General features: G+C 57.6%; 110 protein-coding genes, 1 tRNA gene, 1 other RNA gene, 2 pseudogenes, 1 riboswitch and 1 other annotated feature (2 of these 116 running past the window's edge). Of the genes and pseudogenes, 57 read left to right on the top strand and 57 right to left on the bottom strand.

What is annotated here, in order from left to right; translation table 11 throughout:
* The 3 genes from dxs to xseB form a co-directional block, all read right to left on the bottom strand.
* Positions 1–50: the 5' portion of a 1-deoxy-D-xylulose-5-phosphate synthase gene (dxs, locus tag CLM71_RS04865; RefSeq protein WP_105230002.1), read on the bottom strand. It extends 1,816 nt beyond the left edge of the window; only the first 50 of its 1,866 coding nucleotides appear in the window; it begins with the start codon at positions 48–50; the stop codon falls past the left edge of the window.
* A gap of 85 nt (positions 51–135) precedes the next feature.
* A complete protein-coding gene (ispA, locus tag CLM71_RS04870) occupies positions 136–1,038 on the bottom strand; it encodes a (2E,6E)-farnesyl diphosphate synthase (RefSeq protein WP_105230003.1) in 903 nt (300 codons plus the stop codon).
* Positions 1,039–1,044: 6 nt separating this feature from the next.
* Entirely contained in the window at positions 1,045–1,311 is a 267-nt protein-coding gene (gene xseB / locus CLM71_RS04875; RefSeq protein WP_105230004.1) for an exodeoxyribonuclease VII small subunit, read from the bottom strand.
* Positions 1,312–1,471: 160 nt separating this feature from the next.
* Here xseB and thiI point away from each other — a divergent pair, with 160 nt between their 5' ends.
* On the top strand, positions 1,472–2,920 hold the full coding sequence (gene thiI, locus CLM71_RS04880) for a tRNA uracil 4-sulfurtransferase ThiI (RefSeq protein ID WP_105230005.1): 1,449 nt from the start codon (positions 1,472–1,474) through the stop codon (positions 2,918–2,920).
* Positions 2,921–3,152: 232 nt separating this feature from the next.
* Here the strand turns inward: thiI and yajL are convergent, their stop codons facing one another.
* Positions 3,153–3,743: a protein deglycase YajL gene (gene yajL, locus CLM71_RS04885; RefSeq protein ID WP_105230006.1), complete on the bottom strand. Its 591-nt coding sequence runs from the start codon at positions 3,741–3,743 to the stop codon at positions 3,153–3,155.
* A complete protein-coding gene (panE, locus tag CLM71_RS04890) occupies positions 3,703–4,617 on the bottom strand; it encodes a 2-dehydropantoate 2-reductase (RefSeq protein ID WP_105230007.1) in 915 nt (304 codons plus the stop codon). Before panE ends, yajL begins: the two co-directional genes overlap by 41 nt.
* A 247-nt stretch (positions 4,618–4,864) precedes the next feature.
* Between panE and CLM71_RS04895 the strand changes: the two genes are divergently transcribed.
* Positions 4,865–5,356 (top strand): YajQ family cyclic di-GMP-binding protein, encoded by a 492-nt coding sequence (locus CLM71_RS04895; RefSeq protein WP_105230008.1) that lies wholly within the window; start codon positions 4,865–4,867, stop codon positions 5,354–5,356.
* A gap of 46 nt (positions 5,357–5,402) precedes the next feature.
* On the opposite strand, the gene CLM71_RS04900 is transcribed toward CLM71_RS04895, so the two are convergent.
* The 8 genes from CLM71_RS04900 to CLM71_RS04935 all read right to left on the bottom strand — a co-directional run bounded on the left by CLM71_RS04900 (position 5,403) and on the right by CLM71_RS04935 (position 14,333).
* Positions 5,403–6,767: an MFS transporter gene (locus tag CLM71_RS04900; protein ID WP_105230009.1), complete on the bottom strand. Its 1,365-nt coding sequence runs from the start codon at positions 6,765–6,767 to the stop codon at positions 5,403–5,405.
* Positions 6,768–6,983: 216 nt separating this feature from the next.
* Positions 6,984–7,874, bottom strand: a complete 891-nt coding sequence (gene cyoE, locus CLM71_RS04905) for a heme o synthase (protein ID WP_015671183.1) — start codon at positions 7,872–7,874, stop codon at positions 6,984–6,986.
* Positions 7,875–7,891: 17 nt separating this feature from the next.
* Positions 7,892–8,230, bottom strand: coding sequence for a cytochrome o ubiquinol oxidase subunit IV (locus CLM71_RS04910; protein WP_105230010.1), 339 nt, complete (start codon positions 8,228–8,230; stop codon positions 7,892–7,894).
* Positions 8,230–8,844 (bottom strand): cytochrome o ubiquinol oxidase subunit III, encoded by a 615-nt coding sequence (locus CLM71_RS04915; protein WP_004954628.1) that lies wholly within the window; start codon positions 8,842–8,844, stop codon positions 8,230–8,232. Before CLM71_RS04915 ends, CLM71_RS04910 begins: the two co-directional genes overlap by 1 nt.
* Positions 8,834–10,825 (bottom strand): cytochrome o ubiquinol oxidase subunit I, encoded by a 1,992-nt coding sequence (gene cyoB / locus CLM71_RS04920; protein ID WP_105230011.1) that lies wholly within the window; start codon positions 10,823–10,825, stop codon positions 8,834–8,836. The genes CLM71_RS04915 and cyoB overlap by 11 nt, the downstream gene beginning before the upstream one ends.
* A 4-nt stretch (positions 10,826–10,829) precedes the next feature.
* Positions 10,830–11,783, bottom strand: coding sequence for a cytochrome o ubiquinol oxidase subunit II (gene cyoA, locus CLM71_RS04925; protein WP_105230012.1), 954 nt, complete (start codon positions 11,781–11,783; stop codon positions 10,830–10,832).
* 442 nt (positions 11,784–12,225) lie between these two features.
* Positions 12,226–13,704 (bottom strand): muropeptide MFS transporter AmpG, encoded by a 1,479-nt coding sequence (gene ampG / locus CLM71_RS04930; protein WP_105230013.1) that lies wholly within the window; start codon positions 13,702–13,704, stop codon positions 12,226–12,228.
* A 50-nt stretch (positions 13,705–13,754) separates the two neighbouring features.
* Positions 13,755–14,333: a lipoprotein gene (locus CLM71_RS04935; RefSeq protein WP_105230014.1), complete on the bottom strand. Its 579-nt coding sequence runs from the start codon at positions 14,331–14,333 to the stop codon at positions 13,755–13,757.
* A gap of 303 nt (positions 14,334–14,636) precedes the next feature.
* Here CLM71_RS04935 and bolA point away from each other — a divergent pair, with 303 nt between their 5' ends.
* From bolA to CLM71_RS04980, 9 genes are all read left to right on the top strand, one after another.
* Positions 14,637–14,963 (top strand): transcriptional regulator BolA, encoded by a 327-nt coding sequence (gene bolA, locus CLM71_RS04940; RefSeq protein WP_105230015.1) that lies wholly within the window; start codon positions 14,637–14,639, stop codon positions 14,961–14,963.
* Positions 14,964–15,322: 359 nt separating this feature from the next.
* Positions 15,323–16,627: a trigger factor gene (tig, locus tag CLM71_RS04945; protein ID WP_105230016.1), complete on the top strand. Its 1,305-nt coding sequence runs from the start codon at positions 15,323–15,325 to the stop codon at positions 16,625–16,627.
* 390 nt (positions 16,628–17,017) lie between these two features.
* The gene (gene clpP, locus CLM71_RS04950; protein ID WP_105230017.1) at positions 17,018–17,641 is read left to right on the top strand and encodes an ATP-dependent Clp endopeptidase proteolytic subunit ClpP; all 624 of its coding nucleotides are present in this window, start codon (positions 17,018–17,020) and stop codon (positions 17,639–17,641) included.
* A 161-nt stretch (positions 17,642–17,802) separates the two neighbouring features.
* Entirely contained in the window at positions 17,803–19,074 is a 1,272-nt protein-coding gene (gene clpX / locus CLM71_RS04955; RefSeq protein ID WP_105230018.1) for an ATP-dependent protease ATP-binding subunit ClpX, read from the top strand.
* 194 nt (positions 19,075–19,268) lie between these two features.
* Entirely contained in the window at positions 19,269–21,623 is a 2,355-nt protein-coding gene (lon, locus tag CLM71_RS04960; RefSeq protein ID WP_105230019.1) for an endopeptidase La, read from the top strand.
* Positions 21,624–21,842: 219 nt separating this feature from the next.
* Positions 21,843–22,115, top strand: coding sequence for a nucleoid-associated protein HU-beta (hupB, locus tag CLM71_RS04965; protein ID WP_004954599.1), 273 nt, complete (start codon positions 21,843–21,845; stop codon positions 22,113–22,115).
* Between the two features lie 178 nt (positions 22,116–22,293).
* The gene (gene ppiD, locus CLM71_RS04970; protein WP_105230020.1) at positions 22,294–24,177 is read left to right on the top strand and encodes a peptidylprolyl isomerase; all 1,884 of its coding nucleotides are present in this window, start codon (positions 22,294–22,296) and stop codon (positions 24,175–24,177) included.
* Positions 24,178–24,316: 139 nt separating this feature from the next.
* Positions 24,317–24,697 carry a helix-hairpin-helix domain-containing protein gene (locus CLM71_RS04975; RefSeq protein ID WP_105230021.1) on the top strand — a complete coding sequence of 127 codons (381 nt, stop codon included), beginning with the start codon at positions 24,317–24,319 and terminating at the stop codon, positions 24,695–24,697.
* A 157-nt stretch (positions 24,698–24,854) separates the two neighbouring features.
* Positions 24,855–25,247, top strand: coding sequence for a thioesterase family protein (locus tag CLM71_RS04980; protein WP_105230022.1), 393 nt, complete (start codon positions 24,855–24,857; stop codon positions 25,245–25,247).
* A gap of 41 nt (positions 25,248–25,288) precedes the next feature.
* Here the strand turns inward: CLM71_RS04980 and queC are convergent, their stop codons facing one another.
* Together queC and CLM71_RS04990 are read right to left on the bottom strand one after the other, a co-directional pair.
* Positions 25,289–25,984: a 7-cyano-7-deazaguanine synthase QueC gene (gene queC / locus CLM71_RS04985; protein WP_105230023.1), complete on the bottom strand. Its 696-nt coding sequence runs from the start codon at positions 25,982–25,984 to the stop codon at positions 25,289–25,291.
* Between the two features lie 104 nt (positions 25,985–26,088).
* Entirely contained in the window at positions 26,089–27,798 is a 1,710-nt protein-coding gene (locus CLM71_RS04990) for an SgrR family transcriptional regulator (RefSeq protein WP_105230024.1), read from the bottom strand.
* Between the two features lie 104 nt (positions 27,799–27,902).
* On the opposite strand from CLM71_RS04990, the gene cof reads away from it, so the two are divergent.
* Positions 27,903–28,721 (top strand): HMP-PP phosphatase, encoded by an 819-nt coding sequence (gene cof / locus CLM71_RS04995; RefSeq protein WP_105230025.1) that lies wholly within the window; start codon positions 27,903–27,905, stop codon positions 28,719–28,721.
* A gap of 48 nt (positions 28,722–28,769) precedes the next feature.
* Here the strand turns inward: cof and CLM71_RS05000 are convergent, their stop codons facing one another.
* A complete protein-coding gene (locus CLM71_RS05000; RefSeq protein ID WP_105230026.1) occupies positions 28,770–29,708 on the bottom strand; it encodes a DMT family transporter in 939 nt (312 codons plus the stop codon).
* A gap of 122 nt (positions 29,709–29,830) precedes the next feature.
* Here CLM71_RS05000 and CLM71_RS05005 point away from each other — a divergent pair, with 122 nt between their 5' ends.
* From CLM71_RS05005 to amtB, 5 genes are all read left to right on the top strand, one after another.
* On the top strand, positions 29,831–30,292 hold the full coding sequence (locus CLM71_RS05005) for an Lrp/AsnC family transcriptional regulator (protein ID WP_105230027.1): 462 nt from the start codon (positions 29,831–29,833) through the stop codon (positions 30,290–30,292).
* Between the two features lie 117 nt (positions 30,293–30,409).
* Complete coding sequence (locus CLM71_RS05010; RefSeq protein WP_105230028.1) at positions 30,410–32,185, top strand: SmdA family multidrug ABC transporter permease/ATP-binding protein; 1,776 nt, start codon at positions 30,410–30,412, stop codon at positions 32,183–32,185.
* Positions 32,178–33,956 (top strand): SmdB family multidrug efflux ABC transporter permease/ATP-binding protein, encoded by a 1,779-nt coding sequence (locus CLM71_RS05015; RefSeq protein ID WP_105230029.1) that lies wholly within the window; start codon positions 32,178–32,180, stop codon positions 33,954–33,956. Before CLM71_RS05010 ends, CLM71_RS05015 begins: the two co-directional genes overlap by 8 nt.
* Before the next feature lie 278 nt (positions 33,957–34,234).
* Positions 34,235–34,573, top strand: coding sequence for a P-II family nitrogen regulator (glnK, locus tag CLM71_RS05020; RefSeq protein ID WP_004949337.1), 339 nt, complete (start codon positions 34,235–34,237; stop codon positions 34,571–34,573).
* A 37-nt stretch (positions 34,574–34,610) separates the two neighbouring features.
* Positions 34,611–35,897 (top strand): ammonium transporter AmtB, encoded by a 1,287-nt coding sequence (amtB, locus tag CLM71_RS05025; RefSeq protein WP_105230030.1) that lies wholly within the window; start codon positions 34,611–34,613, stop codon positions 35,895–35,897.
* Positions 35,898–35,963: 66 nt separating this feature from the next.
* Here amtB and tesB read toward each other — a convergent pair whose 3' ends face one another.
* Positions 35,964–36,827: an acyl-CoA thioesterase II gene (tesB, locus tag CLM71_RS05030; RefSeq protein ID WP_105230031.1), complete on the bottom strand. Its 864-nt coding sequence runs from the start codon at positions 36,825–36,827 to the stop codon at positions 35,964–35,966.
* Positions 36,828–37,098: 271 nt separating this feature from the next.
* On the opposite strand from tesB, the gene CLM71_RS05035 reads away from it, so the two are divergent.
* Positions 37,099–37,695: an NAD(P)H-dependent oxidoreductase gene (locus CLM71_RS05035; protein WP_105233222.1), complete on the top strand. Its 597-nt coding sequence runs from the start codon at positions 37,099–37,101 to the stop codon at positions 37,693–37,695.
* Positions 37,696–37,705: 10 nt separating this feature from the next.
* On the opposite strand, the gene CLM71_RS05040 is transcribed toward CLM71_RS05035, so the two are convergent.
* Positions 37,706–38,629: a LysR family transcriptional regulator gene (locus tag CLM71_RS05040; protein ID WP_105230032.1), complete on the bottom strand. Its 924-nt coding sequence runs from the start codon at positions 38,627–38,629 to the stop codon at positions 37,706–37,708.
* A gap of 209 nt (positions 38,630–38,838) precedes the next feature.
* Between CLM71_RS05040 and CLM71_RS05045 the strand changes: the two genes are divergently transcribed.
* Complete coding sequence (locus CLM71_RS05045) at positions 38,839–39,327, top strand: YbaY family lipoprotein (RefSeq protein ID WP_105230033.1); 489 nt, start codon at positions 38,839–38,841, stop codon at positions 39,325–39,327.
* A gap of 58 nt (positions 39,328–39,385) precedes the next feature.
* Here the strand turns inward: CLM71_RS05045 and CLM71_RS05050 are convergent, their stop codons facing one another.
* Positions 39,386–39,700 carry an MGMT family protein gene (locus tag CLM71_RS05050; RefSeq protein ID WP_105230034.1) on the bottom strand — a complete coding sequence of 105 codons (315 nt, stop codon included), beginning with the start codon at positions 39,698–39,700 and terminating at the stop codon, positions 39,386–39,388.
* Between the two features lie 154 nt (positions 39,701–39,854).
* On the opposite strand from CLM71_RS05050, the gene ffs reads away from it, so the two are divergent.
* The 3 genes from ffs to CLM71_RS05065 all read left to right on the top strand — a co-directional run bounded on the left by ffs (position 39,855) and on the right by CLM71_RS05065 (position 41,329).
* Positions 39,855–39,951: signal recognition particle sRNA small type (gene ffs, locus CLM71_RS05055), an RNA gene on the top strand.
* A 152-nt stretch (positions 39,952–40,103) separates the two neighbouring features.
* On the top strand, positions 40,104–40,709 hold the full coding sequence (locus CLM71_RS05060) for a LysE family translocator (RefSeq protein WP_105230035.1): 606 nt from the start codon (positions 40,104–40,106) through the stop codon (positions 40,707–40,709).
* Positions 40,710–40,732: 23 nt separating this feature from the next.
* A complete protein-coding gene (locus CLM71_RS05065) occupies positions 40,733–41,329 on the top strand; it encodes a glutathione S-transferase family protein (RefSeq protein WP_105230036.1) in 597 nt (198 codons plus the stop codon).
* A gap of 63 nt (positions 41,330–41,392) precedes the next feature.
* Here the strand turns inward: CLM71_RS05065 and CLM71_RS05070 are convergent, their stop codons facing one another.
* Positions 41,393–42,667, bottom strand: coding sequence for a Glu/Leu/Phe/Val dehydrogenase (locus CLM71_RS05070; RefSeq protein ID WP_105230037.1), 1,275 nt, complete (start codon positions 42,665–42,667; stop codon positions 41,393–41,395).
* Positions 42,668–43,290: 623 nt separating this feature from the next.
* On the opposite strand from CLM71_RS05070, the gene astA reads away from it, so the two are divergent.
* The 4 genes from astA to CLM71_RS05090 all read left to right on the top strand — a co-directional run bounded on the left by astA (position 43,291) and on the right by CLM71_RS05090 (position 47,875).
* Positions 43,291–44,292, top strand: a complete 1,002-nt coding sequence (gene astA / locus CLM71_RS05075; protein WP_232251669.1) for an arginine N-succinyltransferase — start codon at positions 43,291–43,293, stop codon at positions 44,290–44,292.
* Positions 44,293–44,326: 34 nt separating this feature from the next.
* Positions 44,327–45,670 (top strand): N-succinylarginine dihydrolase, encoded by a 1,344-nt coding sequence (gene astB, locus CLM71_RS05080; RefSeq protein WP_105233223.1) that lies wholly within the window; start codon positions 44,327–44,329, stop codon positions 45,668–45,670.
* A 124-nt stretch (positions 45,671–45,794) separates the two neighbouring features.
* Positions 45,795–47,216: an amino acid permease gene (locus tag CLM71_RS05085; protein ID WP_105230039.1), complete on the top strand. Its 1,422-nt coding sequence runs from the start codon at positions 45,795–45,797 to the stop codon at positions 47,214–47,216.
* A gap of 236 nt (positions 47,217–47,452) precedes the next feature.
* Positions 47,453–47,875 (top strand): putative T6SS immunity periplasmic lipoprotein, encoded by a 423-nt coding sequence (locus CLM71_RS05090; RefSeq protein ID WP_158684783.1) that lies wholly within the window; start codon positions 47,453–47,455, stop codon positions 47,873–47,875.
* A gap of 34 nt (positions 47,876–47,909) precedes the next feature.
* On the opposite strand, the gene CLM71_RS05095 is transcribed toward CLM71_RS05090, so the two are convergent.
* Together CLM71_RS05095 and CLM71_RS05100 are read right to left on the bottom strand one after the other, a co-directional pair.
* Positions 47,910–49,253, bottom strand: coding sequence for an NCS2 family permease (locus CLM71_RS05095; RefSeq protein ID WP_105230041.1), 1,344 nt, complete (start codon positions 49,251–49,253; stop codon positions 47,910–47,912).
* A gap of 69 nt (positions 49,254–49,322) precedes the next feature.
* Complete coding sequence (locus CLM71_RS05100; RefSeq protein WP_105230042.1) at positions 49,323–51,110, bottom strand: adenine deaminase; 1,788 nt, start codon at positions 51,108–51,110, stop codon at positions 49,323–49,325.
* Positions 51,111–51,248: 138 nt separating this feature from the next.
* On the opposite strand from CLM71_RS05100, the gene CLM71_RS05105 reads away from it, so the two are divergent.
* Positions 51,249–52,181: a LysR family transcriptional regulator gene (locus CLM71_RS05105; protein WP_105230043.1), complete on the top strand. Its 933-nt coding sequence runs from the start codon at positions 51,249–51,251 to the stop codon at positions 52,179–52,181.
* Positions 52,182–52,256: 75 nt separating this feature from the next.
* Here the strand turns inward: CLM71_RS05105 and CLM71_RS05110 are convergent, their stop codons facing one another.
* The 3 genes from CLM71_RS05110 to CLM71_RS05120 form a co-directional block, all read right to left on the bottom strand.
* On the bottom strand, positions 52,257–52,460 hold the full coding sequence (locus tag CLM71_RS05110) for an HHA domain-containing protein (RefSeq protein ID WP_015671220.1): 204 nt from the start codon (positions 52,458–52,460) through the stop codon (positions 52,257–52,259).
* A gap of 59 nt (positions 52,461–52,519) precedes the next feature.
* On the bottom strand, positions 52,520–52,888 hold the full coding sequence (gene tomB / locus CLM71_RS05115) for an Hha toxicity modulator TomB (protein WP_105230044.1): 369 nt from the start codon (positions 52,886–52,888) through the stop codon (positions 52,520–52,522).
* A gap of 375 nt (positions 52,889–53,263) precedes the next feature.
* Complete coding sequence (locus CLM71_RS05120; protein ID WP_105230045.1) at positions 53,264–53,617, bottom strand: hypothetical protein; 354 nt, start codon at positions 53,615–53,617, stop codon at positions 53,264–53,266.
* Positions 53,618–53,874: 257 nt separating this feature from the next.
* Here CLM71_RS05120 and CLM71_RS23875 point away from each other — a divergent pair, with 257 nt between their 5' ends.
* From CLM71_RS23875 to CLM71_RS05135, 4 genes are read left to right on the top strand one after another with little or no spacing between them, the layout of a single operon-like run.
* On the top strand, positions 53,875–54,021 hold the full coding sequence (locus CLM71_RS23875) for a hypothetical protein (RefSeq protein WP_158684784.1): 147 nt from the start codon (positions 53,875–53,877) through the stop codon (positions 54,019–54,021).
* Entirely contained in the window at positions 54,018–54,722 is a 705-nt protein-coding gene (locus CLM71_RS05125; RefSeq protein ID WP_105230046.1) for a metal ABC transporter ATP-binding protein, read from the top strand. The genes CLM71_RS23875 and CLM71_RS05125 overlap by 4 nt, the downstream gene beginning before the upstream one ends.
* Entirely contained in the window at positions 54,719–55,585 is an 867-nt protein-coding gene (locus tag CLM71_RS05130) for a metal ABC transporter permease (protein ID WP_105230047.1), read from the top strand. The genes CLM71_RS05125 and CLM71_RS05130 overlap by 4 nt, the downstream gene beginning before the upstream one ends.
* Positions 55,586–55,600: 15 nt before the next feature.
* Positions 55,601–56,476: a metal ABC transporter substrate-binding protein gene (locus CLM71_RS05135; RefSeq protein ID WP_105230048.1), complete on the top strand. Its 876-nt coding sequence runs from the start codon at positions 55,601–55,603 to the stop codon at positions 56,474–56,476.
* 98 nt (positions 56,477–56,574) lie between these two features.
* On the opposite strand, the gene ykgO is transcribed toward CLM71_RS05135, so the two are convergent.
* The 4 genes from ykgO to sdeX form a co-directional block, all read right to left on the bottom strand.
* Positions 56,575–56,715, bottom strand: coding sequence for a type B 50S ribosomal protein L36 (ykgO, locus tag CLM71_RS05140; protein ID WP_004940304.1), 141 nt, complete (start codon positions 56,713–56,715; stop codon positions 56,575–56,577).
* A gap of 9 nt (positions 56,716–56,724) precedes the next feature.
* A complete protein-coding gene (locus CLM71_RS05145; RefSeq protein ID WP_015671227.1) occupies positions 56,725–56,979 on the bottom strand; it encodes a type B 50S ribosomal protein L31 in 255 nt (84 codons plus the stop codon).
* 150 nt (positions 56,980–57,129) lie between these two features.
* Positions 57,130–60,276, bottom strand: a complete 3,147-nt coding sequence (sdeY, locus tag CLM71_RS05150; RefSeq protein ID WP_105230049.1) for a multidrug efflux RND transporter permease subunit SdeY — start codon at positions 60,274–60,276, stop codon at positions 57,130–57,132.
* Between the two features lie 17 nt (positions 60,277–60,293).
* Positions 60,294–61,478, bottom strand: a complete 1,185-nt coding sequence (gene sdeX, locus CLM71_RS05155; RefSeq protein WP_105230050.1) for a multidrug efflux RND transporter periplasmic adaptor subunit SdeX — start codon at positions 61,476–61,478, stop codon at positions 60,294–60,296.
* Positions 61,479–61,620: 142 nt separating this feature from the next.
* Between sdeX and acrR the strand changes: the two genes are divergently transcribed.
* Together acrR and CLM71_RS05165 are read left to right on the top strand one after the other, a co-directional pair.
* On the top strand, positions 61,621–62,283 hold the full coding sequence (gene acrR, locus CLM71_RS05160) for a multidrug efflux transporter transcriptional repressor AcrR (RefSeq protein ID WP_105230051.1): 663 nt from the start codon (positions 61,621–61,623) through the stop codon (positions 62,281–62,283).
* Positions 62,284–62,319: 36 nt separating this feature from the next.
* Positions 62,320–62,673 (top strand): DsrE/DsrF/TusD sulfur relay family protein, encoded by a 354-nt coding sequence (locus CLM71_RS05165; protein WP_105230052.1) that lies wholly within the window; start codon positions 62,320–62,322, stop codon positions 62,671–62,673.
* Positions 62,674–62,687: 14 nt separating this feature from the next.
* Here the strand turns inward: CLM71_RS05165 and rsmS are convergent, their stop codons facing one another.
* The gene (gene rsmS, locus CLM71_RS05170) at positions 62,688–62,864 is read right to left on the bottom strand and encodes a pleiotropic regulatory protein RsmS (protein WP_105230053.1); all 177 of its coding nucleotides are present in this window, start codon (positions 62,862–62,864) and stop codon (positions 62,688–62,690) included.
* 151 nt (positions 62,865–63,015) lie between these two features.
* Positions 63,016–63,552: a primosomal replication protein PriC gene (gene priC / locus CLM71_RS05175; protein ID WP_105230054.1), complete on the bottom strand. Its 537-nt coding sequence runs from the start codon at positions 63,550–63,552 to the stop codon at positions 63,016–63,018.
* 130 nt (positions 63,553–63,682) lie between these two features.
* Here priC and CLM71_RS05180 point away from each other — a divergent pair, with 130 nt between their 5' ends.
* The 12 genes from CLM71_RS05180 (at position 63,683) to CLM71_RS05235 (ending at position 77,153) form a co-directional block, all read left to right on the top strand.
* Positions 63,683–64,063, top strand: coding sequence for a DUF454 family protein (locus CLM71_RS05180; protein ID WP_105230055.1), 381 nt, complete (start codon positions 63,683–63,685; stop codon positions 64,061–64,063).
* A gap of 209 nt (positions 64,064–64,272) precedes the next feature.
* Positions 64,273–64,824 (top strand): adenine phosphoribosyltransferase, encoded by a 552-nt coding sequence (gene apt / locus CLM71_RS05185; RefSeq protein ID WP_105230056.1) that lies wholly within the window; start codon positions 64,273–64,275, stop codon positions 64,822–64,824.
* 147 nt (positions 64,825–64,971) lie between these two features.
* Positions 64,972–66,921, top strand: a complete 1,950-nt coding sequence (gene dnaX / locus CLM71_RS05190; protein WP_105230057.1) for a DNA polymerase III subunit gamma/tau — start codon at positions 64,972–64,974, stop codon at positions 66,919–66,921.
* Positions 66,254–66,318: a sequence feature (DnaX frameshifting element), on the top strand. (Overlaps the previous gene by 65 nt.)
* 42 nt (positions 66,922–66,963) lie before the next feature.
* Entirely contained in the window at positions 66,964–67,293 is a 330-nt protein-coding gene (locus tag CLM71_RS05195) for a YbaB/EbfC family nucleoid-associated protein (RefSeq protein ID WP_105230058.1), read from the top strand.
* Positions 67,293–67,898: a recombination mediator RecR gene (gene recR / locus CLM71_RS05200; RefSeq protein WP_015671237.1), complete on the top strand. Its 606-nt coding sequence runs from the start codon at positions 67,293–67,295 to the stop codon at positions 67,896–67,898. The genes CLM71_RS05195 and recR overlap by 1 nt, the downstream gene beginning before the upstream one ends.
* A 142-nt stretch (positions 67,899–68,040) precedes the next feature.
* Positions 68,041–69,906: a molecular chaperone HtpG gene (htpG, locus tag CLM71_RS05205; protein WP_172606307.1), complete on the top strand. Its 1,866-nt coding sequence runs from the start codon at positions 68,041–68,043 to the stop codon at positions 69,904–69,906.
* Between the two features lie 311 nt (positions 69,907–70,217).
* Entirely contained in the window at positions 70,218–70,862 is a 645-nt protein-coding gene (gene adk / locus CLM71_RS05210) for an adenylate kinase (RefSeq protein WP_105230060.1), read from the top strand.
* A 163-nt stretch (positions 70,863–71,025) separates the two neighbouring features.
* A complete protein-coding gene (locus CLM71_RS05215; protein WP_105230061.1) occupies positions 71,026–72,159 on the top strand; it encodes a sugar diacid recognition domain-containing protein in 1,134 nt (377 codons plus the stop codon).
* A 119-nt stretch (positions 72,160–72,278) separates the two neighbouring features.
* Positions 72,279–73,544, top strand: a complete 1,266-nt coding sequence (locus CLM71_RS05220) for a GntP family permease (protein ID WP_105230062.1) — start codon at positions 72,279–72,281, stop codon at positions 73,542–73,544.
* Between the two features lie 10 nt (positions 73,545–73,554).
* Entirely contained in the window at positions 73,555–74,703 is a 1,149-nt protein-coding gene (locus CLM71_RS05225) for a glycerate kinase (protein ID WP_105230063.1), read from the top strand.
* Between the two features lie 118 nt (positions 74,704–74,821).
* On the top strand, positions 74,822–75,784 hold the full coding sequence (gene hemH, locus CLM71_RS05230; RefSeq protein WP_105230064.1) for a ferrochelatase: 963 nt from the start codon (positions 74,822–74,824) through the stop codon (positions 75,782–75,784).
* A gap of 64 nt (positions 75,785–75,848) precedes the next feature.
* The gene (locus CLM71_RS05235; protein ID WP_105230065.1) at positions 75,849–77,153 is read left to right on the top strand and encodes an inosine/guanosine kinase; all 1,305 of its coding nucleotides are present in this window, start codon (positions 75,849–75,851) and stop codon (positions 77,151–77,153) included.
* A gap of 34 nt (positions 77,154–77,187) precedes the next feature.
* On the opposite strand, the gene ybaL is transcribed toward CLM71_RS05235, so the two are convergent.
* Positions 77,188–78,879, bottom strand: a complete 1,692-nt coding sequence (gene ybaL, locus CLM71_RS05240) for a YbaL family putative K(+) efflux transporter (protein WP_105230066.1) — start codon at positions 78,877–78,879, stop codon at positions 77,188–77,190.
* A gap of 240 nt (positions 78,880–79,119) precedes the next feature.
* Complete coding sequence (locus CLM71_RS05245) at positions 79,120–80,340, bottom strand: MFS transporter (protein ID WP_105230067.1); 1,221 nt, start codon at positions 80,338–80,340, stop codon at positions 79,120–79,122.
* A 181-nt stretch (positions 80,341–80,521) separates the two neighbouring features.
* Between CLM71_RS05245 and ushA the strand changes: the two genes are divergently transcribed.
* A complete protein-coding gene (gene ushA / locus CLM71_RS05250) occupies positions 80,522–82,174 on the top strand; it encodes a bifunctional UDP-sugar hydrolase/5'-nucleotidase UshA (RefSeq protein ID WP_105230068.1) in 1,653 nt (550 codons plus the stop codon).
* 60 nt (positions 82,175–82,234) lie between these two features.
* Here the strand turns inward: ushA and ybaK are convergent, their stop codons facing one another.
* The 3 genes and pseudogenes from ybaK to CLM71_RS05265 all read right to left on the bottom strand — a co-directional run.
* Entirely contained in the window at positions 82,235–82,714 is a 480-nt protein-coding gene (gene ybaK, locus CLM71_RS05255) for a Cys-tRNA(Pro)/Cys-tRNA(Cys) deacylase YbaK (RefSeq protein WP_105230069.1), read from the bottom strand.
* A 233-nt stretch (positions 82,715–82,947) separates the two neighbouring features.
* Positions 82,948–83,754: a TraB/GumN family protein gene (locus tag CLM71_RS05260; RefSeq protein WP_105230070.1), complete on the bottom strand. Its 807-nt coding sequence runs from the start codon at positions 83,752–83,754 to the stop codon at positions 82,948–82,950.
* A 226-nt stretch (positions 83,755–83,980) separates the two neighbouring features.
* Positions 83,981–84,181: pseudogene (locus tag CLM71_RS05265) on the bottom strand (cation transporter); the annotation flags it as partial.
* Between the two features lie 109 nt (positions 84,182–84,290).
* On the opposite strand from CLM71_RS05265, the gene cueR reads away from it, so the two are divergent.
* On the top strand, positions 84,291–84,695 hold the full coding sequence (gene cueR, locus CLM71_RS05270) for a Cu(I)-responsive transcriptional regulator (protein WP_105230072.1): 405 nt from the start codon (positions 84,291–84,293) through the stop codon (positions 84,693–84,695).
* A gap of 12 nt (positions 84,696–84,707) precedes the next feature.
* On the opposite strand, the gene CLM71_RS05275 is transcribed toward cueR, so the two are convergent.
* Together CLM71_RS05275 and CLM71_RS05280 are read right to left on the bottom strand one after the other, a co-directional pair.
* Positions 84,708–85,169 carry an NfeD family protein gene (locus tag CLM71_RS05275; RefSeq protein WP_105230073.1) on the bottom strand — a complete coding sequence of 154 codons (462 nt, stop codon included), beginning with the start codon at positions 85,167–85,169 and terminating at the stop codon, positions 84,708–84,710.
* A complete protein-coding gene (locus tag CLM71_RS05280; RefSeq protein WP_105230074.1) occupies positions 85,169–86,077 on the bottom strand; it encodes an SPFH domain-containing protein in 909 nt (302 codons plus the stop codon). Before CLM71_RS05280 ends, CLM71_RS05275 begins: the two co-directional genes overlap by 1 nt.
* A 305-nt stretch (positions 86,078–86,382) precedes the next feature.
* Here CLM71_RS05280 and cfa point away from each other — a divergent pair, with 305 nt between their 5' ends.
* On the top strand, positions 86,383–87,534 hold the full coding sequence (cfa, locus tag CLM71_RS05285) for a cyclopropane fatty acyl phospholipid synthase (RefSeq protein WP_105230075.1): 1,152 nt from the start codon (positions 86,383–86,385) through the stop codon (positions 87,532–87,534).
* Positions 87,535–87,585: 51 nt separating this feature from the next.
* Here the strand turns inward: cfa and CLM71_RS05290 are convergent, their stop codons facing one another.
* The 3 genes from CLM71_RS05290 to tesA form a co-directional block, all read right to left on the bottom strand.
* The gene (locus tag CLM71_RS05290; protein ID WP_105230076.1) at positions 87,586–88,440 is read right to left on the bottom strand and encodes a co-chaperone YbbN; all 855 of its coding nucleotides are present in this window, start codon (positions 88,438–88,440) and stop codon (positions 87,586–87,588) included.
* Positions 88,441–88,516: 76 nt separating this feature from the next.
* The gene (locus CLM71_RS05295) at positions 88,517–89,293 is read right to left on the bottom strand and encodes an SDR family oxidoreductase (RefSeq protein WP_105230077.1); all 777 of its coding nucleotides are present in this window, start codon (positions 89,291–89,293) and stop codon (positions 88,517–88,519) included.
* 79 nt (positions 89,294–89,372) lie between these two features.
* Entirely contained in the window at positions 89,373–90,017 is a 645-nt protein-coding gene (gene tesA / locus CLM71_RS05300) for a multifunctional acyl-CoA thioesterase I/protease I/lysophospholipase L1 (protein ID WP_187044770.1), read from the bottom strand.
* Here tesA and ybbA point away from each other — a divergent pair.
* Together ybbA and ybbP are read left to right on the top strand one after the other, a co-directional pair.
* Positions 89,988–90,674: a putative ABC transporter ATP-binding protein YbbA gene (gene ybbA / locus CLM71_RS05305; RefSeq protein WP_105230079.1), complete on the top strand. Its 687-nt coding sequence runs from the start codon at positions 89,988–89,990 to the stop codon at positions 90,672–90,674. The two genes, tesA and ybbA, sit on opposite strands and share 30 nt — an antisense overlap.
* Entirely contained in the window at positions 90,671–93,103 is a 2,433-nt protein-coding gene (ybbP, locus tag CLM71_RS05310; RefSeq protein WP_105230080.1) for a putative ABC transporter permease subunit YbbP, read from the top strand. Before ybbA ends, ybbP begins: the two co-directional genes overlap by 4 nt.
* A gap of 54 nt (positions 93,104–93,157) precedes the next feature.
* On the opposite strand, the gene purK is transcribed toward ybbP, so the two are convergent.
* The 4 genes from purK to ppiB all read right to left on the bottom strand — a co-directional run bounded on the left by purK (position 93,158) and on the right by ppiB (position 96,151).
* Entirely contained in the window at positions 93,158–94,225 is a 1,068-nt protein-coding gene (gene purK, locus CLM71_RS05315; RefSeq protein WP_105230081.1) for a 5-(carboxyamino)imidazole ribonucleotide synthase, read from the bottom strand.
* Positions 94,222–94,746, bottom strand: coding sequence for a 5-(carboxyamino)imidazole ribonucleotide mutase (purE, locus tag CLM71_RS05320; RefSeq protein WP_105230082.1), 525 nt, complete (start codon positions 94,744–94,746; stop codon positions 94,222–94,224). Before purE ends, purK begins: the two co-directional genes overlap by 4 nt.
* Positions 94,747–94,923: 177 nt before the next feature.
* The gene (locus CLM71_RS05325) at positions 94,924–95,646 is read right to left on the bottom strand and encodes a UDP-2,3-diacylglucosamine diphosphatase (protein ID WP_105230083.1); all 723 of its coding nucleotides are present in this window, start codon (positions 95,644–95,646) and stop codon (positions 94,924–94,926) included.
* Between the two features lie 10 nt (positions 95,647–95,656).
* Positions 95,657–96,151 carry a peptidylprolyl isomerase B gene (gene ppiB, locus CLM71_RS05330; RefSeq protein ID WP_105230084.1) on the bottom strand — a complete coding sequence of 165 codons (495 nt, stop codon included), beginning with the start codon at positions 96,149–96,151 and terminating at the stop codon, positions 95,657–95,659.
* A gap of 286 nt (positions 96,152–96,437) precedes the next feature.
* Between ppiB and cysS the strand changes: the two genes are divergently transcribed.
* A complete protein-coding gene (gene cysS / locus CLM71_RS05335) occupies positions 96,438–97,823 on the top strand; it encodes a cysteine--tRNA ligase (RefSeq protein ID WP_105230085.1) in 1,386 nt (461 codons plus the stop codon).
* A gap of 52 nt (positions 97,824–97,875) precedes the next feature.
* On the opposite strand, the gene malI is transcribed toward cysS, so the two are convergent.
* The 4 genes from malI to folD all read right to left on the bottom strand — a co-directional run bounded on the left by malI (position 97,876) and on the right by folD (position 101,836).
* Positions 97,876–98,892 carry a Mal regulon transcriptional regulator MalI gene (malI, locus tag CLM71_RS05340; RefSeq protein ID WP_105230086.1) on the bottom strand — a complete coding sequence of 339 codons (1,017 nt, stop codon included), beginning with the start codon at positions 98,890–98,892 and terminating at the stop codon, positions 97,876–97,878.
* Positions 98,893–98,982: 90 nt separating this feature from the next.
* The gene (locus CLM71_RS05345) at positions 98,983–100,482 is read right to left on the bottom strand and encodes a PTS transporter subunit EIIC (protein WP_105230087.1); all 1,500 of its coding nucleotides are present in this window, start codon (positions 100,480–100,482) and stop codon (positions 98,983–98,985) included.
* 264 nt (positions 100,483–100,746) lie between these two features.
* Positions 100,747–100,959 carry a ribosome-associated protein YbcJ gene (gene ybcJ, locus CLM71_RS05350; protein WP_105230088.1) on the bottom strand — a complete coding sequence of 71 codons (213 nt, stop codon included), beginning with the start codon at positions 100,957–100,959 and terminating at the stop codon, positions 100,747–100,749.
* A 10-nt stretch (positions 100,960–100,969) separates the two neighbouring features.
* Entirely contained in the window at positions 100,970–101,836 is an 867-nt protein-coding gene (folD, locus tag CLM71_RS05355; RefSeq protein ID WP_105230089.1) for a bifunctional methylenetetrahydrofolate dehydrogenase/methenyltetrahydrofolate cyclohydrolase FolD, read from the bottom strand.
* Positions 101,837–102,155: 319 nt separating this feature from the next.
* Between folD and CLM71_RS05360 the strand changes: the two genes are divergently transcribed.
* Both CLM71_RS05360 and CLM71_RS05365 read left to right on the top strand, forming a co-directional pair.
* A tRNA-Arg gene (locus CLM71_RS05360) sits at positions 102,156–102,232 on the top strand.
* A 287-nt stretch (positions 102,233–102,519) separates the two neighbouring features.
* The gene (locus CLM71_RS05365) at positions 102,520–102,753 is read left to right on the top strand and encodes a DUF4282 domain-containing protein (RefSeq protein ID WP_105230090.1); all 234 of its coding nucleotides are present in this window, start codon (positions 102,520–102,522) and stop codon (positions 102,751–102,753) included.
* 719 nt (positions 102,754–103,472) lie between these two features.
* On the opposite strand, the gene CLM71_RS23880 is transcribed toward CLM71_RS05365, so the two are convergent.
* Positions 103,473–103,649: a hypothetical protein gene (locus CLM71_RS23880; protein ID WP_158684786.1), complete on the bottom strand. Its 177-nt coding sequence runs from the start codon at positions 103,647–103,649 to the stop codon at positions 103,473–103,475.
* Between the two features lie 410 nt (positions 103,650–104,059).
* Positions 104,060–104,200 (bottom strand): annotated as a pseudogene (locus tag CLM71_RS05370) (LysR family transcriptional regulator); the annotation flags it as partial.
* Between the two features lie 214 nt (positions 104,201–104,414).
* Between CLM71_RS05370 and CLM71_RS05375 the strand changes: the two are divergent.
* Entirely contained in the window at positions 104,415–104,858 is a 444-nt protein-coding gene (locus tag CLM71_RS05375; RefSeq protein WP_105233224.1) for a cupin domain-containing protein, read from the top strand.
* Between the two features lie 625 nt (positions 104,859–105,483).
* Positions 105,484–106,932 carry a GGDEF domain-containing protein gene (locus tag CLM71_RS05380; protein ID WP_105230091.1) on the top strand — a complete coding sequence of 483 codons (1,449 nt, stop codon included), beginning with the start codon at positions 105,484–105,486 and terminating at the stop codon, positions 106,930–106,932.
* A gap of 40 nt (positions 106,933–106,972) precedes the next feature.
* On the opposite strand, the gene CLM71_RS05385 is transcribed toward CLM71_RS05380, so the two are convergent.
* On the bottom strand, positions 106,973–107,449 hold the full coding sequence (locus tag CLM71_RS05385) for a cold-shock protein (RefSeq protein ID WP_105233225.1): 477 nt from the start codon (positions 107,447–107,449) through the stop codon (positions 106,973–106,975).
* Between the two features lie 140 nt (positions 107,450–107,589).
* Entirely contained in the window at positions 107,590–108,753 is a 1,164-nt protein-coding gene (locus CLM71_RS05390; protein WP_105230092.1) for a M20 peptidase aminoacylase family protein, read from the bottom strand.
* A gap of 334 nt (positions 108,754–109,087) precedes the next feature.
* Between CLM71_RS05390 and cspE the strand changes: the two genes are divergently transcribed.
* On the top strand, positions 109,088–109,297 hold the full coding sequence (gene cspE, locus CLM71_RS05395) for a transcription antiterminator/RNA stability regulator CspE (protein WP_105230093.1): 210 nt from the start codon (positions 109,088–109,090) through the stop codon (positions 109,295–109,297).
* Positions 109,298–109,358: 61 nt separating this feature from the next.
* Here the strand turns inward: cspE and CLM71_RS05400 are convergent, their stop codons facing one another.
* From CLM71_RS05400 to crcB, 3 genes are all read right to left on the bottom strand, one after another.
* Positions 109,359–110,549: a Bcr/CflA family efflux MFS transporter gene (locus CLM71_RS05400; protein ID WP_105230094.1), complete on the bottom strand. Its 1,191-nt coding sequence runs from the start codon at positions 110,547–110,549 to the stop codon at positions 109,359–109,361.
* Positions 110,542–111,153 carry a TetR/AcrR family transcriptional regulator gene (locus CLM71_RS05405; protein WP_105230095.1) on the bottom strand — a complete coding sequence of 204 codons (612 nt, stop codon included), beginning with the start codon at positions 111,151–111,153 and terminating at the stop codon, positions 110,542–110,544. The genes CLM71_RS05400 and CLM71_RS05405 overlap by 8 nt, the downstream gene beginning before the upstream one ends.
* 290 nt (positions 111,154–111,443) lie before the next feature.
* Complete coding sequence (crcB, locus tag CLM71_RS05410; RefSeq protein WP_105230096.1) at positions 111,444–111,827, bottom strand: fluoride efflux transporter CrcB; 384 nt, start codon at positions 111,825–111,827, stop codon at positions 111,444–111,446.
* Between the two features lie 76 nt (positions 111,828–111,903).
* A riboswitch (Fluoride riboswitch) is annotated at positions 111,904–111,980 on the bottom strand.
* A 203-nt stretch (positions 111,981–112,183) separates the two neighbouring features.
* Between crcB and tatA the strand changes: the two genes are divergently transcribed.
* Positions 112,184–112,393: a Sec-independent protein translocase subunit TatA gene (tatA, locus tag CLM71_RS05415; RefSeq protein ID WP_105230097.1), complete on the top strand. Its 210-nt coding sequence runs from the start codon at positions 112,184–112,186 to the stop codon at positions 112,391–112,393.
* 89 nt (positions 112,394–112,482) lie between these two features.
* On the opposite strand, the gene lipA is transcribed toward tatA, so the two are convergent.
* Positions 112,483–112,538: the 3' portion of a lipoyl synthase gene (gene lipA, locus CLM71_RS05420; protein WP_105230098.1), read on the bottom strand. It continues 910 nt past the right edge of the window; the window shows 56 of its 966 coding nt (coding positions 911–966); its start codon lies beyond the right edge, outside the window; its stop codon occupies positions 112,483–112,485.

Genomic DNA, 112,538 nt, shown 5'->3' on the forward strand with positions numbered 1-112,538 from the left:
GGGTTTTCCGCCAGCGCCAGCGTCGGGTATTTGGCTATATCAAGACTCATTCGATACTCATATCAGAGGTATGCCATCGCGCAACGGCCGCAGCGTCGGGGCCGCGGCGGCGTTAAATGGCGATAACGTCACACGTTAATTGTCGCGTTCAATAATAAAGCTGGCCAACGCGCGCAATGATGCGGTGTTGTATGATTGCGCCGCCAGCGTATCCAGAGCGCTCAAGGCTTCCTGATACAGATCCCGGGCTTTGGCCCTGGCATTGTCCAGGCCCAGCAGCGCGGGATAGGTGCTTTTTCCGTGTTGCTGATCGGCGCCTTGGCGTTTTCCTATTTTTGCAGTGTCGCCGATGACGTCGAGAATGTCATCCTGAACCTGAAACGCCAGGCCGATGGCCGCCGCGTAGCGATCCAGTTCGGCCAGCGCCGCACGCCCCGGCTCGCCCGCCGCCAGCGCGCCCAGACGCACGGCTGAGCGGATCAGCGCACCGGTTTTGTGGCGGTGAATTTGCTCCAGTTCTTCCAGATTAATCTGACGGTCTTCTGCAGCAAGATCCAAGGCCTGACCGCCACACATGCCGGCCACGCCGCTGGCGCCGGCCAGTTCCGACACCATCGCCAGGCGGTCGCGCATTGCGACATCCGGCATCTCGGCGTCGGCCAGAATGGAGAAGGCCAGCGTCTGCAGCGCATCGCCGGCCAGAATCGCACTGGCTTCATCAAATTTGAGGTGGCAGGTAGGCTGGCCACGGCGCAGGTCGTCGTCGTCCATCGCCGGCAGATCGTCATGGATCAAAGAATAGGCGTGGATACATTCTACCGCCGCCGCCGGCGCATCGAGGTTGTCCGACGGCACGCCGAACATCTCGCCGGTGGCATACACCAGGAACGGGCGCAGACGCTTACCGCCCAGCAGGGCGCCATAGCGCATGGCTGCCACCAACCGGCCGTCGTTAAACGGCAGCGGGGCGATAAAGTCCAGCAGGGCGCGATCGGCGCGCTGACGATAGCTTTGTAGCTGGCTGTTGAAGTCAGACATCAATCATTACTCGGCGTTCGGGGTGAAAGGCGTTAATGCGGTATCGTCGTCGTCGCTGTCGTTCAGCAGAATTTGCACGCGCTGTTCCGCCTGCTGCAGTTTTTGCTGACCCTGACGCGCCAGCTGTACGCCGCGCTCAAATTCGCTGAGCGCCTCTTCCAGCGGCAATTCGCCCGCTTCCAGGCGCGTCACAATGCTTTCCAGTTCGGTCAGGGAGTGTTCAAAACTGACATTTTGCTCTGTACTGTCTGATTGTGCGGGTTTTTTCGGCATAATTTTCTTGTTACGTCATCAGGTGAACCGAGGGGCCAGAGCCTATCCTAGCGGATCTTGATTAGCAAATCATGGCGTGCTCGTGTGGTTTTGTGCGCAGAGCTTCATCAGAAAGTGATATACTGCGCCCCGTTAATTTTATCTGACCATAAAGACCGCCATGAAGTTTATCATTAAATTGTTCCCGGAAATCACCATCAAGAGTCAATCTGTGCGCTTGCGCTTCATAAAGATTCTTACCACCAACATTCGTAATGTCCTGAAGCAGTATGATGAAAACCTGGCGGTGGTCCGGCACTGGGACTTTATTGAAGTCCGCGCCAAAGATGAAAACCAGCGTCCGGCGATCGCCGACGCGCTGACGCGCATCCCCGGTATCCACCATATTCTGGAAGTGGAAGACCGCGCCTACACCGATATTCACCATATCTTCGAGCAGACGCTGGAAACCTATCGCGAACGGCTGGAAGGCAAGACCTTCTGCGTGCGCGTGAAGCGCCGCGGCAAGCAGGACTTCAGTTCTCAGGACGTGGAGCGTTACGTCGGCGGCGGCCTGAACCAGCATATCGAGAGCGCACGGGTCAAACTGAACCATCCGCAGGTGACCGTCAATCTTGAGATTGAAGATGACAAACTGATGATGGTGAAAGCGCGCCGCGAAGGTATCGGCGGCTACCCGATCGGCACTCAGGAAGACGTGATGTCGCTGATCTCCGGCGGTTTTGACTCCGGCGTTTCCAGCTATATGCTGATGCGTCGCGGCTGCCGGGTGCACTATTGCTTCTTCAACCTGGGCGGCGCCGCGCATGAGATCGGTGTCAAGCAGGTGGCGCATTATCTGTGGAACCGCTTCGGCAGCTCGCACAAGGTGCGTTTCGTGGCGATCGATTTTGAGCCGGTAGTGGGCGAAATTCTGGAAAAAGTCGACGACGGCCAGATGGGCGTGGTGCTCAAGCGAATGATGGTACGCGCCGCGTCCAAAGTGGCGGAGCGCTATGGCGTGCAGGCGCTGGTTACCGGCGAAGCGCTGGGACAGGTATCCAGCCAGACGCTGACCAACCTGCGTCTGATCGATAACGCGTCGGATACGCTGATCCTGCGTCCGCTGATTTCCCACGATAAAGAGCACATCATCAACGTGGCGCGCCAGATCGGCACCGAAGATTTTGCCAAAACCATGCCGGAATATTGCGGGGTGATCTCCAAGAGCCCGACGGTAAAAGCGGTGAAGGCGAAGATCGAAGAAGAAGAAGGCAACTTCGATTTCGAGATCCTCGAGCGGGTCGTGCGCGAAGCGCGCAACGTGGATATCCGCACCATCGCCAGCGAAACCCAGGAACAGGTCACGGAAGTAGAAACCGTGGCGGCATTCAATGCCGATCAGGTGATTCTGGATATCCGCTCGGTGGACGAACAGGACGAAAAGCCGCTGCAGCTGGAGCAGGTTGAGGTGAAACCGCTGCCGTTCTACAAGCTGGGCACCCAGTTCGGCGATCTGGATCAGAGCAAAACCTACCTGCTATATTGTGAACGCGGCGTGATGAGCCGCCTGCAGGCGCTGTATCTGCTGGAGCAGGGGTATACCAATATTAAAGTGTATCGCCCTTAATCCCCTTCATCTTTCGCGCCTCAGCGTTGTTGGCTGCCGGCGCGCACCCCGGTCACTGACTGATGTCAGCTCCCGGGGATTTGCGCCGTTGCCGCCTAGCTGAGACGTGAAATCTATCGGGGATCCCCCTTCATCTTTCGTGCCGCAGCATTGTTGGCTGCCGGCGTGAATCACGGCCACTGACTGATGACAGCCAAGTCTCAGAGTCGTTAGTGATTACGTAAGTAAGTGTTCAGTCGCTGAAGTCGTACATGCCTGGGATTAATACCAGTTGCGCTGCGACCTCCGCCGCTTTGGCTTTCCCCAACAGCAGATCAATCAGCTTCAGGCTGAATTCCATGGCGGTACCCGGCCCCTGGCTGGTCAGCAGATTGACGCGCGCGTCATATACCACCCGGCGCTCCATCCACTTATCCTGCGGGATATGCTGTTTCAAACCGGGGAAGCCGGTCATGTTACCGACCGGGAACAGATCGTGGTGTTGCAGCACCAGCGCCGGCGCAGCGCAGATGGCGGCGACGATTTTCCCCTGCAGATGCATCTGACGCACTTTTTCCACCAGCAGCGGGCTGTCGCGGAAGCATTCGGCGCCCTGCAGGCCGCCGGGCAACACGATAGCGTCAAACGGTTCGTCGACGATCTCAACCAGCGCCGCATCTGCCAGCAGCTTAACGCCGCGGGAACAGACGATGGTCAGACTGCCGTCGCCGGCCACGCTGGCGGTGGTGACCTTAATCCCGGCGCGCACCAGTAAATCGATGGCGGTTACCGCTTCGGTTTCTTCACTTCCAGGCGCCAGGCAGACCAACACCGATACGTTCATACTCATTTTCCTTTCGCTTAACCAAATCAAACAGCCGGGCGTTTTCCGGCAGCATCATGCCGTGGCTGCGGGCGCGCCGCAGCAGATAACCGGTAATATAGTCGATCTCGGTGTGTCGCTGGGCGTGAATATCCTGCAGCATGGAGGAGACATTATCCGCCGTGCTCTCTATCACCTGCATCACATACTGCCGCAGTCCCTCACAGGTGGTGTGGTGCCCCTCCATCGCCATCACGCCGGCTACTTCGCTGCAGATCAGCGTGATTTGCTCAGGATAATGGCGCAGCTCGCCGTTGCGGCAGTCATACAGCGCGGTCAGCGGATTGATCACGCAGTTAACCGCCAATTTACGCCACAGCGCGGCGGTAATTGTATTGTGCCAGGCGACGTCCGGCAGCGCCTGATGCAGAACCTCCGCCAGGTGGCTGAGCGCTTCCGCAGCCGGAGACGTCGGGCCGATATGGGTGGTGCCGTCGGCAACGTGAATAATGGTATGGCCGTCGTGGCGCGCGGCGTGGGTGGTGGTGCCTTGCAGTATTGGCTGCTCGTTGGCCGGTAGTTCATCCTGTGTGCCCATGCCGTTGTGCAGCAGCAAAATGGCGCAGGCGGGGTTGAGCTTCGGCAGCAGGGCCGCTACCGCATCGGAGACTTGCCAGGCCTTGAGCGTCACCAGCAGCAGTTCGCTGCTGCGCAGATGCTCGGCGTCGTTGCTGAGCAGGCTCTGACTGAAGCGGGAGCCATCGGTTTCAATAACATCGACGGCGCAAAACGGCTGAGGTACGCGTAACCATCCTTGTACATCATGGCCCTGCTGATACAGCCGGGAGAGCCACAGCTGCCCGAGGGCGCCGCAACCAAGAACAGTTATTTTCATCCATCCTCCTTGGGGGGACCGGGGGATTGCCGTTATCCGGTATCGTATTGCTGGGGGAACAGGCCAGCGCAAAGCGCCTGAGCGCTCTTTGCGAACCGCTGATCTGACACCATAAATTGTAGACTTTCCTGCGTGTGGACGTTTGCGTTGCCGTGACATCGGAATTTTGCCTTAATCGGCAAAGCGGGTATCATGCACGCCATCGAAATTGCCTGACAGTTCGGGCTCTCATTCAGGAGGAAGAAGTATGCCATCTTTCGACATTGTTTCCGAAATAGATATGCAGGAAGTGCGCAACGCCGTGGAGAACGCCTCGCGCGATCTGGGCACTCGCTGGGATTTCCGCAACGTGCCGGCCAGCTTTGAGCTGAACGAAAAAAATGAAACGATCAAAGTTGCCAGCGAATCTGATTTTCAGGTTCAGCAACTGCTTGATATTTTGCGTGAAAAATTGGCCAAGCGTGGTATTGAGGGCGCGGCGCTGGAGATCCCGGAAGAGTTTGAGCACAGCGGCAAAACCTACAGCGTTGACGCCAAGCTGAAGCAGGGGATTGAAACGCAGCTGGCGAAGAAGATCGTCAAGCTGATTAAAGACAGCAAGCTGAAGGTGCAGGCGCAGATTCAGGGTGACGAAGTGCGCGTGACCGGGAAATCCCGTGACGATTTGCAAAGCGTGATGGCGCTGGTGCGCGGCGGTAATCTGGGGCAGCCGTTCCAGTTTAAAAACTTCCGCGACTGATCGTACTGATGTGAATAAAAACGCCGGGCTTGCCCGGCGTTTTTATTTATAGCGTATTGACCAGCGTTTCCAACTGTCCGCGGTTGGTCTGTTTGGTGTCGACCTTCACATAGGCGCTGCGCTCTTCCGGCACGACGATGGCTTCCGCCACGCCGGGTTGAGCCTGCAGCCGGCTGGCCAGCGACGTGTCTTTTACCGCCAGTTCCGAGAGTGTGATACGCAGGCTGCTGACGTACGGCGGTTCCTGCATGGTGCTGCTGATGATAAACCATACGGCGGCAATCACCGCGCCGGCGATAAACACCAGCCCGGCGCCGTGCAGGCCGTAGAGCCAGCCGCCGAGGCTGCCGCCGATGGCAACGCCGATAAACTGGCTGGTGGAGTATACGCCCATCGCCGTACCCTTGTAGCCGGCCGGCGACTCTTTACTGATCAGCGAAGGCAGAATCGCCTCCATCACGTTAAACGCCATAAAGAACAGCTGTACGCCGGCGATAATGCCCCACAGATGTTGGCCGGAAATCAACAGTACCAGTTCGGCGGCGAACAGCACCGCCACGCAGCCCATAAATACCTGCTTCATGCGGCGCTTCTTCTCGGCATAGATAATAAACGGCACTACCGACACGAACGACACCAGCATGGTCACCAGGTACACCACCCAGTGTTTACTGGCCGCCAGCCCGGCCTTCTCCATTGCCAGCGGCAGGGCGACGAAGCTCGACATCAGCAGAATGTGCAGGCACATGATGCCGATATTGAGCTTCAGCAGGCGCGGGTTGCTCAGCACTTTGCTGAAGCTGCCGCGCACCATGCTGGACTCGCGGTTCAGCACGTGGCGGTCGGCCGAAGGCACCACCAGTAAGGTAATGACGATACCGCACAGCGCCAGCGCGGCGATCATCCAGAACAGCGCATGCAGTCCCAGCGCATGGGTAATCACCGGCCCCAATACCATGGCGATGGCGAAGGTAATACCGAAGCTGATGCCGATAAACGCCATGGCTTTAGTGCGGTTCTGCTCGCGGGTCAGATCGGACAGCAGCGCCATCACCGCAGCGGCGATAGCGCCGGAGCCTTGCAGCGCGCGGCCGAGGATAATGCCCCAGATCGAGTCGCTGGCCGCAGCGATAACGCTGCCGAGGGCGAACACCAGCAGCCCGCCGACGATCAGCGGCTTACGGCCGATGCGGTCGGAGATAAGCCCGAAGGGAATTTGAAAAATCGCCTGCGCCAGGCCGTAAATGCCGATGGCGATGCCGATCAGTGTTTCGCTGGCGCCGTTCAGCGCCATACCGTAGGTGGTCAGCACCGGCAGCACCATAAACATGCCGAGCATGCGCAGTGAGAATACCGTGCCCAGACCCCAGGTCGCCCGGCGTTCCACCGGGGTCATCGTATTATCGTTCATGCAAACTTCGAACCTCAGTAAAAACTATCCCATCAGGTTCTGGCCGTCAGAGCCTGATGGGATAACTTTTGGGAGCGCGTTTATTTTAGTGTGAAGGGCAGGGGAGGGTAAACGTAATGTTATTTAGCAGATATTACAGTATTTCCCGGATGCCGGTAGGGCTGAGAACGTAAAAATAAAATGGGCCGCGTTAGCGGCCCATTGACGAAGAGCGAGTTACCAGACGTAAGTTAACAACGTTTCCGGCGACGCCGAGGCGCTAAAATCGATCGACATCATTACGCTGAGTGAGGTGATGGCAACAATCGAGAACACAAACAGTTTGCGCGCCCAGATGCTGTCATTCTCGGTTTTATAACCGCGTAACGCCATGCCCAACCACCACACGCTGACCGCTGCCGCGACGACCAGGTACTTGTACCCGGCGTAGCCGCTCAGGGTCAGCATCAGGGTGGCGATCATAAACGCCAGAATGTAGACCGTAATGTGGTTCTTGGCGACGGAAATGCCTTTGACTACCGGCAGCACAGGAATATTGGCTGCCTGATAATCTTTGAAGCGGAAGATGGCAATCGCATAGGAGTGCGGCATCTGCCACAGGCTGAAGATAGCCAGCAGGATCAACGCGCCCATATCGAACTCGTTGGTCACCGCGCAGTAGCCGATAACCGGCGGCGCAGCGCCTGACAGGCTGCCAATCAGCGTGCCATAGACAGAATGGCGCTTCATATACAGGCTATAAACGCCGACATAAACCACGAAGCCCATCACCGCCAGCCACATGGCCAGCGGGTTGGCTGCGGTATACAGCAAGGCGAAGCCAGCAATACCCAGCGCGGTAGCATAAACCAGGGTGACATTCGGCGCGATCAGGCCTTTTACCAGCACCCGGTTCTTCGTTCTCTCCATTTTCTTGTCGATGTCACGGTCAATGTAGTTGTTAAACACACAGCCCGAGGCGACAACCAACGAGACACCCACCAGGGTGGCGAGAAACAGGGGATAGTCGATGCTTCCTTTGGAAGCCAACAGGAATCCCCCAACGACAGAAATTAAATTACCGAAAATAATTCCTGGTTTAGTTACTTGCAGGTATTGCTTCATCATTACTTACGGCTCGGCTCTTAATCGACCATCATATTGAGGTTGAGGTTGTACATAATCCACAGTGAACCCACAACAACGATACCGATGATCATAGCGGTGAACAGTAATGCCACCAGGTTCCAGCGCTCTTCCGATGAAGTGTTCATGTGCAGGAAGTAAATCAGGTGAACAATCACCTGAATAACCGCCATGCCGACCACAACCGCCAGGATGGTGGAATGAGAGGCAGTGCCGTTCATCACCATCATAAATGGAATTACCGTCAGGATGACCGACAGGATGAAGCCGATCAGGTATGACTTGACGCTGCCGTGGCTTGCGCCGCCGTGAGAGGTCTCATGGGATGAATGGCTCATTACATAACCCCCAGCAGATAAACAACGGTAAATACGCAAATCCATACCACATCCAGGAAGTGCCAGAACAGGCTCAGGCACATCAGACGGGTTTTGTTGGTTGACGTCAGGCCATGCTTGCTCACCTGAATCATCATGATGATGATCCAGACCAGACCGGCAGACACGTGCAGACCGTGAGTACCGACCAGCGCGAAGAAGCTGGACAGGAACGCACTGTGATCCGGGCCGAAGCCTTCGGCGATCAGGTGATGGAATTCATAGATTTCCATCGCCACGAAGCCGAGGCCGAACAGGAAGGTCAGGAACAGCCAGGTGTTGACGCTGCCGACTTTGCCTTTGTTCATGCCGATCATCGCCATCCCGTAGGTGATGGAGCTGAACAGCAGCAGGAACGTCTCAACCAGAACAAACTTCAGATCGAAGATGTCTTTGCCAGAGGGACCGCCAGCGGTCCCGTTCACCAGTACTGCATAAGTCGCGAACAAGCTCGCAAACAAAATACAGTCGCTCATCAGGTAGATCCAAAATCCGAAGACTTTGGTCTCTCCTGCGTCGTGGTGCCCATGCTCTGCATGGGCTGCGTTGTGGTTAGTCAGAGTATCAGTTGACATGTTTCACGCCTGCTTTGCTGATTTGTTCATAGTGTTGGTTCTCAATGCGCTCGATTTCGTCAACCTGCACATAGTAGTCAACATCTTGGTCGAAGCTCTTGGCGATCCAGACTACGATCATGCCGATGAAGCCGGCCAGAGCCATCCACCAGATTTCCCAGATCATGGCGAAACCGAAGATCAGGCTGAAGAAGCCGATGATAACGCCGGCGCCGGTGTTCTTAGGCATATGAATCGGTTCGTACTTAGCCGGTTTCTTATACGCTTCACCTTTTTCTTTCATGTCCCAGAATGCATCACGGTCGTGAATTTCCGGCATGGTGGCGAAGTTATAGAACGGCGGAGGAGAAGAAGTTGCCCACTCCAGAGTACGGCCGCCCCACGGGTCACCGGTCAGGTCGCGGTTCTGATCGCGGTCACGAATACTGACGAAGATCTGAATCAGCTGACACAGGATACCGCAGGCAATCAGCGCAGCACCGCCCGCAGCAACCATCAGCAGCGGATGGAACTCAGGGTTGATGTTCTGGCTGATACGACGAGTCATACCCATAAAGCCCAGCGCGTACAGCGGCATGAAGGCCACGAAGAAACCGATGATCCAGAACCAGAACGCGCGTTTGCCCCAGGTTTCGTTCAGCGTGAAGCCGAAGGATTTCGGGAACCAGTAAGTCAGGCCGGCGAAGCAACCGAACACCACGCCGCCGATGATGACGTTGTGGAAGTGCGCAATCAGGAACAGGCTGTTGTGCAGCACGAAGTTCGCGCCCGGCACCGCCAGCAGAACGCCGGTCATACCACCGATGGAGAAGGTGATGATGAAGCCGATGGTCCACAGCATGGCAGAGTTGAACTGGATACGACCCTGGTACATGGTGAACAGCCAGTTGAAGATTTTCACCCCGGTCGGGATGGAAATAATCATAGTGGCGATACCGAAGAAGGCGTTGACGTTCGCGCCGGACCCCATGGTAAAGAAGTGGTGCAGCCATACGATGAACGACAGAACGGTAATCGCGATGGTTGCCCATACCAGAGAGGTATAGCCGAACAGACGTTTCTTCGAGAAGGTCGCGGTAACTTCGGAGAACACACCGAACACCGGCAGAACCAGGATGTACACTTCTGGGTGACCCCAGGCCCAAATCAGGTTGATGTACATCATCATGTTGCCGCCCATATCATTGGTGAAGAAATGGGTGCCCAGATAGCGATCCAGGGTCAGCAGCGCGATGGTGACGGTCAGAATTGGGAAAGAAACGATAATCAGGACGTTAGTACACAGTGCCGCCCAGGTGAATACCGGCATTTTCATCAGAGGCATGCCAGGGGCGCGCATCTTCAGAATGGTCGCGAAGAAGTTAACACCGGTCAACAGGGTACCCAGACCGGAAATCTGCAGACTCCAGATCCAGTAATCGACCCCGACGCCAGGACTGTACTCCTTGCCGGACAGCGGCGGATACGCCAGCCAACCGGTCTGCGCGAACTCACCAACCCCCAGAGAGATGTTGATCAGTACGACGCCCACCACGAAGAACCAGAAGCTCAGGGAGTTCAGGAACGGGAAGGCAACGTCGCGCGCACCGATTTGCAGCGGTACAACCACGTTCATCAGACCAACCACGAAAGGCATCGCCATGAAGAAGATCATGATTACGCCGTGGGCGGTAAAGATTTGGTCATAGTGGTGCGGCGGCAGGAAGCCGGCCTCGCCGGCAGACGCAAGCGCCTGCTGGCTACGCATCATGATGGCGTCGGCAAAGCCGCGCAGCAGCATGACCATCGCCACGATGATGTACATAATACCAATTTTTTTATGGTCGACGGAGGTCAGCCATTCGCTCCACAACCATTTCCACTTGCCCAAATATGTTATCAGCGCCAGCAGTGCCAGGCCGCCAACAACAATTGCAGCAACGGTGACCATGATGATCGGTTCGTGGTAAGGAACCGCATCAAGCGTTAATTTTCCCAACATCAGATTATTCCTCGGCTCCGGCGTGAGCATGTTCACCCATGTCCATACCCTGGCTCATGTCCATGCCTTCGTGCGCGTTTGCTTCAGCGCCTTTGTGCATGTGCATGTCGCCCATGAATTTGCCAATTGTTTCTTTGAACAAATTAGGTTTGACACTGGAGAAGTACTCAACCGGGTTGTTTTCACTCGGCTCTGCCAGTTTGTTAAAGTCGTCGGTGGTATTGAGGTTCTTGGAAGAAGCTTTCACCTTGTTAACCCACTGATCGAAGTCGCCTTCGGTTGGGGTGACAATAGCGTTGAACTTCATACCGGAGAACCCGCGACCGCTGAAGCTGCTGGAAATACCTGCGTATTGCCCCGCTTCGTTGCCGATCAGATGCAGTTTGGTCTGCATGCCGGCCATCGCATAAATCTGTCCACCTAACTGAGGAATAAAGAACGAGTTCATTACCGAGTTAGAGGTGATCTTGAATTCGACTGGAACATCTTTCGGGAAGGCCAATTCATTCACCGTCGCAATACCCTGCTCTGGGTAGATAAACAGCCATTTCCAGTCCAGCGACACCACTTCAATGGTCATTGGCTTCTTGTCGGTGACAATCGGCTTGAATGGATCCAGTTCGTGCGTCGTTTTCCAGGTAATGGTGCCAAGGATGGCGATGATGATGATTGGAATGGTCCAGACGACCGCTTCAATCTTGTTGGAGTGTGACCAGTTAGGACTGTACTTGGCATCCTTGTTGGAAGCGCGATACTTCCAGGCAAAACCGAACGCCATGATGATAACTGGAATCACCACGATCAGCATTAATGCGATAGCGGTGATTATCAGTGTCCGTTGTTCAACACCTATTGCTCCTTTGGGATTCATCAATACCATATCGCACCCACTGAGCATTACAGTGGATGCGAATAATGACAACATCCCAATACTTTTATTGTATTTCTTAAGTCTCATCTAACGACCTCAATTACAAAGGCTCATTGTCGTTTCATGTGTGCGGGCATTTTACGGGAAGGTTGCAGTACTGTAAACATGCTTAGGCTTGTGTCAGCGCCTCGTTGACACTTTCTGTTAACGTTGTCACAGATGTAACGCTGCGTGACAATTTCCCAATGGCAACAATGCGTTGGCATGCTGAATCGTGCCGGGGTAATGCTATCTTATGGAAAAACAAAGGTATGATGATTTAGTGCTCAGAGGGGGTTTTTTTAAATGGGGCGCAAAAGTATATTTAATGTAAAATATTTGTTTGTTACAGGTGAATTTAATTTTATTTATAATCTTTTTCCTAAGGTGAAAAAAATAATTCAGATGGCAATTATATTTTCACACAGAAATAAAATTATTTAACCAATGCATTCCGCAGACCGGCGCCAGCGCCCCGGCCTGCGGGGGCTTACGCCAGGCGCGTGCGGCGCAGAGCCAGGTAGTCCAGCAGGCTGCCCGCCACGATGCCGGCCAGGCTCAGCGCCGCACCGGCCTGCAGCGCAGCGTCGGCCAGTTGCGGCAATGTGCTCCAGTCCAGCGCGTTGCTGATAAGCAGCAGCAGCCACAGCGCCAGCAGGCTGCAGCCTACGCCCAGCAGACGCAGCGCCCAGCGGTAGGCCCGCTGGAATTCGGTGCGCGGCATAAAGTCGTCGGTGTTCTGCGTGTACTCCAGCGTCCGGCGGCAGACGGCCAGCAGGAGCAGGCCGGGAATCGCCGCGGCGATAGAGAACAGATAAAACAGCGGCCAGCCGTGCGCTTCGACGAACCAACCGGCGATCGGCCCGACGTAGACCCGGCCCACGGCGGAGAGCGCCGACAGCAGGGCGAACTGAGTCGCCGAGAAGGATTTGTTGCACAGCGTCATCAGCAGCGCGACAAAGGCGGCGGTGCCCATGCCGCCGCACAGGTTCTCCAGGAAGATGGCGCTGCCCATGCTGATGATGTTTTTGTCGGTCACCGCCAGGATCCAGTAGCCGAGGTTCGACACCGCCTGCAGCATGCCGAACAGCATCAGCGCGCGGAACAGGGTGAGACGCTGCATCAGCACACCGCCAAACAGCGCGCCGACGATGGTGGCGAACAGCCCGAGCGTTTTGTTGACCAGCCCGACCTCGCCGGCGTCAAAGCCGACGCCGCGAATCAGGAAGGTGGTGCTCAGGCTGCCGGCAAAGGCGTCGCCCATTTTGTACATCACGATCAGCAGCAGGATCAGCCAGGCGTTGTTACGGGCGAAGAAGTCGCGCAGCGGGGCGATGACCGCCTGCTCCATGGTGCGCGGCGCGGGAACGCTGTCGTCGGGTTCCGGCGCCAGCAGCGTTGCGGCAATACCGAGCAGCATCAGCCCGGCCATCAGCCAGTAGGTGGCCTGCCAGCCGAAGTAGCGATCCGCCAGCCACAGGGCCAGTCCGCCGGACACCAGCATCGCCAGACGATAGCCCAGCACGGAAATCGCCGCGCCGGCGCCGCGTTCTTCCGCCGTCAGCAGATCGGTTTTGTAGGCGTCGAACACGATATCCTGCGAGGCGGAGCAGAACGCCACCAGCACCGCCAGCGCGGCCAGCCACCACAGATGTTGCGCCGGGTTCATAAAGCCCATCGCCACGATCGCCGCCACCAGCAGCAGCTGGCTGATCAGCAGCCAGCCGCGACGCCGGCCGAGGAACGGCGGCGTGTAGCGGTCCATAAACGGCGACCAGAGGAATTTGAAGACGTAAGCCTGGCCGACCAGTGAAAAGATACCGATGGTTTTCAGATCGATATTCTCGACGGTCATCCAGGCTTGCAGCGTGCCGGAGGTCAGCGCCAGCGGCAGGCCGGAGGCGAACCCCAGCAGCAGCAGGATCAGCGAGTTACGCTGGGTGAAAATCGCAAAGTACTGTTTAGACATGAGTTCCCTGTCTGTGTCGCCCGGCATGCCGGGCGACACAAGGCGTCAGATTAACGCGCGTTCTGCTTGATAAAGTCGTTGACGCTGGTGTCCTGTGCCATATCAGCGATCACGTCGCCGAGCACGGTATTGACCGCGTTGGTGATTTTATCGTTGGTTGCGTTAAAGGCGCCCTGAACGTTATAGGTCGAACGATAGTTCTTCACCTGCTTGTTGCCGTTTTTCGCCACGGCGATAATCGAGATATCGGCCTTGGTGGTGATGCTGTAGCGCAGGTTGCCTTCGGTGACGTCGGCATACAGATTGTTCATCACGATCTGCAGGTCAACCGGTGCATTCGGGCCGATCATATAGCCGCGCGCGCCCATTTGCTTCTCCAGCACTTCTTGCAGCAGGAAACGCAGATCGCGCGATGGCGTCAGGGTGACCAGACGGCTGTCGCGGTTAACTTTGGCCAGTGCCTGATCCTTACGCTGATCGGCGCCGTTGATGCTGATGGTCACGCCCTGCAACGTCGGATCCTGAGTTGGCAGCACGATCTTCGGCGTGACGTTAAGGGTATTGCCGCTGCTGGCGCAGCCGGCCAGCAGCAGCGCGCCTAATAAAGGAAGACAAAGTTTTTTTAACATGTTAGCGCTCTCGTTTTCGTCTGAGTCGGAATGGTATTGCCAACAATCATCTGGCCGACATGATAGCATCGCCGTCGGCCGGGGGAAGTGTTCCAACGTTGCTGGATGGCAATTTTTTTACTGTGAGTGATAAAAACATGCTTTTTTGTTGCTCTCAATAAGATAAACCCCAAGAGCCAGGATATTGCGGTGGTTTTTTCGCCACAGAACTGAGAAATTTACACGCTGCGTATTCTCCCGGGGGAAAAGCGGCTAATATTGAAATAGATGGCATGTCCTCTGCCGGTGTTGTAAGGAGATCCTATGATTCGCGAGCAAATAGAAGCAAAGTTAAGGGCGGCGTTTGAGCCCGCGTATCTGGAAGTGGTTGATGAAAGTTATCGTCACAACGTTCCGGCGGGTTCAGAAAGCCACTTTAAGGTGGTATTGGTCAGTGACCGCTTCGTCGGCGAACGCTTTCTGACGCGCCACCGTTCGATCTACGGCGTGTTGGCGGATGAGCTGGCTAACGGCGTGCACGCGCTGGCGCTACACACCTATACCCTGAAAGAGTGGGAAGGGCTGCAGGATACCGTACTCGCTTCGCCGCCTTGTCGCGGCGCGACGCCGGAACCCTGGCCGGACGTATAAAAGCTGACGCGGCAGTGGAACTTTAGCCGCGATTTAGGGTATTACTACAGACGAATTTTGAAACGGCCTGCGGGCCGTTTCTGTTTTTGACGACGACGCGATTTATTGCCTGCAGCGCGGTCAAAGCGGTCGGCAGGCGCGTTTTTTTGCCAAAAATCAGCAAAAGTGTGAATTTTAACGCGTTACAGCCGCCCGGCTTTCCTCGACTCGCCTCGCATGCGCCGCTATAATGTCGCGTCTTATTTTTCCGGAATGGTTTCGGGACGCTCTCGGCATCAGGGAACTCGGTTCTGTAATGCAGCCGTCCTGGTTCTTGGAACGGAGTCGACCGAGCACTGTGATTTTTTTGAGGTAACAAGATGCAAGTTTCAGTAGAAACCACTCAAGGCCTTGGGCGCCGTCTTTCTATCACCGTACCTGCTGATGTTATCGCGCAGGCGGTGAAAAAAGAGCTGATCAACGCAGCGAAAAGCGTGCGTATCGACGGTTTCCGCAAGGGCAAAGTGCCGATGAACATCGTTGAGCAGCGTTATGGCGCCTCTGTTCGTCAAGACGTGCTGGGCGATCTGATGCAGCGCAACTTCGTTGACGCGATCATCAAAGAAAAAATTAACCCGGCTGGCGCGCCAAACTACGTGCCGGGCGAGTACAAGGAAGGCGAAGATTTCAGCTATACCGTTGAATTCGAAGTGTATCCGGAAGTTGAGCTGAAAGGCCTGGAAAACATCGAAGTTGAAAAACCAGTGGTTGAAGTCAACGACGCTGATGTTGACACCATGCTCGACACCCTGCGTAAGCAGCAGGCGACCTGGAAAGACACCGATCGCGCCGTTGAAGCTGAAGACCGCGTGACCGTTGATTTCTCTGGTTCTATCGACGGTGAAGAGTTTGAAGGCGGCAAAGCGGCAGACTTCGTTCTGGCGATGGGCCAGGGCCGCATGATCCCGGGCTTCGAAGAAGGTCTGGTGGGTCACAAGGCCGGTGAAGAGTTCACCATCGACGTTAACTTCCCGGAAGACTACCACGCTGAGAACCTGAAGGGTAAAGCCGCCAAGTTCGCCATCGTGCTGAAGAAAGTGGAAGAGCGCGAGCTGCCTGAGCTGACCGAAGAATTCATCCAGCGTTTCGGCGTGGCGGATGGTTCTGTTGACGGTCTGCGCGCGGAAGTGCGTAAAAACATGGAGCGCGAGCTGAAAGGCGCCGTGCGTAACCGCGTCAAGACTCAGGTTATCGACGGCCTGGTCAACGCTAACGACATCGACGTGCCTGCTGCACTGATCGACGGCGAAATCGACGTGCTGCGCCGTCAGGCTGCACAGCGTTTCGGCGGCAACGAGCAGCAAGCGCTGGAACTGCCGCGTGAACTGTTCGAAGAACAGGCTAAGCGTCGCGTTGTCGTCGGCCTGCTGCTGGGCGAAGTGATCAGCACCAACGAGCTGAAAGCTGACGAAGACCGCGTGAAAGCGCTGATCGATGAGATGGCTTCCGCTTACGAAGATCCAAGCGAAGTTATCGAGTTCTACAGCAAAAACAAAGAGCTGATGAACAACATGCGTAACGTGGCTCTGGAAGAGCAAGCGGTGGAAACCCTGCTGTCTAACGCGAAAGTGACTGAAAAAGCGACCACTTTCAGCGAGCTGATGAACCAGACTCAACAGGCGTAATGTCTGAGCCGGGCGATGGCGACATACCCGGCTGTTATCTGAAAAAGCCCGTAACTTTGGTTACGGGCTTTTCTTTTTGCCACGTTGCTGATTAATCTCAGGTTAAGCGCAATAATATGCACTATATTTATCCTGTTGCCTGCGGTATTTGCAGGCATGATGGTGATGTGGCGTTGCCGCAGAGATCGGCAGGGAAAATGGCGCACCGGGCTTGAAATTCCCGCCGTTGCCCCCCAACTGAAATATTCAGAGGGTTGTTTGCCGAGCGTGGGATGATAACGACCGTCAGGTCATGTGGCGCGGTTGGATGGTTGAGCATGGTCAGCGTGGCTGTTCTCAAGTAGAATCAGCAAACAATGGCGCCAAGGCAATTTCTATTAGGAGACGGTAATGTCATACAGTGGCGAACGAGATCAATTTGCACCTAACATGGCACTGGTGCCGATGGTGGTGGAGCAGACTTCACGCGGGGAGCGTTCTTACGACATCTATTCCCGCCTGCTGAAAGAGCGCATTATTTTCCTGACCGGCCAGGTTGAAGACCATATGGCCAACCTGATCGTGGCGCAGATGTTGTTCCTGGAAGCGGAAAGCCCGGAAAAAGACATTTTCCTGTACATCAACTCACCGGGCGGCGTGATCACTGCCGGCATGTCAATCTATGACACCATGCAGTTTATCAAGCCGGATGTCAGCACGATCTGTATGGGACAGGCCTGCTCGATGGGATCGTTCCTGCTGACTGCGGGCACCAAAGGCAAGCGTTTCTGCCTGCCGAACTCCCGGGTGATGATTCACCAGCCGCTGGGTGGTTTCCAGGGGCAGGCGACGGATATTGAAATCCACGCGCGTGAAATTCTGAACGTGAAGTCGCGGATGAATGAACTGATGGCCAAGCATACCGGCCAATCACTGGAGCAGATCGAGCGTGATACCGAGCGCGATCGCTTTATGACCGCGGAAGAATCGGTAGAATACGGTCTGGTCGACGGCATTCTGACGCACCGCAGCTAAGGCTACGCGGTAGGCGAGCGTTAAGTGCGAGCCGATAGACTATAGTAATCAGTGCGGATGATTCCGCTCTGAACAGCATTATCGGCGTTCCCCGGTATTTGTTTGGGCGCACTGCCGCCATGATTTTCCTGCGGGACAAAGACAAAAGAAGAGGTTTACTGATGACAGATAAGCGCAAAGACGGTTCAGGAAAGCTGCTGTACTGCTCTTTCTGCGGCAAAAGCCAGCATGAAGTGCGTAAGCTGATTGCCGGTCCGTCAGTGTATATCTGCGATGAATGTGTTGACCTGTGTAACGACATTATTCGCGAAGAGATTAAAGAAGTTGCCCCGCATCGTGAGCGCAGTGCGCTGCCGACGCCGCACGAGATCCGCAACCACCTGGATGATTATGTTATCGGCCAGGAACAGGCGAAGAAAGTGCTGGCGGTTGCGGTGTATAACCACTACAAGCGTCTGCGCAACGGCGATACCAGCAACGGTATCGAGCTGGGCAAGAGCAACATCCTGCTGATCGGCCCGACCGGCAGCGGCAAAACGCTGCTGGCGGAAACGCTGGCGCGCTTCCTGGATGTGCCGTTCACCATGGCCGACGCCACCACGCTGACCGAAGCCGGTTACGTGGGCGAGGACGTGGAGAATATTATCCAGAAGCTGTTGCAGAAATGTGACTACGACGTGCAAAAAGCGCAGCGCGGCATCGTCTATATCGATGAAATCGATAAAATTTCCCGCAAGTCTGACAACCCGTCGATTACCCGCGACGTGTCGGGCGAGGGCGTGCAGCAGGCGTTGCTGAAGCTGATCGAAGGCACCGTCGCCGCGGTGCCGCCTCAGGGCGGCCGCAAGCATCCGCAGCAGGAGTTCCTGCAGGTTGATACCTCCAAGATCCTGTTTATCTGCGGCGGCGCATTCGCCGGCCTGGACAAGGTGATTGGCCAGCGCGTCAACACCAGCTCCGGTATTGGCTTCGGCGCGACGGTGAAGGGCGAGTCTGAAAAGGCAACCGAAGGCGAACTGCTGCTGCAGGCGGAGCCGGAAGACCTGATCAAGTTCGGTCTGATCCCTGAGTTCATCGGCCGTCTGCCGGTGGTGGCAACGCTGAGCGAGCTGAGCGAAGAAGCGCTGATTCAGATCCTGAAAGAGCCGAAAAACGCCCTGACCAAGCAGTATCAGGCGTTGTTCAATCTGGAAGGCGTCGAGCTGGAGTTCCGCGATGAAGCGCTGAATACCATCGCCAAGAAGGCCATGGCGCGTAAAACCGGCGCCCGCGGCCTGCGTTCTATCGTAGAAGGCGCGCTGCTGGATACCATGTACGATCTGCCGTCGCTGGAAAGCGTCGACAAGGTGGTGATTGACGAGTCGGTGATTGACGGCCAGTCCAAACCGCTGCTGATTTACGGCAAGCCGGAAGCGCAGGCATCCGGCGAATAATTCGCCAGCCAAACCATCAGGTTAATCGTAAAATGGGGGATTTTATCCCCCATTTTTTTTTCCTGCATTCTTACCGTTGAATGTCAGAGATTTATCCCCATATACTCAATAAATGGTTTTATGAAACGTTGATTGCCTGCGTCTCATGAGATTCCCCCTCAATCCTGGCGGAAATTAAACTAAGAGAGAGCTCTATGAACCCTGAGCGTTCCGAACGCATTGAAATCCCTGTCCTGCCGTTGCGCGACGTGGTGGTTTATCCGCACATGGTGATCCCGTTATTTGTTGGCCGGGAAAAATCGATTCGGTGCCTCGAAGCCGCAATGGATCACGATAAAAAGATCATGCTGGTGGCACAGAAAGAGGCCTCAACGGATGAACCTGACATTAACGACCTGTTTTCCGTCGGCACCGTAGCGTCCATTCTGCAGATGCTGAAACTGCCGGACGGTACGGTAAAAGTGCTGGTGGAGGGCCTGCAGCGCGCGCGCATCACCACGCTGTCCGACAGCGGCGAACACTTTGCCGCACAGGCGGAATACCTCGACTCGCCGGCCATCGATGAGCGCGAGCAGGAAGTGCTGGTACGCACCGCGATCAATCAGTTTGAAGGCTATATCAAACTGAATAAAAAAATCCCGCCGGAGGTGCTGACATCGCTGAACAGCATCGACGACGCGGCGCGCCTGGCGGACACCATCGCTGCGCATATGCCGTTGAAACTTGCCGATAAACAATCGGTGCTGGAAATGTCTGACGTTTCCGAACGCCTTGAATATCTGATGGCGATGATGGAGTCGGAAATCGACCTGCTGCAGGTGGAAAAACGCATCCGTAATCGCGTCAAGAAACAGATGGAAAAGAGCCAGCGCGAGTACTACCTGAATGAGCAGATGAAGGCCATTCAGAAAGAGCTGGGCGAAATGGACGACGCGCCGGACGAATATGAAGCGCTGAAGCGCAAGATCGACGCGTCGAAAATGCCGAAAGAGGCTCGCGAGAAAACCGAAGCGGAACTGCAGAAGCTGAAAATGATGTCGCCGATGTCGGCCGAAGCCACCGTGGTACGCGGCTACATCGACTGGATGCTGCAGGTGCCGTGGAGCTCACGCAGCAAGGTGAAAAAAGACCTGGTCAAGGCGCAGGAAGTGCTCGATACCGATCACTACGGCCTGGAGCGGGTGAAAGACCGCATCCTTGAGTATCTTGCGGTGCAAAGTCGCGTCAGCAAAATCAAAGGGCCGATCCTGTGTCTGGTTGGGCCGCCGGGGGTGGGTAAAACCTCTCTGGGGCAGTCGATTGCCAAGGCGACCGGCCGTCAGTATGTGCGTATGGCGCTGGGCGGCGTGCGCGATGAAGCGGAAATCCGCGGGCATCGCCGCACCTATATCGGCTCCATGCCGGGCAAGCTGATCCAGAAAATGGCCAAGGTCGGGGTGAAGAACCCGCTGTTCCTGCTGGATGAGATCGACAAGATGTCGTCCGACATGCGCGGCGATCCGGCTTCGGCGCTGCTGGAAGTGTTGGACCCGGAACAGAACGTAGCGTTTAACGATCACTATCTGGAAGTGGATTACGATCTGTCCGACGTGATGTTCGTCGCCACCTCTAACTCGATGAATATTCCGGCGCCGCTGCTGGACCGTATGGAAGTGATCCGTCTGTCCGGTTATACCGAAGACGAAAAGCTCAACATCGCCAAGCAACACCTGCTGCCGAAGCAGATCGAGCGCAACGCACTGAAAAAGAACGAGCTGACGGTGGACGACAGCGCCATTATCGGCATCATCCGTTACTACACCCGTGAAGCCGGGGTGCGTAGCCTGGAGCGTGAAATCTCCAAGCTGTGCCGTAAGGCGGTCAAAACCCTGTTGATGGACAAGAAGCTCAAGCATATCGAAATCAACGGTGACAACCTGAAAGACTACCTCGGCGTACAGCGTGTGGATTACGGCCGTGCGGATACCGAAAACCGCGTGGGCCAGGTAACCGGTCTGGCGTGGACGGAGGTGGGCGGCGATCTGCTGACCATTGAAACCGCCTGCGTGCCGGGCAAAGGCAAACTGACCTACACCGGTTCTCTGGGCGAGGTGATGCAGGAATCGATTCAGGCTGCGCTGACCGTGGTGCGCGCCCGCGCCGAGAAGCTGGGCATCAACGCCGATTTCTATGAAAAACGCGATATCCACGTGCACGTGCCGGAAGGTGCGACGCCGAAGGATGGCCCAAGCGCCGGTACCGCCATGTGCACCGCGCTGGTCTCCTGCCTGACCGGCAACCCGGTGCGCGCTGATGTGGCGATGACCGGCGAGATCACGCTGCGCGGCCAGGTGTTGCCGATTGGCGGTCTGAAAGAAAAACTGCTGGCGGCGCATCGCGGCGGCATTAAAACGGTATTGATCCCTTACGAAAACAAACGTGATTTGGAAGAGATCCCGGATAACGTCATCGCCGATCTGGAAATCCATCCGGTGCAGAAAATCGATGAAGTATTGGAGATTGCCCTGCAGAATCCGGCCTTCGGCGCCCAGCCGGTAGCGGCGAAATAGTGACGTATCGCAAAATACATTGATAAAACTTATGCTGGCAGGTCAATTCGGACTTGCCAGCGTTTTTTTGTCCCGCTAAGTTAGATCACTGTCGATTGGCGTTAGCCGCGCTACCGCTGGCGGCTTGCCAAGTTTCGACGGGATTGATATAACAGCTGCGCTGTCGCATACCGTAGGGATTTTTCGGTGCGACGAGAGAATTCTAGAGGGGATGATAGAGTGAATAAGTCACAACTGATCGACAAAATTGCCGCAGGTGCTGATATTTCCAAAGCGGCAGCTGGACGTGCTTTAGATGCGATTATCGCATCCGTTACCGACTCCTTGAAGGAAGGGGACGACGTTGCTCTGGTTGGTTTCGGTTCTTTTACCGTGCGTGAGCGTTCAGCCCGCACCGGCCGCAACCCGCAGACAGGTAAAGAGATCAAAATTGCTGCTGCCAAAGTGCCGGCCTTCCGCGCAGGTAAAGCGCTGAAAGACGCGGTAAACTGATTGCAGCGTCTGGCCGGTTGCCGTCATCGGGGGTTGTGTTAAAACAATCACCTGACGCAACGAAGCTGGTAAGGTAAGATACAAGGCGCATCGCACCGATGCGCTTTTTTTATTTTTGTCGCAGGGAAGCCTGCCACAAGGGTTGTCAATCCACATCACAGCGGAGTGTTGTCACACTATGATGGACAGTTTACGCGCGGCTGCTAACCACGTCGTGCTCAAAATTATCCTGGCCCTGATCATTCTGTCATTTGTTTTGACCGGGGTAGGTAACTACCTGATCGGCGGTTCCGGCGATTATGCAGCGAAAGTCAACGGCGAGGTGATCGAACGCGCCAGGTTGGAACAGGCTTTCCAGAGCGAACGTAGCCGCATGCAGCAGCAGCTGGGCGATCAGTTCTCGGCGCTGGCCGGCAACGAAGGCTACATGCAGCAGCTGCGTCGTCAGACGCTGTCTCAGCTGATCGATGAAACGCTGCTGGACCAGTATGCGAAAAAGCTGGGTCTCAGCATCAGCGACGACCAGGTCAAGGACGCTATCCGCAAAGCGCCTTACTTCCAGACCAACGGTCAGTTTGATAATGCCAAGTATCTCGATTTGATTACCCGTATGGGCTACAGCGCGGACAACTATGCGCAGTCCATGCGTCAGCAGCTGGTGAACCAGCAGCTTATTCAGGCGTTCGGTCATTCCGGCTTTGTGCTGCCGGCCGAGTCTGACGCAATGGCGGCGCTGATGCTGCAAGAGCGTGACATCCGCCTGGCGACCATCGATCTCAAAGCGCTGCAGGCCAAGCAGAGCGTGAGCGATGATGAGCTTAAAGCCTATTACGACCAGAACAAAAACAGCTTTATCGCTCCTGAACAGGTGCAGGTGAGCTATATCCCGATGGACGCGGCGGCGATGCAAAGCAAGGTCACGGTCAGCGATGCGGATATCAGCGGCTATTACGAGCAGCATAAAAGCAGCTTCGGCCAGCCGGAACGCAAGAATTACAGCGTTATCCAGCTGAAGACCGAGGCGGAAGCCAAAGCGGTGCTGGATGAGCTGAACAAAGGCGCAGACTTCGCCAAGCTGGCGGAAGAGAAGTCCACCGATATCATCTCCAAGCGCAACGGCGGCGAGCTGGGCTGGCTGGAGCCGGATACCACCGCAGACGAACTGAAGCAGGCCAATCTGACCGAAAAAGGCCAGATTTCCGGCGTGGTGAAGTCATCCGTGGGCTACCTGATTGTGCGTCTGAACGATATCGAAGCGGAAAAGCTGAAGCCGCTGAGCGAAGTGCGTGATGCAATTGCCGCCAAGGTGAAGCAGGAAAAAGCGCTGGATGCCTACTTTGCGCTGCAGCAGAAAGTAAGTGAAGCGGCGACCAACGATAACGAATCGCTGGCCTCGGCAGAAGAAGCGGCGGGCGTTAAAGCGGCGCAAACCGGCTGGTTTACCCGCGATAACATCCCGGCAGAGCTGAACTTCAAACCTGTCGTGCAGGCGGTCTTCGACGGTTCGCTGATTGGTGAGAACGGCACGCCGGGCAGCAACTCGGATGTGATCACCGTTGAGGGCGACCGCGCCTTCGTGGTGCGCGTCACCGGCCATAAAGCGGAAGGCGTTGAGCCGTTTGACAAGGTGAAAGAGCGCGTTGCCGAGCTGGTGAAGCGCAACAAGGCGCAGCAGGCGGCCAAACTGCAGGGCGAGAAACTGCTGACCGAGCTGAAACAGGGCAAAGGTGACGAGGCGTTGAAAGCGGCCGGCCTGAGCTTTGGCGCGGAGCAGAAGATGACCCGTTCCGGGCAGGGTGCGCAGCTGGAAGAGAGCGTCTTTGCGCTGCCGCATCCGCAGCAGGGCAAGCCGGTGTACGGCATGTCGCAGGACCGCCAGGACAACGTGGTGCTGATCGCGCTGGATACGGTCAAGCCTGGTTCGCTGTCGGCGGAAGAAATGAAGGCCTTCGGCGATAAAATGCAGGAAGGTTCGGTTGGCGTAACCTTCGATTCCCTGCTGGCGAATCTGCGTAAGGACGCCAAGATCAAAATGGGCGCAGCGGAGCAACAGCCGCAATAAGCCCCGCATTTCTTTGCAAACTGATGTAACTGACAAAGGCCGCTTTCGCGGCCTTTTCCATATCTGCGGTTTACCGTTTGCCGCCGTTTGGGGTTTGCCGCAAGGTGGGCGGGCTGTACAACACAAGGAGGATACAGCTATGTCATTAACCTTAAATCTGGCGCTTGCACGCCATCAAACCCTCGCCGGCGCGCTGCTGAGTGCCGTGCTGTGCGTTATCCCATCACTAACGGCGGCCGCAGCGGAAAAGCCGGGGGTGGTTCAGACCTCGGCGGCGGCGCGCACCCAGCCGCAGGCTGCGGGCAATACGGCTGCCGGGCAGGAGGCGACGGTCAGTATCAATCAGGCCAGCGCGGAGCAGCTTGCCGATACGCTGAACGGCGTTGGCCTGAAGAAGGCTGAGGCGATCGTCCGCTATCGTGAGCAAAACGGGCCGTTTACCGATATTGAACAGCTGCAGGAGGTGCCGGGCATCGGTCTGGCGCTGTTGGAGAGAAACCGGGAGCGCTTGAGAATGTGATCCCGATCGCGGCCGCAGGGCAAAAAAGCTCGGCGGCCGTTTTCCTCTGCTACATTTTACAGGTCGTACCAGTTGGTGCGGCCTATAATAATAGCGGCAGGGGTCGATAAGGCGCCCGTCCCGTTTGGCGATTACCAGGCTGGAGCACATTCTCACTATGCAAACCTATATCAACGTTCGCGGTTTTCACATTGATGTTTATCAGCACGTTAATAATGCCCGATATCTGGAGTTTCTGGAGGAGGCGCGCTGGAACTGGCTGGATCACCGTGAAGAGTTCCGCTGGATGGTGGCCAACAATATCGCGTTCATCGTGGTGAATATCAATATTAATTACCGTACGCCGGCGGTATTGGGCGATAAGCTGTGCGTAGAGGGCCGGCTGGAGCAGTTGAACGGCAAGAGCGGCGTATTGAGCCAGACAATTACCCGGGATGCCGATGGCGCCCAGGTGGCGGACGCGCTGGTGACGTTTGTCTGCGTGGATTTGACCACTCAGCGTGCATTGCCGATAGAAGGTGAGCTACGGGAAAAACTGCAGACGCTGTAAACGCGAAAGAGGGCGGCAGAGGCGCCGCCCGTCGCTATTGCTCAGACCAGGCCGGTTTTACGCTTCAGTTCGGCCATCACCGCCGTACGGTTATCCTGATACTGCTGCAGGCCGTTACCGCGCAGGTGACAGGCGGCGCATTCGCCGCAGCCGTCGCCCTTGATGCCGTTATAGCAGGTCAGCGTGTGCTGACGCACCAGGTCCAGCTGCTGATAATAGTCGGCCAGCGCCCAGGTTTCAGCCTTGTTCAGCCACATCAGCGGCGTTTCAAAACGGATATCGCGGGCGATGCCAAGCACTACCGCCTGATTCAGCGCTTTGACAAACTCGTCGCGGCAGTCCGGGTAGCCGGAAAAATCGGTTTCACACACGCCGGTGATTACCGCTTCGGCCTCGACCTGATAGGCGTAGATCGCCGCCAGCGTCAGGAACAGGATATTACGCCCCGGCACAAAGGTGCTGGGCAGCCCGTCCTGCTCGGCGCTAAACGTCGGCACCGGGATATCGTCGCGCGTCAGGCTGCTGATGGCCAGTTCGTTCAGCAGGCCGACATCCAGCACTTTATGCGCCTTGGCGCCCAGTGACTGCGACAGCTCACGGGCGATATCGATTTCCGCGCGGTGACGCTGGCCGTAATCGAACGTGACGCAGTGAACTTCATCATACTGCTGTAAGGCTTGAATTAAGCAGGTCGTGGAGTCTTGCCCGCCACTAAAAACAACGACTGCGCGTTTCATAGAATAAACCTTCCATTGCCATAGCCCGCCCGATACGCACTCGGGGAGTCAAAAAGATGAAACGTAATGGTAACAGATGTGTGGAAAACAGCGTAGGGGCGGGGCTAGATCAACGGCGGCGGCAGCCACGCCTGGCCGAAATCGAACCAGCCATGCGCGGTTAGCGTTACGCCCTGCATGCGCGGCGGCGCGCTGATCTGGTATTGGTAGTGAAACAGCGGGGTGATGATGGCGGACGTCATCAACTGCTGGTAGTAGCTTTTGAGTTCGCTGATGCGCTTCTGCTCGTCCGGATATTGCTGGATCCGCAGCAGCGTTTGCTGCTGATGCCGCCAGAGATGGGTCGGTAAAATCCCCTGCCACAACACATCCTGCCGCAGCCAACTTTCCAGCGTCGATTCCGGCGCTTCGCCGATCAGGTTATCCGCCAGCAGCAGATCGGCCTGGGCAATTTGTTCGCTGCTCTGCCAGCGCTTGCCGGAGAAATAACGCACCTCCAGTTCGCAGCCCTGTTCCGCCAGCAACGCCTGCAGCGCTTCGGTGACCGTGACCAGTTCAACCGGCGGGTGGTACAGCAGCGTCAGCTTGGCCGGCAGCGGGATATCGGCGCTGGCCTGATGGGTCGGGATCCCCCAGCCGGGCAGCATCTCCTGGCTGGGAATGATAACGCCGTTCGGCAATGGCAGAGCGGCCAGCAGCCCTGAGCGCTGGATCAGCATCAGCAGCTTTTGCCCCTGCGCTTCGCTCAGTACGCCGCGGCGCAGGTTCAGCGCCAGATAGCACCAGCCCAGGCTCATACTGCGCTGCACCGGGCGCGCCAGCGCCAGATCTTCCTGCTGTCCGATGGTGATGCGCACCGGATGTTGACAGCTGGTGGTGTTGCCATTGCCATCGGCCTGCAGTTCTGGGGTGATCCAGTATTCAATGCTGTCCAGATAGGGATGTTGCAGGTGGTAGAACGGGTGCTGTTCCAGACGTACCAGCGGCGTTTCATTCAATACCAGTTTGAACGGGCCGGCGCCGATGGCGGTATCGTCCGGGTGGGTCATCAGACAGGTCAGCTCCGCCAGGCGGTAGGGCAGCCAGTAATCGGCGCTATGCAGATCGAACTGCAGACACAACGCGTGCGGCAGGCTGACGGCGGCGACATTCGCCAGGCTGGCCTGGCCGCGCGGGTGCCGGCGCTGCTTTTCCAACGTTTGCAGCAGTTGTTGGCCGGTGATGGGTTCGCCGTTATGCCAGCGTAGTTGGCTGCGCAGGAAAAAACGCCAGCGCAGGCCGTCGCCTTCAACCTGCCAATGGTGAGCCAGATCCGGCTGGGGCTGCGGATTGCCGGTGATAAAGCGGGTCAGGCCGGCATGCAGCGTTGAGGCCAGATGCTGTTCGGCGCGGCCGCTGAGCGCCAGCGGATCCAGGGATTCCAGCTGACGATAGTAGGGGATGCGCAGAGTGGGGCTGCCCGCCTGCCACTGGCCGCCCAAATGCGGCGCAAGCAACTGTTGCAGACGCTGCGGATCTAAACGGGCCAGCTCCAGCGCGTTTTGGTGATCGCCCTGCTGCAGCAGTTGCTGTAACAAGGCGGCGCGCAGTTCGTCAGGCGTTTTCAGGCAGTGCAGCCGTGCCCGCTTGCCGCGGCCGGCCTGTGAGTGCCAGCTGAGCCAGCCCTGCTCCTGAAATTGCTGCACCAGGGTGCGGGCGTGGCGCTCGCTGCAGTAAAACAGCGCCGCCAGCTGCGCCATGGTGACGGCCGCCGGCTCACTGCCCAGCTGTTGGTACAGGCGTTGATACTGACTGAGGCGATGAATCAGACGCATGGCGATAAATCCGGAACGGTTTTGATAAATTGTTCACTATTACTTCCGTAAATACCATCACATACTGCAGGCATTGTCATTCTCTGCATATGATCGAGGTTCTTATGTATCGCCTGGCTGCTTTCGATATGGATGGTACGCTGCTGACGCCGGAGCACCGGGTCGGCCCGGAAACGCTGGCGGTGCTGAACCAGCTGGTGGCGCGGCAGATAACCGTGACCTTTGCCACCGGCCGCCACTATCTTGATGCGCAACCCATCATGGCGCAGCTGGGTCTGCAGGGCTTTCTGATCACCGGCAACGGCACCCGCATCTACGATCGGCACGGTCAATGTTTACAGGCTACCGATCTGCCGCCGGACATTGCCGAAGCGGTTATCCACAGCCACTGGCAGACATCCGCCGGGATGCATGTTTTTCGCGATGAAGGCTGGCTGACCGAATCGGCAACCCCGGCGATGCTGCAGGCGCACCATCTGAGCGGTTTCGGTTATCAGCTGACTGACCCGCGGCGCCTGCCGGCGTTTGGCAACAGCAAAATCTGTTTTGTCGGCGAGCATGAGGAGCTGCAGTCGCTGCTGGGGCGCCTGCGGGTCTATTTTGGCGAGCAGGTAGATTTGTGTTTTTCCGCTTATGACTGTCTGGAGGTGCTGCCGGCTGGCTGCAACAAGGGCAGCGCTTTGGCGCTGCTGAGCGGGCACCTGAACGTAACGCTGGATGAGTGTATGGCGTTCGGCGATGCGATGAATGACAAGGAGATGCTGGCGTCGGTCGGACATGGCGTAGTGATGGGCAATGCGCTGCCGCAGCTTAAAGCGCTATTGCCCCAGTTACCGGTTATCGGCCACTGCGAAACCCAGGCGGTGGCCCACTATTTGGCACATTGGCTGCGTTCACCACACGTTCCTTATACCCCCGTATAGCGGACGTTCCCCTTGCAGCCGGCCGGGTAGTTCGCTACCCGGCTTTTTTTATTGTTGCGATGACGCTTCCAGTTTGCGCAGGCTGCTGACCGGTTTTGCACTTTTGGCGCTGTAGAGCGTCAGCAGGATGCCGGCCAGCAGCGGCGCCAGCAGCCAGAGAGAGGTGGTGCTGATGGTGGTGTGATCGACCGCTTTCTCGACGGCGATGGCAATCAGCGGAAACACCAGGAACACCAAAGAGGCCTGAAACGCCGTGGCTTTTTGCTGTAGGGCAAAGTAGGCCATGATGCCGAAGACGCCGGCCACCACGCCGAGATAGGCCACGGATAGCAGTGAAGCGCTGGTAAACGCGGCGCTGTCCGGTTTTTCGGTGACATAGCCGACAATAAACAGCAGAATGCCGGCGCCCAGGCAGGGCAACGCGTTAAAGGTCAGCACCGAGATTTTTTCGCCGCGCTTTTTACTCAGCACGTACATCACCGCGTGGATCAGCACCGCCGCCAGCAGGGCGACCACGCCGGGCCAGCGGGTTTCGCCGCTGGCGGTGGATTCTTGCCACAGAATACCGGACAGACTGGCCACGCCGACGATCAGACCGATCAGCTGCGCGATGCTCACGCGCTCTCCCAGCAGCAGTACCGAAGCCATCAACACAACGACGGGCATATTGGCAAAGATGATGGAGGCCAGCGCAGAACTGACGTAGCGCTCGCCGTAAATCATGAGCGTAAAGGGAATAGCGAAGTAAGCCAGGCAGACCAATAGCTGGAATCCGCGGCTGCCTTTGGGAAACAGCAGCGGCGTACGAGTAAAGTAAGCCAGCAGCAGCAACAGCGGCGACGCGGCAAGGAAACGCAGCCCGGTCGCGTAAATAGGTGGAACGGTGGCAACGGCGATCTTCATCGCCATCCAGGTGGTGCCCCAGGTCAGGGCGACCAGGGTAAACAGGATAATAATGATTCCGGTATTTCTCAGCGTGTTATCCATCTCAGCGTCCTGTCGGTAAATATCGTGGCATCAGATACATTACGTGGATAGCCAGAGAAAAAGATTGCTATTTTTCCTGTCTGTCGGCCAAATGAGGGAAAATATTTCTCCAGGGTGGCTAAATGTTAGATAGAACGGATCGTAAATTGCTGAGTATGTTGCAGCAGGACTGCACCTTATCGCTGCAGGCGTTGGCCGAAGCGGTAAATCTGACCTCGACGCCGTGCTGGAAACGGGTCAAGCGGCTGGAGGATGAGGGCTATATTCGCGGGCGGGTCGCGCTGCTGGATAATGAGAAACTGGGGTTGGGGCTGACGGCGTTTGTGATGCTGAAAACCCAACAGCACAGCCGCGAGTGGTATCAGCAGTTTGTCGACCTTACCGCCCAGATGCCGGAAGTGCTGGCGTTTTATCGCATGGCCGGGGAGTTTGATTACCTGATGCAGGTGCAGGTGGCGGATATGAAAAGCTTTGATCGCTTTTATAAGCGTCTGGTGAATGGCATACCGGGATTGATTGACGTTACTTCGAGTTTTGCCATGGAGAAAATCAAATATACTACCGCATTGCCGCTACCGGAGTGAAAAGTTCACCAAATCGGCCAAGAAACGGTGGTATCCTACGCGGCTAACCGTTACGTAATGCGTGGCGCACGAGCACAACAAGAGTTAACAACACCAAAATATCTGGAATAACACTGCGTGAGATTATTTGCTCAAATCGGCTGGTATTTCCGCCGCGAATGGCGCCGCTATCTGGGTGCGGTGGCGCTGCTGATCATTATCGCCATTCTGCAACTGCTGCCGCCGAAGCTGGTCGGCGTGATTGTGGACGGCGTAACCAAAGAGCATATGTCTACCGGCGTGCTGTTGGCATGGCTGGGACTGATGATCGCCACCGCCATCCTGGTGTACCTGCTGCGCTATGTCTGGCGCGTCCTGCTGTTCGGCGCCTCTTATCAGCTGGCGGTTGAGCTGCGGGAGAACTTCTACCGCCAACTGAGCCGGCAAAACCCGGCGTTTTATCTGCGGCACCGCACCGGCGATCTGATGGCGCGAGCCACCAACGATGTCGATCGGGTGGTGTTCGCGGCCGGCGAAGGCGTGCTGACGCTGGTGGATTCGCTGGTGATGGGGTTGGTGGTGCTGATCGTGATGAGTACCCAAATCAGCTGGCAACTGACGCTGCTGTCGCTGATCCCGATGCCGATTATGGCGATTGTGATCAAGTATTACGGCGACCAGCTGCACCAGCGCTTTAAGTCGGCGCAGGCGGCGTTTTCCAGCCTGAACGACCAGGCGCAGGAAAGCATGACCAGCATCCGTATGATCAAAGCCTTCGGGCTGGAGGATCACCAGTCCAACCAGTTTGCCGAGGTGGCGGCGCGTACCGGCGCGAAAAATATGCATGTGGCGCGCATCGACGCGCGTTTTGACCCGACCATCTATCTGGCCATCGGCGCCGCCAACCTGCTGGCTATCGGCGGCGGCAGCTGGATGGTGGTGAACGGGACGCTGACCTTGGGGCAACTGACCAGCTTTGTGATGTATTTGGGGCTGATGATTTGGCCGATGCTGGCGCTGGCGTGGATGTTTAATATTGTCGAACGCGGCAGCGCCGCCTACAGCCGCCTGCGCAGCCTGCTGGATGAGGCGCCGGCGGTGGTGGACGGCGAAGGTGATTTGCCGGCCGGGCGCGGTGAGCTGGCGGTGGATATCCGCCGTTTCCATTACCCGGAGAATCAGCACGCGGCGCTGCATGACGTCGCTCTGCGGCTTAAACCGGGGCAGATGCTTGGCCTGTGCGGCCCGACCGGCGCCGGGAAGACCACGTTGCTTTCCCTGATCCAGCGCCAGTTCGATATTGATGACGGGCAGATCTGCTACCACGGCATGCCGCTGACGACGCTGAAGCTGGACGCCTGGCGCGCCCGCCTGTCGGTGGTGAGCCAGACGCCGTTCCTGTTTTCCGACAGCGTGGCGAACAACATTGCGCTCGGCAAGCCGGATGCGACGCAGGAAGAGATTGAGCAGGCGGCGCGGTTGGCCAGCGTGCATGACGATATTCTGCGCCTGCCACAGGGGTATGAAACCGAAGTGGGCGAGCGCGGCGTGATGCTGTCCGGCGGGCAGAAACAGCGTATCTCCATTGCGCGCGCGCTGCTGCTGGATGCGGAGATTTTGATCCTCGACGATGCGCTGTCTGCGGTGGATGGTCGTACCGAGCACCAGATTCTGCATAACCTGCGCAGCTGGGGGCAGAACCGGACGGTGATCATCAGCGCGCACCGGCTCTCGGCATTGACCGAAGCCAGCGAAATCCTGGTCCTGCAGCATGGCAGCGTGGCGCAGCGCGGCCTGCACGCCGTTTTGGCGTCGCAGCCGGGCTGGTACCGCGATATGTATCGCTATCAGCAGTTGGAGGCCGCGCTGGATGAGGCGCCGGAAATCGGCGTGGAGATGTTAACCAATGAATAAAGTTCAGAAGCTGTGGCCGACGCTGAAGCGGCTGCTGGCTTATGGCTCACCGTATCGTAAACCGCTGGGACTGGCGGTGCTGATGCTGTGGGTGGCGGCGGCGGCGGAAGTGGCCGGCCCGATCCTCATCAGCTATTTTATTGATAACTATGTCGCCAAAGGGCAGCTGCCGCTGATGATTATCTGCGGGTTGGCGGGCGCTTACATCCTGCTGGAGATGCTGGCGGCGGCGCTGCACTATTTTCAGGCGATACTGTTTAACCGGGCGGCGGTCGGCGTGGTGCAGCGTCTGCGCACCGATGTGATGGATGCCGCGCTGCGCCAGCCGCTCAGCGCGTTCGATACCCAGCCGGTCGGCCAGCTGATCTCCCGCGTCACCAATGACACCGAGGTGATCAAAGATCTGTATGTGATGGTGGTGTCCACCGTGCTGAAAAGCGCGGCGCTGATCGGTGCCATGCTGGTGGCGATGTTCAGCCTCGACTGGCGCATGGCGCTGGTGGCGATCTGCATCTTCCCGGCGGTATTGCTGGTAATGGCGATTTATCAGTATTACAGCACGCCGATCGTACGGCGGGTGCGCAGCTATCTGGCGGATATCAACGACGGCTTTAACGAAGTGATCAACGGCATGGGGGTGATCCAGCAGTTCCGCCAGCAGGTGCGTTTCGGCGAGCGGATGAGCAACGCCAGCTGGTCGCACTATACCGCCCGTATGCAGACGCTGCGGCTGGATGGCTTTTTGCTGCGGCCGCTGCTGAGCCTGTTTTCTGCCCTGGTGCTGTGCGGCCTGCTGATGCTGTTTGGCTTTAGCGCCGAGGGCTCTATCGGCGTCGGGGTGTTGTACGCCTTTATCAACTATCTGGGACGGCTGAATGAGCCGCTGATTGAGCTGACCTCGCAACAGTCGATTCTGCAGCAGGCGGTGGTGGCCGGCGAGCGTATTTTCGAACTGATGGATCGCAGTCAGCAGCAGTATGGCGCCGATGAGCGCCCGCTGCAGAGCGGCCGTATCGATATCGACAACCTGAGTTTTGCTTACCGTTCTGACAAGAAGGTACTGCAACATATTCAGCTCAACGTGCCGTCGCGCGGTTTTGTGGCGCTGGTCGGCCATACCGGCAGCGGCAAGAGCACCCTGGCTAACCTGCTGATGGGCTACTACCCGGTGAGCGAAGGCGAAATTCGTCTGGATGGCCGGCCGTTGTCAAACCTGTCGCACCGTACGCTGCGACAGGGGATCGCCATGGTGCAGCAGGATCCGGTGGTGATCGCCGAGTCGGTGCTGGCGAACGTGACGCTGGGGCGGAATATCAGCGAAGAGGCGGTGTGGCAGGCGCTGGAGACGGTGCAGCTGGCGGAGCTGGTGCGCGGCTTGCCGCAGGGCATTCACACCCGGCTGGGCGAACAGGGCAATAATCTGTCGGTCGGCCAGAAGCAGTTGCTGGCGATGGCGCGCGTACTGGTGCAGGCGCCGCAGATTCTGATCCTGGATGAAGCGACCGCCAATATTGATTCCGGCACTGAACAGGCGATTCAGCGGGCATTACGGGCGATTCGCGAGCACACCACGCTGGTGGTGATTGCCCACCGTTTATCGACCATCGTTGATGCCGACGCCATTTTAGTGCTGCATCGCGGCCACGCGGTGGAGCAGGGCAACCATCAGCAGCTGCTGGCGCAGCGGGGCCGCTATTACCAGATGTATCAGCTGCAGCTGGCGGGTGAAGAGCTGGCGGCGGCGACCCGCGAAGACAGCCAGCCGGTCTAAACCCATCACGGCGTTATCCCGGCTGCGGTCGGGATAACGCACCATTATCAGGCACGTTAGCCGGTAAATTTCCCGCTTTGCACCGCAATGATACAGCGCGCACTACCGTGGTGCGCAAAAAACAACCAACAATCTCTCCTCCGCCCGCTTCTGCAGGCTCCCGCCGTCGGCAGACGGATAATCCGCTGAGTTTTCTCCTAAAACAATTTATGGCACAGCCTTTGCTTTATTCAGACTTATACCAGGGGTGAGTTTGGGTTTAATTGTGGAGGGGCAATATGAAGCTGGTTACCGTGGTGATTAAACCATTCAAGTTGGAGGACGTGCGTGAAGCCCTATCCTCAGTCGGTATTCAGGGGCTGACCGTCACTGAAGTAAAAGGGTTTGGCCGCCAGAAGGGGCACGCCGAGCTGTACCGCGGCGCCGAATACAGCGTCAACTTTTTACCCAAAGTCAAAATCGATATCGCCATTGCCGACGATCAATTAGACGAAGTGGTTGATGTGATTAGCAAAGCCGCTTACACCGGCAAAATTGGCGACGGCAAAATTTTTGTGGCCGAACTGCAGCGCGTGATTCGCATACGTACCGGCGAAACCGATGAAGCCGCGCTGTAAATACCGACTCAGCGACTGAAATGGGGATCAGACAATAATGAAAAAACGTTTATCCATGTTGGGCCTGAGTGCGGCAGCCCTGGCGCCTTCTCTGGCTCAGGCTGCTCCGGCGGCCATCGATAAGGCCGATAACGCCTTTATGATGATTTGCACCGCACTGGTGCTGTTTATGACTCTACCAGGTATCGCATTATTCTATGGCGGCTTGCTGCGCGGCAAGAATGTGCTGTCGATGCTCACTCAGGTGATGGTGACCTTTGCGCTGGTGTGCGTGCTGTGGGTGCTGTATGGCTACAGCCTGGCCTTCAGCGAGGGCAATGCGTTTTACGGCGGTTTCGACACCGCAATGTTGAAAGGCATCGGCATTGACAGCATTACCGGCTCTTATAGCCAACTGGTGCACGTGGCATTCCAGTGCTCCTTTGCCTGCATTACCGTGGCGCTGGTGGTGGGCGGGTTTGCCGAGCGTATCCGCTTTTCCGCGGTGATTATCTTCGCGGCGATCTGGTTCACCATCTCCTACCTGCCGATTGCCCATATGGTGTGGGGCGGCGGTTTCCTGGCGGCCGATGGCGCGCTGGATTTTGCCGGTGGCACGGTGGTGCATATCAACGCCGCCAGCGCCGGCCTGATTGGCGCTTACCTGTTGGGCAAACGCGCGGGCTTCGGCAAGGAGGCGTTCAAACCGCACAACCTGCCGATGGTCTTTACCGGCACTTCGATTCTGTATATCGGCTGGTTCGGCTTTAACGCCGGTTCCGCCGGCGAGGCCAATGGCGTTGCGGCATTAGCCTTCCTGAACACGGTGGTCGCCACCGCCGGCGCCATCCTTTCCTGGGTGTTTGCCGAATGGCTGGTGCGCGGCAAACCGTCGCTGCTGGGCGCCTGTTCCGGCTGTATTGCCGGGCTGGTTGCCGTTACGCCGGCGGCGGGTACCGTCGGCGTTGGCGGCGCGCTGATTATCGGCCTGGTCGGTGGGGTCGCCGGCCTGTGGGGCGTGGTGACGCTGAAGAAATGGCTGAATGTGGATGATACCTGTGACGTCTTTGGCGTACACGGCGTGTGTGGCATCGTCGGCTGTCTGCTGACCGGGGTATTCACCGCCTCTTCACTGGGAGGCACCGGCTATGCGGAAGGCGTCACCATGGGGCATCAGGTGTGGATCCAACTGCTCAGCGTGATCATTACGCTGATCTGGTCCAGCGTTGCCGCGTTTATCGCCTTCAAGATCGCCGGTGTGCTGGTGGGGCTGCGTGTGCCGGAAGAGCAGGAGCGCGAAGGGCTGGATATCAACAGCCACGGCGAAAGCGCCTACAACCAGTAAATCGATAATAAAATAATGATGAAGCAACAAAGGCGATGGCAACATCGCCTTTTTTCTTGGCCGGCGTTATGCCGTATGGCGGCGCATCACCCCTTCCTGCACCGTGCTGGCGACCAGCACGCCGTCGCGGGTATAGAACTGCCCGCGAACAAAACCGCGAGCGCTGGATGCCGAGGTGCTTTCCACCGCGTAGAGCAGCCAGTCATCCATGCGGAACGGCCGGTGGAACCACATGGAGTGGTCGATGGTCGCTACCTGCATCCCCGGCTCCAGGAAGCCGACGCCGTGCGGCTGCAGCGCCGTCGGCAGGAAGTTCAGATCGGAGGCATAGCCCAGCAGATACTGGTGAATACGCGCATCATCCGGCATGGCGCCGTTCGCGCGCAGCCAGACGTAGCGGTACGGCTCGTCCACCTTGCCCTGCAGCGGGTTATGGAATTTTACCGGGCGCACTTCCAGCGGTTTCTGGCTGGTAAACTTATCACGCACCTTTTCCGGCAGCATATGCGCCAGCTGCTGCGCGATTTCTGATTCGGACATCAGGCCTTCCGGCTGCGGCACGTCAGGCATGGTGTTCTGGTGTTCGAAGCCGCTTTCCGGGCTTTGGAACGAGGCCGTCATATAGAAAATGGGTTTGCCGTTCTGAACGGCGCTGACCCGGCGGGCGCTGAAACTGTTGCCATCGCGCAGCGTTTCGACGTCGTAGACGATAGCTTTGCTGCTGTCGCCCGGGCGCAGGAAGTAGCTGTGGAACGAGTGCACGCTGCGCTCGGCCGGTACCGTATCTTTGGCGGCGTACAGCGCCTGACCGACCACCTGACCGCCGAATACCTGGCGTAAGCCCAGATCCTCGCTTTGCCCGCGGAACAGGCCCTCTTCGATTTTTTCCAACTTGAGCAGCTCAAGAAGGTTTTGCAATGCCTGGCTCATAAAAGGTCATCCTTCTAATAATTGTTTTGTGTAGTGTGCGGAAGATCACGGTAAGCCGCAACCGGCTAAATCCGACTACTGTTGCCATAGTATGAACCTCACACAACGGGGCGCAAAGTGATTACCGACACCCGTTTATTGTTTCCTATTCGGAATCTTTTCTGTTCATTTATGCCAACAATGTTTCCATCTTGTCGGTGTTAGCATTCCGGCATGGGGTTACGCGCCGTGGGTGGCGGAGCCGTGTGAAACAACACATTCAGGACATATGATGAGCAAATTACTGGTACTTAGATCCAGCATTATGGGCGTGGGTTCCCAGAGCAATGCGTTGATTGATGACTTTTTGGCGACGCGTCGGGCGAAAGGCCTGGATGACGAGATTATCGAACACGACCTGACGGCACTGAATTTACCGGTGCTGGATGGCGAGTTATTCAGCGCCATGCGCGGAGCTCAGACGCTTAGCGAGCGGGCGCAGAGGGTGGTGGCGCTGTCAGACCGGCTAATTGCTGAGCTGAAAGCGAGCGACGTGCTGCTGATTGGTGCGCCGATGTATAACCTGAATGTACCGACGCAGCTAAAAAATTGGTTCGACCTGGTGGTCCGCGCCGGTATGACGTTCAAATATACCGCCAATTATCCTGTGGGATTGGTTGAGGGCGTGAGGGCGATCGTCGTCAGTCCACGCGGCGGGGTGCATGTCGATCGGCTTACGGATGCGGTGACACCCTATCTGCGCGCCGTGCTGGGGTTGATTGGCGTGAATGATGTCGAGTTTATCTATGCGGAGGGGCTGGATGCCAGACCGCACGGACGAGCGCAGGGCATTGCCGAGGCGCAGGCTGCCATTGCTGCGCTGGCGTAAAGTTTCCTCGCTAGTTGGCGGGGGCTTCTGCCGCCGCCATTCTGGCGGGCAGTTCGCTGAGCAGGCGCTCGACCGCAATCCTGACCTTGAGCGGCAGCCGCACGGTGCGCGGCCAAACGGCATAAACCGGCCAGTGGCCACTGTGGTGCGCGGTCAGAATGGCCCGTAGCGCGCCGGTGGTTAACGCATCGCGCACCAGCCAGTAGGGGAGCCAGGCAATGCCGCACCCGGAGAGCGCAGCGTCTTTGATGGCCTGCATATCATCCATCATCAGTTTTGCCTGCGGTGTGAGTTCCGACATTTCTTCCTGAGCGCCGCTGATACGCCATTTCTGCAGACGGCCGGCGCGGGTATAGGCAATGGCGGCGTGTTGCCCAAGATCCTCTGCCGATAGCGGTTCGCCGGCCCGCGCGAGATAGTCCGGTGCGGCGCAAAACACCATGCTGTGCGTCGCCAGCTGACGAGCGATCAGACTACCGCTGTCTGCGAGTTCGCCGATGCGGATCGCCAGATCGAAGCCTTCTTCCGTCAGATCGATCACCCGATCGCTGAACGCCATATCCAGCTGTAACCCGGGGTGCTCCTGCGCCAGCGCCGTCAACAGCGGCGCGATGCAGAGATGGCCAAGCAGCACCGGTACGGAAACGCGCAGGCGTCCGCTGACCTGCAGGCTGTCGCCAGCCAGTAGATCTTCCGCCTGCTGGATCTCGTTAACGGCGCGCCGACAATGGTCGTAATACAGCATGCCTTGTTCGGTCAGGCTTTGGCTGCGGGTCGTGCGGTTAAACAGGGTGACGCCCAGACGCGCTTCCAGACGGGCGATGGTTTTGGTGACGGCAGAACGCGTCAGGTAGAGATTTTCCGCCGCACGGGAAAAGCTGCCGGCTTCAGCGGCGGCCAGAAAAATCGGAATGCTGTTCATATCACTTTTCATCGCGTCCCTACCGGCAGTCGATCGTTGCGGGCAATAGTACAACCCTGTTTTCCTGCTGTCAGTTTCAATGTGTTTGCGCGTGCTTTCCACCGCTGTACGGGCTGATTAATCGGCAGGCGGATGAGAATGTCTCAGAGTTTTGTGCTAGGTTTAAGGGGTAAGACGGCGTAAGCCGCCAATTTGTTGATAATAAAGAAGGAGACCGCTCGATGAAATTCTGGCAAATCCTTGCTGGGGCCGCCGCCGTGACGCTGGCCGGCTGTGCCCAGAATGGCGCAGATGCCCCGACATCGGCAGCAGGAAGCCCGGCGACCGCACAACAAATGCAGGTGACCGGCCCTGCGGTGACGGGGACGGTCAATATCGCCCAGCGTATTGCCTTGCCGCCGCATGCGGTGCTGACGGTCACGCTGTCCGATGCCTCGCTGGCGGACGCACCGTCCAAGGTGATCGCTCAGCGGGTGATCCGTACTGAAGGCCAGCAGGCGCCGTTTACCTTTGCCGTTCCCTACAACCCGGCGGATATCCAGCCGAATGCCCGCGTCATACTGAGTGCGGCGGTAACCGTTGACGGGCAACTGAGCTTTATCACCGACACGATTCAGGAAGTCGTCAACCGCAACGGCACCCACGCCGACCTGCAACTGGTGCCGGTGCAGAACGTACCGGTACAGGCGGCATCAACCGCGATGCCGTAACGGCGTTACCCGATGGTGTTTTCCGCTGCCTTTGGCTTACTGGCTAAAGGCAGCGTTATTATGGCCGCCAGCCGAAACGGGCAAAGTCCACCGCGCCTTCGGCATCGAACATAATTCCTTCCGCCAGCAGCGCCTGCCGCTGCCGCTGAAAATCCTCGCCACGCAACGAGATCTTGCCGTGCCGGTTGATCACCCGGTGCCAGGGCAGGGTGCTGCCCGCCGGCAGTTTCTTCAGTATACCGCCAACCTGGCGCGCCGCCCGCGGTGAGCCGGCCAACTGGGCCACGTCGCCATAGGCAATCACCTTGCCGCAGGGAATGGCGGCGACGACGTGAAAGACGCGCTGGCGGAAAGTCGGGTCTGTGGATTCCATAGAGATAAATACGCCGTATTGCTGTCGGACTGGCAGTGTGCCACAGGCCGGTTGGGTAAGAAAACAGCGGTTGGTCCCGGTCGGCTTGCTATTTCAGATGCCATCACCGATAATGCCCACCGCTTCGCAGTATGGAAGCCGTCAATGGGGGCCCTGTTGGTTCTCCCGCAACACTAACTTGTGAACTCGGTCAGGTCCGGAAGGAAGCAGCCGCAGCAGGTGACGTGTGTGCCGGGATGTAGCTGGCAGGGCCTCCACCATTTCTGCCATCCGATTGCTTTCCCCCCTATTTTTTAGCCTGGTGCCGTGGGTTTTCCCGTTCTTCCCGGCGCGCGAACGCACATCCCGCAACGTTCCCCATACGCTTGCCAAGCCGAAAGCGGTTACCTATTATCCTTCGTCTATGGACATTAACCTGCCTGGTTTTATCCCCGCACTGTTGCCCGTCGCGCTTTCTCCCGGCGCGAGTTTCACGCTGGCGATGAACGGCGCGCTGGCGGACGGCCGCCAGGGATTGCTCAGAACGCTGCTCGGTACGGCGCTGGGCATCTACACCCATGCACTCCTGATTGGCCTTGGCGTTACCGCCGTATTGGCGGCGTCGCCGGCGGCGTTCGGCGTGCTGAAAATAGCCGGCAACCTGTACCTGCTCTGGCTGGGGATTCAACTGATCCGCAGCGGCGTTTCCGCACGGCGGCTGGCGCTGAATAGCGGTCGGGGGAGCGTCACGTTGAAGAGCGCGTGGTTGCTCAATGTGCTGAACCCAAAAGCCATTATGTTCTATCTGACGGTGGTGTCGCAGTTTGCCGGGCGGCACGGGGAGCTTGGCAACTATTTGCTGCTGGCTTCGGTACATATTGCGGTAATGAGCGTCTGGCTGATTGCGGTCAGCTATGCGCTGGTGTTCTCCGCCAGAAAAGCCGATCCCCTGACGCTGAAAAAGTACATCAATATCGGTGGAGGCATGCTGCTGGTGTTTTTCTCCCTGGGCAGCCTGCTTCATCATTAGAACGCTGGAAAAAAGGATGACGGATGAAAGTTTATACTTTCCCAAAAAGCCGCTCGTTACGCGTGCTGTGGGCGCTTGAAGAGTTACATCTGGATTATGAGACGGTACGCGTCAATCTGCTGTCTGCCACGCCGGAAATCCGTTCACCCCATCCGCAGAATAAGGTGCCGGTGCTGGACGATAAGGGATTCCTCATTTTTGAAAGCGCGGCTATCTGTAAGTATGTGTGTGCCAAGACGGCAGGGCAGTGTTTATATCCTGCCGAACTCCGCGCTAATGCCCGCGTTGAGCAATGGATGAGCTTTGCACTGACCGAACTGGAGCCGCCGCTCTGGTCTTTGTTGAAGCATGTGGCATTACTTCCTGATGCGCTCAAGGTTGCTGCGGTGGCAGAAGTGGCCCGGCGGGAGGCGGAGAGTGCCATTAAGTGTCTTGAACATCAGTCTATTGCATCGTGGATTACGGGGGACACATTCACGATTGCCGATATCTTTGTCGCCCAAAACCTGATGTGGGCAAAAGCGTGCGGGATTCCTCTGCCGACCGTGTTTGAGGAGTATCTGCTGCGTTGTCAGACGCGGGAGGCCTATCAACAAGCCGTGATCAGGAATAATGGCTGACTGGCAGGCAATGAAAAGGGCGCGGTCCGCGCCCTTGCTGGCAGTCTTACGGCACGCTGCCGATCAGCCCGGATAAATACCGCGGTCCTTACGGGCCAGCAGGATACGTTCGCAGGCGACGATATAGGCGCTGGTACGCAGTGAACAGTTCTTTTCTTCGGCTTTATCGCACACGTGGGCGATGGCGTCGGTCATGATTTTGTCCATGCGCTGGTTGATTTCCTCTTCGCTCCAGAAGAAGCTGGCCATATCCTGCACCCACTCGAAGTAACTGACCGTTACCCCGCCGGCGTTACAGATTACGTCAGGCACCACCAGGATCCCGCGCTCGGCCAGTACGTCATCCGCTTCCGGGTAGGTTGGGCCGTTGGCGCCTTCCAGAACCAGTTTGCAGCTGAGGTTCTCCGCGCGTTCGCGGGTGATTTGTCCTTCCAGCGCCGCCGGGATCAGAATATCCATCTGCAGCGTCCAGAACTCCTCTTTGGCAATTTCCTGCGCGCCAGGGAAGCCGGCAATCTGTTTGCTTTCGGCTTGCCAGACGGTCAGCTCGGTTAAATCGATGCCGGCTTCGTTGTACAGCGTTGCCGAGTGGTCCTGTACGGCCACAATGCGTGCGCCCGCTTTCTCAAACAGGCGAGCCGCTTCACTGCCCACGTTGCCGAAGCCCTGCAGCGCGATTTTGGCGCCTTCAATCTCAATGCCGGAACGTTTGGCGACTTCGCAGCCGGTAATAAATACGCCGCGGCCGGTGGCTTTTTCACGGCCGAGAGAGCCGCCCAGGTGGATCGGTTTACCTGTCACCACGCCGGTGATTGTGGTGCCGTGGTTCATGGAGTAGGTATCCATCATCCAGGCCATCACTTTGCCGTTGGTGCCGACATCCGGTGCGGGAATATCTTTCTGCGGGCCGATAATCAGGCCGATCTCGCTGGTATAACGGCGGGTCAGCCGCTCCAGTTCCCCTTCAGACAGGGAGAAAGGATCGACGCGGATACCACCTTTGGCGCCGCCGTACGGCAGGTTCAAGGCTGCGCACTTGATGGTCATCCAGGCTGAAAGCGCCATCACTTCATTGAGATCCACATCGGGGTGATAACGCACGCCGCCTTTGCCCGGGCCGCGCGACAGGTTGTGCTGTACGCGATAGCCCTCGAAATGGCGGATGGTGCCGTCATCCATTTGCAGCGGAATATCGACGATCAGCGCGCGCTTAGGGTGGCGCAGCGTTTCGATCCAATGGGCCAGGTCACCCAGATGGGGCGCGACGCGGTCGATTTGGCGCAGATAGGTTACCCAAGGAGAGGTGGAGCTTTCGGAAGCGTAAGATAACTTTTCCATAATAGGCCTGTTTTACCAAAAATTATGTTGTGTAGACGTGGAAAGTTAGTGCAATGAACGGTACGCGCTTAACGTTAACACTATTTTAAAAATATGCTATCTCCCGGCAGAGGAAATAACTGGATTTAAGCCGCCGGGCAGCATGATTAAGTGAATAAAAAGTCATTTCTATTGCCCACATATACCGCATATTTATTCAATTTGCGCGCTATTTAGTGAATAAAGTGTGAAATTATGTCTATTTTTCAGAATATTGAAGGTTATCAAAAAGTGAATAAATTGATGTTATTTCGTATTGACTTTATTTCGTTAGCAGACACAGCATTAAGGTACGCAACCAAAAAGGTATTGGTAATGACCTGCTAACCGTCTGGTTTTTCCTGTTCCCTCTCAGTCGCGATGAATTTTTCTCTCAGCGCAACGGGTAGGCGTGCATTAAAAAAACGTATGCAGCGTCCCGTTTACCCGGGCCGCCGGCGGGTTGACTGTGGGCATTCATCATGGAAAGGAGCGCGATGCAATAGGGGGGAACGAAGACGCGGTTGGTGCTTTTTACCCGCTTTTTTTATTCCTGCCGGACGTGTTGCCACGTTCCGTCAGCTTGGTTAGGGAGCGCAGTAGTGATTATTTTTCGACCCGTTCGGGAAGACGATCTGAATGGCATCATGCGGCTGGCATCACGCGCGGGCGTCGGGCTGACGTCGTTGCCCAATGACAGGGCGCGGCTGGAAGCACGCATTCGCCGCAGTATCGATACCTTCGCCGGCAAGTTACCGCGCGCTCAGCAAGGGTTTCTGTTCGTGCTGGAAGACACCGAGAGCGCGTGCGTGGCGGGCGTCAGCGCGATTGAAGTTGCGGTAGGGCTGGATGAGCCGTTCTATAACTTCCGCCTGCAGCGTACGGTGCGGGCCTCGAAAGAGCTGGGCGTGTATAAGGACCTTGAACTCCTCAATCTGAGCTATGACCATACCGGCCACAGCGAACTCTGCACCCTGTTCCTCGATCCGGAATATCAAAAAAATCGTAATGGGCTGCTGCTGTCCAAGGCGCGCTTCCTGTTTATTTCAGCCTTCAGGAGCTGGTTTTCCTCCCATATTTTTGCCGAACTGCGCGGGCTGCTTGATGACAACGGCCATTCGCCTTTCTGGGATGCGCTGGGCCACCATTTTTTTGCTATTCCTTTTGCCGAAGCAGACCGCCTCAGCGGCAGCGGTATGAAAACTTTCATTGCCGAACTGATGCCGTCCTACCCGATTTACGTCTCTCTGCTGCCGGACAGCGCCAGGCAAGCCATCGGGCAGGTGCACACGCAAACGGCGCCGGCCAGGGCGATCCTGGAAAAAGAGGGATTCAGTTGGCAGGGGTCAGTCGATATTTTTGATGCCGGCCCGGTGCTGGAGGCTGAAACCGATAAGCTCAAGGCGATTCGCCGCGTGCAACGTACGTCGGCGCATCAGCTGACGCTCGATCCGACATCGCCGGTGATTGTCGCTAATAACCAGTTTGCCCATTTCCGCGCGCTGTTGATCGCGGCGGAAGAAGCGCAGACGCTTGGCCAGCCGTTGCTGGATGCGTTGCAAAGCGGCGAACGGGATCCGCTCCACGTGCTCACACTTAACCCTTAGGAAAGAGACGCTTATGACCGTAAAAACGCAGTGGATGTCGGGCGCTGAAGCCAACTTTGACGGCCTGGTCGGGCCTACGCATCACTATGCCGGGCTCTCCGTCGGTAATGAAGCCTCGCAGAACAACCGCGACGGGCTGTCCAACCCCCGTCAGGCGGCGCTGCAGGGGCTGCATAAAATGAAAGCGCTGGCAGACCGGGGATATATTCAGGGCATTCTGCCGCCGCAGCCGCGGCCCAATGTTGCCGCGTTGCGCGCGCTGGGCTTTCAGGGGACGGATGCGCAGATTGTGCAGCGCGCCGCCGCTGACGCGCCGCAGCTGCTGTCGGCCTACAGTTCGGCCTCATCGATGTGGACCGCCAATGCCGCCACGGTTTCCCCGTCGGCCGACAGTGCGGACGGCAAACTGCACTTCACCGTCGCCAACCTGAATAACAAACTGCACCGTGCGCAGGAAGCGCCGGTCACCTCGGCGATTCTGCGCGCCACCTTCGCCGATGAGCGTTACTTCTGCCATCACGCGGCCCTGCCGCAGCAGAGCGACTTCGGCGATGAAGGCGCGGCCAACCATAACCGGCTGTGTCAGAACTATAACCAGCAGGGGCTGCAGCTGTTCGTTTACGGCCGGCGCGCCTTTGGCGGCGGGCCGGCACCGGTCAGGTATCCGGCCCGTCAAACGCTGGAGGCCTGTCAGGCGGTGGCGCGGCTGCATCAACTGAAGCCGGAATACACGCTCTATGCGCAGCAGAACCCGGCGGCCATCGACAGCGGGGTATTCCATAACGATGTGATTGCGGTCAGTAACCGTAACGTATTGTTCCATCATCAGCATGCGTTTCTGAACCAGCAAGAGGTGCTGGCGGCGCTGCGCGAAAAAGCCGACGCGCTGGAACTGCCGTTTATCAACGTCGAGGTGCCGCAGGAGCGGGTCAGCCTGGAGGATGCGGTGGCCTCATACCTGTTCAACAGCCAGTTGCTCAGCAAGCCGGACGGGAAAATGCTGATCGTGGTGCCGGAAGAGTGTCGCCAGCGCGCCAACGTCTGGGAATACCTCAGCGATCTGACGCGCGACGGACGCTCGCCCATTGATGAAGTTGCGGTATTCGATCTGCGTGAGAGCATGCGCAACGGCGGCGGGCCGGCGTGCCTGCGCCTGCGGGTGGCGTTGAACGATGCCGAACTGTCCGCCGTCAACGCTGCCAGTCTGATGAATGATGAACGCTATCACCGCCTGACGCAGTGGGTCGAAAAACATTATCGCGACCGGCTGCACGCCCGCGACCTGGCCGATCCCCACCTGTTGTATGAGGTGCGGCAGGCGCTTGACGAGCTCACGCAAATTTTACGCCTTGGCTCAATCTATGATTTCCAGCGCTAGGGTGCCGGAAATGAATCACGCGGTCGGCGACGATACGCCTGGCTGACTGCGCTATCACCAACCTGTTTGCAGCTGCGCCCTGCCGCGCCGCATCTCGCTTTGCCAGATTGATGAAGGAATAGCCATGACACAGCATAAACCTGAAGGGCAGACGACGTCTGCCCCGCAGAAACTGACGCGCGGCCTCGGTGAGCGTCATATCCAGATGATCGCGCTTGGCGGCGCGATTGGCACCGGCCTGTTTATGGGGGCGGGCAGAAATATCGCCATCTCCGGCACGTCGATCCTGCTTATCTATGTACTGGTCGGTTTTTTTACCTATATGGTGATGCGGGCGATGGGGGAGGTGCTGCTGTCAAAGCTGGACTACCGCTCGTTTGCCGATTTTGTCGGTGATTACCTCGGCCCGCAGGCCAGCTTCTTTTTAGGCTGGACCTACTGGCTGAGCTGGGTGGTGACCTGCATTGCCGACGTGGTAGTGTGCGGCAGCTATATGCAGTATTGGTTTCCGGAAATGTCGGCCTGGATCCCGGCGTTATTCACTCTTGGCCTGCTGTGCCTGTTTAACCTGCTGTCGGTGAAAATGTTTGGCGAGGCGGAGTTCTGGTTCGCCTTGATCAAGGTTATCACCATTATCGCGCTGATCCTGACCGGCGGCTGGATGATTGCCTCCGGCTGGACATCGCCGGACGGCGTGCAGGCCTCGCTGACGCATATCACCGATCCGCAGGTGTTTATGCCGCATGGCATCACCGGTTTTCTGGCAGGCTTTCAGATTGCGATCTTCTCCTGCACCGGTATTGAACTGCTGGGGACGATGACCGCGGAAACCAAAGATCCGCAGAAGATCCTGCCGCGCGCCATTAACTCGCTGCCGCTGCGGATTATTATTTTTTATCTGCTGTCGATGATTGTGATTATCGGCGTGACCTCATGGCCGGGGATCTCGCCGGATAGCAGCCCTTTTGTGACGCTGTTTGACAAGGCCGGTTTGCCCGCGGCGGCGGCGATGATTAATTTTGTCGCGTTGACGTCGGCAATGTCGTCGGCGAACAGCGGCGTCTATTCCAGTACGCGTATGCTGTACGGCCTGTCGGTGGAAAAGCATGCCCACGGGCAGTTTCGCATCCTGTCGCGCACCACTCGCATCCCGGTGCGCAGCCTGCTGTTCTCCTGTTTTTGTATGTTAAGCGGCACGCTGTTGTTGTTCCTGGTGCCCAATGTGATGACGCTGTTTACCATCGTCTCGACGCTGGCCGCGATTATGGTGGTGTACAGCTGGATGATGATCCTGATCGCCTATCTGGCATACCGCAAAAAGTCCCCCGAACTGCATGAGCGGTCGATGTTTAAAATGCCGGCGGGCGTGTTGATGAGCTGGGTGACGCTGCTGTTCTTCGCCTTTACCATCTTCATCATGCTGTTTGATCCGGATACCCGCAAGGCGCTTATCGCCACGCCGGCGTGGTTTATTATGCTGTGGCTGTTCTGGCGTATGAAACAGAAGAAAGAAGCGCGCTATGTTGCCTTAGAGCGCAGTCTATAACCCCGCTTGGAATCAGAGGGCCTCATGGCCCTCTTACCGCTGTAAATATGCCGCTGTCTCCGCCCTGTGTTTCGTTGCCGCCCTTGTCCGCTATCAGTCATCCTCTCCCAAATACGTTGGTTTAAAAAACATGTAATGCAATGAATTAACGTGAAAATGTTAGTTTTACGCGGATTGACAGCGGCTGAAGAAAATCATCTTATAGCGCCACGTTTTTTACCCAAAGGTAACCTGCGATGAAGAAATCTTTCTTGTGTTTGTTGGCCGTGACGATGTCTGGCTGTCAACTGGGCGATCCGCGGCCGCCAATGGAGCGGGCCGCAGTTAGCGTCGTAGCGAATCAGGTATGCATCAGGGTGCAACCGGAAGGTGATGAAACGATCGGTGCTATTTATATTGAGGAAATAGGCAACGTCAGCCACAAAATGGATAAGCGGTTCGGGGAAAACGACAGCGGGCGACTGGCCGTGTCGGCGGATGATTGCGTGCCCACGCAGGGCTATCAGTTTACGCTGGGCCGGGCATACAACGTTGCCGTCGAACTCTATTCGGCCAGTAAGGCGAAAAATTACATCGCTCCTCACCGGCGCGATTTTGCCGTGCAACTTTCCGTATGGCGGGATAACCGTGGTGTGCTGCAGGCGGCGCCGCAGTATTAAACCACGGCATCGGCCTGCGCCGATGCCGCTGAGATTAATGCCTGACCAGCGTAGCGAAGTAGTAGACCAGCGGGATTGCCAGCAAGTACAGGCCTGCCGGCACCTCGCGCCATTTCCCGGCGATCGCCTTGATAATGATATAAAACAGCAGCCCGCCGGCGATTCCGGTGCCGAAGCTGTTGGCGATCAGCGTGATCATCACCATCATCAGCACCGGCAGGCCGTCGGTAAAGTTGGCTAAATCGACCTTGCGCAGTCCGCTGAACATATTCAACCCGATCAAAATCAGCGCCGGGGCGGTCGCCTCTTTGGGGATCATCAACGCTACCGGGGTAAAGAGCAGCATCAGCAGGAACATGACGGCGGCGGCGAGCGAGGTCAGCCCGGTCTTACCGCCGGCTTCAGCGGCGGCGGAAGATTCGATCAGCGCCGTTGCCGCCGGAATACCGACCCAGGGACCCAGCGCGGCGGCGATGGAGTCCACCATAAAGGGGCGGTTGATCTGCGGCATATTGCCGTGTTCGTCCAGCAGACCGGCTTCGCCGCCGACCGCCAGCGTGGTGCCCATGGTAGAGAAGAACTCGGAGGCGAAAAAGACGAACAGGAACGGCAGGAAGGCGATATTCAGCGCCCCCAGCATATCCACCTGCGCCCAAACCGGCGTCAGCGCGTGCGGCGCGGCGATAAAACGGGCGGGCAATTGGGTGACGCCGAACGGAATGCCGATCAGCGTGGCGAACAGTATCGCCCACAGGATAGCGCCGGGAATTTTTCTTGCCTGCAGGGCGATGGCTAAAAACAGCCCGGCCAGCGCCACCAGCGCGCCCGGCGCGGTGAAATCCCCCAGCATCAGGGCGTTGGATTTGGCGTTGGCCAGCACCAGCCCGGAGTTACGAAAGCCCAGCACGGCGACGAACAGGCCGATTGACGCGGTCAGACCTAGCTTTATCGACTGCGGTACGGAACGGGTCACCACTTCCCGCAGCCCGAACAGGGTCAGCGCAAAAAACAGGATACCTGACCAGCAGGCGATCCCCAGCCCGATCTGCCAGCTGATGCCCTCACTGCCGGCCAGCGTCACGCCGACCAGGACCGAACCGCCGATGCCCGGCCCGACGATAAACGGCAGGTTGCCGTAAAACGCCATCAGCAGCGTACCGGCGACAAAGACCAAAATCGTACCGGTGGTTGCCGCGCCTTTATCCATGCCGCCAACCGCCAGCAGGCCGGGGATCACCACCAGCAGGTAGGCGGCCGCCAGAAAACCGGTGACGCCCGCCAGGCACTCGCTTTTAACCGTACTGCGCCGGGCGTGCAGTTGAAAACGTCGTTGTAACCAGCTCCCCGGTGCTGGAGCATTCACTGAATTATCGGCCATTTAAGGCTCTCCTGTTTTGTAACCCGAACCGTGACGGCCGGGTAGGCATCATCATTATTATGTTTATTTTCAGGCCGGCGTTTCCCAGCAGGCGACCAGCGGATTGACAATCTGGCGCGTGGTGCCGTCGGTCAGACCAAGATCGGTCAGGTGCGGCCCGGCGTTACAGGCCAGACAGGTGCCCTCGATGGCCTTGAAGACCCGGTAGGGCGGTTCCCAGTCGGCGATTTTGGCGCTAAGGTCGCGCAGGTTTTTGAACTGCTGCGCGAGTTCGGCCGGCGGCAGATCCGATAGCATACCGGCGATAGGCATGGCGACCTGCGCCAGTATTTCGCCGTTCTGGCTGAGTGCCATGCCGCCGCCGCTGGCGATCAGCGCGTTGGCCGCAATCGCCATATCCTGCGGATCGCGCCCCAGCACCACCAGGTTATGCGAGTCGTGAGAGTAGCTGGTGGCGATGGCGCCGCGCAGCTCTCCCCAGCCTTCCAGCAGCGCCAGCTGCGGTATCGCCTGATGGCGACCGTGACGGTGCTGCACCCAGATCAGGCTGAAGCCGGCCGGCAGCTGTACCTGGCCGTCACGCACCTCCACCGTGGTTTCACCCCACTGGGTAAAGCGCGCGCCTTTGATATGGCGCAGCGTGGCCTGCCCGTGCCTGATGTTTGGCACCTTCAGGACAAACGCCTGTGCCGCCGGCGGCGCCAGGCGCAGGGTATCGCGCGGTACGCTGAGCTGCGGATTGTCGGCCACCGGCGTCAGCATTTTGCCGTGCTGGGCGCTGCAGCGCCCGGAAACGTATACCCGGCGGGCGCAAAGCTGTTCCAGTGTGTCAAACACCACCAGATCGGCACGTCGCCCGGCGGCGATCAGCCCCAGATCGTTGCGTTGCAGGCGGATGGCGGCGTTAAGCGTTGCCATCCTCAGGGCGTCAGTTGACGGCAGGCCGTGCTCGATCAGCATATTCAGCAGGGCGATAATGCCGCCTTTTTCCAGCAGCGTATCCGGCGGAACGTCATCGGTGCAGACGGTGATCTGGGACGACAGGTGCGGCAGGCTTTTCAGCGCCGCGACGATATCCGGCAGCAGATAAGGGTGAGAGCCGCGAATTTCCAGGGTCAGGCCGGCGCGCAGTTTTTCCAGTGCGTCATCAGCCGAGGTCAGCTCATGGTCGGAGGTGACGCCGGCAGCGAGGTACGCCTGCAGCTCAGCACCGCTCAGGCCGCGGGCATGGCCTTCAATCAGTTTGCCGCTGTTGAGGCCGGCGCTTAAGATCTCCATCATCCGTTCGCTGCCGTTGAGCACGCCGTGCATATCCATCACTTCGGCGACGCCGGCCACCTCTGGCCAGCCCAGCATGGTTTCCATTTCCTGGCCGGCAAAATCCGCCCCGGACATCTCCAACCCGGGCGTTGACGGCACGCTGGACGGCGCTGCGCAAATGACCCGCAGCGGCAGATCGCGGCTGGCGTCAATGGCGTAACGTACGCCGGCGACGCCGAGTACGTTGGCCAGCTCATGCGGGTCCCAGAAGATGGTGGTGGTGCCTTGTGCGACAACGATTTCCGCGTAGCGCGCCGGCGGTAAATGGGAGCTTTCAACGTGCACATGGGTATCGATCAGCCCCGGGCTGAGATAGGCGCCGTTTAAATCATGCGTATCGTGTGCGGCGGAGAAGGCGCCGCAGGGGTGTACGCTGGCAATCAGCACGCCGACGATGCCGACATCGGCCGGGCGAATTTCGCCGGTAGCCATATCGACGATGCGGGCGTTGGTCAGCAACAGATCGAACGGCGTTTTCCCCAGCGCGGCGGCAATGGCGCGTTGACGTTCGTGGAGGCTGACGGAGGAGGAGGCCATGATAATTACCCTGAAAAATGACAGGGCTGTTACTCTAGGGGGGAGCGCGGAGTTTGCACAGATGATTTATTTTATCGCGCGATAAGAAACGTTTATGCTGTAGCAAACGTTTACCCCGTAATGTGGCGGACAGTTGCGATGTTTGAACCCTGGCGCCGGCTTCCCGCGCTTTCCCTGAAACAGATTCAGTATTTTGTCACACTGGCCAGGCTGCGGCATTTTACCGATACCGCGCACCGCTTGGCGATCAGTCAGCCGGCGCTGAGCAGTGCGTTACGACAGATAGAATCGGTGCTGGGCGGACGGTTGGTCAATCGCACCGCGTCGGCGGTGACATTAACCGAGCTGGGAGCCGCGATTTTGCCGCATGCCGAACGATTGCTGAATGTGGCGCAGGCGTCGTTTGATGATATGCAGAAAATTATGCTGGACGGGGGCGACGGTACGCTGCGTATCGGCTTGGTGCCGTCGGTGGGCAGCCTTTTGTTTCCCGCGGTGCCGCAATTATTGATGCAGTATTTTCCCCGTTTGCGCGTGGAATATCACGATCAGACCAATGATTCTTTATTGACGCAGTTGGACAACGGGCAGATTGACTTCGGCATTGGCGCTCTTGACCGTTCGGTACCGGCGACGCTGGAAATTCACCCGTTGCTGGAAGACCCGTTTATCGTGGTGGCGCATCGCGACGATCCCCTGGCGGAATCTCATCATGTGCCCTGGCGACAGTTAATCGGCCGGGATATTGCGCTCTTTTCCAAAGGGAACGTCAGCCGGTTGGTGACGGCGCTGGCGGAAACCCATCGGCTTAATTTCACCCCCCGTTATCAGGTCGATTTTCTGGAGACCTTATATGGGCTGGTGCGTTCGCAATTAGCGGTGACCATTTTGCCGCAGTTGTATACTACGCATTTGCATGATGATGAATTAGCGCTGGTCCATTTACAACAGCCGTTGCTGAGCCGCAGCGTCGCACTGATGCGCGCCAGGCAGGGAATACGCTCACCGTTAATTGAAGAGTGCTTCCAATTAATCCTGCAGAACTTTCAATGTCAAAACCGAGACGGTTAAAAATAAGAAAATAGCCAAAGGGGATTTATCATTGAGGCCGATAGCGGCATCGGCTCAACGCAGTTGAACGACTGATTATCTTACATATTTCCAAACAGACGTTGGGATTTTGTCGTACAGCTTATTCATGGTGAGTTCCGCCAGACGGTGATCGGCTGCGGAGTAAAACAGTTCTAGCTCATCATCGGATAGCGCGTACTTGTTTTTTTCAATCACTCTCTCAAGAGTATCTATAGTGGTGCATTTACGTAAACGCATCAGATAGTCGGTTTTTGTCATGATAGCCTTATAGTCATTAATCTTATTTAAACAGTTAAATATTTGGGGGTAATTATCCCCTAAGTTTTCATTTTCGTACAGCAAACCTCTCCTGAGAACATTCTGAATAATCGCAGTTTGGTTTTTTGCCAACGGCGCAGATCGGAATCGTTAATACCGTAGTTACTAAATAACGTGTAGGTATCGTCGAGATACTCTTCGACCAATTCTGAAAAATCACTTTCATCCATGTATTTTATTTTATAACTCATCACAAACGAAGCAATATGTTCGATCAGTTCATTCAGTTGCAGGTTGACGGCCGATGTCGGATCGTTGACCCAGCCGTGGTGACTGTCGCCCAACGTCGCGATGCCTTCATCGTACAAATTTTCACACAAGAATTTGAGTTGAGCAATATCATGCCGTTTCGGCGAGTACTCATCCATATCATCTCCTCCGCAAATCTTAATTTCTGGGTGACCGCACTTGGTGAGTAGATGGATTGATGTCATTAACGGATACAGTTTATACCCGGCATGCTTCAAGTTGCAGCTATGTTGACGCACTCGGTTACCCGAATCACTTACCTGAGCAGGTCCATCGGGATTTGTTCCCTTGCCGCCTTCCTGTAACTCGAATTATTTAGGGCATATAAACTTTCCGTATAACCCCTTTACGTTTGAAACCGCAACGCCGTTGCCTGGCATGAAACATCAAGTTAATCCGGCGACGAGATGATTTTCTCGCTGTTGCATCAATTATTCCAGATATTTTAAATATAAAACATTTCGCCGCGTTCGGCCTGTCATTATTACGTAAACTTACAATTCATCGGCAGGTGACGGAGGCGTGTTATCGATTATATCAAAAATTAATCCTTGTGGAACCTGGGTGAATCGAACGCTGCCGTTGACGGTTTCTTGTGTATTGATATCCAGACAGGCATTAAAAATGTGCCACTGGTAACGATAACTCATTGAATAATCTAGGCCGGACAAATTTTGAATATCAAGTATTTCTAATGAACCATCGACATAGCGCGCATTTTCAGAATAATAGCGCAGCTCGCTGGTGAGTAAGGGAGCCAGTTCTGTACGTTTCTCATTAATGACGCTTTTTAATTGATCTGCTGAGGCTGGTGCCGTTTCCAGGGTACATGCCAAGGTGATATGCATAAATTCTTACCGTTTACTCTATTATTTTTCCATTTTACGCCATTTCCAATACGGCGTTGGCACTCTTTGTGTTCTCTTCATTTTTTTCCGTGTACGCAGGGGCTAAACCTGGCTGAACGTCCGTTCTAATGGCCTGTGATGGATACGCTTCCGCCGTGTTTGGCCGGCGATAGCTTTTCCTGATGCAAAACGGCGGCGGCTTGAGTTATCTTTGTTTGTGTGATGTTATATTATAACATTTACATAAGGTGACCAGTATGTCCCAACATTCTCCTGAACGTAATCTGAAACCGGCGGTGAACGTCAGCGTTTTCACCGTCTCGGCCGCTCGTCGTTGCCTGGCGGTTGTATTGTTGCTGGCTGTTTTGTGGCTGGCCATCGCCTGGGCGGTGGCGCTGCCATGATCGCGTTGCATCAGGCGACCGTCGGCTATGGCGACCTTCCGCTGTTTCCTCCGTTAAGCGGACATTTTGCCTCCGGCTCACTGACGGCGGTAATCGGCGTGAACGGCGCTGGTAAATCTACGCTGCTGAAAACCATTGCCGGACTTCTGCCGCTGCAGGGCGGCTCACTGAAGTTCAGCCCCCATCCACCGCCGGCGATCGCCTATTTGCCGCAGCAGCTTGAACTTGATCGCCAGTTTCCCATTACGGTAGGCGACCTGGTGGCGATGGGGTGCTGGCGGCGAAGCGGCATCTTTGGCGCGGTCAAGCGGGCGCAGCGGCAATGTATTACGGAGGCGCTGGAAACGGTAGGTATGACGTCGCTGGTGCACAGGCCGCTTAATGCGTTATCAGGCGGGCAGTTGCAGCGGGCGCTGTTCGCCCGCCTGCTGGTACAGCAAACGCCGTTGATTCTGCTCGATGAGCCTTTTACCGGCATTGATACTGCGACGACCGGGCTGCTGCTGCGGGTGATTGAACAATTACACCGGCAGGGAAAAACGCTGATCGCCGTACTGCATGATATGGCAATGGTGGCCGACCATTTTCCACAGGCGTTGCTGCTGAGCGCGCAGCACTGCCGCTGGGGAACTGCAGACGAAGTGCTGACGCAAGGCCGTGTGGGCAATACGGTGACATATCGGCAGGCGGTCGCGCCATGATGCTGCTTCACCTGCTGGCGGATCCCTTTACTTCGTTTGGTTTTATGCGCCGTGCGTTGGTCGCCTGCCTGGCGCTGTCACTGAGCAGCGCGCCGTTGGGGGTATTACTGCTGCTGCGGCGTATGAGCCTGGTGGGTGATGCGTTGTCGCATGCGGTGTTACCGGGGGCGGCCATCGGCTATCTGATCTCCGGTATGTCGCTGGTGGCGATGGGCGCCGGCGGGTTTGTCGCCGGGCTGGCGGTGGCGATGCTGTCCGGCGTGGTCAGCCGACGTACGCCATTAAAGGAAGACGCCAGCTTTGCCGGGTTTTATCTAGGTTCGCTGGCGTTGGGCGTCACCCTGGTTTCGCTGCGTGGCTCCAGCGTGGATCTGTTACACGTGCTGTTCGGCTCGATTTTGGCAATCGACGCTCAGGCAATGGTCATGGTGGGGGCGATCGCCACGCTGTCGCTGCTGATGTTGGCGGCGCTGTACCGCGCGCTGGTGATTGAGGCCTTTGACGTAACCTTTCTGCGCGTCAGCACGCCGCGCCGGCAGGCGCTGATCCACGGCGTATTTTTGGCGTTGGTGGTACTTAATCTGGTGGCGGGCTTTCAGATCCTCGGCACATTGATGTCGGTGGGGGTGATGATGCTGCCTGCCGCCAGTGCGCGTTTTTGGGCACGTGACTTGCCACAAACGCTGCTGGTTTCTATGGGACTGGCGATGTTTGCCTGTCTGGTCGGGCTGATCGGCTCCTATTATGCGTCGCTGCCGGCCGGGCCGTCGATTGTGTTGAGCGCCAGTCTTGTCTTTTTCATTTCAGTATTGTTTGGCGCGCACGGCGGGATATTTCCCGTAGTGCGGCGTCGTTTGGCGTAATGGCAAGGAGAAAATATGAAACCTTTATCAATCGTTTTGGTGGCATCGTTATTGGCCAGTCCGGCGGCAATGGCGAAAACCGTGGAGGCCGTCGCCAGTTTTTCCGTTCTGGCGGATATCGTTAAACAGGTGGGCGGCGAGCACGTTAACGTGGTGTCACTGGTCGGGCCGAATGGCGATCCGCACGCGTTCCAGCCGTCGCCACGGGACAGCAAGGCCCTGAAGCAGGCCGACGTGGTGTTTGTTAGCGGGCTGGGGCTGGAGGGATGGCTGGACCGGCTGGTTAGCGCTTCGGGCTACCAGGGGCCGGTGGTTATCGCCTCGGAGGGGATCGATACGCGTCACATGGAGGAAGAGGGGAAGCAGGTTACCGACCCGCACGCCTGGAACAGCATGAAGAACGGCGTCCGGTACGCCACCAATGTGATGAATGCGCTGGTGGTTGCCGACCCGCAGGACGCTGACTATTTTCGTCAGCGTGGCAAAGCCTACGTACAGCAACTGCAACAGTTGGACAGCTGGGCCAAGAGTGAGTTTGCGACAGTTGCGCCTCAGCGGCGTAAGGTACTGACCAGCCATGATGCCTTCGGCTATTTTGGCCAGGAATATGGTGTGACCTTCCTTGCACCGGTAGGTTTTTCAACCGAATCGGAGGCCAGTGCCAGCAAGGTTGCCGGCTTAATCGAACAAATTAAACATGAGGGCGTACACAGCTATTTCATTGAGAATCAGACCGATCCCCGCCTGGTGAAGCAAATTGCGGCAGCAACCGGCGCCAAGGCCGGTGGTGAACTGTATCCGGAGGCGTTATCCGATGACCGAGGGCCAGCTTCTTCCTATGTGAAAGCGTTTAAACACAATGTCAATGCGATGGTTGCCGGTATGAAATAACCTTTCCGCGCCCTGTGCCAAACGGGGCCGGAACTTGCCGGCACAAAAAAAGCCCCGCAAACGGCTGTGGGGCTTTGGCGACAGATGAGGCACTATGGTTAACGCTTTTTCTTACGTCCCTGTACCGCTTTAAAGCGCGGATTGGACTTACAGATCACATAGATGCGGCCGCGGCGGCGCACAACTTTGCAATCCGGGTGGCGATTCTTCGCCGAACGCAATGAACTTAAAACCTGCATGTTGATCCCTTATTTGCTGCCGATAAAGCGGCCGAAACGCTGTTGGAAACGTGCGGTGCTGCCTTCTTTCGAGAACTCTTTCTGCTTGCCGGTGTAATACGGATGTGAAGCAGAGGAGACGTCAATGGTGACGTAGGGCAGCGTTTCGCCTTCGAACTCCACGGTGCGATCGGTTTTGATGGTCGACCCTATTTTGAAGTAGCTATTGGCGCTCAGATCGTGGAAGACCACCGGGCGGTATTGCGGATGAATGTCGGGTTTCATGATAGACTCCATTTGATATGTTATATCATAACAAATATTATGCGCCGCTTGCCGGTTACGATCAAGTGCAAAATAGGTGAAGGAAAAGGGAAGGAAACGCTAGGCAAAAAAAAGGCCGCTTGCGCGGCCTTGGTGTTAACTTAAATGCGATTAACGATGTTCAACCGGATGGCTGTGCTCGATATCTTCAGACTTCTTGGTGAAGCGGCGGCGTACCACCACGAAGAAGACCGGAACAAAGAAGATAGCCAGTACGGTGGCGGTAATCATCCCGCCCATTACGCCGGTACCTACCGCGTTCTGAGCGCCGGAGCCAGCGCCGGAGCTGATAACCAGCGGCAGTACCCCGAGGATAAACGCCAGTGAGGTCATCAGGATTGGGCGCAGACGCATGCGTACCGCATCCAGCGTCGCCTCAATCAGGCCCTTACCTTCTTTTTCCATCAGATCCTTGGCGAATTCGACGATTAATATCGCGTTCTTCGCCGATAGCCCAATGGTTGTCAGCAGGCCCACCTGGAAGTAAACGTCGTTGTTCATGCCGCGCATTGTGGCGGCCAGCAGTGCGCCGATAACCCCGAGTGGCAGAACCAGCATGACCGAGAACGGAATTGACCAGCTCTCATACAGCGCTGCCAGACACAGGAACACCACCAGAATCGAGATCGCGTACAGTGACGGCGCCTGGTTACCGGACAGACGTTCCTGATAGGACATACCGGTCCAGTCGTAACCTACGCCGCTTGGCAGTTTCGACGCCAGCTCTTCCATCAGGTTCATGGCTTCACCGGTACTCTTACCTGGCGCAGCCTGGCCGAGGATCTCCATAGACGGCAGACCGTTATAACGTTCCAGACGTGGTGAACCGTATTCCCATTTGGCGCTGGAGAAGGCGGAGAACGGCACCATCTGACCGGATTCGCCGCGGACATACCATTTATTGATATCTTCCGGCAGCATACGGTACGGCGCATCAGACTGTACGTACACTTTCTTCACACGACCGCGGTCGATGAAGTCGTTGACGTATGAGCCGCCCAGTGCGGTGGTCAGCGTATTGTTGATGGTGGTCAGGCTGACGCCCAGCGCCTTGGCTTTCTCCTGGTCGACGGTCAGTTTGAACTGCGGCGTATCTTCCAGGCCGTTAGGACGCATACCGACCAGCATATCCGGGTGCTGTGCGGCCATGCCCAGCAGTTGGTTACGCGCTTCGGTCAGTTTTTCGTGGCCTAAACCGCCCTGGTCAATCAGTTCGAAGTCAAAACCGGTCGCGGTGCCCAGCTCGATAATCGCCGGCAGGTTGAATGGAATCACCATCCCGTCTTTGATTTTGGAGAAGGCGGCCATCGCACGGCCGGCAATTGCCTCGACCTTGTTCTCGCTGCCCGGACGTTCGTTCCAGTCTTTCAGGCTGACGAATGACAGGCCGTTGTTCTGGCCGTTACCGTTAAAGCCGAAGCCGGCAACGGTAAACACTGACACCACGTTATCTTTTTCTTTGGTCAGGAAGTGGTCGGTAACCTCTTCCAGCACTTTCGCCGTACGTGCTTCCGTCGCGCCGGCAGGCAGCTGCACCATGGTCAGCAGAATGCCCTGGTCTTCATCCGGCAGGAATGAAGAAGGCAGACGCAGGAACAGGAACGCCATGCCCACGACGATCAGCAGGTAAATCAGCAGATAACGACCGGTGCTGCGCAGAATGTTGGCCACGCTGTCGGTGTAGTGGTGCGTGCTCTTTTCGAACATGCGGTTGAACCAGCCGAAGAAGCCGGTCTTCACTCCGTGATCGCCTTTCGGGATCGGTTTGAGCATGGTGGCGCACAGCGCAGGCGTCAGGATCATTGCCACCAGCACCGACAGCGCCATCGCGGAAACGATGGTGATCGAGAACTGACGGTAGATGGCGCCGGTAGAACCGCCGAAGAAGGCCATCGGGATAAATACCGCAGACAGCACCATAGCGATACCGACCAGCGCGCCCTGAATCTGCCCCATCGATTTCTTGGTGGCTTCTTTCGGCGGTAGCCCTTCCTCGGACATCACACGCTCGACGTTTTCCACCACCACGATGGCGTCATCCACCAATAGGCCTATCGCCAACACCATGCCGAACATCGTCAGGGTGTTTATCGAGAAGCCGAACGCCGCCAGGATGGCGAACGTACCCAGCAAGACGACCGGCACCGCGATGGTTGGAATCAGCGTAGCGCGGAAGTTTTGCAGGAACAGGTACATCACCAGGAACACCAGCACGATCGCTTCAAACAGCGTTTTCACCACTTCGTTAATGGAAATTTTAACGAACGGCGTGGTGTCGTACGGATAGACCACTTTCATTCCCTGCGGGAAGAACGGCTGCAGTTTGCCCAGCTCGGCTTTGACCGCCGCGGCGGTGTTCAGCGCGTTGGCGCCGGTCGCCAGTTTGATACCCAGGCCGGCGGCCGGTTTGCCGTTGTAGCGTGCGGTTACGGCGTAGCTTTCCGCGCCGCGCTCAATGCGCGCCACGTCCTGCAGGCGCACCTGTGAACCGTCGCTGTTCACCTTCAGCAGAATCTTACCGAACTCCTCCGGCGTCTTCAGACGGGTCTGCGCGATGATGGAGGCGTTAAGCTGCTGGCCTTCTACCGGCGGCATGCCGCCCAGCTGACCGGCAGCGATCTGGTTGTTCTGCTCGGTGATGGCGCTGGTGACATCGGTGGTCGTCAGCTGGAAGTTGTTCAGCTTGTTCGGGTCCAGCCAGACGCGCATTGCGTACTGGGCGCCGAACAGCTGCACTTCACCCACGCCGGAAGCACGGCTGATCGGGTCTTTGATGTTGGAAGCCACGTAGTCGGCAATGTCATCCTGAGTCATGTTCGGATCGTCGGAAACGAAGCCGGCCACCATCAGGAAGCTACTGCTGGATTTCTCTACTTTCAGACCTTGTTGCTGTACTTCCTGCGGCAACAGCGGGGTTGCCAGCGACAGTTTGTTCTGAACCTGTACCTGCGCGATGTCAGGATCGGTGCCGGAATCAAACGTCAGCGTGATTTGCACGCTGCCGGAGGAGTCACTGGAGGAGGACATGTACATCAGATTATCGATACCGTTCATATTCTGTTCGATAATCTGCGTAACGGTGTCCTGCACCGTGGTGGCATCTGCGCCAGGGTAGGTGGCGGAGATGGTCACCGCCGGCGGTGCGATAGTCGGATACTGCGCAATCGGCAGTTTCATTATCGCAAGCACCCCTGCCAACATCACGATGATGGCGATTACCCAGGCGAAAATGGGGCGATCTATAAAGAACTTAGCCATGTATTACCGGCTCCTTTTTATGACTTCTGCGCGTCAGCCTGCGGCTGTTTTTGCGCCTGAGTGTCAACTTCTTGTGCTTTTACCTGCATGCCTGGCTTGGTCGTCATCAGACCGGTGACGATCACGCGGTCGCCGGATTTCAGACCGTCGGTAACCAGCCATTTGTCGCCGATGGCCTGGTCAGCCTGCAGGGTACGCATTTCAACCTTGTTGTCGGCACCGACCACCAAAGCGGTAGCCTGACCGCGCGGGTTGCGCGTCACGCCCTGCTGTGGCACCAACAGCGCGTTGCTGCGTACGCCTTCATCCAGACGGGCGCGCACGAACATGCCGGGCAGCAGCTGGTCGTTCGGGTTAGGGAATACCGCGCGGATGGTGATGGAACCGGTGGTTTCATCGACGGTGACGTCGGAGAACTCCAGGGAACCTTCCTGTGCGTATTCTTGACCGTTTTCCAGCAGCAGCTTGACTTTTGCCTTGCCGTTTTCCTGTTTCAGGGTGCCGTTAGCCAGCTCCTGTTTCAGACGCAGGAAATCGTTGCTTGACTGCGTGACGTCGACATACATCGGATCCAGCTGCTGTACGGTGGCCAGCGCGGTGCTCTGCCCGGTCGTTACCAGCGCGCCTTCGGTCACAGAGGACTTGCCAATGCGGCCGGAAATTGGCGAGGTCACCTTGGTGTAAGCCAGATTGATGCGGGCGGTTTCCACCGCGGCCTTGGCGGCCAGCACTGCGGCGTTGTTTTGCTGCAGGGTGGAGGTAGCGGTATCGTAATCTTGCTTACTGATGTAGTTGGTACCCAGCAATGGTTTGTAACGGTTGACGGTTAAACGTGCGATTTCCGCCGCGGCCTGTGCTTTGGCCAGATCACCTTTGGCACTGTTGTAGTTGGCCTGGTAGGTGGCAGGATCGATTTGATACAAAGATTCGCCGGCCTTGATATCGCTGCCTTCGACAAAGTTACGTTTCAGGATGATGCCGCCGACCTGAGGGCGAACTTCGGCGATGCGATATGCAGCGGTGCGGCCAGGCAGGTCGGTTGTCATATTGAGAGGCTGTGCCTTCAAGGTAACCACGCCCACTTCGGGTGCCTGTTGAGCGCCTTGCTGTTGGGCTTCTTTATTATCACATCCTGTAAGCGCTAAGCTGCCGGAAAGCATCAGAACTGCCGCCAGAGGCGTTAACCCTCTGTTTTTGTTCATAGAAAGACCTCAAGTGTCCGATTTCAAAATGATCAATGGATCACAAGCGCGCAAACCCATTGCTGCGTTAATTTTATGTGCGTGCTATGGTACATACATTCGCAAATGTATGTAAATCACGCTCCCCCGAAAAAACAATGCCATGGCACGAAAAACCAAACAGCAGGCGCAAGAAACCCGACAACAGATTCTCGACGCTGCGGTGCGAGAATTTTCCGAGCGCGGCGTTTCCGCCACGTCGCTCACAGATATTGCAACGGCAGCCGGGGTGACGCGCGGTGCGATTTACTGGCATTTCAAGAATAAGGTAGACCTGTTTAACGAAGTTTGGGAATTATCAGAGTCGAAAATAGGCGACCTTGAAATAGAGTATCAGGCAAAGTTTCCTGATAATCCACTGAGGATTTTACGTGAAATCCTCATTTATGTCCTGACGGCGACGGTGGACGACGTACGCCGCCGCGCTCTGATGGAGATTCTCTTTCATAAATGTGAGTTTGTCGGCGAAATGATGCAGCTGCATGACATTCACAAAGTTTTATACCTCGAAAGTTACGATCATATTGAAAGCGTGCTGCGCAGCAGCATGCGCTGCGGTCAGCTGCCGGCCGATCTGCATACCCGGCGCGCGGCGGTTATTTTACGCGCTTACGTCACCGGTTTGATGGAAAACTGGCTGTTTATGCCGGAAACCTTCGATCTGAAGGGGGAGGCGGCGGCGCTGGTCGATGCGTTTATCGAAATGGTGCAGTATTGTCCGACGCTGCGCGTCAAACCGTCCGATTGTGCGGCGCTGACTTCCTGAATATACGCCGGGCCGAGCCTGGGTTAAGGAGAAGTGATGTCATCTATCGTGTTGGTCGCCAGCGGCGCAGCCTATGGCCAGGAATCCCTGTTTAACGCGTTACGTCTGGCGATCGCGCTGAAAGAACAGCAGAGCGCGCTGGAGCTGAAGATTTTTCTGATGTCCGATGCGGTGGTGGCCGGCATTGCCGGGCAGCAGCCGCATGAGGGCTATCATTTGCAGCAGATGCTGGAAATTCTGACGGCGCAGCAGGTGCCGATCAAACTGTGCAAGACCTGCGCCGATGCGCGCGGCGTCAGCCGCTTGACGCTGACCGACGGCGTGGAGATTGGCACGCTGGTGGAACTGGCGCAGTGGACGCTGGCGGCAGAGAAGGTGCTGACGTTTTAAGCGGCGTTGTCGCCTCAGCTTTCCGGCAGATAAGGCGAGGTGACGCCGGTGCGCTGCAGTTTTTCCTGATAGTCCCGTTTAACAATATCCAGCGCCGCCAGCGCGGTGGCTGGATCGATCTCGTTACACTCCAGCAGGTAAATCAGGTCTACCGCCAGCTGTAATTCCGGTGAAGCATTTTCTAGGGACATAAATCCAACGTTTAATTCAATGAGTAAATATATCCGGCATGGTCGTGCCTAATATGTCGGAAAATAACGGGAAGCTACCCGTGAGCAAGCATTGAGTATAGTGAAGGACGGCCGCCGCCGGGCATTTTCCTTCAAATATTGTGACAAATCTTCAAAAACCGTTTTCTTTACGCTCAATGCCGCGCTCGATGCGCGTCAGCGCTTGACGACAGCGCATCAGGCGTCCCTCCAGCGCCGCCACTTCCTGCTGCAGCTTGCGCTGCGCCGCCAGCGTGGTCTGAGCGCCGAGTAAACTTTCCCGGTCCTGAATCATGGCGATCAGCCGACGTTCATAATCCTGATGTTCCGCCAGCTTGTGATACAGATCTTCCTCTTTTGCCGCTTTGGGCTGGTTTTTACGCCGCAGCGCCTGCGTCGCCAGTTCGCGTTGCAGCGCGGCGATCTGTGCCACCAGCTTTTCCGCCAGAAACGCCACCTGCGGCGTACGGCTTTCACTGACCGCGGTTTGCAGTTGCGCAAAGTTGTGCTGAATCTGCGCCAGATAGTCGCGCAGCCGCGTGCCTTGGTGGCTGAACAGCGCACTGTCGAAGCGGGCCTGCGGGATCGGCGCGTCGCCGTGCGGCGAAACCTCGCCGGCCAGTTGGGCGATCTGCTGTTCCAGAACCTGTATCAGTCGGTGTGTGCTCACGGTGGTGTGTCCTAACGGGCGTTATCGGGTTAGCCGCTATAGTACCCGAAAGCGGCGGCGGCAGGGGAATGTTACCTCGCCGGCCCGGAGCGGTGGTAAAGTGGAGGCTGCATGGCGAAGGGGGAAAATGATGGCGCGTTGGCTGTTGATTGTGGTCGGTTGGCTGGCGGTGGTACTGGCGACGCTCGGTGTGGTGTTGCCGCTGCTGCCGACGACACCGTTTTTACTGCTGGCGGCCTGGTGTTTTGCGCGATCCTCACCGCGGTTTCACCACTGGCTGCTGTATCGCTCCTGGTGCGGCGGCTATCTGCGCCACTGGCAGCAGCATAAGGCGCTGCCGCCCGGCGCCAAATGGAAGGGGATGCTGCTGAGCGTGCTGACCTTCGCCGTATCGATCTGGCTGGTGAATATCGGCTGGCTGCGACTTCTGCTGTTGCTGATGTTGATCGCGCTGCTGATTTTTATGTGGCGTCTGCCGGTTGTTGATCTGCCACAAGAAAAACGGCGCTGAACGCCGATTATGATGGGCAGAACGGACGGGCAAGGGCAGACCGAAAGCAAGGGACGGTTGCATTTGTGCGTCAGTTTGCATAAATTTGAGCGTTTTCGTGCGCGGGTTACCTCCTTATTTTACTTTTTCCAGGGCATCTTCCCTTAGAGGCGCTCCGGATTTCAGGCGTCCCGCGTTCCAGTTTTAAGCAGTTTTATCAGGCAATAATTATGACCGCTACTGCGCAGCAGCTTCAGTTTATTAAAGACAGTATCAAAACCATTCCGGATTACCCGAAGCCGGGCATACTGTTCCGTGACGTCACCAGCCTGCTGGAGAATCCACTGGCTTATGCTTCCAGCATCGAACTGCTGGTCGAGCGTTATCGCGATGCAGGCATCACCAAAGTGGTTGGTACCGAAGCGCGTGGTTTCCTGTTTGGCGCGCCGGTGGCGCTGGCGTTGGGCGTGGGCTTTGTGCCGGTACGTAAACCGGGCAAACTGCCGCGTGCCACGCTGAGTGAAAGCTATGAGCTGGAGTATGGCACCGACCAACTGGAAATTCACACCGACGCCATCGAAGCCGGCGACGTCGTGCTGGTGGTGGACGATCTGCTGGCGACCGGCGGCACCATCGAGGCCACCGCCAAGCTGATCCGCCGCCTGGGCGGCGAAGTCAAAGATGCGGCGTTTATCATCAATCTGCCGGATCTCGGCGGCGAAGCGCGGCTGAACAAGCTGGGCATCGACTGCTACTGCCTGGTGAATTTCGCCGGCCACTGATTGACGGCGGTTACCCGCCCGGCATGTTTCTCGCCGTTGTTGGCTGATGCACGGCGGCTTGAAGATGCAATGCGTATATCGGCCTCGCGGATTGACGCGGGGCTGTGTTAGCATGACCCTCCAGATTACTCGACTTCTCCGGTATTAATGAGCTATCAGGTTCTCGCCCGTAAGTGGCGCCCTCAAACGTTTGCAGATGTTGTCGGACAAGAACATGTCCTGACGGCGCTGGCTAACGGCCTCTCGCTGGGGCGGATTCATCACGCCTATCTGTTCTCAGGCACGCGCGGCGTGGGTAAAACCACCATCGCCCGCCTGCTGGCCAAAGGCCTGAACTGTGAAACCGGCATCACCGCCACGCCGTGCGGTCAATGCGATAACTGCCGCGAGATTGAGCAGGGGCGTTTTGTCGACCTGATTGAAATCGACGCCGCCTCGCGCACCAAAGTGGAAGACACCCGCGATCTGCTGGATAACGTGCAGTACGCGCCGGCGCGCGGCCGCTTCAAGGTCTATCTGATCGATGAAGTGCATATGCTGTCGCGTCATAGCTTCAACGCGTTGCTGAAAACGCTGGAAGAGCCACCGGAGCACGTCAAATTCCTGCTGGCGACCACCGATCCGCAGAAATTGCCGGTGACCATTCTGTCACGCTGCCTGCAATTCCATCTGAAAGCCCTGGACGTTGAACAGATCCGCAATCAGCTGGAGACGGTGCTGCAGGCCGAGAGCATCACCAGCGACGCGCGTGCGCTGCAATTGCTGGCGCGCGCCGCCGACGGCAGCATGCGTGACGCCCTGAGCCTGACCGATCAGGCGATCGCCATGGGGCAGGGGCAGGTTACCGCCGCCACCGTCAGCCAGATGCTCGGCACGCTGGACGACGAGCAGCCGCTGGCGATCCTTGAAGCGTTGGTGACCGCCGACGGTGAAAAGGTGATGGCGCAGGTAGCGCAGGCCGCTTCGCGCGGCGTCGACTGGGAAAACCTGCTGGTGGAGACGCTGGCGCTGCTGCACCGGATTGCCATGGTGCAACTGCTGCCATCGGTGCTGGATAACCATTACGCGGCGATTGAGCAGCGGCTGCGCGAGCTGGCCCGCACGTTGCCGCCGACTGACGTACAGCTGTATTACCAAACGCTGCTGATTGGCCGTAAAGAACTGGCCTACGCGCCGGATCGCCGTATGGGCGTCGAAATGACGCTGTTGCGCGCGCTGGCGTTTCATCCCAAGGCATTGATTCCGGAGCCGGTCGCCAGTGCGCCGGTGGCCGTTCAGGCACCGCAAGCGCCACAAGCACCGCAGGTGCAGCACATGCAAGATGCGCCGCCGCCGTTGGGCAGCAGCGCACCGCCGCAACGCGCGGCGGCAACATCATTACCGGATGCCACCGCGCAGTTATTGAAAGCGCGCACCCAGTTGCAGCGGCAACAGGGGGCATCCACCGCAAAAAAGAGTGAGCCGGCGGCGCCAGGAAGAGCGCGGCCGGCAAACTCAGCGCTGGAGCGATTAGCTTCCGTGACTGAGCGCAGCCAGCAGCGTCAGGCGGAAAAGATCGTGCAGCAGAAACCGGCCAAGCCGGAAGCTTACCGCTGGCGTGCGCAAACCGAGCCGGAAGCCGCGCCTGAGCCGGTCGCCACGCCGAAGGCGCTGCGCACCGCGCTGGAACATGAAAAAACGCCCGAACTGTCGGCTAAACTGGTGGCAGAGTCGATTGAACGCGACGCCTGGGCGGCGGAAATCGATAAGCTTAACATTCCCAAACTGGTGCAGCAGCTGGCGTTAAACGCCTTTAAAGAGCAGCAGGCACCCGGAAAAATTTGTCTTCACCTGCGGCCGACGCAGCGCCATCTGAATTCGCCTTCGGCGCAGAAGGCGCTCAGCGAGGCGCTCAGCGAGCTGCACGGCGGCCCGGTTGAGCTGACGGTGGTGGAAGACGAAAACCCGGCGGAGCGTACTCCGCTGGAATGGCGGCAAGCCATTTATGAAGAAAAACTGGCGCAGGCGCGTCAGTCTATCGTTGCGGATACCAACATTCAGACGCTGCGTCGGTTCTTCGATGCGGATTTGGATGAAGAGAGTATTCGCCCCCTTTAATCGCTGCGCACCCTGCGCGGCCCATTGCTACGAGAGACGACTATGTTTGGTAAAGGCGGTCTGGGCAACATGATGAAGCAAGCCCAGCAAATGCAGGAAAAAATGCAGCAGATGCAGGAAGAAATCGCCAAATTGGAAGTAACTGGCGAATCCGGCGCTGGTCTGGTGAAAGTGACGATTAACGGGGCGCACAACTGCCGCCGCGTGGAGATCGATCCAAGCCTGATGGAAGACGACAAAGAGATGCTGGAAGATTTGATCGCCGCTGCGTTCAATGACGCCGCGCGTCGCATCGAAGAAACGCAGAAAGAGAAAATGGCGTCGGTCTCCAGCGGCATGCAACTGCCGCCTGGCTTTAAGATGCCATTCTGATGCAAACCAGTCCGCTGCTGGAGTCATTGATGGAGGCGCTGCGCTGCCTGCCGGGCGTAGGCCCGAAATCGGCGCAGCGTATGGCGTTCCAACTGTTGCAACGGGATCGCAGCGGCGGTATGCGTTTGGCGCAGGCGTTGACCCGCGCCATGTCGGAAATCGGCCACTGCGCCGATTGCCGCACCTTTACCGAGCAAGATGTCTGCACCATCTGCGCCAATCCGCGCCGCCAGCAAAACGGCCAGATCTGCGTGGTGGAGAGCCCGGCGGATATCCACGCCATTGAGCAGACCGGCCAGTTTGCCGGCCGCTACTTTGTGCTGATGGGGCATCTGTCGCCGCTGGACGGCATCGGCCCGGCCGATATCGGCCTCGACCGGCTGGAGCAGCGGCTTGAGCAGGAGGAGATCGCCGAGGTGATCCTGGCGACCAACCCGACGGTCGAAGGGGAAGCCACCGCCAACTACATCGCAGAGATGTGCGGTCAGTACGGCGTGCTGGCCAGCCGCATCGCCCACGGGGTGCCGGTTGGCGGCGAGCTGGAAATGGTCGACGGCACCACGCTGTCGCATTCGCTGGCCGGGCGTCACGCTATCAAATTCTGACGTTTGCCGTTAACGGGATGCGCGACGCATCCCGTTTCTGCATAAAAACTTCCTCCCAGCCGCTTGAAAAACCACGCGCTTATCCCCATCTGATACTCATTGTTCGTTTTGGTACCAATTGTCTTTGAGGTAATCGATGAGTATGAAAGGCCAAGAAACCCGCGGATTTCAGTCTGAAGTCAAACAGCTGCTGCATTTGATGATTCATTCGCTGTATTCCAACAAAGAAATTTTTCTGCGCGAGCTGATTTCCAACGCTTCCGACGCCGCGGATAAACTGCGTTTCCGCGCGCTTTCCGCGCCGGAACTTTACGCGGGCGACGGCGACCTGCGCGTTCGTCTGTCTTTCGACAAAGACCAGCGTACGCTGACCATCTCTGATAACGGCATCGGCATGAGCCGCGACGAGGTTATTGAGAACCTCGGCACCATCGCCAAATCCGGCACCAAGGCGTTTCTGGAGTCCATCGGCTCCGATCAGGCGAAAGACAGCCAGCTGATCGGCCAGTTCGGCGTGGGCTTCTACTCGGCGTTTATCGTCGCCGATAAAGTCACCGTGCGCACCCGCGCCGCAGGCGCCGCCGCCGATGAGGGCGTGTTCTGGGAGTCGGTCGGCGAAGGCGATTACACCATTGCCGATGTCACTAAAGAAGATCGCGGTACCGAAATCACCCTGCATCTGCGTGAAGGTGAAGATGAGTATCTCGACGCCTGGCGTCTGCGTTCGGTGATCGGCAAATACTCTGACCATATCGCGCTGCCGGTTGAGATTGAAACCAAGAACGAAGAAGACGATACCGTCACCTGGGAGAAGGTCAACAAGGCCCAGGCGCTGTGGACCCGCAGCAAGTCGGACGTGACCGACGACGAATACAAAGAGTTCTATAAGCACATCGCCCATGACTTCAGCGATCCGCTGAGCTGGAGCCACAACCGGGTGGAAGGCAAGCAGGAGTACACCAGCCTGCTGTATATCCCGGCGCAGGCACCGTGGGATATGTGGAACCGCGACCATAAGCACGGGCTGAAGCTGTACGTGCAGCGCGTGTTCATCATGGACGATGCCGAGCAGTTTATGCCGAACTATCTGCGCTTTGTGCGCGGCCTGATCGACTCCAACGATCTGCCGCTCAACGTCTCGCGTGAAATTCTGCAGGACAGCCGCGTAACCCAGAACCTGCGCAGCGCGCTGACCAAACGCGTGCTGCAGATGCTGGAAAAACTGGCGAAAGACGACGCAGAAGCCTATCAGAAGTTCTGGCAGCAGTTCGGGTTGGTGCTGAAAGAAGGCCCGGCGGAAGATGCCAACAACAAAGACGCCGTCGCCAAGCTGCTGCGCTTTGCCTCTACCCACGGCGACAGCTCGGCGCAAACCGTGTCGCTGGAAGAGTACATCAGCCGCATGGGCGAAGGGCAGGATAAGATCTACTACATCACCGCCGACAGCTATGCCGCTGCCAACAGCAGCCCGCATCTGGAACTGTTCCGCAAGAAAGGCATCGAGGTGCTGCTGCTGTCTGACCGCATCGACGAATGGATGATGAGCTACCTGACCGAATTTGACGGCAAGGTGTTCCAGTCGGTCAGCAAGGCGGATGAAGCGCTGGAAAAACTGGCGGATGAAACCGAAGAGCAGAAAGAAGCGGAAAAACAGCTGGAGCCGTTTATCGATCGTGTGAAAACGCTGCTGGGCGAGCGGGTGAAGGACGTGCGGCTGACGCACCGCCTGACCGATACGCCGGCAATCGTCACCACCGATGCGGATGAAATGAGCACCCAGATGGCGAAACTGTTCGCCGCTGCGGGCCAGCAGGCGCCGGAAGTGAAATATATTTTCGAGCTGAATCCGGAGCATGCCTTGGTCAAACGCGCATCCGATGTGGGCGATAACGAACAATTTGCCGAGTGGATCGATCTGCTGCTGGATCAGGCGCTGTTGGCCGAACGCGGCACGCTGGAAGATCCGAACCTGTTTATCCGCCGGATGAACAAACTGCTGTCAGCATAATTCTGATTTATACCTAAACCTTCCGGGGCCGCGGCGTTATGCGCTGCGGCCCTGTATTTCTGCGGTCTGCTGGCGCTCCGTTCCTGGCATATGACGATCGGTGCGTGGTTTGGCGGAGAATGTAACCCTTTCATTTTTATGCCGTTGGCTGTTTATTGGCCGCAATCGATTTCCTGCTGTGCCTTGAGCCGGCCACCGCTAAAATGGTATGGTTGAGCGTTTTCGCAATTTTAATATAAAAACTTATACCCGATAGATTCCGGCCGCGGGCCTGGGATGCGAAGGGGATACATAGCAAGGGGATTTACGCAATGCGTATCATTCTGCTGGGCGCTCCGGGCGCTGGTAAAGGTACTCAGGCTCAATTCATCATGGAGAAATACGGCATTCCGCAAATCTCCACCGGTGATATGTTGCGCGCAGCCGTGAAGGCTGGCACTGAACTGGGCAAGCAGGCGAAAGAAATTATGGATGCCGGCAAGCTGGTCACCGACGAGTTGGTTATCGCTCTGGTGAAAGAGCGTATCGCCCAGGAAGATTGCCGTAACGGCTTCCTGCTGGACGGTTTCCCACGCACAATCCCGCAGGCTGACGCGATGAAAGAAGCCGGCATCAAGGTGGATTACGTGCTGGAGTTCGACGTGCCGGACGAACTGATCGTTGAGCGCATCGTTGGCCGCCGCGTGCACGCGCCGTCCGGCCGCGTGTATCACGTGAAATTCAACCCGCCGCAGGTGGAAGGCAAAGACGACGTGACCGGTGAAGAGCTGACCACGCGTAAAGATGACCAGGAAGAAACCGTGCGCAAACGTCTGGTGGAATACCATCAGCTGACCGCGCCGCTGGTGTCTTACTACCGTAAAGAAGCCGATGCGGGCAACACCCAGTATCACAAGATTGACGGGACCCGTCAGGTGAGCGAAGTCAGCGCGGAGCTGGCGACCATCCTGAACTGATTCGCCTTTCGTCGATATATAACGCCGGCTGATGTCCGGCGTTTTTTTTTGCCTTTTTTTCTTATGAAATGTGATCCGTCTGGCTTTGTGCTTGAACTGATGTTTAATTCTCCGCGGCGAATAACGTATAACAGCCCACACTTCAGTTTTCAGGAAGAAGCGCATGCTAAGACCGACCAATTTCTTGGAAGAATCCACCGCCCGCCAAATCGTCCAGCGCGCGATGGGCATTATCGCCTACTCGGTGAATGTGATGGACAACAACGGCGTCATTATTGCTTCCGGCGACGCCTCGCGCCTGTTCCAGCGCCATGAAGGAGCGGTGCTGGCGCTGACGGAGAACCGCGTGGTGGAGATTGACGTCGCCACCGCCGCCCACTTAAAAGGCGTGCAGCCGGGGATTAACCTGCCGTTCTGTTTCCGCAATCAGCGGGTGGGGGTGATCGGTATTTCCGGCGATCCGCTGCAGGTGCGCAACTATGCGGAACTGGTCAAAATGGCGGCGGAGCTGATGGTCGAGCAGGCGGCGCTGCTTGACCAGCATCAGTGGGAGAAGCGTTACCGCGAAGAGCTGGCCAACCAGCTGCTGCAGGGGACGGGAGACCGGGCGGCGCTGGAGGCAATGGCCGCTTATCTGGGGTTGGATTTGCTGCTGCCGCGCATCGTGTGGATTATTGAGCTGCACGATCGGCAGCCGCATCTGCTGCGTGAACTGCTTAATGAGCTGGAGAGCGGCCAGCGTGAAGCGCTGATCGCCATGACCGGCCTCAACGAACTGGTGCTGCTGCGCCCCGCCAGCTGGCTGCAGGGAAGCTGGAGCCAAAAGCTGGAGCGTAAGCAGGCACAGGCGCTGCAGGCTCGGCTGCAGCAGCGTTTCAACGTGCGGCTGATCGTTGGCGGTTACTTCGCCGGCGAAGAGGGCGTTTTTCGTTCCGGGCTGACGGCCCGCGCCACCCAGGCGATGGCGCGGCGGCTGAAGCTGCGTCATAAATCGCTGTTCTATGACGACTACCCGCTGCCGTCGCTGCTGTGCGACATGTGCGAAGACTGGCGGGCGCTGGAGCTGAGCAAGCCCTGGCGCATCCTGAGCGAACAGGATGACAAAGGGGTGTTGCGCCACACCCTGCGGCAATATTTTTCGCGGAACTGTGATCAGACGCAGACCGCGTTGCAGCTGCATATCCACGTCAACACGCTGCGCTATCGCCTGCAGCGTATCGAAGCCATTACCGGTTTAAAAATCAACGTATTGACGACAGCGCTGCAGCTCTATATCGGCATGCTGCTCAATGAGTAAATTGTGTAAACCCACAACTAACCGGTGTTCTAACCGCTGATTTTTTGTTGCTTCCTCTCAAGTTAACCGCCCCGGCGCGGCATATGTTGGTCTGACACCAACAACGGGGAATAACAATAATGACAACGGTATCCACATTGGGCGCACTGGTGGCGCTAGTCGTCGCCATCGTCCTGATTCTACGCAAGGTTCCACCCGCATACGGCATGATCGCCGGCGCCTTGGCCGGCGGGCTGTGCGGCGGCGCCGATCTGGTCGAAACCGTCACGCTGATGATCAGCGGCGCGCAGGGCATCACCAACGCGGTGATGCGCATCCTGGCCGCCGGCGTACTGGCGGGGGTGCTGATCGAATCCGGTGCGGCGCACACCATTGCCGAGACCATCGTGCGTAAAGTCGGCGAAACCCGCGCGCTGCTGGCGCTGGCGGTGGCTACACTGATCCTGACGGCGGTCGGGGTATTTATCGATGTGGCGGTGATCACCGTGGCGCCGATCGCACTGTCGATAGCGCATAAGGCCGGGATCTCGCGGGTGGCGATCCTGTTGGCGATGATCGGCGGCGGTAAGGCCGGCAACGTGATGTCGCCGAACCCGAATACCATTGCCGCCGCGGATAATTTTCATCAGCCGCTGACCTCGGTGATGATGGCGGGCATCGTGCCCGGCCTGTGCGGGCTGCTGGTGGCTTATCTGCTTGCCAAACGGCTGAGCAACACCGGCAGCATGGTGATCGCGGAGGAACTGACTTCTCAAAGCGAAGGCGCCCGTCCCGGTTTTTGGGTTGCCATCAGCGCGCCGCTGATCGCCATTTTGTTGCTGTCGCTGCGGCCGATCGCCGGTATCGCCATCGATCCGCTGATTGCCTTGCCGGTAGGGGGATTGGTCGGCGCGCTGCTGATGGGGCGTATCCGCCAGTGCAATCAGTTTATGGTGTCCGGCCTGAGCCGGATGGCGCCGGTGGCGATCATGCTGCTGGGGACGGGCACGCTGGCCGGGATTATCGCCAACTCGCAGCTAAAGGACGTGCTGATTAACACGCTGACGCATACCGGACTGCCGGCCTGGCTGCTGGCGCCGCTGTCAGGGGCGCTGATGTCGATGGCGACCGCCTCGACCACCGCCGGCACCGCCGTCGCTTCCGGCGTTTTCAGCACGACGCTGCTGGAGTTGGGGGTCAGCGGCCTGGCGGGGGCGGCGATGATTCATGCCGGCGCTACCGTGCTGGATCACCTGCCGCACGGCAGTTTTTTCCACGCCACCGGCGGCAGTGTCAATATGTCGGTGCATGAACGCCTGAAGCTGCTGCCGTATGAAACGCTGGTGGGCTTCACCATTGCGGCGGTTTCCGCGCTGATGTTCGGCGTATTTAATCTGGCAGGATAAGGAGTTGACGATGAAAACGCTGAATAAAGTGGTGATAGCGCCGGATTCATTTAAGGAGAGCCTGAGCGCGCTGGAGGTGGCGACGGCGATTGAACGCGGATTCCGCCAGATTTACCCGGATGCCCGCTATGTGAAACTGCCGATGGCCGATGGCGGCGAAGGCACCGTCGACGCCATGGTGGCCGCCACGGACGGGCAAATTGTCAACGTGACCGTCTCCGGGCCGCTGGGCCAGCCGGTTGAGGCGTTCTACGGGCTGCTGGGTGACGGTAAAACGGCGGTGATCGAGATGGCGGCGGCGTCGGGCCTGCATCTGGCGAGCGGCGATCGTCGCGATCCGCGCATTACCACCAGTTTCGGCACCGGAGAGTTGATACTGGCGGCGCTCGATCGCGGCGTCAGCGCCATTATTCTGGGCATCGGCGGCAGCGCCACCAACGACGGCGGCGCGGGCATGATGCAGGCGCTGGGGGTTAAACTGCTGGACCGGCAGGGGCAGCCGCTGCCGGCCGGCGGCGCGGCGCTGGCGGATCTGGCGCAGATCGAACTTGGCGCGCTGGATTCGCGCCTGCGGCGGGTAACGATCACCGTGGCCTGCGACGTGGATAATCCGCTGTGCGGCAAACAGGGCGCGTCGGCGGTGTTTGGCCCGCAAAAAGGCGCGACGCCGCAGATGGTGGATCAACTGGATCGGGCGCTGCGCCACTATGGCGAGCTGTTGGAGCGGGTGACCGGCTGTGGGGTGATTAACGCGCCCGGCGCCGGCGCGGCGGGCGGTATGGGCGCTGCGCTGCTGGGGATGCTCAATGCCGAACTGCGGCCGGGCGTTGAGATCGTGGTGGAAACGCTGCGGCTGGAGGCGGCGCTGCAGGATGCTGACCTGGTGATCACCGGCGAAGGGCGGCTCGACAGCCAGTCGATCCACGGTAAGACGCCGATCGGCGTCGCGCGCGTCGCCAAGCGTCATCAGCGGCCGGTGATCGCCATTGCCGGCAGTCTGACGCGTGATTACCAGGTGGTGCACCAGCACGGCATCGATGCGGCGTTCTCGGTGCTGGACCGGGTGGTGACGCTGGAGGAGGCGCTGACGGACGCGGCGCGCAACCTCGAAGTCACGGCGCGCAACGTCGCTGCGGTATGGCGACTGGCTGAACGGTAATGCCTGTTGCTGATATCGGTTTCAGCCCCCGGCTTTTTCGTTACAATACGGCCTTATTTATTTAAGGCCGCAGCGTATTGGCGACAGGCCGAGCGTAACGGAAATAAGAGGCGCTGAAATGACGCAAGAAAAACATGGGGTATTGCTGGTCAACCTTGGTACGCCAGAAGCTCCGACGTCCGCGGCGGTAAAACGCTACCTGAAAGAATTCCTGAGCGACCCGCGTGTCGTCGATACCTCGCCGCTGATTTGGAAGCCGATCCTCAACGGCGTGATTCTGCCGATCCGTTCGCCGCGCGTTGCCAAACTGTACCAGTCGATCTGGATGGATGAAGGTTCGCCGCTGCTGGTGTACAGCCGCCGGCAGCAGCAGGCGCTGGCCGCCAGCATGCCGTCGGTGCCGGTGGAACTGGGCATGAGCTACGGTACGCCGAGCCTGAACGACGCCATCGATAAGCTGCTGGCGCAAGGGGTGACGCATCTGGTGGTGCTGCCTTTGTATCCGCAATACTCCTGCTCAACCAGCGCCGCGGTCTGGGACGGCGTTGCGCGCGTGCTGCGCGGCTATCGCCGTCTGCCGTCCATCAGTTTTATCAGCGATTATGCCGAACACCCGGCCTATATCTCTGCGTTGCAGCAGAGCGTTGAGCGCGCGTTCGCCGAGCATGGGCAGCCGGATCGGCTGGTGCTCTCGTTCCACGGTATTCCCAAGCGTTATGCGCAGACCGGGGATGACTACCCGTTGCGCTGTGAGGACACCCGCCGCGCGCTGGCCGCTACGCTGCCGCTGCCGGCGGAGCGCATTATGTTGACCTATCAGTCTCGCTTCGGCCGCGAGCCTTGGCTGACGCCGTATACCGATGAAACGCTGAAATCGCTGCCGGCGCAGGGCGTGAAGCACATTCAGCTGATCTGCCCGGGCTTCTCGGCGGACTGCCTGGAAACGCTGGAAGAGATTAAAGAGCAGAACCGTGAAATCTTCCTGCAGGCCGGCGGGGAAAAATTTGAGTACATCTCCGCACTTAATGACGAACCGGCTCATATCGAGATGATGCGCCAACTGGCGACGCAGCAGTTCTGATCTTCAATCCGGCGGGAATGTGTTAACATTTCCCGCCTGTTAACTGCCACAAACCGCCAATCACATGAAATTTCCTGGTAAACGTAAATCCAAACACTATTTTCCGGTGAACGCCCGCGATCCGCTGCTGCAGCAGACGCAACCGGAGCATGAAGTCAGCACCTCTTATATCGTCGGCATCGACCAGACGCTGGTGGATATTGAAGCCAAAGTGGATGATGCGTTTGTTCAGCGCTACGGCCTGAGTCTGGGGCACTCGCTGGTGATTGAAGATGACGTGGCGGAAGCGCTGTATCAGGAACTGAACGACAACAATCTGATTACCCATCAGTTTGCCGGCGGTACCATCGGCAACACGCTGCACAACTATTCGGTGCTGGCGGACGACCGTTCGGTGCTGCTGGGCGTGATGTGCAGCAACGTCAAGATCGGCAGTTACGCTTACCGGTATTTGTGCAACACTTCCAGCCGTACCGATCTCAACTACCTGCAGGGCGTGGACGGTGCGATCGGCCGCTGCTTTACGCTGATTAGCGAAAGCGGTGAGCGTACCTTCGCTATCAGCCCCGGCCAGATGAACCAGCTGATGCCGGAAAGCATTCCCGAGGCGGTGATTGCCGATGCATCGGCGCTGGTGCTGACCTCCTATCTGGTGCGCTGCAAACCGGGCGAGCCGATGCCGGCGGCGACCATGAAGGCGATTGAATACGCTAAAAAGCATGACGTGCCGGTGGTGCTGACGTTGGGCACCAAATATGTGATCGCCGACGATCCGCAGTGGTGGCGTGATTTCCTGCGGGACAACGTATCGATCCTGGCGATGAACGAAGACGAGGCGCAGGAGCTGACCGGTTTGAGCGATCCGCTGACCGCTTCGGATATGGCGCTGGAGTGGGTGGATCTGGTGCTGTGCACCGCCGGGCCGCACGGCCTGTATATGGCCGGTTATACCGAAGAGGCCAACAAACGCGAAACGCAGCATCCGCTGCTGCCGGGCCATATTGCCGAATTCAACCGCTATGAATTCAGCCGCGCTATGCGCCGCGAGAGCTGCGAAAATCCGTTCCGCGTCTATTCGCACATTGCGCCTTATATGGGCGGCCCGGAAAAGATCATGAATACCAACGGCGCCGGAGACGGCGCGCTGTCGGCGTTGCTGCATGATATCGCGGCCAACGGTTATCACCGCAACAATGTGCCGAACTCCAGCAAGCACGTGCGCAGCTATCTGACCTATTCCTCGCTGGCGCAGGTGTGTAAATACGCCAACCGCGTCAGTTATCAGGTGCTGAACCAGCATTCGCCGCGCCTGACGCGCGGTTTGCCGGAGCGGGAAGATAGCCTGGAAGAGGCCTACTGGGAGCGCTGAAGATGACGGGCCGGCGCTGCCGGCCCGTGCAGGATTAGATCGGGCAGGCGCCGGCCTTTTCTTCCTCACTGATGTTCTCAAGCTGCAGGATATTCAGCATGCTGTTGGCGATCTCCCTTTCTCCCATCACCACCCGGTCGGCGCCGCGCTCGGTGATATAGGTCACTTCATCGTCATAGTGCGCGCGGGCGATTATTTCTAGGTTGGGGCGCTTACCGCGCGCCGAGGCTACGATCTCGCCGGCTTCATAACCGTTGGGAATGGTCAGCAGCAGCCAGCGCGCGCAGTCCAGCCGCGCCAGTTCCATGATTTCGCCGTTGGCCGCATTGCCCAGCACGGTTTTAATCCCCTGTTCACGCAGCGCTTCGACCCGCGGGCGGGAATTTTCTATCACCACCATCGGAATGCCGGCCTCGCGCAGCTTACTGCCCAGCAGACTGCCGACGCGGCCATAGCCGACCACCAGCGCGTGGTTGCACATATCTACCGGGATCTGCTTCTCTTCTTCCACCGCCTCCTCCAGCGTCTGCTCCTCAATGGTTTCCGTTTTACTCAGGTAGCGCTCCAGCAGGGTAAACAGCAGCGGGTTGATCATGATCGACAAGATTGCGCCGGCCAGCACCAGATTACGGCCATGTTCCGACATCATGCCCAGCGCAATACCGAGGCCGGCGAGAATAAAGGCGAACTCGCCAATCTGCGCCAGGCTGGCGGAGATGGTCAGCGCGGTGCGTTTGGAGTGGCCGAACATTCTGACCAGCAGGAAAGCGGCGACGGATTTGCCGAAGACGATGATTGCCAGCGTTGCCAGCACCGCCAGCGGTTCGTTAATCAGGATCAGCGGGTCGAACAGCATGCCGACCGAAACGAAGAACAGCACGGCGAAGGCGTCGCGCAGCGGCAGGGTGTCATGGGCGGCGCGATGGCTGAGCTCTGACTCGTTCAACACCATGCCGGCGAAGAAAGCACCGAGGGCGAATGACACATCGAACAGCTTCACCGCGCCGTAGGCGATGCCCAGCGCCAGCGCCAGCACGGCCAGGGTAAACAGCTCACGCGAGCCGGTGCTGGCGGTTTTCGCCAGGATCCACGGCACCAGGCGGCGGCCGACGATAATCATCAGCGCGATAAAGGCGATCACCTTACCGATGGTCATCGCCAGTTCGCTCAGCAGCTGTGCGGTGCTGGCGTTGTTATTGTCCATCATGTTGCCGAAGGCCGGCAGCAGCACCAGCGTCAGCACCATCGCCAGATCTTCGACGATCAGCCAGCCGATGGCGATTTGCCCGCGCTGGCTGTCAATCAGCTGGCGCTCTTCCAACGCACGCAGCAGCACCACGGTGCTGGCGGTTGACAGACACAGGCCGAACACCAGACCGGAGAGCAAATCCCAGCCTAACAGGCGTGACAGGCCTATCCCCAACAGGGTGGCGACGGCAATCTGCGCCACGGCGCCGGGAATGGCGATGGATTTAACCGCGAGAAGGTCTTTCAGGGAGAAGTGGAGGCCGACACCGAACATCAACAGGATCACACCGATTTCCGCCAGTTCCGGCGCCAGTGAGATATCGGCGACGAAACCCGGAGTAAACGGGCCGGCGAGCACGCCTGCGGCAAGGTATCCCACCAGCGGGGAGATGCGCAGGCGGTTCGCCAGCATACCGAGGAGGAAGGCGAGTACCAGGCCTCCGACAATGGTGGTGATGAGCGGTGTTGAATGATGCATCCAGGCTCCTTCTTGTGTAGGCGTTACGGCGGGTGGTGTTTTTTTACGTATTGATACATTTAGTTTATTGCATTTAATCAATCATAGTTTGACTGAATTTGTCTTTTTTATAAAAAAGTATGCAATATTGCCGGGAAGGGAATGAACAGGGGATTTTGGCGAAAATTGTGGCATTAGCCAGCCAGGAGCACGAGGAAATCCCGGCTGCGCGATCGCTTTCAGCCGGGAAAAGTGGTTTCTTTAACGCGTCTTACCGTCCATATTCGGCAGTAAAGCGGTGATAATGCCGATTAACGGCAGGAAAGCACAGATTTTGTAAACCAGTTCGATACTGGTCAAATCGGCGACATAGCCGAGCACTGCCGCACCTAATCCGCCCATGCCGAAAGCAAAACCGAAGAATAAGCCGGAAACCATCCCCACTTTGCCGGGAATCAGCTCCTGCGCGTAAACCAGAATGGCGGAGAAGGCGGAGGCGAGAATCAGACCGATAATCACCGTTAAAACGCCGGTCCAGGCCAGGGATACATAGGGTAAAGCCAGGGTAAACGGCGCCGCGCCAAGAATTGAGGCCCAAATAACATATTTACGGCCGAACCTGTCGCCGAGAGGCCCGCCGATAATGGTGCCGGCGGCGACGGCGAACAGGAAGGCAAACAGATGAATTTGCGCATTCTGCACCGAAACGCCGAACTTATGTATCAGATAAAAGGTGTAATAGCTGCTGATGCTGGTGAGATAGAAGTATTTGGAAAAAATCAGCACCAGCAGAATGGTCAGTGAAAACGCCACGGTGCGTTTGGGCAGCGGTTTGATGGCGGACGCCGTTTTCGGCCTATTCTGTGCCGCGCGATGCTGCTGCTGATACCACTTGCTGACCTGCAGCAGCACCACGATGGCCAGCAGCGCCGCCAGCGTAAACCAGGCGATATTGCCTTTACCGTATGGGGCGATAATCAGCGCCGCCAGCAGTGGGCCGAGCGAACTGCCGAAGTTGCCGCCGACCTGAAACAGCGACTGCGCCAGGCCGTGGCGGCCGCCGGAGGCCATGCGCGCCACCCGCGACGATTCCGGATGGAACACCGAGGAGCCGGTGCCCACCAGCGCGGCGGCCAATAGCACCAGCGGGAAGGTGTTGGCCACCGACAGCAGCAGCAGGCCGGACAGGGTAAAGCCCATGCCGATCGGCAGTGAGTAAGGCTGCGGATATTTATCGGTGTAGTAGCCAATCAGCGGCTGCAGTAGGGAAGCGGTCAGCTGATAGGTCAGAGTGATCATACCGATCTGTACGAAGCTGAGGTTAAAGTCGGCCTGTAGGATCGGGTAGATCGCCAGTATCAGCGACTGGATCATATCGTTGAGCAGGTGGGAAACGCTGATGGCGCCGAGAATCGAGAAAGCGGTGCCTTTTACCGCGCTGTTGCCGGCCAGCGGCGCAGCGCTATCGCTACGATCGGTCATATTATTATTAGCCTGGTAAGTAACAGAGAGAGGTTCCTATCTTAGGCGGGTTGTTTATTTTTTGCCATATGCGACATAATTTGATGCATATCCCAATTATTTGAAATCGTAAGCGATTAATTCACGTTACAATTCCATCTTTATCACTACTTGTCCTATTGAGATTATCTGGAGAGTCGCCATGCGTTTTTCGTTAACAGCCAGTGCCAGGGCGCTGCTGATTTCCCTGAGTTTGCTGCCGGGATTGGCCAGCGCCTGGGAGAAGGATAAGACCTACGACATCACTATCCTGCATACCAACGATCATCATGGCCATTTCTGGCAAAACGACCACGGGGAGTATGGCCTCGGCGCGCAAAAAACGCTGGTGGACGGCATTCGTCAGGAGGTGGCGGCCAGCGGCGGCAGCCTGTTGCTGCTGTCGGGCGGTGATATCAACACCGGCGTGCCGGAATCCGATCTGCAGGATGCGGAACCGGATTTTCGTGGTATGAATCTGATCGGCTATGATGCGATGGCCGTCGGCAACCACGAATTTGATAATCCGCTCAGCGTACTGCGCCAGCAGGAGAAGTGGGCGACCTTCCCGCTGTTATCCGCCAATATCTACCAGAAAAGCAGCGGGCAACGGCTGTTTAAGCCTTACGCGCTGTTTGACCGGCAGGGCATCAAGATTGCGGTTCTCGGCCTGACGACCGACGATACCGCCAAAATTGGCAACCCGGAATATTTCACCGATATCGAATTCCGCCCGTCGGCGCAGGAAGCCAAACAGGTGGTAGAGCAACTGCGCAAAGAGGAACAGCCGGATGTGATTATCGCCGCCACCCATATGGGGCATTACGATAACGGCAATCACGGTTCCAACGCGCCGGGGGATGTGGAAATGGCGCGCAGCCTGCCGGCCGGTTACCTCGATTTGATCGTCGGCGGCCATTCGCAGGATCCGGTATGCATGGCAAGTGATAACCACAAACAGGTGGACTATGTGCCGGGCACGCCGTGTTCGCCGGATCGGCAGAATGGCACCTGGATCGTGCAGGCGCACGAATGGGGCAAATACGTCGGGCGGGCGGACTTCCAGTTCCGCAACGGCAAGCTGACGCTGAAGCATTATCAGTTGATCCCGGTGAACCTGAAGAAAAAGGTGGAGAAGGCCGACGGCAGCAGCGAGCGCGTCTACTACACCCGACAGATCGCGGAAGATCCGGCGATGATGAAACTGCTGACGCCGTTCCAGGATAAAGGCAAAGCGCAGCTGGAGGTGAAAATCGGCAGCGTCAACGGCAAGCTGGAAGGGGATCGCAGCAAAGTCCGCTTTGTACAGACCAATCTGGCGCGCGTACTGCTGGCGGCGCAGATGGAACGCGCCAACGCCGACTTTGCCGTGATGAGCGGCGGCGGGGTGCGTGACTCTATCGAAGCCGGCGATATTACCTACAAAAGCGTGCTCAAGGTGCAGCCGTTCGGTAATACGCTGGTGTATGCCGATATGACAGGCCGTGAAATCGAGAAGTATCTGGCGGTGGTGGCTAATATGAAGCCGGACTCTGGCGCCTATGCGCAGTTCGCCAACGTCAGCCTGGTGGCGGACGGCAGCGGCGTCAGCGCGGTGAAGATTAACGGCCAACCGCTGCAGGCGGATAAAACCTACCGGATGGCGACGCTGAACTTCAACGCGCTGGGCGGTGATGGCTATCCGAAGATTGACGGCCTGCCGAGCTACGTGAATACCGGCTTTATCGACGCCGAGGTGCTGAAACAGTATATCGAGAAGCACTCGCCGCTGGATGCGGCGGCGTTCGAACCGAAAGGCGAGATTGTGTATCAGTAATGCATCACGGGCGGTCGGCGTGAGCAGGCCGCCCGTTGTTCGCTGACGTCAGTGACGGACTCAATCCCGCTTGGCGATATCGGCGAAGGTGCCGGTCAGCAGACGGCATAAATCGTCGGCCGCCAGTTCAATATCCAGCCCGCGCTTGCCGCCTGAGATGAAAATGGTGGCGAACTGCTGCGCCGGGCTGTCGATTACCGTCGGCAGCCGTTTCTTTTGCCCCAGTGGACTGATGCCGCCTACCAGATAGCCGGTAACGCGCTGCGCCAGCTGCGGATCGGCCATATCCGCCTTTTTTGCCCCCAGCGCCTTGGCGACCTTTTTCAGATCCAACTGCGTGGCGACCGGCGTGACCGCCACCGCCAGCTTTTTGGCGTCGCCGTTCAGCGCCACCAGCAGCGTTTTGTACACCTGGTCGGCGTTCAGCCCCAGTTTTTTTACCGCTTCATCGCCAAAATTGGTTTCATCGCTATCGTGATGGTAGGGGTGGAGCGTAAAAGCGACCCTGTTTTTTTCAAGCAGTACGACTGCGGGTGTCATAATCGGTGTCCTTAAACCGTAATAGCCAGAGTGGGTAAACTGTACGCCGAACGGCGGCATGCCGGCAAATGTACGACGCTGGCGGTATGAGTATGCCGGCTAAGTAAAGTCGGTTGCCAAGTTGTTATACAGGTTGTTACCCTGTCTGCCGCAGCCGCCGAGCGGCTGCATGCGTATAACTAAAATATGAGAAATTCCTCTTTGACTGGCCAATAGCGATATTGGCCATTTTTTTATGGCGCTTTTTGCAGCATCTCCGGCAGGTTGTCTTCGCCGTACAGGTGCAGCGCGCCGACGGCCACCACATAGTTACCGGGCGGCAGCGCCTGCAACTGGTGTTGCCACTGCAGATTACGCTGATGCATCAGCACATCATACAGCCCGGTGCTGAAGGTGGTGGGCAGCGTATCCAGAGCGATGCTGGGCTGGCTGTCCAGCCACCAGCCGATCATGGTTTGCAGCAGGCGGGCGTTGGTGTGCCAGTGCGTCAGCGTATCGCGCAGCAGCGCCATCCCGCCTTCGGGCAGCTGTTGCAGCATTTTGAGCTGCGTGTCGGCGCCTTCCAGCTCTATCACCTGTTTCTGCTGGCTTTTGGCGGCTTCCAGCAACTGATGGTCGATGCCGTATTCCGCACGCAGCCCCAACCGCTGCGCCTGACGCGCCTGCATGGTCAGCGCAATCTGCCAGCCGGGCAGCGTATCGAACAGTGCACTATCGGCGCCCAACTCCTGGCACAGCGTCTGTAAACGCTGTTGCTCCTTATCATTCAGGCGTTCAGCCAGCGGCGGCTGCTCTTCCGCCTCGCCAAACGGCGATGCCGAACCGGTGATATCGGCCTCGACAATCAGAGCGTCGGCCTGCTTCAGACGGCTGAGTAACCGGGCGGGCAGCGGCGCCATATTGGCCGTTCCCATATGGATACTGCCGACCAGATGCAGTTGCCGATCGCCCGGCAGCGTAATATCTATGCCCGGATAGGCGTAGGCCGCTGGCGATATTAAGCCAAGAAAAACGGCAAAACGGCGTAACAGTTGACCCATACGGCATAGCTCCTGTTTATCCCTGTAAGATTCCAACATTACTTGAAAGCTGATGGGTGAAATGTGTGATCCATGCTAAACGCTGTGCGCCGTGTGGGAAAGCCTGAGAAACGGTGGAATTATCCCAAAGGGGAAGGGGAGAGGGGGTTCGGCGGCTTAACGCGCCGCCGAGGGAGGTACCGGCAGGAGATTACTGAAATGCCGGCCGCGATGAGCGGTGGCGTTACCCGGCCAGCTGAGCGTGGTAGCCGGCCTGCTCTACGGCGCCGATCAGCGCCTGCGGCGCGGCGTCACCGGTGACTTTGGCCTGCTCAAGGGTGACGTCGGCGGCGGTAACGCCGGGAACGGCTTCCAGAGCTTTACGCGTATGCCCGACGCAGTGTGAGCAAGTAAGGCCCTGCAGCGTAAGTACGGTAGTGTTCGACATGGTTTGTCTCCTTCATTTGAGCATTATTGATTAAGGCTTGACCGCCTTAACGCTTTTCACTGAGAATGAGGTTAAACCTTACCGCAAGGGTAAGGTCAAGGGGGGAACGATGAATATCAGCGATGTGGCGAAAAAAACCGGCTTAACCAGCAAGGCCATCCGCTTCTATGAGGAAAAAGGCCTGGTTACCGCGCCGATCCGCACCGACAACGGCTATCGCAGCTACAACCCTAAACATATTGAAGAGTTGACCTTGCTGCGCCAGGCGCGGCAGGTGGGCTTTAATCTGGACGAGTGCCGTGAGCTGGTGGCGCTGTTCAACAATCCGGCGCGGCATAGCGCCGACGTTAAAGCGCGCACCCTGCACAAGGTGACGGAGATAGAAAAACATATCCAGGCGCTGCAGGAGATGCGCCAGCGTCTGTTGACGCTGGCTGAGCAGTGTCCGGGCGATGACGGCGCTGACTGCCCGATCATTAATAACCTGGCCGGCTGCTGCCATACGCCGGGTTAAGCGGTGATGCCGTTATCCGCGGTTGACGGCGCGGATCACCAGCGTCGTGCCCTCCACGGCGACCACTTCCACTTCGGTGCCCGCCGGTAAATCTTGCGCCGCGCGGGCGCGCCAGCTGCCGTCGCCGATATTAATGCGACCCAGGCCGTTATGCAGCGGTTCGGTCAGCGTGGCGCGGGTGCCGATCAGCTGCCGGTTGCGTTGGTTAAGCGCCTGAGCGCCATCGCTGGCGGAGGCACGGGCGCGCAGCCAATACCACCACAGGTAGGCGACCACGACGACCAAAATGGCAAACAGCACCCCTTGCCATTCCCAGCCGATGCCCGGAAACAGCCAGACCAGCGTGCCGACGATTGCCGCCGCCACGCCGCTCCACAGCAGATAACCGCTGGTGCCGAGCATCTCGGCAATCAGCAGCAGGCCGCCGAGCGACAGCCAGAACCACTGCGGGTTTTCCACAATCGCCGCCAGCATTACGCTTTTCCTTTGCCGTCTTTCAGCAGTTCGGCGATGCCGCCGATAGAGCCGAGCAGGCTGCTGGCGTCGAGCGGCATCATCACCACCTTGCTGTTATCGGCGGCGCCGATGCTTTGTAGCGCGTCGGTGTATTTTTGCGCGACAAAGTAGTTCACCGCCTGGATGTCGCCGCTGGCGATCGCGTCAGACACCAGCTGGGTGGCCCGCGCTTCCGCTTCGGCCGCACGTTCACGTGCTTCCGCCTGCAGGAACGCCGACTGCCGCTCGCCTTCCGCCTTCAGAATCTGCGACTGTTTTTCCCCTTCGGCGCGCAGGATTGCCGCCTGACGCACCCCTTCAGCCTCCAGAATATCGGCGCGCTTGGTGCGCTCCGCCTTCATCTGGGCGTTCATGGAGGCCACCAGTTCGGCCGGCGGACGTACATCGCGGATTTCGATGCGGGTGATCTTCACGCCCCACGGGTTGGTGGCTTCGTCGACAATCTGCAGCAGGCGGCTGTTGATGTTATCGCGCTGCGACAGCATTTCGTCCAGCTCCATGGCGCCCAGCACGGTGCGGAAGTTGGTCATGGTCAGGTTGATGATCGCCAGTTCCAGATTGCTGACCTCATAGGCCGCACGCGCGGGATCGATCACCTGAATAAAGCAGACGGCGTCGATGGAGACGTTGGCGTTATCGCGGGAAATGACCTCCTGCGACGGGATATCCAACACCTGTTCCATCATATTGATTTTACGGCCGATGCGATCGACAAACGGCACCACCAGATTCAGGCCCGGCATTAAGGTTTTGGTATAACGGCCGAAGCGTTCTACCGTCCACTGGTAACCCTGCGGCACGATTTTGACGCCGGCGAAAACGGTGACCAACGCCACGACAATCACGATAATAATAAAAGCGAACATTGCATAACCTCCTGTTTTACAGATGTAAGTGAATATTACGACACTTTACCGGGTAAAGCCTGCTTTCTCTGCCTGAATGTCGATATTCCTCACTCCGCCAGCCGTACTGAGTGTCCGAACGGCGGTTACCGGCGCTATCCGTGCAGGTAAATATGCCAATTAGGCATGTTATTAATAATTTTAATTCATTTCATACCGTTTCCCGCGTTGGGTACCCTGCATTCACGCACTTATCTCCTTTCAAAATTTTGTCATTTCAATTTGCGACTATGCTTTTTGAAACGTCTTCTGCGTTGAGGATGGTTATGGATTCGGTCGGTATTAATACGCTGTCTCGTAGAAAAGATCGCTGGTACGCCATGGTTGAAGAGATGCTGGCGCAGGCCGGTATTACGATTAACGGCGGCCAGGCGTTTGATATTCAGGTGAATAATCCGCAGATGTTTAAGCGGGTGCTGCAGGAGGGATCGCTGGGCTTCGGTGAAAGCTATATGGACGGCTGGTGGGAGTGTGAGCGTCTGGATATGTTATTCAGCCGCCTGCTGAGCGCCGGCGTTGACGAGCGGTTGCCGAAGAATATCGCGGATATTGCGCGTATTGCCTACGCCCGGCTGTTTAACCGCCAGTCGCGTAAACGTGCCTGGCAGGTGGGCAAAGAGCATTACGATATCGGCAATGATTTGTTCAGCCGTATGCTCGATCCCTATATGCAATACTCCTGCGGCTATTGGAAAGAGGCCACAACGCTGGCGCAGGCGCAGCAGGATAAGTTGCGCATGATCTGTGAAAAGCTGCAGCTGAAGCCGGGGATGACGCTGCTGGATATCGGCTGCGGCTGGGGCGGTCTGGCGCAGTATGCGGCGGAACATTACGGCGTGAAGGTGTTTGGCGTGACGATTTCCGCCGAGCAGCAAAAAATGGCGCAGCAGCGCTGCGCCGGGCTGGACGTCGAGATTCTGCTGCAGGATTACCGCGATCTGCACCAGCAGTTCGACCGTATTGTTTCCGTCGGCATGTTCGAACATGTCGGACCGAAGAATTACGACACGTACTTCAGCGTTGCAGCACGCAATCTGCGCCCGGACGGTTTATTTTTATTGCACACCATCGGCTCCAACCAGACCGACCTGAACGTGGACGCCTGGATTGATAAATACATTTTCCCCAACGGTTGTCTGCCGTCGGTCAAACATATTGCCGATGCCAGCGAAGGGCGTTTTGTAATGGAAGACTGGCACAATATCGGCGCGGACTACGATCGTACGCTGATGGCCTGGCTGGAGAATTTTAAACGGGCATGGCCCGAGCTGGCTGCTGACTATTCGGAACGTTTTGAACGGATGTTCACCTATTACCTGAACGCCTGCGCCGGTGCTTTCCGTTCGCGCAATATTCAGCTGTGGCAGGTGTTGTTCAGCCCGAAAGGGGTAGAGGGCGGCGTGCGGGTTTATCGCTGAGCGTATAAACGGGGAACCATCGGGGCGTGCCGGCCCCGATGGCGGCGGGAATCAGTACAGCAGGGAATACAGCTGGCGGCGATATTTGCCGGCCAGTGTGTCACCGGTGCCCAGCGCGGCGAGGATATCCATCAGGGTTTTGCGCGCGTTGCCGTTGGCTGCGGCCAAATCCTGTTTCAAATGCCCCATCAGCAGTTCCAGCGCCTCTTCATTACGGCCGACCTGGTGCAACTGCAAGGCCAACTGGGTCGCCAGCTCGGCGTTGGCGGGATCCTGCTCGACCTGCTGCTGCAGCTGTTGGATCTCCGGCGTATCGGCGGCCTGTTTCAGCAGTTCAATCTGTGCCACCAACCCCTGATAGCGGGTATCGCGATCCTGCAGCGGAATGGTGGCCAGCACCGCTTCGGCGTCTTCAACGCGGTTCAGCGTCAGTTGGGTTTCCGCCAGCAGCAGGCCGATATCGCTGCGTTGATTGCTGGTCTGCCAGGCTTCTTTCAGCAGCGGCAGCGCATCGATCGCCTTGCCTTCCTGCAGCAGTTCGCCGGCCTGCGCCAGCTTCAGGTCTTCTTCTTTCGGCAGAACGCGCTGCAGCAGTTCGCGAATGGCTTCTTCCGGCTGCGGTCCCTGGAAGCCGTCCACCGGCTGGCCGTCTTTGAACAGATAGACGGTAGGGATGGAGCGCAGGCCGAATTGCGCGGCGATCGCCTGTTGGGCATCGCAGTCGACTTTCGCCAGTACGAACTGACCGGCGTATTCCGCCGCCAGTTTGTCCAGCACCGGCGTTAACTGCAGGCAGTGTTGGCTGCGTTCGGACCAGAAGTAAAACAGCACCGGAACGGACATTGACTGTTCCAGCGTCTGATGCAGGTTGGTTTCGTTAATCTCAATAACTGTCGGCGTTAGCATTATTTTCTCTCTGATCTGCGAAGCATATAGGGCTACGTGGGGGCAGGGGACGCATCCTTCAACCCCGGTAATGCAATTAACCGTTGCCGCGCAGCAGCCAGTCCAGCGCCCGGCCGGGCAGAATACGGCGCAGCACGCTCAGCGCGTGCGCCAGCAAAGTGACCGGATAGCGCAGTTTGGCTTTAGGGCTTTCCAGCGCATGGCGCAGTTTGGGCAGCACCGCCTCCGGCGGCAGCGTCAGGCGTTTGGCGATACCGGGGTTATGTACGGGCTTATCGCTGCGGGTCTGATTGACGTTCTGGGTAAACTGGGTGGTCAGCGGGCCGGGCTCGATCAGGCTGACCTGAATACCGCTGCCGTGCAGTTCCATACGCAGGGCGTCGGACCAGGCTTCCAGCGCGAATTTACTGGCGGCGTAGGCGCCGCGTCCGGCGCTGGCGACCAGCCCCATTACCGAACTGGTCTGGATAATGCGCCCCTCGCCGTGCGGCAGCATTGCCGGCAGCAGCAGCTGCGTCAGCTGGTGGGTGCCGAACAGGTTGGTGGAAAACTGCTGTTCCAGCTGTTGGCGGGAGATGCCGCTGAGCGGGCCGTAAACGCCGTAGCCGCCGTTATTGAACAGGCCGTACAGGCGGCCGCCGGTCATCTCGATCACCTGCGCCGCCGCGCGCTCGACGCTGGCGCTGTCGTCCAGATCCAGCTGGATGCTCTCAAAGCCGAACTGCTGCATATGGTCGACGTCCTGCGCCTTGCGGCAGGCGGCCAGCACGCGATAACCGCGGCTGCGTAAATCCTGCGCCGCGATCAGGCCGATCCCGCTGGAGCAGCCGGTGATTAATACCGCTTTTTGCATAACTTTACCTACTCTTCATCCCTAATTTGATTATACCCGTCATACTAGCCGCATCGATGTTGCCGCAATACGGCATGGATCAATGGGGCGCAGGCTTCTGTGTCACTAAGGGGGTCAGGCGTTCCGCCATCCAGTTGGCGATAAACGGCTGGGCATCCAGATTCGGGTGCAGGCTGTCATCCTGCATCCACTCCGGCTTAATAGCCACCTGCTCCATAAAAAATGGCAGCAGGGGGATACTGAACTGTTTGGCAAGCCGCGGGTAGACCGCGCTGAATGATTCAGTATAGCGGCGGCCGTAGTTCGGCGGTATCCGAATCTGCATCAGCAGCGGACGGGCGCCGGCCTGCTGCGTCAGGGTGATTATTTGCTCAAGGTCGCGTTGCAGGTCCGGCGGAGGAAAACCGCGCAGCCCGTCGTTGGCGCCGAGCTCAATCAGTACCCAGCGCGGCTGATGTTGTTTCAGCAGTGCCGGCAGGCGCGCCAGTCCCTGAGCGGCGGTATCACCGCTGATGCTGGCGTTGATCACTTCGGGTCTGCCGGGCTGTTTCCGCCACTGTTCGGCCAGCCGCGTCGGCCAGGCCTGCGCCACCGGCAGGCGGTAGCCGGCGCTTAAACTGTCGCCAAGAATCAATAACGTATCGGCAGCCGCCGCACGTAAACAGAATAAACCCAACAGCAGAAGGATGGGAAAATGCCAGCGGAAAACGTTCTTGAAGTTCATCATCTTAGTAAGCACGTTGGTCAGGGTGAGCATCAGCTCACCATCCTTACCGGAGTCGAGCTGGTTGTCAAACCTGCGCAGACTCTTGCCCTGATCGGCGAGTCCGGTTCCGGCAAGTCGACGCTGCTCGGGATCCTGGCAGGGCTGGATGACGGCAGCGACGGCGAGGTGCATCTGCTGGGCGAGTCGCTGAGCGCGCTGGATGAAGAAGGGCGCGCTGCGCTGCGCGCCAGCAACGTCGGTTTTGTTTTTCAGTCCTTTATGCTGGTGCCGACGCTGAACGCGCTGGAAAATGTGCAGTTGCCGGCGTTGCTGCGCGGCGAGAGCGATCGCCGCAGCCGCGAACAGGCGGTGCAGCTGCTGGAGCAGCTTGGCCTGGGGCAGCGGCTGGATCACCTGCCGGCGCAGTTGTCCGGCGGCGAGCAGCAGCGGGTGGCGCTGGCGCGTGCCTTCAGCGGCCGGCCGCGCGTGCTGTTTGCCGATGAGCCGACCGGCAACCTCGACCGGCAGACCGGCGAGCGCATCGCCGATCTGCTGTTTTCCCTCAATCGCGATTACGCCACCACCCTGATTCTGGTGACCCACGATGAAACGCTGGCGGCGCGCTGCCAGCGCCGGCTGCGCTTGCGTGACGGCAAGCTGTGGGAGGAAGCATGATTTGGCGCTGGTTTTGGCGGGAATGGCGTTCGCCGTCGCTGCTGATTGTCTGGCTGGCGCTGACGCTGGCGGTGGCCTGCGTGCTGGCGCTCGGCAGCATCAGCGACCGGATGGAAAAAGGCCTGAGCCAGCAGAGCCGCGATTTTATCGCCGGTGACCGGGTGCTGCGCAGCGCGCATCCGGTGCCGGAAGGCTGGCTGCTTGACGCCAGCCGGCAAAACCTGCAGATAAGCCGCCAGCTCTCTTTTACCACCATGACCTACGCCGGCGATCGGCCGCAGTTGGCCAACGTTAAGGCGACCGATCTGGCTTATCCGCTGTACGGCAAGCTGGAAACGCGCCCGGCGAACGTCAAGCCACAGCCGGGCACGGTGCTGGTGGCGCCGCGGCTGCTGGCGCTGCTGGGCGTCAAAGTGGGCGATGAACTGGACGTCGGCGACGCCACGCTGCGCATCGCCGGGGAAATACTGCAGGAGCCGGACTCCGGGTTTAATCCTTTCCAGACCGCGCCGCGTATTCTGATCAATATGGCGGACGTCGAGAAAACCGGCGCGGTGCAACCCGGCAGCCGCCTGACCTATCGCTATATGTTTGCCGGCGCCGAGGCGGACCTGGACCGTTATGCGGCGACGCTGACGCCGCAGCTGAAGGCCGATCAGCGCTGGTTTGATACGGAGAACGCCGGCGGCGCGCTGGGCAAATCGCTGCAGCGTTCGCAGCAGTTTCTGCTGCTGTCGGCATTGCTGACGCTGTTGCTGGCCGTTGCTGCGGTGGCGGTGGCGATGAGCCACTATTGCCGCAGCCGTCATGATTTGATGGCGGTGCTGAAAACGCTGGGCGCCGGCCGCAAGGCGCTGCGCCGGCTGATTGTCGGCCAATGGCTGGCGGTGCTGCTGCTGGCGGCGCTGTGTGGCAGCCTGCTGGGGCTGGCGTTTGAGGCATTGCTGATCCGGCTGTTAGCGCCGGTGCTGCCCAAGGCGCTGCCGGCCGCTGGCGGCTGGCCGTGGCTGTGGGCGCTGGGTGCGCTGGTGATGATCTCCTTGCTGGTGGGGCTGCGCCCTTACCGGCAACTGCTGGCGACCCAGCCGCTGCGCGTGCTGCGGCGCGACGTGGTGGCCAACGTCTGGCCGCTGCGTTACTTCCTGCCGGCGGCGCTGTTGATCGTGGTGGCGTTGCTGAGACTGTTGATGGGGGGCAGTACGCTGCTGTGGTCAGTATTGGCCGGCACGGTGGTGCTGGCGTTGCTGCTCGGCGCGATCGGTTGGGGCTGCATCGCGCTGCTGCGCCGCATCAGGCTGCGCAACCTGGCGTTGCGGCTGGCGGTCAACCGGCTTCTGCACCAGCCGTGGGTTACCGTCAGCCAACTGGCGGCCTTTTCCATGTCGTTTATGCTGTTGGCGCTGTTGCTGGTGCTGCGCGGCGATCTGCTGGAGCGCTGGCAGCAACAGCTGCCGCCGGAGGCGCCGAACTACTTTCTGATGAATATGACGGCGCAGCAGGTGCCGCAGGTACGCAGTTTCCTGCAGCAGCATCAGATCGCGCCGGAAACTTTCTATCCGATTGTGCGCGTACGCCTGACGGAGATTAATCAGCAGGCGGCGACCGAGCTGGTGCGTGAGGACGATCCCGGCGGCGAGGCGGTCAACCGTGAGCTGAATCTGACCTGGCTGGCGCAGCGGCCGCAGCACAATCCGCTGACCGCAGGCCAGTGGCCGCCGCAGCGCGGCGAAGTATCGATGGATGCCGGCATTGCGGAGCGGCTGAAGGTGAAACTGGGCGACACGCTGACCTTCAGCGGCGATACCCAGTCATTCCAGGCGAAAGTCACCAGCCTGCGGCAGGTGGATTGGGAGAGCCTGCGGCCTAATTTCTACTTTATCTTCCCGCCGGGGGCGCTGGACGGCCAGCCGCAGACCTGGCTGACCAGTTTCCGCTACGGCGGTGACGGCAGCATGCTGACCCAGCTGAACCGGCAGTTCCCGACGCTCAGCCTGTTGGACATCGGCGCCATTTTGCATCAGGTTGGCGGCGTGCTGCAGCAGGTCAGCCGCGCGCTGGAGGTGATGGTGATTCTGGTGGTGTTGTGCGGCGGCTTATTGCTGTTGGCTCAGGTGCAGGTGGGCATGCGCCAACGTCGTCAGGAACTGGTGGTGTACCGCACGCTGGGAGCGAGCAAGCGCCTGTTGCGGCGTACGCTGTGGTGCGAGTTTGCGCTGTTGGGGCTGGCCGCGGGGTTTGCGGCAGCGCTGGGAGCTGAAGCCGCGCTGTGGCAGCTGCAGAGCCGGGTGTTTGACTTCCCGTGGCAGCCGACGCCGGTGCTGTGGTGGGCGCTGCCGCTGCTCAGCGCGCTGCTGTTGTCGCTGTGCGGCGGTTGGCTGGGCGTGCGGTTGCTGCGCGGGCAGGCGCTGTTCCGCCGCTATGACGGTTAGCACCAATAACAAAGGGTTCGGCAGTGCCGAACCCTTTTTTTGCCGCAGCGCGGATTACGCCAGTTTCTGCTGTGCCCAATTCAGGCCGCTTTGGTACTCGACGGGCAGCAGCGGTTCCAGCTGCTGCAACGCCTGCCGCAACGTACCGGCGTTGGGATCGTTGAGGTTCAGGTGCCCGACTTTGCGGCCGGCGCGCACCTCTTTGTCATACCAGTGCAGATGCACCAGCGGCAGTCCCAGCCAGGCGCTGTCCACGTCGGTGCCGATCAGGTTCACCATCACCGACGGAGTATTGACCACCGGCGTCGGTAGCGGCAGGCCGAGAATGGCGCGCAGATGCAGCTCGAACTGGCTGATGGAGGCGCCGTTTTGCGTCCAGTGGCCGCTGTTGTGCACCCGTGGCGCCAGCTCGTTGATCAGCAGCCGCTCGCCGACGATAAAGCACTCCATCGCCATCACGCCGACATAGTCCAGGGCGTTGAGGATCGCTGACAGCATCTGTTCCGCCTGCTGCTGCAGCGCCGGGTTTGGCGTCGGCAGCGCCACGCTGGTGCGCAGAATGCCCTCTTCGTGCAGATTATGGGTCAACGGATAAAACACGCATTGGCCATCGTGCCCGCGTGCGCCCACCAATGACACTTCGCCGGAGAAATTGATGCCCTGCTCGACGATGCACTCGCCATAAGCGTCGGCCGGCAGTTCGGCTTCCTGGCCGGGGCGCAGGCGCCACTGGCCGCGGCCATCGTAGCCGCCGACACGGCGTTTGACGATTGCCAGTTCACCCAGTTTGGCGAACACCTGCGGCCATTCGGCCGCGTCAGCCAGCAGTTGCCACGGTGCGGTCGCCAGATTCAGCTGGTCAAGCAGTTGCTTTTGCGTCAGGCGGTCGGCCAGACGCGGGAAGATATCACGGTTGACGAAGCTGCCGTGGGTCGCCAGTTCGCGCGTCAGCGCGGTTTCCGGCCAACGTTCGATCTCGGCGGTAATCACGCTGTTTTGATACGGCACCGCTTCCGGTTCGGCATCCAGACCGACCGGATAGACGGCGATCCCCAGCGGTTCGCCGGCCTGGCGCAGCATGCGGCCCAACTGGCCATTGCCCAGTACGCAAACCGGCTTCATGCTTCCTCCCGCGGATCCGGATTGCCCAGCACCTCGTCGGTCTGCGCCTGACGCCAGTCGGCCAGCCGCTGCGCCAGGGCGCCATCGTGGCGCGCCAGGATCTGCGCCGCCAGCAGCGCGGCATTGGCCGCGCCTGCCTTGCCAATCGCCAGCGTGCCCACCGGAATGCCGCGCGGCATCTGGACGATGGAATACAGGCTGTCCACGCCGCTCAGCGCCGCGCTCTGCACCGGCACACCCAGCACCGGCACCAGCGTTTTCGCCGCCAGCATACCCGGCAGGTGCGCCGCGCCGCCAGCGCCGGCGATGATCACATCGAAACCGTTAGCGTCGGCCTGTTCGGCGAAGCTGAACAGTTTATCCGGCGTGCGGTGAGCGGAGACGACTTCAACATGGAACGGGACATCAAGCGTGGTCAGGACGTCGGCCGCAAATTGCATGGTGGCCCAGTCACTTTTCGATCCCATTACAATTGCGATTTTAGCGCCAGCGGTGGTGGCTGAAGCGGCGTTGGCTCCCATGGGTGTAAGGCTCCTGTCATTGTACAAGCGTTGGCCAATTGCCTGAGGCGGCAAGCCATTTGAGGGCGTAGAGCATACCACGGGTGCACAGTAAGGAAAACGGTTGCGTGGCCGGTTTTCACCGTGAAAAGCGCGAATTTTTCCACTCGCGCCTGAAGTCAGGAAGTTAGCGCTGTATCAGAACGGGAAGGCGATCAGCTCGACGTCGTCACGGCTGACTTTGATCATTGAGCCTTCCTGGTGCCAGGCGCCCAATACCGCGCGATGCGCCGCTGCGCCGTGCAGCGAAAGTTCGTGGATGGCGGGACGATGCGTATGGCCGTGGATCATCCAGTGCACGTTGTGGCGCGCCATCGTCTGCTCAACCGCCTGCGGATTCACGTCCATAATATCCAGCGTTTTGTGCTGATTGCTCTGCTGGCTGCGGGCGCGCATACCGGCGGCGATTTTCAGACGCCAGCGCAGCGGTAGCGCCAGAAACAGTTTCTGAATCAGCGGATTATGCACGCGGCGGCGGAAGTGCTGGTAGTCACGATCGTCGGTGCACAGTGTGTCGCCGTGCAGGATCAGGATGCGGCGGCCGTACAGTTCCAGCACCTGCTCTTCCGGCAGCAGGGTCATGCCGCTGGCGCGGGCGAAGCGTTTGCCCAGCAGGAAATCGCGGTTGCCGTGGATGAAATAGCAGGGGACGCCGGCCTGCTGCAGCGCCTTCAGCGCGGCGGCGATCTCGGCGTGCAGCGGTTCAGGATCGTCGTCGCCGATCCAGGCTTCAAACAGGTCGCCAAGGATATATAACGCGTCCGCGTGAACGGCGTCGCGCTGCAAAAAATGCAGAAAACCGGCAGTAATTGCCGGTTCCTGTGCGCATAAATGCAGATCTGCGATAAACAGCGTGTGCATGCCGTCGCAATTACTCGCTGACGGTAACGCTGGTGACGACCACGTCTTCGACCGGTACGTCCTGGTGCATGCCGCTGCGGCCGGTTTTCACGCCTTTGATCTTGTCGACCACGTCCATGCCTTCGACTACTTCAGCAAATACGCAGTAGCCCCAGCCCTGCGCGTTTTCGCCGCGGAAGTTCAGGAAGTCGTTATCAACCACGTTGATGAAGAACTGTGCGGTGGCGGAGTGCGGATCGTTGGTGCGTGCCATTGCCAGCGTGCCGCGGGTGTTCTGCAGGCCGTTGTTGGCTTCGTTTTTGATTGGCGCCTGGGTGCTTTTCTGGTTCATGCCAGGTTCAAAACCACCGCCTTGAATCATAAAGCCATTGATAACACGGTGGAAAATGGTGTTGTCGTAGAAACCTGCGCGGCAGTAGTTCAGGAAGTTTTCAACGGTGACCGGTGCTTTGTCGGCAAAGGTCTTGATGACGATGTCGCCGTGATTGGTGTGGAAAGTAACCATAGTTTTAATCCTAACAAGGTGAAGTGAGATGTTACAGCGGACTGTAAACAATCAGACCGACCTTATAACATATCTCTATTAGCGAGTCAGCAGCGGGCTTGGCTTGCGCTGTCTGCCCGTTGATTTTTGTTATAAGATAACAGCGGAAGGCGGCGCGCGGCGCCGGGTTTTCTGCCGAGGATGTCAGCATTCCTTGGCCTTAACCTTGCATTACTGCGGTCTTCGGGGTTCAATACGCGGATCCCTGTTATTAATATTGTTACAACGCACACCACGGAATGTCCCGATGCTAAAGATTTTTAATACCCTGAGTCGTCAAAAAGAGGAATTCAAACCAATTCATGCCGGAAAGGTCGGTATGTATGTGTGCGGGGTAACCATTTACGATCTGTGTCATATCGGCCACGGCCGCACCTTTGTCGCCTTTGACGTAGTGGCGCGCTACCTGCGCTACCTCGGTTACGATCTGAACTACGTACGCAACGTGACCGACGTGGACGACAAAATCATCCGCCGGGCGGCGGAAAACGGCGAAACCTGCGATCAACTGACCGGCCGCATGCTGGCGGAGATGCACGCCGATTTTGACGCGTTGCTGATTGAACGTCCGGATCAGGAGCCGCGCGCCACGCAGCATATCGCCGAGATTATCGAGATTACCCAGCGCCTGCTGGATCGCGATCACGCCTACGTGGCCAGCAACGGCGACGTGATGTTCTCTATCGACAGCGATGCGGATTACGGTCTGCTGTCGCGCCAGGATCTGGAACAGCTGCAGGCCGGCGCGCGGGTAGAGGTTGACGACGTTAAACGCAACCCGATGGACTTCGTGCTGTGGAAAATGTCCAAGCCGGGCGAACCGAGCTGGGAATCACCGTGGGGCGCAGGCCGTCCGGGCTGGCACATCGAGTGCTCGGCAATGAACTGCAAACAGCTTGGCACCCATTTTGATATTCACGGCGGCGGTTCGGATCTGATGTTCCCGCACCATGAAAACGAAATCGCCCAGTCCAGCTGCGCTCACGACGGCCCGTACGTCAACTACTGGATGCACTCCGGCATGGTGATGATCGACCGCGAGAAAATGTCCAAGTCGCTGAACAACTTCTTCACCATTCGCGACGTGTTGGGGTATTACGATGCGGAAACCGTGCGTTGCTTCCTGATGTCCGGCCACTACCGCAGCCAGCTGAACTACAGCGAAGAGAACCTGAAACAGGCGCGCGCTTCGCTGGAGCGTCTGTATACCGCGCTGCGCGGCACCGACCCGGCGGCACAGCCTGCCGGCGGCGAAGCCTTTGAGGCACGTTTCCGCGAGGCGATGGACGATGACTTCAATACGCCGGAAGCCTATTCGGCGCTGTTCGATCTGGCGCGCGAAGTCAACCGCCTGAAAAGCGAAGATATGGCGGCGGCCAACGCCATGGCGGCCGAGCTGCGCAAACTGGCGAAAGTGCTGGGCCTGCTGCAGCAGGAGCCGGAAGCGTTCCTGCAGAGCGGCGCGCAGGCCGATGACGGTGAAGTGGCAGAGATTAAAGCGCTGATTAAGCAGCGTAACGACGCGCGTAAATCGAAAGATTGGGCGCTGGCGGACTCAGCCCGCGATCGGCTGAACGAAATGGGTATCGTGCTGGAAGACGGCCCGCAGGGCACCACTTGGCGCCGTAAGTAAGCGCTATAAAGCGGTTCTCAGGCCGGGCGAGTGTTTCACTCCCCGGCTTTTTTTATGCCGACTCCCGGCTGACCAACTGGCCGGACAGCGTGATGCGCTGGGTCTGTAACGCCGGCTCCTTCAGCTGGCGCAGCATCAGCGCGGCGGCCTGACGGCCGGTTTCTTCGCTGGCGGAGGAGACGTAGGTAAACGACGGCGAGGTCAGGTTGACGTGCAGCATATCTTCAAAGCCAATCAGCGCCACCTGCTGCGTCAGAAACACATCCTTGCCGATGGTGCGGCCTACCTGATGAATACCGTTGATACAGCCGATCATGGCGTCCGGCGAGTGGCAGAGCAGGGCGGTGATGGTATTGTTTTGCTCGAGCAAACGACGGGTGGCCTGGCTGGCGGCGCGGGTATCGTCGCTGCAGGCGGGGGCGGACTCTTCTTTGCAGGCGATGCCGTGCTGGGCAAGCATGCCATGAAATCCCAGTAGCCGCTGCTGGCGAATCAGTGAATCCTGTCGGCCGCCAATATAGCCGATGCTGCGGTGCCCGCGTTCGATCAGATAGCGGGTGGCCAGCCCCGCGGCCTGGCGGTTATCGCGCATCACCAGGTTACACTCCTCCTCCAGCAGCGATTGCGAAACCGCCACCAGCGGCAGCGGACACTGGCGGATAAGCGCGGGCAGCTGCGGGCGGGCGGCATCGGACGCCAGATAAATCACTCCGGCCACTCCCTGCTGCTTGAAAGAGAGCAGACAGCGTTCCAGGTGCTCCTGTTCATCCTGCGGCTGGCCGAGAAACACCATATAGCCCTGGGCTTCCAGTTCCTGCACGATGCTGGCCATCACCTTGATGGAGAAGCTGTCGCTGAAATCCCGCAGGATCAGGCCAATCAGGTTTGAGGTGCTGGCGCGCAAATTGGCTGCCGCCACGTTGTGCACGTAGCCCAACTGGCGGATAGCGGCCTGCACCCTGGCGATGGTGGCGTCGGAGATTTTGCCCTTCTGGCGCAGAACCAGCGACACCGTCGAGACGGAAACTCCCGCCTGTTTTGCCACGTCGATAATGCTGACTTTCTTCAAACCTGCTCCCGGAAAAATCCGCCGTAATCAGCGAGATAAAACAACGTCTCCGAACGATGACGGAGACGTTCACAGCCTACCATCTTCCGCTTATTTGCCAATCATCGTCGACATGGTTTGGGCAATAAATTGCGCCCGCGCGCCAAAAATCACCTGAATACCGCTATCGCCGACGAACACCACGCCGCGCGCCCCGAGGCCGTTCAGGCCGTCTTTATCCACCGCTTTGCTGTCCGCCACCTCAAGACGCAGGCGGGTGATGCAGGAACCGACGGAGTCAATATTCTGTGCGCCGCCCAGCAGGCCGATGATTTCCGTTGCCAGCTCGGTGTCGGTCTTGTCATCCGCATTGGCGGTTACGTTGGTGCGGCCCGGCGTTTTGACGTCGAAGCGGCGGATGACAAAGCGGAAGGTGAAGTAGTAGATCAGCGCCATCGGAATACCGACGATAACGGCGCTGAGGAAGTGGGTCTGATATCCGTTGAACGAAGGCAGAATGCCGAATGACAGGTAGTCGATAAAGCCGGCCGAGAACGACTTGGCGATATGCGCATGCAGCAGATACATGGTCATATACGCCAGGCCGGCCATGATGGCGTTAAAGACGTACAAAATCGGCGCCACGAAGATAAAGGTGAACTCCACCGGCTCGGTGATGCCGGTCAAAAAGCAGGTCAGCGCGGCGGAAAACAGAATGCCGGCGGCGATTTTTTTGTTGGCCGTCTGGGCTTCATGATACATCGCCAGGCAGGCCGCCGGCAGGGCGAACAGCATCAGCGGGAATTCGCCCTGCATAAATTTACCGGCGTCCTGATAGCTGTCGCTGCTGAAGGATTTCACACCTTCTTCCAACATTTTGAACCAGATGGTCTGATCGCCGTGGATCACCTGACCGGCGGCGGTGGTGTAGTCGCCAAACGAATACCAAAAGGAGGGATACCAGATATGGTGCAGGCCAAGCGGGATCAGCGCTCGCTCCACCAGCCCGAAGATAAAGGTGGAGGCCGCCTGATTATCGCCGTTGACCACCACCGAGAGCGCATCAATGCCCGACTGAATATGCTGCCAGACGTAGGGCAGCAGCAGGCCCATGATGAACGACAAAAAAGCGGTGGCGATGGCCACAAAGCGTTTGCCGGAGAAGAAGCCGAGAAATTCCGGCAGTTGCATAGCGTGGAAGCGGTTATAGCACCAGGCGGCGAGAATGCCGCAGATCAGGCCGCCGAATACGCCCATCTGCAGGGTGGGAATGCCGACCACCAACGCATATTTTCCGCCCTGGGCGGCCATCTCCGGCGTGATGCCGAGTAGCGTACCGATGGTGATATTGGTAACGAACACCGACACGGCGGCGGACAGTGCGGCAATGCCTGATTCTGACGCCAGCCCCACCGCCGAGCCGATGGCGAACAGCATCGGCAGGTTATCGAAAATCACCCCGCCGGCGTTCATCATCAGCGGCAGATGGAATTTGTCGCCGAATGCCAGCAGCAGGCCGGCGGCCGGCAACAGTGAGATCGGCAGCATCAGCGCGCGGCCAATCATGGACAGTTTGGATAACGATTTAACAAACCCTGAGAACAGACTCATGCTGTTTTCCCCCGATGTGAGACCCTGGATGCGCTGAAAATGGCGCTGTTATTGTAAGTAGAACGTTCTAGTAGAACGTTCTACTCATCGTCTGGCAACTCGGTAGGGCGTGCAACTTAATTTTTACATTCAGTCAGAGGAAAAAGTAATTCTTTGACGATGATCGAGAAATAGACGGCAGGAGGCAGCATACGAGGGGGACGAAAAGGGGAACCTGAGAAAGCCGGGTTGCGCGTGTGCAACCCGGTTTTTTAATCGCGGCGATTAAGCCTGAACGGTGACCGTCCGGCCGGCAAAGCTGACCTGCTGTCCGGCAACGATTTTGCAGCGTTTGCGGGTTTCCTGCTGGCCATCAACCTTGACCAGACCATCGGCAATGACTTCTTTCGCCGCGCCGCCGCTTTCACACCAGCCCTGAAACTTCAGCAGATCGCAGAGTTCGACGTGCGGGTGGTTATCCAGATTAAAAATTTCCATACTGCCTTACTTATTTAGGTTGAACGTCATGATATTCCTCGCAGGCCTGCAAGGTGTTTTGAATCAGCGTGGCGACGGTCATCGGGCCGACGCCGCCGGGAACCGGCGTAATATAGGCGGCGCGTTCGCTGGCGGCTTCGAAGTCGACGTCGCCGACCACTTTGCCGCTTTCCAGACGGTTGATGCCGACGTCAATCACGATGGCACCCGGTTTGATCCAGTCGCCCGGGATAAAGCCCGGTTTACCGACGGCCACGACCAGCAGATCGGCATTTTCCACGTGATGGCGCAGGTTTTTGGTAAAACGGTGCGTCACGGTGGTGGTGCAGCCGGCCAGCAGCAGTTCCATGCTCATCGGGCGTCCGACGATGTTGGATGCGCCGACCACTACCGCGTTCAGGCCGTAGGTATCGATATTATAGCGCTCCAGCAGGGTGACGATGCCGCGCGGGGTGCACGGGCGCAGCTTCGGCGCGCGCTGGCACAGGCGGCCGACGTTGTACGGGTGGAAGCCGTCGACGTCTTTGTCCGGATGGATGCGTTCCAGCACCTTGACGTTATCAATGCCGGCAGGCAGCGGCAGCTGCACCAGAATACCGTCTATTTCCGCGTCGGCGTTCAGCTGGTCGATCAGCTTGAGCAGCTCTGCTTCGCTGGTGGAGGCCGGCAGATCGTAAGAGCGGGAAACAAAGCCGACTTCTTCGCAGGCACGGCGCTTACTGGCGACATAAATCTGTGAGGCCGGGTTTTCGCCCACCAGCACAACCGCCAGACCCGGCGCGCGTTTTCCTGCGGCCAGACGTTGTTTAACTTGCTCAGCCACTTCGCTTCTAACCTGCTGCGCAATCGTTTTACCATCAATAATCTTTGCTGCCATCGGTGTGGAAATCCATCATTTAAGAAAAAGCGGGGGATGGCGCTATTTTGTCAGAAGCTGAGCGCGCTGTCAGGCGCTGAATCGTGTTAATGTCGCGATAACGGTGAAGGAAAAAAGGGACGAGGCCATGCAATATGCACGTTTTCATATCAGTAAAACACCTGATTAGCGCTCAGAGATCATGATGTTAGCGCACGACGGTGGTGGAAAAAGCAGCATAAAACGTCCTGGCGGCGGCGACACAATGAAAAGGCATTGACTCACTCTCTTCGGGCCGTATAATCCAAGCCGCAACCCCGGGTTGCCGCATCTCTTCAATGCGCCCTTAGCTCAGCTGGATAGAGCAACGGCCTTCTAAGCCGTAGGTCGTAGGTTCGAGTCCTACAGGGCGTGCCATTTCAGATTTGGGCTTTTTTCTGCAACAAAACGGTCATCTTTCCTTCATTCCGTTTATGCTTGATTGATCTTAATATGGATAAATCAAGGGCGTTATTATTTTATAAAAATATTTCCCCGTCCCAGTAACGATAATTGCATTCCCCTGCCGCATGTCATAAATGTGATTTAGCCCCTATCAACGCGTATATATGACTAGCCGCACGCCTGATTAATATGACAGAATGGAACAGCTACACAGTGTAGAAACTATGGAATAGTATATATAAAAGCAAGGTGGGTTATTAATGAGAAATGTTTTATTCTTTGATTCGATGCTTACTCCAAAAATTATCACCGTGGTTTATTGGTTAACGCTGTTAGGCGTGATAATCAGCGGTATTGGCGTCATGGCGTACAGCGGGGTGTTTAGCGGCCTGCTTGGCATCCTGATTGGCGGCGTATTTGTCCGCGTCGCATTCGAGATGATTATTATTGCCTTTAAGAATAACGAATATCTGCGAAAGATTGCGGAGAAATAGTAACTAGGTTAACTAGTGAAGATGCCGGGTATTCCCGGCATTGATTCAAAGATCATGCGATCCGTTTCAGAGTACAGGTTATTACTATTTTGTAGAAGTGCTGGTGGCCAGTTTGTGAGCATTTATTCTGATAAAAAATGGATCGTCTTTTTATGGGTAAGGAACAAATGGCATTGATAACCAGTAGGATGAATGAGTCTGCCGTATGACAGTCGGTAGTTGATAAAAGTGAGCGCCGATTCTTTGTGAGTTAAGGTACGCATAGGTCTTGCTTTTCAGGTTGACGCTGACAAAAATTTTGGAGAGTGTCGATGGGCGTTTTTTTACTAGAGGTCGGGCAATTTTGAGATTTATGAAATAAGAGTTCGTATAAAAAAGGAGGGCGCTATTGCGATGGACTTAAGAGTTGGGCTATAAAACAGGAAAAACACCAAAAAACAGAAAGGTCAGTGCACCTCAATGTATACATTGTTCCTAATGTTGCGAACGTTAAAAATAGATGTTTTTTGTGGGCTAAGAGGTAAAAAGAAAAAATTAATAGTGATTTGTGAAGTTAATTTTTAAATGCTTAAATATGAATATTAAAACTGCATAAACAAAAAATGGCGTGAAGAAAATGTAGAACTCATCGGTTGTTTATGGGCAAGCATGGCGAGACATCTTAGTGATATATGCTTGCTCCTATCAGTTTTTATTAAACCACCGTTGCATGGCAGATCTTAGAACACATCCTGATCTTCGTCATACTCTTTGGGTTTGCTGTTTACGATATATTTGACGATACAGGTAATAATTACGCTGTTTGCCAACCAGGCAATAATGGCAAACTTGCCAAGCGTATCAGTAAGCCACAGTATCGGGCTCATGATGATAAGAAAACCGATGAAGAATCGCATTTATCCGCAGTCCTTTGATCTCAACCAAAAATTCTACACGACACCAGAAGGTCATAACTTCTGACGATATATATAAAGGCCACATTGCCACTATGGCGACAGTGAGGAGGCAATAATACTCCGAATGGCATCGTGATGCACGGGAGAGGAGATGTGCAGGGGGCTACACGGTATAGGGTATTTGGGTTATCACACGCGGCGTCCGATCCGTTTCTCACAATTCAGGAACCATTATGTATTTAGTGATATTCCGCTTTGCGGGTCGGGGCCGTGCAGCCCAAGCATCTGTGTACTGACTTCAAACAGCGCTTTGATGCTACCGGCGGATCTCGCCAGCATGTCATTAATGATTGAGAGCGCGTACGGGCTAAGCGCTATTCACCTGTTGCCGGAGGCGGGTAGCGTAATGCCTCAAGCCGCTCTTCCAGACCGCGGACGGTATGGCTGAGGGCTGATTGATATACGCCCAGCCTGGCAGCGGCACGGGTGAAGCTGCGTTCCTGTGCCACCATCAGGAAGGCGATTAAATCGTTAACGTTTTCTCCTAACATCTCTGCGGTCAGCGTTGGATCATTCCGGGGTAGCGATCATTGTAGTGCTCCGGTGCTGAGGGTGCAGTCTATTAATGAATATTACTCATATCTCCTTGCGCATTTACCCACTTTTTCAGCTAAAAGAATCCCGTTACCGTTAAAGCACCGCAAATATTTGCACGATTAAGGGGACGTTATGAAATTTCTTGCTGCTTCAACCATGATGCTGTCCATGCTCGCACCGGCGGTTTCTGTTGCCGCGGAGGATGAGGATAAGGTCAAAGTACAGCGCAGCGGTGCTCAGCCCTCTCAGGCTGGCCCGACGAACTATTTTACCGGCCAGGTGCGCATCGACGCGCCTTTCCAGGGCAGCGATGATGCCCGCGTTGGCGGCGCTACCGTAACCTTTGAGCCGGGGGCGCGCACCGCCTGGCATACGCATCCGCTGGGTCAAACGTTAATCGTGACGCAAGGGCGTGGCTGGGTGCAGGAGTGGGGCGGTAAGGTGCAGGAAATGAATCAGGGAGATATCGTATGGATCCCGCAGGGCGTAAAACACTGGCATGGCGCTACGGCTGATACCGCCATGACGCATATTGCCATTGCCGAATCGCTCGACGGCAGTCCGGTGACGTGGCTGGAACAGGTCAGCGATGAGCAGTATCGCCAACGGTAGCCAGAGGGAGGCGGGGCGGCTGTGATGTCTATTATTTCCATCCAGCGTTACATCTACCTGAGCAAACTTACCCAAGGATGACAAATCTATACACTCAAGTTGATAGTGTTAACTCACCCGATGATGTTGTGTGTTATTCCTTTCCTGTAGTGTATTACCCATCCCCATTGAGTTTATCCCGCCTTGTGCGGGATTTTTTTTGTTTGTGGTGTGGGCCTGTTTCGCCGGAATCAGGGCGTCAGCGTGAAAGCCGTCATATTGATGGCAGGCCTCCATGGCGTCGGGGAACGTATTGCAGGCGATTATTTGCCCGATAAAATAATGGGAATGGATGCTTCTGTTTATTTGCAAGATATTATCTCGCACTATTTTTGTGGTTATATGTTTATTCCGCAATACAGTAGGTTGCGCTATGCTATTAACCAAAGAGGCTGCTCTGCGGGAAGCGGACCTAGACGCCGACAGATATAGGATGATTCTGTTAAATAAAGGTTAATGTGTTTTTATCTTTGCACCGTCTGGTTTTTCCCGTTGCAATCTGGTTTATATATTCTCCTTATTTTGCTGGGGCATGGAATGATATGCATACAACTGTTCTGGTCATGATGTTTGCGTGGTTCAGGCTATGAACGCCAGAATGCTTTCTAAGCATGGACTGCCGGGCGCAGTGCGTCTCGTTAATCTTTTTTTGCTGGTTTTCTTTCTTTCTCTCGTTGGCATTTTTTCCCGTCCTCTTGATTCTCTCTCCTTATTCTGGCCGGTTAACGCCATTTTGTTGGGCGTGTTATTGCGTAAGCCGGCCTATGCCAGCCCGGCAGGCTGGCTGGTGACCTATATCGCCATGATTGCCGCGGATTTGACCACCGGTGAAGGCTGGATGCTGGCGCTATGGCTCAACCTGTGCAATATGTCGCTGGTGGCGACGGGCTACTGCGTGATGCGGCTGTTGCCGCAGTCTCAGCGGCGCATGGGGAATCCACAGGCCATTTTGTATCTGTTTGCCGCCGGTCTGGCCGGGGCTGTCGTGGCGTCGACACTGTCGATACTGCGTAATGACAGCCTGTACAATAATACGGTGCTGACCGCCTGGCTGGCATGGTTTAGCGAACAGTTCTCCACAACTTTGCTGATTTTACCCGTTCTGCTGGCGGCGCCGCGCTTAAAAACGCTGCTGCGTATGCAGTATCACTGGAACCTGAGTGATGGTCTGCCGCTATTGGCGCTGCTGGGGTCGTTGCTGTTTAGCATCTATATCGGCGGCCCCGGCGCTATCGCGTTCCCGATCCCGGCGCTGTTGTGGTGCGCGGTGCGCTATCAATTGTTTACCGTCACGCTGTTGACCTTGCTGACCGGCGTGGTGGAGATCTGCACCATTTCCGCCAATGTGATGCTGTACGAAACGCCGACGTCCCGCGGCGCATTACTGGATACCCTGATGTCGGCGCGTCTGGGGATCGCCATGTTGGTGATGGGGCCACTGATTCTCTCCAGCTCGATGGTGGCTAATCGCAAACTGGTGCGCCGCCTGGAACATAGCGGCAATCATGACTTTCTCACCGGAACGCTGACGCGTAGCGCGCTGACGCGTAAGGCGAGGGAATTGCTGGAACACAAGCGGCGCTCTAAAGAAGCGGTATCGCTGCTGCTGATTGATATTGACCACTTTAAGCTGATTAATGATACCCATGGGCATATTGTCGGCGACAGGGTATTGACCCATGTTACCCACGTATTGCGGCGTGAACTGCGCCACGATCAGCCTCTGGGACGGCTGGGCGGTGAAGAGTTTGCCGTCGTATTGCCGCGCGCGCTGGCGGCTCAGGCGGTAGCGTTAGGGGAGTTTCTGCGCCAGCAGGTGGAAAAGAGCGAGGTGAAGAGCGGTCATAAGGCGCTGAAGGTCACCATCAGCGTCGGCGTAGCCAGCCTGGCGATGAAGGAGGTTAAATCCTGGGAGCAACTGATGAATATGGCCGATATCGCACTGTATCGCGCCAAGTCGCTGGGGCGTAACCGGGTTGAGTCTTTTAATGTGGTGAGCGGCAGCAGCGTCGATCACATCTGGTTTAAAGAGTAGCGGCGGCGTGAGCCTGGGTAGAGGCTCACGCATATGGCGTTTACAGGCCCTGGAGCGCCTGTAGCGTGTCGTCCAGATCGATCTCATGTTCGGAGAAGGTATGGGTCACGTTCTGGAAGGTGACCACCGACAGCATGCGCAGCGTCTGCATCTCCGGGGCGCTCTCCGTTTGCGGGCGGATACGGTTCATCAGCAGCCCAACCGATAATACGGTGTTTTCTTTGTCCACCTGGTTCTGCACCGGTACTTCTTTGGTGAAGGTGTGGAAGGATTTGATGCTGCTGATTTTTATACGTTCATTGGCAATGATGATGTATTTGCTTGGAGCCAGCACTTTTACCGCATAGGCGGAGGGCCCTTTGGCGTTATTGGTCGGCTCAAACGTTACCGCAGCGTTTTTCTTAATCAGATCGGGGTTTTGCACTTTTACCACGTGGAAATAGCGATTTTCACCATTTTCATCGGTAATAAAGCCGAAGCCTTTCTCTGCAAAAAAAGTCGTTATCTTGCCGTTCATCATCATTCTCGTTAATTCGTTCAATACAACGCTTATGATAGCGCGTAATGCGGTACAGCAACAGGGTAGCGTCGCTGCGCCCGAATGGTGGTGTCAGGCATTCGCCGCGCTGCCGCGGCGAAAAGCGGGTAACGTAGGCTTCAGGCCAGGCTGACGGCCCGTTGCGGCACCTGCGCCAGTTGCTGTAAGGCGCGCTCCGCCAGGCGTTCAAAGTATTGCGACGCCGGGAAAATAGCCTGTTCATCGGGCGTAAAGCGCGGATGATGCAGGCCGAACTCGCTGGCTGAGCCGATGCTGACAAAAGTGCCGGGAACGTGATGCAGATAAATAGCGAAATCTTCACCGCCCATCTGCAGTTCGGCTTCTTCGACCTGATAGCCGTACTCCGCCGCCACCGTTTTGCTGAAGTCCGCCCAGTGGGCGTGATTGACCAGCGCCGGCGGTCCGGGGTGCCAGCACAGTTCGGCCTGTGCGCCGAGCGAGGCGGCGACGCCGTCGATCACCTGGCGAATTTTATCCGGTACCTGACGGCGCACGTCACCGTTGTGGGTGCGCACCGTGCCTTCCAGCTCCACCGTCTGCGGCAGCACATTCCAGGTATTCCCGCCCTCGATGCGCGTCACGCTGACCACTACCGCCTCCAGCGAGCTGAAACTGCGGCTCGGCAGGGTTTGCAGGGCGTTCACGATATGGCTGGCGGTGACGATGGTATCAATACCCTGTTCCGGTTTGGCGGCGTGCGCGCCTTTGCCGGTGATACGGATCTGAAAGCGATCGACGTTGGCGTAGAAGGGACCGGCGCGGGTGGCGAAGGTTCCGGTAGGCAATTCCGGGGCGTTGTGCAGGCCGAACACGGCCGCGACGCCGTCCAGCGCGCCGGCGTCAATCAGCTGCTGCGCGCCGTCGCAGGTTTCTTCCGCCGGTTGGAAAAAGATACGCACCCGGCCCGGGAGCGAGGACTCACGCGCTTTAAGCAGGTGGGCGGCGCCAAGCATCACCGCAGTGTGGAAATCGTGCCCGCAGGCGTGCATCACCCCATGCTGACGTGAGGCGAAGGGGACATCGGCGAGCTCTGCAATCGGCAGGGCGTCAATATCGCCGCGCAGGGCGATTAGCGGCCCGTCGCCGCTGCCGATTTCGGCCACGACGCCGGTGGATAGCGCCAGCGGCAGGATGCGTATATCGGCCTGTTGCAGCCAGCGGGTAATACGTTCGGTAGTGGCGAATTCCTGATTGGACAGTTCGGGGTGCTGATGCAGTTCACGGCGGTAGGTGATGATTTGTTCGGCCAGTTGACAGGGCATAGGCTTCTCTCGGTTAGCTGCGGTTATGCTTAACCCTAGCCCAGCGGCGGCGGAAGCAAAAAGATTATCTGGTTATATTTCATAGCCATTCGGTTTCCAGGCGGCGGTTGTGCGGCAACGTGTAGCGTGAATCGCTATTCGGCGGGGATCTGAGCGGATAATCCTGGAAATTGCGTATTTTATGGGTGGAACGGACACTTTACGCCGCCAGATGCCGGCTATTGCACTTTTTATCCGCATTATGTGATCTGAGCAGTGGACAAAAAGCCGGGCAGTTGCTGTACTGTATCTGACACACGATTTGTGTCTTACATTCACGTTAAAGGTAAGTTTGATGTCTAAGATTAAAGGTAGCGTTAAGTGGTTTAATGAATCTAAAGGTTTCGGTTTCATTACTCCGGAAGATGGTAGCAAGGACGTTTTCGTTCACTTTTCTGCCATCGTTAGCAATGGTTTCAAAACGCTCGCTGAAGGCCAGCAGGTAGAATTTGAAATCACCAATGGCGCTAAAGGCCCATCTGCAGCTAACGTTACCGCGCTTTAAGCGACACTAGCCGCTTTGCTGAAAACCCGCTCCTGATGAGCGGGTTTTTTATGGCTATCGATCAGCGGCGGGCTTTCGGCACCAGCAGGGTGAACAGCACAATGGCGATGAAATAGCAGCCGAAAATCGTCAGTGCCATCGAGACGCTGGAGGTGCCGCCCAACCCGGTGAGCGGAACGCTGCAGGCGCCGAGCGCGAACATACAGACGCCGATCAGCGCTGAAGCGCTGCCGGCTTTGTCGCCCTGGCTCTGCATCGCCAGCGAGGAAGCCGTCGGGCCGACGCTGCCGACGGCGGCAATGGCGAAGAACAGCGGCGCCAGCAACAGCGGCAACGGCGCGTGCAGCCAGCCGGCCAGCAACAGCAGCAGTGAGGCGCTGGCCGCCAGCGTCAGCCCGCATTTTAGAACCCGCAGTTCACCGAAGCGTCGGCTCAGACGCGCTGCCGTCTGGGCAGAAATTACCAGCCCGATGCCGTTCATCGCAAAGCACAGGCTGAACATCTGCGGGCTGAGACCGTAGATTTGCTGCAGGACGAAAGGCGATGCGCCGATATAGGCAAACATCCCGGCCATCACGAAGCCCTGCGTCAGGCACAACCCCATAAATTGCCGTTGGCGCAACAGGCCACCCAGCGACAACAGCATCGACAACAAGCCGCCCTGGCTGCGCCGCTCCTGTGGCAGCGACTCTTTGAGCTTCAGCAGGGACAGGGTGAAGAGCAACAGGGCGATCAGCGCCAGCGCGTCAAAAATGCCGCGCCAGTCCATAAATTTCAGCAGCGCGCCGCCCAGCACCGGCGCGACGATTGGCGCCAGCCCGTTCACCAGCATCAGCAGCGCAAAAAAGCGCGTTAACTCATGGCCTGAATACATGTCACGGGCGATGGCGCGGGAGATTACGGCGCCGCCGGAACCGGCCAGCCCTTGCAGCAGGCGGGCGATCAACAGTTGGTCGATGCTGGTGGCCAAGGCGCACCACAGCGAGGCTGCCAGTAAAATTAGCAGTGACAGCAGTAAGGGACGGATACGTCCCAGCTTGTCACTGTAAGGGCCGAAGATCAGTTGGCCAAGTCCAAGCCCCAGCAGGCCGGCGGTCAGGCTCAGCTGCGCCGTGGCGGTTGAAGTGTTGAGCTCGGCGGTCATTTGCGGCAGCGCCGGCAGGTAAAGATCGATGCACAATGGCCCCAGTGCGGCCAGAAGGCCAAGCACGGCGGCATAAACTAATCGTTGACGGGCGTGTTGTTTACTCATTAGGTGTGGCGGACTCACGGAACAGATGGGAGATAGCCTGCTGGTATAAACCTTCCAGCAGTTTGGGGTCGGCTTTTTGCGTGGTAAGCAGGCGATAACCGGTGCCTTCGCTGAGCACGGCGATAAATTCGACGCGCGCGGCGATTTCTTCGTCGCTGAACGACGGATAGAGCTGTTGCAGATTACGGCAGACGTGGCGGAACAGGCGCGCTTCGGCATCGCTCAGCATGGCGGCCACCGCCGGGTTGCGCGTGGCTTCGGCGGTCACTTCCAGCATCAGCAGGTGGTCGTCTTCGCTCTGCCCAGGTAATTGATACAGCGTCCGCGTGGCGAGCGTACCGGCAATCAGGTTGATGTGGTCGCTGAGATCCTCAAGACGCCGCATTTTATCGTTAATAATGCGGTCAACAATTTCGGCGATAATGGCGTCTTTATTGACGAAGTAGCGGTAAATCTGCCCGACGCTCAAGGCTGAACGCTGGGCGATCTCCGCCATGCTGGCGGCATGAAAGCCATATTGACGAAAGCAGACTTTCGCGGCTGCGACGATTTGGTTACGGCGCAGTTCGGCTTTCGCCTGCCTGCTTTCTGTTGGGGATGACATGTCCCGATCCTATCACTGACAAGGGAAGAAACGCAGTTTGAGTGCGAACGTTCATTCTCAATTGTAGCGCAGGCGTAATTATTTGTGAAAGTCTTTACGCGGGCCGACGGCGGCCCGTTTAGCTGAACAGATAAAGGTGGAGAAACGCGGCAACCGTGGCGACGCACAGCGCGGCGGCGGCAACTTCAGCGGCGGTTTTCGGCATATTCCACATAGCGATCCTCATCCGGTTTTTATAACACTGGATGAGGATTATCCGTATGCAAGATTAAGAAAACATTAAGCGCGGGTTACTGCCCGGTGATCCAGGCGACCAGCAGGTACGCCAGCATGGTCATCAGCAGTGAGCCGGCCAGGTTCAGCATGGCGTTGGTCAGCGCCCACAGAAAGCGCCCGTCCTGCAGCAGGGAAACCACTTCCAGCGAGAAGGTGGAAAAGGTGGTCAGGCCGCCGCAGAAACCGGTCGTGAGCAGCAGGCGCCAGGTGGGATCGATAGCGCTGGCGCGGGCCATCAGCGCCATCGCCAGGCCGATAATAAAGCCACCCAGCAGGTTGACGGTCAGGGTGCCCAGCGGAATTGCCGGGTGCAGCGGATTGAGCCGCAAACTGATGCTCCAGCGCAGTACGCTGCCTAAGCCGCCGCCGATAAATACGGCCAGTAAAGAATTCAACATGGTCAGAAAGCCCTTTCAAACAGAAGAGTAGGATGCTCAGAAGGGTACGGGCGCAACGCTACGCACCTCACTCTGAGGTTACGTAGACATCATCAGCCGGTCAGGCGGTTTATCCCTTATCGGGGCTGGAGGAATGTCATCTCCGTGGTCGATAAGTTGTAACTATCGATGGTGTTGATGTTACACGTTGCGCAGGGGGTTTTGTAGCCCCGGCGGCAAATTACGCCGACGATCGGCGATCTTACTCTGTTACAGCTTGCCGTTGTTTTATTTGTCAGAAAGCGGATAACTAGGCGCAGGCAAGGTTTATCTCTTTCGCTGTGTCCTGCGGCATATATGTATTAAAGAAGGTGAATATGGAAGGAATCAGTATTACCAAACTGTTGGTGATTGCGGTATTGATCGTCTTATTGTTCGGTACCAGCAAACTGCGTACGCTGGGCGCTGACTTGGGCGCGGCGCTGAAGGGCTTTAAAAAGACGGTGGGTGATGATACCCCGCCGGTGCAGAATACGGCGGACAGCAGTGCCGCAGGCCAGCAGAACGTCGAGAAGAAAGACGTCTGAGGCCGCATAAAAAACGGATGCCCTAGGGCATCCGTTTTTTTGTGCTGTCAGTCAGCCAAAGCGTAACAAAACGTTACCCTGCTACGGCATTATTTGACTTCCATACCTTTCGCCTGCAGGTCGGCGTGATAAGAAGAGCGGACAA

It is taken from the genome of Serratia sp. MYb239, from assembly GCF_002966855.1.
GTDB classification, from domain to species: Bacteria; Pseudomonadota; Gammaproteobacteria; order Enterobacterales; family Enterobacteriaceae; genus Serratia_B; species Serratia_B rhizosphaerae.

Bases quoted from the DNA above. Each gene is read 5' to 3' on its own strand.
- ispA (WP_105230003.1), bottom strand. From the start codon at position 1,038: ATGTCTGACTTCAACAGCCAGCTACAAAGCTATCGTCAGCGCGCCGAT.
- xseB (WP_105230004.1), bottom strand. From the start codon at position 1,311: ATGCCGAAAAAACCCGCACAATCAGACAGTACAGAGCAAAATGTCAGT.
- thiI (WP_105230005.1), top strand. From the start codon at position 1,472: ATGAAGTTTATCATTAAATTGTTCCCGGAAATCACCATCAAGAGTCAA.
- yajL (WP_105230006.1), bottom strand. From the start codon at position 3,743: ATGAACGTATCGGTGTTGGTCTGCCTGGCGCCTGGAAGTGAAGAAACC.
- panE (WP_105230007.1), bottom strand. From the start codon at position 4,617: ATGAAAATAACTGTTCTTGGTTGCGGCGCCCTCGGGCAGCTGTGGCTC.
- CLM71_RS04895 (WP_105230008.1), top strand. From the start codon at position 4,865: ATGCCATCTTTCGACATTGTTTCCGAAATAGATATGCAGGAAGTGCGC.
- CLM71_RS04900 (WP_105230009.1), bottom strand. From the start codon at position 6,767: ATGAACGATAATACGATGACCCCGGTGGAACGCCGGGCGACCTGGGGT.
- cyoE (WP_015671183.1), bottom strand. From the start codon at position 7,874: ATGATGAAGCAATACCTGCAAGTAACTAAACCAGGAATTATTTTCGGT.
- CLM71_RS04910 (WP_105230010.1), bottom strand. From the start codon at position 8,230: ATGAGCCATTCATCCCATGAGACCTCTCACGGCGGCGCAAGCCACGGC.
- CLM71_RS04915 (WP_004954628.1), bottom strand. From the start codon at position 8,844: ATGTCAACTGATACTCTGACTAACCACAACGCAGCCCATGCAGAGCAT.
- cyoB (WP_105230011.1), bottom strand. From the start codon at position 10,825: ATGTTGGGAAAATTAACGCTTGATGCGGTTCCTTACCACGAACCGATC.
- cyoA (WP_105230012.1), bottom strand. From the start codon at position 11,783: ATGAGACTTAAGAAATACAATAAAAGTATTGGGATGTTGTCATTATTC.
- ampG (WP_105230013.1), bottom strand. From the start codon at position 13,704: ATGTCTAAACAGTACTTTGCGATTTTCACCCAGCGTAACTCGCTGATC.
- CLM71_RS04935 (WP_105230014.1), bottom strand. From the start codon at position 14,333: ATGTTAAAAAAACTTTGTCTTCCTTTATTAGGCGCGCTGCTGCTGGCC.
- bolA (WP_105230015.1), top strand. From the start codon at position 14,637: ATGATTCGCGAGCAAATAGAAGCAAAGTTAAGGGCGGCGTTTGAGCCC.
- tig (WP_105230016.1), top strand. From the start codon at position 15,323: ATGCAAGTTTCAGTAGAAACCACTCAAGGCCTTGGGCGCCGTCTTTCT.
- clpP (WP_105230017.1), top strand. From the start codon at position 17,018: ATGTCATACAGTGGCGAACGAGATCAATTTGCACCTAACATGGCACTG.
- clpX (WP_105230018.1), top strand. From the start codon at position 17,803: ATGACAGATAAGCGCAAAGACGGTTCAGGAAAGCTGCTGTACTGCTCT.
- lon (WP_105230019.1), top strand. From the start codon at position 19,269: ATGAACCCTGAGCGTTCCGAACGCATTGAAATCCCTGTCCTGCCGTTG.
- ppiD (WP_105230020.1), top strand. From the start codon at position 22,294: ATGATGGACAGTTTACGCGCGGCTGCTAACCACGTCGTGCTCAAAATT.
- CLM71_RS04975 (WP_105230021.1), top strand. From the start codon at position 24,317: ATGTCATTAACCTTAAATCTGGCGCTTGCACGCCATCAAACCCTCGCC.
- CLM71_RS04980 (WP_105230022.1), top strand. From the start codon at position 24,855: ATGCAAACCTATATCAACGTTCGCGGTTTTCACATTGATGTTTATCAG.
- queC (WP_105230023.1), bottom strand. From the start codon at position 25,984: ATGAAACGCGCAGTCGTTGTTTTTAGTGGCGGGCAAGACTCCACGACC.
- CLM71_RS04990 (WP_105230024.1), bottom strand. From the start codon at position 27,798: ATGCGTCTGATTCATCGCCTCAGTCAGTATCAACGCCTGTACCAACAG.
- cof (WP_105230025.1), top strand. From the start codon at position 27,903: ATGTATCGCCTGGCTGCTTTCGATATGGATGGTACGCTGCTGACGCCG.
- CLM71_RS05000 (WP_105230026.1), bottom strand. From the start codon at position 29,708: ATGGATAACACGCTGAGAAATACCGGAATCATTATTATCCTGTTTACC.
- CLM71_RS05005 (WP_105230027.1), top strand. From the start codon at position 29,831: ATGTTAGATAGAACGGATCGTAAATTGCTGAGTATGTTGCAGCAGGAC.
- CLM71_RS05015 (WP_105230029.1), top strand. From the start codon at position 32,178: ATGAATAAAGTTCAGAAGCTGTGGCCGACGCTGAAGCGGCTGCTGGCT.
- glnK (WP_004949337.1), top strand. From the start codon at position 34,235: ATGAAGCTGGTTACCGTGGTGATTAAACCATTCAAGTTGGAGGACGTG.
- amtB (WP_105230030.1), top strand. From the start codon at position 34,611: ATGAAAAAACGTTTATCCATGTTGGGCCTGAGTGCGGCAGCCCTGGCG.
- tesB (WP_105230031.1), bottom strand. From the start codon at position 36,827: ATGAGCCAGGCATTGCAAAACCTTCTTGAGCTGCTCAAGTTGGAAAAA.
- CLM71_RS05035 (WP_105233222.1), top strand. From the start codon at position 37,099: ATGAGCAAATTACTGGTACTTAGATCCAGCATTATGGGCGTGGGTTCC.
- CLM71_RS05040 (WP_105230032.1), bottom strand. From the start codon at position 38,629: ATGAAAAGTGATATGAACAGCATTCCGATTTTTCTGGCCGCCGCTGAA.
- CLM71_RS05045 (WP_105230033.1), top strand. From the start codon at position 38,839: ATGAAATTCTGGCAAATCCTTGCTGGGGCCGCCGCCGTGACGCTGGCC.
- CLM71_RS05050 (WP_105230034.1), bottom strand. From the start codon at position 39,700: ATGGAATCCACAGACCCGACTTTCCGCCAGCGCGTCTTTCACGTCGTC.
- CLM71_RS05060 (WP_105230035.1), top strand. From the start codon at position 40,104: ATGGACATTAACCTGCCTGGTTTTATCCCCGCACTGTTGCCCGTCGCG.
- CLM71_RS05065 (WP_105230036.1), top strand. From the start codon at position 40,733: ATGAAAGTTTATACTTTCCCAAAAAGCCGCTCGTTACGCGTGCTGTGG.
- CLM71_RS05070 (WP_105230037.1), bottom strand. From the start codon at position 42,667: ATGGAAAAGTTATCTTACGCTTCCGAAAGCTCCACCTCTCCTTGGGTA.
- astB (WP_105233223.1), top strand. From the start codon at position 44,327: ATGTCGGGCGCTGAAGCCAACTTTGACGGCCTGGTCGGGCCTACGCAT.
- CLM71_RS05085 (WP_105230039.1), top strand. From the start codon at position 45,795: ATGACACAGCATAAACCTGAAGGGCAGACGACGTCTGCCCCGCAGAAA.
- CLM71_RS05090 (WP_158684783.1), top strand. From the start codon at position 47,453: ATGAAGAAATCTTTCTTGTGTTTGTTGGCCGTGACGATGTCTGGCTGT.
- CLM71_RS05095 (WP_105230041.1), bottom strand. From the start codon at position 49,253: ATGGCCGATAATTCAGTGAATGCTCCAGCACCGGGGAGCTGGTTACAA.
- CLM71_RS05100 (WP_105230042.1), bottom strand. From the start codon at position 51,110: ATGGCCTCCTCCTCCGTCAGCCTCCACGAACGTCAACGCGCCATTGCC.
- CLM71_RS05105 (WP_105230043.1), top strand. From the start codon at position 51,249: ATGTTTGAACCCTGGCGCCGGCTTCCCGCGCTTTCCCTGAAACAGATT.
- CLM71_RS05110 (WP_015671220.1), bottom strand. From the start codon at position 52,460: ATGACAAAAACCGACTATCTGATGCGTTTACGTAAATGCACCACTATA.
- tomB (WP_105230044.1), bottom strand. From the start codon at position 52,888: ATGGATGAGTACTCGCCGAAACGGCATGATATTGCTCAACTCAAATTC.
- CLM71_RS05120 (WP_105230045.1), bottom strand. From the start codon at position 53,617: ATGCATATCACCTTGGCATGTACCCTGGAAACGGCACCAGCCTCAGCA.
- CLM71_RS23875 (WP_158684784.1), top strand. From the start codon at position 53,875: ATGTCCCAACATTCTCCTGAACGTAATCTGAAACCGGCGGTGAACGTC.
- CLM71_RS05125 (WP_105230046.1), top strand. From the start codon at position 54,018: ATGATCGCGTTGCATCAGGCGACCGTCGGCTATGGCGACCTTCCGCTG.
- CLM71_RS05130 (WP_105230047.1), top strand. From the start codon at position 54,719: ATGATGCTGCTTCACCTGCTGGCGGATCCCTTTACTTCGTTTGGTTTT.
- CLM71_RS05135 (WP_105230048.1), top strand. From the start codon at position 55,601: ATGAAACCTTTATCAATCGTTTTGGTGGCATCGTTATTGGCCAGTCCG.
- ykgO (WP_004940304.1), bottom strand. From the start codon at position 56,715: ATGCAGGTTTTAAGTTCATTGCGTTCGGCGAAGAATCGCCACCCGGAT.
- CLM71_RS05145 (WP_015671227.1), bottom strand. From the start codon at position 56,979: ATGAAACCCGACATTCATCCGCAATACCGCCCGGTGGTCTTCCACGAT.
- sdeY (WP_105230049.1), bottom strand. From the start codon at position 60,276: ATGGCTAAGTTCTTTATAGATCGCCCCATTTTCGCCTGGGTAATCGCC.
- sdeX (WP_105230050.1), bottom strand. From the start codon at position 61,478: ATGAACAAAAACAGAGGGTTAACGCCTCTGGCGGCAGTTCTGATGCTT.
- acrR (WP_105230051.1), top strand. From the start codon at position 61,621: ATGGCACGAAAAACCAAACAGCAGGCGCAAGAAACCCGACAACAGATT.
- CLM71_RS05165 (WP_105230052.1), top strand. From the start codon at position 62,320: ATGTCATCTATCGTGTTGGTCGCCAGCGGCGCAGCCTATGGCCAGGAA.
- rsmS (WP_105230053.1), bottom strand. From the start codon at position 62,864: ATGTCCCTAGAAAATGCTTCACCGGAATTACAGCTGGCGGTAGACCTG.
- CLM71_RS05180 (WP_105230055.1), top strand. From the start codon at position 63,683: ATGGCGCGTTGGCTGTTGATTGTGGTCGGTTGGCTGGCGGTGGTACTG.
- apt (WP_105230056.1), top strand. From the start codon at position 64,273: ATGACCGCTACTGCGCAGCAGCTTCAGTTTATTAAAGACAGTATCAAA.
- dnaX (WP_105230057.1), top strand. From the start codon at position 64,972: ATGAGCTATCAGGTTCTCGCCCGTAAGTGGCGCCCTCAAACGTTTGCA.
- CLM71_RS05195 (WP_105230058.1), top strand. From the start codon at position 66,964: ATGTTTGGTAAAGGCGGTCTGGGCAACATGATGAAGCAAGCCCAGCAA.
- recR (WP_015671237.1), top strand. From the start codon at position 67,293: ATGCAAACCAGTCCGCTGCTGGAGTCATTGATGGAGGCGCTGCGCTGC.
- htpG (WP_172606307.1), top strand. From the start codon at position 68,041: ATGAAAGGCCAAGAAACCCGCGGATTTCAGTCTGAAGTCAAACAGCTG.
- adk (WP_105230060.1), top strand. From the start codon at position 70,218: ATGCGTATCATTCTGCTGGGCGCTCCGGGCGCTGGTAAAGGTACTCAG.
- CLM71_RS05215 (WP_105230061.1), top strand. From the start codon at position 71,026: ATGCTAAGACCGACCAATTTCTTGGAAGAATCCACCGCCCGCCAAATC.
- CLM71_RS05220 (WP_105230062.1), top strand. From the start codon at position 72,279: ATGACAACGGTATCCACATTGGGCGCACTGGTGGCGCTAGTCGTCGCC.
- CLM71_RS05225 (WP_105230063.1), top strand. From the start codon at position 73,555: ATGAAAACGCTGAATAAAGTGGTGATAGCGCCGGATTCATTTAAGGAG.
- hemH (WP_105230064.1), top strand. From the start codon at position 74,822: ATGACGCAAGAAAAACATGGGGTATTGCTGGTCAACCTTGGTACGCCA.
- CLM71_RS05235 (WP_105230065.1), top strand. From the start codon at position 75,849: ATGAAATTTCCTGGTAAACGTAAATCCAAACACTATTTTCCGGTGAAC.
- ybaL (WP_105230066.1), bottom strand. From the start codon at position 78,879: ATGCATCATTCAACACCGCTCATCACCACCATTGTCGGAGGCCTGGTA.
- CLM71_RS05245 (WP_105230067.1), bottom strand. From the start codon at position 80,340: ATGACCGATCGTAGCGATAGCGCTGCGCCGCTGGCCGGCAACAGCGCG.
- ushA (WP_105230068.1), top strand. From the start codon at position 80,522: ATGCGTTTTTCGTTAACAGCCAGTGCCAGGGCGCTGCTGATTTCCCTG.
- ybaK (WP_105230069.1), bottom strand. From the start codon at position 82,714: ATGACACCCGCAGTCGTACTGCTTGAAAAAAACAGGGTCGCTTTTACG.
- CLM71_RS05260 (WP_105230070.1), bottom strand. From the start codon at position 83,754: ATGGGTCAACTGTTACGCCGTTTTGCCGTTTTTCTTGGCTTAATATCG.
- cueR (WP_105230072.1), top strand. From the start codon at position 84,291: ATGAATATCAGCGATGTGGCGAAAAAAACCGGCTTAACCAGCAAGGCC.
- CLM71_RS05275 (WP_105230073.1), bottom strand. From the start codon at position 85,169: ATGCTGGCGGCGATTGTGGAAAACCCGCAGTGGTTCTGGCTGTCGCTC.
- CLM71_RS05280 (WP_105230074.1), bottom strand. From the start codon at position 86,077: ATGTTCGCTTTTATTATTATCGTGATTGTCGTGGCGTTGGTCACCGTT.
- cfa (WP_105230075.1), top strand. From the start codon at position 86,383: ATGGATTCGGTCGGTATTAATACGCTGTCTCGTAGAAAAGATCGCTGG.
- CLM71_RS05290 (WP_105230076.1), bottom strand. From the start codon at position 88,440: ATGCTAACGCCGACAGTTATTGAGATTAACGAAACCAACCTGCATCAG.
- CLM71_RS05295 (WP_105230077.1), bottom strand. From the start codon at position 89,293: ATGCAAAAAGCGGTATTAATCACCGGCTGCTCCAGCGGGATCGGCCTG.
- ybbA (WP_105230079.1), top strand. From the start codon at position 89,988: ATGCCAGCGGAAAACGTTCTTGAAGTTCATCATCTTAGTAAGCACGTT.
- tesA (WP_187044770.1), bottom strand. From the start codon at position 90,017: ATGAACTTCAAGAACGTTTTCCGCTGGCATTTTCCCATCCTTCTGCTG.
- ybbP (WP_105230080.1), top strand. From the start codon at position 90,671: ATGATTTGGCGCTGGTTTTGGCGGGAATGGCGTTCGCCGTCGCTGCTG.
- purK (WP_105230081.1), bottom strand. From the start codon at position 94,225: ATGAAGCCGGTTTGCGTACTGGGCAATGGCCAGTTGGGCCGCATGCTG.
- purE (WP_105230082.1), bottom strand. From the start codon at position 94,746: ATGGGAGCCAACGCCGCTTCAGCCACCACCGCTGGCGCTAAAATCGCA.
- CLM71_RS05325 (WP_105230083.1), bottom strand. From the start codon at position 95,646: ATGCACACGCTGTTTATCGCAGATCTGCATTTATGCGCACAGGAACCG.
- ppiB (WP_105230084.1), bottom strand. From the start codon at position 96,151: ATGGTTACTTTCCACACCAATCACGGCGACATCGTCATCAAGACCTTT.
- cysS (WP_105230085.1), top strand. From the start codon at position 96,438: ATGCTAAAGATTTTTAATACCCTGAGTCGTCAAAAAGAGGAATTCAAA.
- CLM71_RS05345 (WP_105230087.1), bottom strand. From the start codon at position 100,482: ATGAGTCTGTTCTCAGGGTTTGTTAAATCGTTATCCAAACTGTCCATG.
- ybcJ (WP_105230088.1), bottom strand. From the start codon at position 100,959: ATGGAAATTTTTAATCTGGATAACCACCCGCACGTCGAACTCTGCGAT.
- folD (WP_105230089.1), bottom strand. From the start codon at position 101,836: ATGGCAGCAAAGATTATTGATGGTAAAACGATTGCGCAGCAGGTTAGA.
- CLM71_RS05365 (WP_105230090.1), top strand. From the start codon at position 102,520: ATGAGAAATGTTTTATTCTTTGATTCGATGCTTACTCCAAAAATTATC.
- CLM71_RS23880 (WP_158684786.1), bottom strand. From the start codon at position 103,649: ATGCGATTCTTCATCGGTTTTCTTATCATCATGAGCCCGATACTGTGG.
- CLM71_RS05375 (WP_105233224.1), top strand. From the start codon at position 104,415: ATGCTCGCACCGGCGGTTTCTGTTGCCGCGGAGGATGAGGATAAGGTC.
- CLM71_RS05380 (WP_105230091.1), top strand. From the start codon at position 105,484: ATGAACGCCAGAATGCTTTCTAAGCATGGACTGCCGGGCGCAGTGCGT.
- CLM71_RS05385 (WP_105233225.1), bottom strand. From the start codon at position 107,449: ATGAACGGCAAGATAACGACTTTTTTTGCAGAGAAAGGCTTCGGCTTT.
- CLM71_RS05390 (WP_105230092.1), bottom strand. From the start codon at position 108,753: ATGCCCTGTCAACTGGCCGAACAAATCATCACCTACCGCCGTGAACTG.
- cspE (WP_105230093.1), top strand. From the start codon at position 109,088: ATGTCTAAGATTAAAGGTAGCGTTAAGTGGTTTAATGAATCTAAAGGT.
- CLM71_RS05400 (WP_105230094.1), bottom strand. From the start codon at position 110,549: ATGAGTAAACAACACGCCCGTCAACGATTAGTTTATGCCGCCGTGCTT.
- CLM71_RS05405 (WP_105230095.1), bottom strand. From the start codon at position 111,153: ATGTCATCCCCAACAGAAAGCAGGCAGGCGAAAGCCGAACTGCGCCGT.
- crcB (WP_105230096.1), bottom strand. From the start codon at position 111,827: ATGTTGAATTCTTTACTGGCCGTATTTATCGGCGGCGGCTTAGGCAGC.
- tatA (WP_105230097.1), top strand. From the start codon at position 112,184: ATGGAAGGAATCAGTATTACCAAACTGTTGGTGATTGCGGTATTGATC.